108 protein-coding genes and 2 pseudogenes (2 of these 110 running past the window's edge) are annotated in these 111,125 nt (G+C 68.2%); 55 read left to right on the top strand and 55 right to left on the bottom strand.

Annotated features, from left to right (window positions below; genetic code table 11):
* Positions 1-1,742 carry the 5' portion of a CocE/NonD family hydrolase gene (locus QTI33_RS15225; protein WP_286506906.1) on the bottom strand. The gene continues 139 nt to the left of window position 1, outside the view, so the window shows 1,742 of its 1,881 coding nt (coding positions 1-1,742); its start codon is at positions 1,740-1,742; its stop codon lies beyond the left edge, outside the window.
* 282 nt (positions 1,743-2,024) lie between these two features.
* On the opposite strand from QTI33_RS15225, the gene QTI33_RS15230 reads away from it, so the two are divergent.
* Positions 2,025-2,909, top strand: coding sequence for an alpha/beta fold hydrolase (locus tag QTI33_RS15230; protein WP_286506907.1), 885 nt, complete (start codon positions 2,025-2,027; stop codon positions 2,907-2,909).
* Between the two features lie 216 nt (positions 2,910-3,125).
* On the opposite strand, the gene QTI33_RS15235 is transcribed toward QTI33_RS15230, so the two are convergent.
* From QTI33_RS15235 to QTI33_RS15250, 4 genes are read right to left on the bottom strand one after another with little or no spacing between them, the layout of a single operon-like run.
* Positions 3,126-3,464 carry a hypothetical protein gene (locus QTI33_RS15235; protein ID WP_286506908.1) on the bottom strand — a complete coding sequence of 113 codons (339 nt, stop codon included), beginning with the start codon at positions 3,462-3,464 and terminating at the stop codon, positions 3,126-3,128.
* The gene (locus tag QTI33_RS15240; RefSeq protein WP_286506909.1) at positions 3,465-4,160 is read right to left on the bottom strand and encodes a hypothetical protein; all 696 of its coding nucleotides are present in this window, start codon (positions 4,158-4,160) and stop codon (positions 3,465-3,467) included. It lies immediately after the preceding gene.
* A gap of 2 nt (positions 4,161-4,162) precedes the next feature.
* Positions 4,163-5,197 carry a Gfo/Idh/MocA family protein gene (locus QTI33_RS15245; protein WP_286506910.1) on the bottom strand — a complete coding sequence of 345 codons (1,035 nt, stop codon included), beginning with the start codon at positions 5,195-5,197 and terminating at the stop codon, positions 4,163-4,165.
* Positions 5,198-5,219: 22 nt separating this feature from the next.
* The gene (locus QTI33_RS15250; RefSeq protein ID WP_286506911.1) at positions 5,220-5,900 is read right to left on the bottom strand and encodes a GntR family transcriptional regulator; all 681 of its coding nucleotides are present in this window, start codon (positions 5,898-5,900) and stop codon (positions 5,220-5,222) included.
* A gap of 182 nt (positions 5,901-6,082) precedes the next feature.
* Between QTI33_RS15250 and QTI33_RS15255 the strand changes: the two genes are divergently transcribed.
* The 4 genes from QTI33_RS15255 (at position 6,083) to aroQ (ending at position 9,539) form a co-directional block, all read left to right on the top strand.
* Entirely contained in the window at positions 6,083-7,093 is a 1,011-nt protein-coding gene (locus tag QTI33_RS15255) for a TRAP transporter substrate-binding protein (RefSeq protein WP_286506912.1), read from the top strand.
* Between the two features lie 115 nt (positions 7,094-7,208).
* Positions 7,209-7,763, top strand: a complete 555-nt coding sequence (locus tag QTI33_RS15260; protein ID WP_286506913.1) for a TRAP transporter small permease — start codon at positions 7,209-7,211, stop codon at positions 7,761-7,763.
* 15 nt (positions 7,764-7,778) lie between these two features.
* A complete protein-coding gene (locus QTI33_RS15265; RefSeq protein WP_286506914.1) occupies positions 7,779-9,065 on the top strand; it encodes a TRAP transporter large permease in 1,287 nt (428 codons plus the stop codon).
* Between the two features lie 30 nt (positions 9,066-9,095).
* The gene (aroQ, locus tag QTI33_RS15270) at positions 9,096-9,539 is read left to right on the top strand and encodes a type II 3-dehydroquinate dehydratase (protein ID WP_286506915.1); all 444 of its coding nucleotides are present in this window, start codon (positions 9,096-9,098) and stop codon (positions 9,537-9,539) included.
* Here the strand turns inward: aroQ and QTI33_RS15275 are convergent.
* The 3 genes from QTI33_RS15275 to QTI33_RS15285 form a co-directional block, all read right to left on the bottom strand.
* On the bottom strand, positions 9,499-9,930 hold the full coding sequence (locus QTI33_RS15275; protein WP_286506916.1) for a hypothetical protein: 432 nt from the start codon (positions 9,928-9,930) through the stop codon (positions 9,499-9,501). The genes aroQ and QTI33_RS15275 overlap by 41 nt on opposite strands.
* Positions 9,927-10,322 carry a hypothetical protein gene (locus tag QTI33_RS15280; protein ID WP_286506917.1) on the bottom strand — a complete coding sequence of 132 codons (396 nt, stop codon included), beginning with the start codon at positions 10,320-10,322 and terminating at the stop codon, positions 9,927-9,929. The genes QTI33_RS15275 and QTI33_RS15280 overlap by 4 nt, the downstream gene beginning before the upstream one ends.
* Before the next feature lie 189 nt (positions 10,323-10,511).
* A complete protein-coding gene (locus QTI33_RS15285; protein ID WP_286506918.1) occupies positions 10,512-11,486 on the bottom strand; it encodes a LysR family transcriptional regulator in 975 nt (324 codons plus the stop codon).
* A 143-nt stretch (positions 11,487-11,629) separates the two neighbouring features.
* On the opposite strand from QTI33_RS15285, the gene paoA reads away from it, so the two are divergent.
* The 7 genes from paoA to QTI33_RS15320 are packed head-to-tail and all read left to right on the top strand — an operon-like array spanning position 11,630 to position 18,025.
* Positions 11,630-12,271: an aldehyde dehydrogenase iron-sulfur subunit PaoA gene (gene paoA / locus QTI33_RS15290; protein ID WP_286506919.1), complete on the top strand. Its 642-nt coding sequence runs from the start codon at positions 11,630-11,632 to the stop codon at positions 12,269-12,271.
* Entirely contained in the window at positions 12,268-13,218 is a 951-nt protein-coding gene (locus QTI33_RS15295; RefSeq protein ID WP_286506920.1) for an FAD binding domain-containing protein, read from the top strand. Before paoA ends, QTI33_RS15295 begins: the two co-directional genes overlap by 4 nt.
* A 3-nt stretch (positions 13,219-13,221) precedes the next feature.
* Positions 13,222-15,414 carry an aldehyde oxidoreductase molybdenum-binding subunit PaoC gene (gene paoC, locus QTI33_RS15300; RefSeq protein WP_286506921.1) on the top strand — a complete coding sequence of 731 codons (2,193 nt, stop codon included), beginning with the start codon at positions 13,222-13,224 and terminating at the stop codon, positions 15,412-15,414.
* Positions 15,415-15,430: 16 nt separating this feature from the next.
* Positions 15,431-15,937, top strand: a complete 507-nt coding sequence (locus QTI33_RS15305; RefSeq protein ID WP_286506922.1) for a (R)-mandelonitrile lyase — start codon at positions 15,431-15,433, stop codon at positions 15,935-15,937.
* Entirely contained in the window at positions 15,937-16,137 is a 201-nt protein-coding gene (locus QTI33_RS15310) for a hypothetical protein (protein ID WP_286506923.1), read from the top strand. Before QTI33_RS15305 ends, QTI33_RS15310 begins: the two co-directional genes overlap by 1 nt.
* A gap of 24 nt (positions 16,138-16,161) precedes the next feature.
* Positions 16,162-17,208, top strand: coding sequence for an alpha/beta hydrolase (locus QTI33_RS15315; protein WP_286506924.1), 1,047 nt, complete (start codon positions 16,162-16,164; stop codon positions 17,206-17,208).
* A 25-nt stretch (positions 17,209-17,233) separates the two neighbouring features.
* Positions 17,234-18,025 (top strand): carboxymuconolactone decarboxylase family protein, encoded by a 792-nt coding sequence (locus QTI33_RS15320; RefSeq protein ID WP_286506925.1) that lies wholly within the window; start codon positions 17,234-17,236, stop codon positions 18,023-18,025.
* 94 nt (positions 18,026-18,119) lie between these two features.
* Here the strand turns inward: QTI33_RS15320 and QTI33_RS15325 are convergent.
* A pseudogene (locus tag QTI33_RS15325) lies at positions 18,120-18,473 on the bottom strand (helix-turn-helix domain-containing protein); the annotation flags it as partial.
* 103 nt (positions 18,474-18,576) lie between these two features.
* Between QTI33_RS15325 and QTI33_RS35165 the strand changes: the two are divergent.
* Positions 18,577-18,888 carry an autotransporter domain-containing protein gene (locus QTI33_RS35165; protein ID WP_353506340.1) on the top strand — a complete coding sequence of 104 codons (312 nt, stop codon included), beginning with the start codon at positions 18,577-18,579 and terminating at the stop codon, positions 18,886-18,888.
* Positions 18,889-19,164: 276 nt separating this feature from the next.
* Positions 19,165-19,980: a class I SAM-dependent methyltransferase gene (locus QTI33_RS15330; RefSeq protein ID WP_286506926.1), complete on the top strand. Its 816-nt coding sequence runs from the start codon at positions 19,165-19,167 to the stop codon at positions 19,978-19,980.
* Between the two features lie 409 nt (positions 19,981-20,389).
* On the opposite strand, the gene QTI33_RS15335 is transcribed toward QTI33_RS15330, so the two are convergent.
* The 11 genes from QTI33_RS15335 to QTI33_RS15385 all read right to left on the bottom strand — a co-directional run bounded on the left by QTI33_RS15335 (position 20,390) and on the right by QTI33_RS15385 (position 34,323).
* The gene (locus QTI33_RS15335; RefSeq protein WP_286506927.1) at positions 20,390-20,548 is read right to left on the bottom strand and encodes a hypothetical protein; all 159 of its coding nucleotides are present in this window, start codon (positions 20,546-20,548) and stop codon (positions 20,390-20,392) included.
* A 329-nt stretch (positions 20,549-20,877) separates the two neighbouring features.
* Entirely contained in the window at positions 20,878-23,931 is a 3,054-nt protein-coding gene (locus QTI33_RS15340) for an adenylate/guanylate cyclase domain-containing protein (protein WP_286506928.1), read from the bottom strand.
* Positions 23,932-23,958: 27 nt separating this feature from the next.
* Positions 23,959-25,278 carry a vanadium-dependent haloperoxidase gene (locus tag QTI33_RS15345; RefSeq protein ID WP_286506929.1) on the bottom strand — a complete coding sequence of 440 codons (1,320 nt, stop codon included), beginning with the start codon at positions 25,276-25,278 and terminating at the stop codon, positions 23,959-23,961.
* A gap of 120 nt (positions 25,279-25,398) precedes the next feature.
* Positions 25,399-26,148 (bottom strand): LytR/AlgR family response regulator transcription factor, encoded by a 750-nt coding sequence (locus tag QTI33_RS15350; RefSeq protein WP_286506930.1) that lies wholly within the window; start codon positions 26,146-26,148, stop codon positions 25,399-25,401.
* A 9-nt stretch (positions 26,149-26,157) separates the two neighbouring features.
* Positions 26,158-26,598 carry a hypothetical protein gene (locus QTI33_RS15355; RefSeq protein WP_286506931.1) on the bottom strand — a complete coding sequence of 147 codons (441 nt, stop codon included), beginning with the start codon at positions 26,596-26,598 and terminating at the stop codon, positions 26,158-26,160.
* Positions 26,599-26,616: 18 nt separating this feature from the next.
* Entirely contained in the window at positions 26,617-27,789 is a 1,173-nt protein-coding gene (locus QTI33_RS15360) for a sensor histidine kinase (RefSeq protein WP_286506932.1), read from the bottom strand.
* Positions 27,786-28,904, bottom strand: coding sequence for a sensor histidine kinase (locus tag QTI33_RS15365; protein ID WP_286506933.1), 1,119 nt, complete (start codon positions 28,902-28,904; stop codon positions 27,786-27,788). Before QTI33_RS15365 ends, QTI33_RS15360 begins: the two co-directional genes overlap by 4 nt.
* 617 nt (positions 28,905-29,521) lie before the next feature.
* Positions 29,522-30,391 (bottom strand): YkgJ family cysteine cluster protein, encoded by an 870-nt coding sequence (locus QTI33_RS15370; RefSeq protein WP_286506934.1) that lies wholly within the window; start codon positions 30,389-30,391, stop codon positions 29,522-29,524.
* The gene (locus QTI33_RS15375) at positions 30,385-31,197 is read right to left on the bottom strand and encodes a MetQ/NlpA family ABC transporter substrate-binding protein (RefSeq protein ID WP_286506935.1); all 813 of its coding nucleotides are present in this window, start codon (positions 31,195-31,197) and stop codon (positions 30,385-30,387) included. The genes QTI33_RS15370 and QTI33_RS15375 overlap by 7 nt, the downstream gene beginning before the upstream one ends.
* Positions 31,179-32,216 (bottom strand): formylglycine-generating enzyme family protein, encoded by a 1,038-nt coding sequence (locus QTI33_RS15380; RefSeq protein ID WP_444814846.1) that lies wholly within the window; start codon positions 32,214-32,216, stop codon positions 31,179-31,181. Before QTI33_RS15380 ends, QTI33_RS15375 begins: the two co-directional genes overlap by 19 nt.
* A gap of 79 nt (positions 32,217-32,295) precedes the next feature.
* Positions 32,296-34,323 (bottom strand): arylsulfatase, encoded by a 2,028-nt coding sequence (locus QTI33_RS15385; protein ID WP_444814847.1) that lies wholly within the window; start codon positions 34,321-34,323, stop codon positions 32,296-32,298.
* Between the two features lie 329 nt (positions 34,324-34,652).
* Here QTI33_RS15385 and QTI33_RS15390 point away from each other — a divergent pair, with 329 nt between their 5' ends.
* The 5 genes and pseudogenes from QTI33_RS15390 to QTI33_RS15410 all read left to right on the top strand — a co-directional run bounded on the left by QTI33_RS15390 (position 34,653) and on the right by QTI33_RS15410 (position 37,841).
* The gene (locus tag QTI33_RS15390; RefSeq protein WP_286506936.1) at positions 34,653-35,105 is read left to right on the top strand and encodes a MarR family winged helix-turn-helix transcriptional regulator; all 453 of its coding nucleotides are present in this window, start codon (positions 34,653-34,655) and stop codon (positions 35,103-35,105) included.
* Positions 35,105-36,367, top strand: coding sequence for an MFS transporter (locus QTI33_RS15395; protein WP_286506937.1), 1,263 nt, complete (start codon positions 35,105-35,107; stop codon positions 36,365-36,367). The genes QTI33_RS15390 and QTI33_RS15395 overlap by 1 nt, the downstream gene beginning before the upstream one ends.
* Positions 36,368-36,553: 186 nt before the next feature.
* Positions 36,554-36,958 carry a PaaI family thioesterase gene (locus QTI33_RS15400; RefSeq protein WP_286506938.1) on the top strand — a complete coding sequence of 135 codons (405 nt, stop codon included), beginning with the start codon at positions 36,554-36,556 and terminating at the stop codon, positions 36,956-36,958.
* Positions 36,955-37,371 (top strand): hypothetical protein, encoded by a 417-nt coding sequence (locus QTI33_RS15405; RefSeq protein WP_286506939.1) that lies wholly within the window; start codon positions 36,955-36,957, stop codon positions 37,369-37,371. Before QTI33_RS15400 ends, QTI33_RS15405 begins: the two co-directional genes overlap by 4 nt.
* Positions 37,372-37,380: 9 nt before the next feature.
* Positions 37,381-37,841: pseudogene (locus QTI33_RS15410) on the top strand (GNAT family N-acetyltransferase).
* 10 nt (positions 37,842-37,851) lie between these two features.
* Here the strand turns inward: QTI33_RS15410 and QTI33_RS15415 are convergent.
* From QTI33_RS15415 to QTI33_RS15455, 9 genes are all read right to left on the bottom strand, one after another.
* A complete protein-coding gene (locus tag QTI33_RS15415; protein WP_286506940.1) occupies positions 37,852-38,655 on the bottom strand; it encodes an ABC transporter permease in 804 nt (267 codons plus the stop codon).
* A gap of 1 nt (position 38,656) precedes the next feature.
* On the bottom strand, positions 38,657-39,493 hold the full coding sequence (locus tag QTI33_RS15420) for an ABC transporter permease (RefSeq protein ID WP_286506941.1): 837 nt from the start codon (positions 39,491-39,493) through the stop codon (positions 38,657-38,659).
* A complete protein-coding gene (locus QTI33_RS15425) occupies positions 39,490-40,347 on the bottom strand; it encodes an ABC transporter ATP-binding protein (RefSeq protein ID WP_286506942.1) in 858 nt (285 codons plus the stop codon). Before QTI33_RS15425 ends, QTI33_RS15420 begins: the two co-directional genes overlap by 4 nt.
* Before the next feature lie 78 nt (positions 40,348-40,425).
* The gene (locus tag QTI33_RS15430) at positions 40,426-41,406 is read right to left on the bottom strand and encodes a flavin reductase (protein ID WP_286506943.1); all 981 of its coding nucleotides are present in this window, start codon (positions 41,404-41,406) and stop codon (positions 40,426-40,428) included.
* Complete coding sequence (locus tag QTI33_RS15435; RefSeq protein WP_286506944.1) at positions 41,403-41,780, bottom strand: VOC family protein; 378 nt, start codon at positions 41,778-41,780, stop codon at positions 41,403-41,405. Before QTI33_RS15435 ends, QTI33_RS15430 begins: the two co-directional genes overlap by 4 nt.
* The gene (locus tag QTI33_RS15440; protein ID WP_286506945.1) at positions 41,777-42,562 is read right to left on the bottom strand and encodes an SDR family NAD(P)-dependent oxidoreductase; all 786 of its coding nucleotides are present in this window, start codon (positions 42,560-42,562) and stop codon (positions 41,777-41,779) included. The genes QTI33_RS15435 and QTI33_RS15440 overlap by 4 nt, the downstream gene beginning before the upstream one ends.
* Before the next feature lie 13 nt (positions 42,563-42,575).
* Positions 42,576-43,643 carry an LLM class flavin-dependent oxidoreductase gene (locus tag QTI33_RS15445; protein WP_286506947.1) on the bottom strand — a complete coding sequence of 356 codons (1,068 nt, stop codon included), beginning with the start codon at positions 43,641-43,643 and terminating at the stop codon, positions 42,576-42,578.
* Between the two features lie 173 nt (positions 43,644-43,816).
* Positions 43,817-44,803 carry a Bug family tripartite tricarboxylate transporter substrate binding protein gene (locus QTI33_RS15450; RefSeq protein WP_286506948.1) on the bottom strand — a complete coding sequence of 329 codons (987 nt, stop codon included), beginning with the start codon at positions 44,801-44,803 and terminating at the stop codon, positions 43,817-43,819.
* A 104-nt stretch (positions 44,804-44,907) separates the two neighbouring features.
* Positions 44,908-45,987 (bottom strand): LLM class flavin-dependent oxidoreductase, encoded by a 1,080-nt coding sequence (locus tag QTI33_RS15455; protein ID WP_286506949.1) that lies wholly within the window; start codon positions 45,985-45,987, stop codon positions 44,908-44,910.
* Between the two features lie 115 nt (positions 45,988-46,102).
* On the opposite strand from QTI33_RS15455, the gene QTI33_RS15460 reads away from it, so the two are divergent.
* The gene (locus QTI33_RS15460) at positions 46,103-47,059 is read left to right on the top strand and encodes a LysR family transcriptional regulator (protein ID WP_286506950.1); all 957 of its coding nucleotides are present in this window, start codon (positions 46,103-46,105) and stop codon (positions 47,057-47,059) included.
* 12 nt (positions 47,060-47,071) lie between these two features.
* Here the strand turns inward: QTI33_RS15460 and QTI33_RS15465 are convergent, their stop codons facing one another.
* On the bottom strand, positions 47,072-47,947 hold the full coding sequence (locus tag QTI33_RS15465) for an SMP-30/gluconolactonase/LRE family protein (RefSeq protein WP_286506951.1): 876 nt from the start codon (positions 47,945-47,947) through the stop codon (positions 47,072-47,074).
* Between the two features lie 254 nt (positions 47,948-48,201).
* Here QTI33_RS15465 and QTI33_RS15470 point away from each other — a divergent pair, with 254 nt between their 5' ends.
* Genes QTI33_RS15470 through QTI33_RS15500 form a run of 7 tightly spaced genes read left to right on the top strand, consistent with a single transcriptional unit; the run spans position 48,202 to position 56,046 of the window.
* Positions 48,202-48,972: an enoyl-CoA hydratase/isomerase family protein gene (locus tag QTI33_RS15470; RefSeq protein WP_286506952.1), complete on the top strand. Its 771-nt coding sequence runs from the start codon at positions 48,202-48,204 to the stop codon at positions 48,970-48,972.
* A gap of 4 nt (positions 48,973-48,976) precedes the next feature.
* Complete coding sequence (locus QTI33_RS15475) at positions 48,977-51,118, top strand: acetate--CoA ligase family protein (protein ID WP_286506953.1); 2,142 nt, start codon at positions 48,977-48,979, stop codon at positions 51,116-51,118.
* A gap of 7 nt (positions 51,119-51,125) precedes the next feature.
* Positions 51,126-52,331 carry an acyl-CoA dehydrogenase family protein gene (locus tag QTI33_RS15480; RefSeq protein WP_286506954.1) on the top strand — a complete coding sequence of 402 codons (1,206 nt, stop codon included), beginning with the start codon at positions 51,126-51,128 and terminating at the stop codon, positions 52,329-52,331.
* Complete coding sequence (locus tag QTI33_RS15485) at positions 52,328-53,290, top strand: acyl-CoA dehydrogenase family protein (protein WP_286506955.1); 963 nt, start codon at positions 52,328-52,330, stop codon at positions 53,288-53,290. The genes QTI33_RS15480 and QTI33_RS15485 overlap by 4 nt, the downstream gene beginning before the upstream one ends.
* A gap of 14 nt (positions 53,291-53,304) precedes the next feature.
* Entirely contained in the window at positions 53,305-54,063 is a 759-nt protein-coding gene (locus tag QTI33_RS15490) for an SDR family NAD(P)-dependent oxidoreductase (RefSeq protein WP_286506956.1), read from the top strand.
* Positions 54,064-54,082: 19 nt separating this feature from the next.
* A complete protein-coding gene (locus QTI33_RS15495) occupies positions 54,083-55,306 on the top strand; it encodes an SDR family oxidoreductase (protein WP_286506957.1) in 1,224 nt (407 codons plus the stop codon).
* Positions 55,273-56,046 carry a carboxymuconolactone decarboxylase family protein gene (locus tag QTI33_RS15500; protein WP_286506958.1) on the top strand — a complete coding sequence of 258 codons (774 nt, stop codon included), beginning with the start codon at positions 55,273-55,275 and terminating at the stop codon, positions 56,044-56,046. The genes QTI33_RS15495 and QTI33_RS15500 overlap by 34 nt, the downstream gene beginning before the upstream one ends.
* 26 nt (positions 56,047-56,072) lie before the next feature.
* Here the strand turns inward: QTI33_RS15500 and QTI33_RS15505 are convergent, their stop codons facing one another.
* The 6 genes from QTI33_RS15505 to QTI33_RS15530 form a co-directional block, all read right to left on the bottom strand.
* Entirely contained in the window at positions 56,073-57,416 is a 1,344-nt protein-coding gene (locus QTI33_RS15505) for a type II toxin-antitoxin system HipA family toxin (RefSeq protein WP_286506959.1), read from the bottom strand.
* Positions 57,417-57,420: 4 nt separating this feature from the next.
* Positions 57,421-57,663 carry a helix-turn-helix domain-containing protein gene (locus QTI33_RS15510; protein WP_286506960.1) on the bottom strand — a complete coding sequence of 81 codons (243 nt, stop codon included), beginning with the start codon at positions 57,661-57,663 and terminating at the stop codon, positions 57,421-57,423.
* A gap of 99 nt (positions 57,664-57,762) precedes the next feature.
* Positions 57,763-58,302 (bottom strand): V4R domain-containing protein, encoded by a 540-nt coding sequence (locus QTI33_RS15515; RefSeq protein ID WP_286506961.1) that lies wholly within the window; start codon positions 58,300-58,302, stop codon positions 57,763-57,765.
* Positions 58,295-59,083, bottom strand: a complete 789-nt coding sequence (locus QTI33_RS15520; protein ID WP_286506963.1) for an aspartate/glutamate racemase family protein — start codon at positions 59,081-59,083, stop codon at positions 58,295-58,297. Before QTI33_RS15520 ends, QTI33_RS15515 begins: the two co-directional genes overlap by 8 nt.
* Positions 59,084-60,472 (bottom strand): FAD-binding oxidoreductase, encoded by a 1,389-nt coding sequence (locus QTI33_RS15525; RefSeq protein WP_286506964.1) that lies wholly within the window; start codon positions 60,470-60,472, stop codon positions 59,084-59,086.
* A 25-nt stretch (positions 60,473-60,497) separates the two neighbouring features.
* On the bottom strand, positions 60,498-61,253 hold the full coding sequence (locus QTI33_RS15530) for an HpcH/HpaI aldolase family protein (protein WP_286506965.1): 756 nt from the start codon (positions 61,251-61,253) through the stop codon (positions 60,498-60,500).
* Between the two features lie 264 nt (positions 61,254-61,517).
* Here QTI33_RS15530 and QTI33_RS15535 point away from each other — a divergent pair, with 264 nt between their 5' ends.
* Genes QTI33_RS15535 through QTI33_RS15555 form a run of 5 tightly spaced genes read left to right on the top strand, consistent with a single transcriptional unit; the run spans position 61,518 to position 67,689 of the window.
* Complete coding sequence (locus QTI33_RS15535) at positions 61,518-62,213, top strand: GntR family transcriptional regulator (protein ID WP_286506966.1); 696 nt, start codon at positions 61,518-61,520, stop codon at positions 62,211-62,213.
* Positions 62,214-62,253: 40 nt separating this feature from the next.
* Entirely contained in the window at positions 62,254-63,819 is a 1,566-nt protein-coding gene (locus QTI33_RS15540) for an ABC transporter substrate-binding protein (protein ID WP_286506967.1), read from the top strand.
* A 42-nt stretch (positions 63,820-63,861) separates the two neighbouring features.
* Complete coding sequence (locus QTI33_RS15545) at positions 63,862-64,878, top strand: ABC transporter permease (RefSeq protein ID WP_286506968.1); 1,017 nt, start codon at positions 63,862-63,864, stop codon at positions 64,876-64,878.
* Positions 64,875-65,789: an ABC transporter permease gene (locus QTI33_RS15550; RefSeq protein WP_286506969.1), complete on the top strand. Its 915-nt coding sequence runs from the start codon at positions 64,875-64,877 to the stop codon at positions 65,787-65,789. Before QTI33_RS15545 ends, QTI33_RS15550 begins: the two co-directional genes overlap by 4 nt.
* A gap of 1 nt (position 65,790) precedes the next feature.
* The gene (locus QTI33_RS15555; RefSeq protein WP_286506970.1) at positions 65,791-67,689 is read left to right on the top strand and encodes a dipeptide ABC transporter ATP-binding protein; all 1,899 of its coding nucleotides are present in this window, start codon (positions 65,791-65,793) and stop codon (positions 67,687-67,689) included.
* 15 nt (positions 67,690-67,704) lie between these two features.
* Here the strand turns inward: QTI33_RS15555 and QTI33_RS15560 are convergent, their stop codons facing one another.
* The 9 genes from QTI33_RS15560 to QTI33_RS15600 all read right to left on the bottom strand — a co-directional run bounded on the left by QTI33_RS15560 (position 67,705) and on the right by QTI33_RS15600 (position 76,686).
* Complete coding sequence (locus tag QTI33_RS15560) at positions 67,705-68,682, bottom strand: Bug family tripartite tricarboxylate transporter substrate binding protein (protein ID WP_286506971.1); 978 nt, start codon at positions 68,680-68,682, stop codon at positions 67,705-67,707.
* 53 nt (positions 68,683-68,735) lie between these two features.
* Positions 68,736-69,716: a Bug family tripartite tricarboxylate transporter substrate binding protein gene (locus tag QTI33_RS15565; protein WP_286506972.1), complete on the bottom strand. Its 981-nt coding sequence runs from the start codon at positions 69,714-69,716 to the stop codon at positions 68,736-68,738.
* Positions 69,713-70,921 carry an alpha/beta hydrolase family protein gene (locus QTI33_RS15570; RefSeq protein ID WP_286506973.1) on the bottom strand — a complete coding sequence of 403 codons (1,209 nt, stop codon included), beginning with the start codon at positions 70,919-70,921 and terminating at the stop codon, positions 69,713-69,715. Before QTI33_RS15570 ends, QTI33_RS15565 begins: the two co-directional genes overlap by 4 nt.
* 107 nt (positions 70,922-71,028) lie before the next feature.
* On the bottom strand, positions 71,029-71,838 hold the full coding sequence (locus tag QTI33_RS15575) for an SDR family NAD(P)-dependent oxidoreductase (protein ID WP_286506974.1): 810 nt from the start codon (positions 71,836-71,838) through the stop codon (positions 71,029-71,031).
* On the bottom strand, positions 71,831-72,835 hold the full coding sequence (locus tag QTI33_RS15580) for a Bug family tripartite tricarboxylate transporter substrate binding protein (RefSeq protein ID WP_286506975.1): 1,005 nt from the start codon (positions 72,833-72,835) through the stop codon (positions 71,831-71,833). The genes QTI33_RS15575 and QTI33_RS15580 overlap by 8 nt, the downstream gene beginning before the upstream one ends.
* A 37-nt stretch (positions 72,836-72,872) precedes the next feature.
* Positions 72,873-73,865: an NAD-dependent epimerase/dehydratase family protein gene (locus tag QTI33_RS15585; RefSeq protein WP_286506976.1), complete on the bottom strand. Its 993-nt coding sequence runs from the start codon at positions 73,863-73,865 to the stop codon at positions 72,873-72,875.
* 2 nt (positions 73,866-73,867) lie between these two features.
* Entirely contained in the window at positions 73,868-74,653 is a 786-nt protein-coding gene (locus QTI33_RS15590) for a cyclase family protein (RefSeq protein ID WP_286506978.1), read from the bottom strand.
* A gap of 12 nt (positions 74,654-74,665) precedes the next feature.
* Positions 74,666-75,655 carry a fumarylacetoacetate hydrolase family protein gene (locus QTI33_RS15595; RefSeq protein ID WP_286506979.1) on the bottom strand — a complete coding sequence of 330 codons (990 nt, stop codon included), beginning with the start codon at positions 75,653-75,655 and terminating at the stop codon, positions 74,666-74,668.
* Positions 75,652-76,686, bottom strand: a complete 1,035-nt coding sequence (locus QTI33_RS15600) for an SMP-30/gluconolactonase/LRE family protein (RefSeq protein ID WP_286506981.1) — start codon at positions 76,684-76,686, stop codon at positions 75,652-75,654. Before QTI33_RS15600 ends, QTI33_RS15595 begins: the two co-directional genes overlap by 4 nt.
* Before the next feature lie 136 nt (positions 76,687-76,822).
* Here QTI33_RS15600 and QTI33_RS15605 point away from each other — a divergent pair, with 136 nt between their 5' ends.
* Positions 76,823-77,737 carry a LysR family transcriptional regulator gene (locus QTI33_RS15605; protein WP_286506982.1) on the top strand — a complete coding sequence of 305 codons (915 nt, stop codon included), beginning with the start codon at positions 76,823-76,825 and terminating at the stop codon, positions 77,735-77,737.
* A gap of 73 nt (positions 77,738-77,810) precedes the next feature.
* Here QTI33_RS15605 and QTI33_RS15610 read toward each other — a convergent pair whose 3' ends face one another.
* From QTI33_RS15610 to QTI33_RS15620, 3 genes are all read right to left on the bottom strand, one after another.
* Entirely contained in the window at positions 77,811-78,971 is a 1,161-nt protein-coding gene (locus tag QTI33_RS15610) for a serine hydrolase domain-containing protein (RefSeq protein WP_286506984.1), read from the bottom strand.
* 71 nt (positions 78,972-79,042) lie between these two features.
* Complete coding sequence (locus tag QTI33_RS15615; protein ID WP_286506985.1) at positions 79,043-79,423, bottom strand: nuclear transport factor 2 family protein; 381 nt, start codon at positions 79,421-79,423, stop codon at positions 79,043-79,045.
* 10 nt (positions 79,424-79,433) lie between these two features.
* On the bottom strand, positions 79,434-80,198 hold the full coding sequence (locus QTI33_RS15620) for an SDR family oxidoreductase (RefSeq protein ID WP_286506988.1): 765 nt from the start codon (positions 80,196-80,198) through the stop codon (positions 79,434-79,436).
* 129 nt (positions 80,199-80,327) lie between these two features.
* Here QTI33_RS15620 and QTI33_RS15625 point away from each other — a divergent pair, with 129 nt between their 5' ends.
* Complete coding sequence (locus tag QTI33_RS15625) at positions 80,328-81,269, top strand: LysR family transcriptional regulator (RefSeq protein ID WP_286506990.1); 942 nt, start codon at positions 80,328-80,330, stop codon at positions 81,267-81,269.
* 153 nt (positions 81,270-81,422) lie between these two features.
* Entirely contained in the window at positions 81,423-81,827 is a 405-nt protein-coding gene (locus QTI33_RS15630; RefSeq protein WP_286506991.1) for a hypothetical protein, read from the top strand.
* A 69-nt stretch (positions 81,828-81,896) separates the two neighbouring features.
* Here QTI33_RS15630 and QTI33_RS15635 read toward each other — a convergent pair whose 3' ends face one another.
* From QTI33_RS15635 to QTI33_RS15650, 4 genes are all read right to left on the bottom strand, one after another.
* A complete protein-coding gene (locus QTI33_RS15635; RefSeq protein WP_286506992.1) occupies positions 81,897-82,220 on the bottom strand; it encodes a hypothetical protein in 324 nt (107 codons plus the stop codon).
* A 157-nt stretch (positions 82,221-82,377) separates the two neighbouring features.
* Positions 82,378-82,650 (bottom strand): hypothetical protein, encoded by a 273-nt coding sequence (locus tag QTI33_RS15640; protein WP_286506994.1) that lies wholly within the window; start codon positions 82,648-82,650, stop codon positions 82,378-82,380.
* Between the two features lie 140 nt (positions 82,651-82,790).
* A complete protein-coding gene (locus QTI33_RS15645; protein ID WP_286506995.1) occupies positions 82,791-83,105 on the bottom strand; it encodes a hypothetical protein in 315 nt (104 codons plus the stop codon).
* Between the two features lie 126 nt (positions 83,106-83,231).
* Positions 83,232-83,933, bottom strand: a complete 702-nt coding sequence (locus tag QTI33_RS15650; protein WP_286506997.1) for an SDR family oxidoreductase — start codon at positions 83,931-83,933, stop codon at positions 83,232-83,234.
* A gap of 174 nt (positions 83,934-84,107) precedes the next feature.
* Here QTI33_RS15650 and QTI33_RS15655 point away from each other — a divergent pair, with 174 nt between their 5' ends.
* The 11 genes from QTI33_RS15655 to QTI33_RS15705 all read left to right on the top strand — a co-directional run bounded on the left by QTI33_RS15655 (position 84,108) and on the right by QTI33_RS15705 (position 95,357).
* Entirely contained in the window at positions 84,108-84,806 is a 699-nt protein-coding gene (locus QTI33_RS15655; RefSeq protein ID WP_286506998.1) for a TetR/AcrR family transcriptional regulator, read from the top strand.
* Between the two features lie 113 nt (positions 84,807-84,919).
* Complete coding sequence (locus QTI33_RS15660) at positions 84,920-85,894, top strand: Bug family tripartite tricarboxylate transporter substrate binding protein (RefSeq protein ID WP_286506999.1); 975 nt, start codon at positions 84,920-84,922, stop codon at positions 85,892-85,894.
* Complete coding sequence (locus QTI33_RS15665) at positions 85,891-86,259, top strand: PhlB family protein (RefSeq protein WP_286507000.1); 369 nt, start codon at positions 85,891-85,893, stop codon at positions 86,257-86,259. Before QTI33_RS15660 ends, QTI33_RS15665 begins: the two co-directional genes overlap by 4 nt.
* Positions 86,256-87,410 (top strand): thiolase family protein, encoded by a 1,155-nt coding sequence (locus QTI33_RS15670; RefSeq protein ID WP_286507001.1) that lies wholly within the window; start codon positions 86,256-86,258, stop codon positions 87,408-87,410. Before QTI33_RS15665 ends, QTI33_RS15670 begins: the two co-directional genes overlap by 4 nt.
* Before the next feature lie 19 nt (positions 87,411-87,429).
* Positions 87,430-88,221 (top strand): enoyl-CoA hydratase/isomerase family protein, encoded by a 792-nt coding sequence (locus QTI33_RS15675; protein WP_286507002.1) that lies wholly within the window; start codon positions 87,430-87,432, stop codon positions 88,219-88,221.
* A gap of 46 nt (positions 88,222-88,267) precedes the next feature.
* Complete coding sequence (locus QTI33_RS15680; protein WP_286507003.1) at positions 88,268-89,080, top strand: SDR family NAD(P)-dependent oxidoreductase; 813 nt, start codon at positions 88,268-88,270, stop codon at positions 89,078-89,080.
* 5 nt (positions 89,081-89,085) lie between these two features.
* Positions 89,086-90,093 carry an NAD(P)H-dependent flavin oxidoreductase gene (locus tag QTI33_RS15685; RefSeq protein WP_286507004.1) on the top strand — a complete coding sequence of 336 codons (1,008 nt, stop codon included), beginning with the start codon at positions 89,086-89,088 and terminating at the stop codon, positions 90,091-90,093.
* Positions 90,090-91,622, top strand: a complete 1,533-nt coding sequence (locus tag QTI33_RS15690; RefSeq protein ID WP_286507005.1) for an AMP-binding protein — start codon at positions 90,090-90,092, stop codon at positions 91,620-91,622. Before QTI33_RS15685 ends, QTI33_RS15690 begins: the two co-directional genes overlap by 4 nt.
* Before the next feature lie 2 nt (positions 91,623-91,624).
* Positions 91,625-92,824 carry an iron-containing alcohol dehydrogenase family protein gene (locus QTI33_RS15695; protein ID WP_286507006.1) on the top strand — a complete coding sequence of 400 codons (1,200 nt, stop codon included), beginning with the start codon at positions 91,625-91,627 and terminating at the stop codon, positions 92,822-92,824.
* Positions 92,825-92,859: 35 nt separating this feature from the next.
* The gene (locus QTI33_RS15700) at positions 92,860-94,338 is read left to right on the top strand and encodes an aldehyde dehydrogenase family protein (RefSeq protein WP_286507007.1); all 1,479 of its coding nucleotides are present in this window, start codon (positions 92,860-92,862) and stop codon (positions 94,336-94,338) included.
* Between the two features lie 56 nt (positions 94,339-94,394).
* Positions 94,395-95,357: a Bug family tripartite tricarboxylate transporter substrate binding protein gene (locus QTI33_RS15705; RefSeq protein WP_286507008.1), complete on the top strand. Its 963-nt coding sequence runs from the start codon at positions 94,395-94,397 to the stop codon at positions 95,355-95,357.
* A 22-nt stretch (positions 95,358-95,379) separates the two neighbouring features.
* On the opposite strand, the gene QTI33_RS15710 is transcribed toward QTI33_RS15705, so the two are convergent.
* Positions 95,380-96,930 (bottom strand): methyl-accepting chemotaxis protein, encoded by a 1,551-nt coding sequence (locus tag QTI33_RS15710; protein WP_286507010.1) that lies wholly within the window; start codon positions 96,928-96,930, stop codon positions 95,380-95,382.
* A gap of 551 nt (positions 96,931-97,481) precedes the next feature.
* Here QTI33_RS15710 and QTI33_RS15715 point away from each other — a divergent pair.
* Genes QTI33_RS15715 through QTI33_RS15740 form a run of 6 tightly spaced genes read left to right on the top strand, consistent with a single transcriptional unit; the run spans position 97,482 to position 104,966 of the window.
* Positions 97,482-97,940 carry a type IV pilin protein gene (locus QTI33_RS15715; protein ID WP_286507011.1) on the top strand — a complete coding sequence of 153 codons (459 nt, stop codon included), beginning with the start codon at positions 97,482-97,484 and terminating at the stop codon, positions 97,938-97,940.
* Positions 97,934-98,554 carry a prepilin-type N-terminal cleavage/methylation domain-containing protein gene (locus tag QTI33_RS15720; RefSeq protein ID WP_286507012.1) on the top strand — a complete coding sequence of 207 codons (621 nt, stop codon included), beginning with the start codon at positions 97,934-97,936 and terminating at the stop codon, positions 98,552-98,554. The genes QTI33_RS15715 and QTI33_RS15720 overlap by 7 nt, the downstream gene beginning before the upstream one ends.
* Positions 98,551-98,964 (top strand): type IV pilus modification protein PilV, encoded by a 414-nt coding sequence (pilV, locus tag QTI33_RS15725; RefSeq protein ID WP_286507013.1) that lies wholly within the window; start codon positions 98,551-98,553, stop codon positions 98,962-98,964. Before QTI33_RS15720 ends, pilV begins: the two co-directional genes overlap by 4 nt.
* On the top strand, positions 98,961-100,169 hold the full coding sequence (locus QTI33_RS15730) for a PilW family protein (RefSeq protein WP_286507015.1): 1,209 nt from the start codon (positions 98,961-98,963) through the stop codon (positions 100,167-100,169). Before pilV ends, QTI33_RS15730 begins: the two co-directional genes overlap by 4 nt.
* Complete coding sequence (locus tag QTI33_RS15735) at positions 100,166-100,777, top strand: pilus assembly PilX family protein (protein WP_286507016.1); 612 nt, start codon at positions 100,166-100,168, stop codon at positions 100,775-100,777. The genes QTI33_RS15730 and QTI33_RS15735 overlap by 4 nt, the downstream gene beginning before the upstream one ends.
* A 19-nt stretch (positions 100,778-100,796) precedes the next feature.
* On the top strand, positions 100,797-104,966 hold the full coding sequence (locus QTI33_RS15740; protein ID WP_286507017.1) for a PilC/PilY family type IV pilus protein: 4,170 nt from the start codon (positions 100,797-100,799) through the stop codon (positions 104,964-104,966).
* Between the two features lie 42 nt (positions 104,967-105,008).
* Here QTI33_RS15740 and QTI33_RS15745 read toward each other — a convergent pair whose 3' ends face one another.
* Together QTI33_RS15745 and QTI33_RS15750 are read right to left on the bottom strand one after the other, a co-directional pair.
* On the bottom strand, positions 105,009-106,208 hold the full coding sequence (locus QTI33_RS15745; protein ID WP_286507018.1) for an OmpA family protein: 1,200 nt from the start codon (positions 106,206-106,208) through the stop codon (positions 105,009-105,011).
* Complete coding sequence (locus tag QTI33_RS15750; protein WP_286507019.1) at positions 106,199-107,941, bottom strand: protein kinase domain-containing protein; 1,743 nt, start codon at positions 107,939-107,941, stop codon at positions 106,199-106,201. Before QTI33_RS15750 ends, QTI33_RS15745 begins: the two co-directional genes overlap by 10 nt.
* Positions 107,942-108,170: 229 nt before the next feature.
* Between QTI33_RS15750 and QTI33_RS15755 the strand changes: the two genes are divergently transcribed.
* The 3 genes from QTI33_RS15755 to QTI33_RS15765 all read left to right on the top strand — a co-directional run.
* Positions 108,171-108,533 (top strand): hypothetical protein, encoded by a 363-nt coding sequence (locus QTI33_RS15755; protein WP_286507021.1) that lies wholly within the window; start codon positions 108,171-108,173, stop codon positions 108,531-108,533.
* 127 nt (positions 108,534-108,660) lie between these two features.
* Entirely contained in the window at positions 108,661-109,434 is a 774-nt protein-coding gene (locus tag QTI33_RS15760; RefSeq protein WP_286507022.1) for a hypothetical protein, read from the top strand.
* A 35-nt stretch (positions 109,435-109,469) separates the two neighbouring features.
* Positions 109,470-111,125 carry the 5' portion of an excinuclease ABC subunit UvrA gene (locus tag QTI33_RS15765; protein ID WP_286507023.1) on the top strand. 999 nt of this gene lie beyond the right edge of the window, so only the first 1,656 of its 2,655 coding nucleotides appear in the window; its start codon is at positions 109,470-109,472; its stop codon lies off the right edge, out of view.

Genomic DNA, 111,125 nt, shown 5'->3' on the forward strand with positions numbered 1-111,125 from the left:
AGGCGCTGCTTTTGCGTGAAGGTGTCGAACACCAGACCGCCGGTCTGAGCCGGCGTGTCGATCCAGATCCGCAGCCGGGACCCGCTGCGGAAGTAGTGCCCCATCTTGTTGATCTCGACCCGCGCGAGGACCGGCTGCCCGGGCAGCAGCGGCATGACGCGCTCGGGCCGCTCGAGGCGCACCGGCAGCAGAGGTGTCGAGCGCGCGGTGTCCAGGGCCCGGTTCGACAGACGCAGCCAGCCGCGCTGGACATAGGTTTCCTGTCCGTCCGGTCGGATCTCGGTAACGGTGACCTGCAGATCGGCGTCGCCGGCGTTGGCCGTGACCCAGAGATCGGCGCTGCCCGGCCCGTAGACCATCATGTCTTCGCCCAGCGGCCGCGATGTGTAAGCGATGCCCGTTGCCTTCCAGTCGCCAGGCAACGCTCCCCAGAAAGAGCTTCCTGCAATGTCGTTGACGGCAACACCGGCGCCGGGGTAGTCGAATCCGTCGGCCGCCCCGGAGCCGGGTCCATCGGTGAGCGCCTGGCCGGCACCGAGGTGGAATTCCTTGATCGCCAAGTCGTTGCTGCGGATCGCATCCCTTTTCACCACCCAGCGCGCCTTGGGAGACACGCGCCGCTGAAGGGCGCTGCCGCCATCCCCCTCGGAGCTTTCCATCCACACCGTGGTGCGTGGCGTGTCGCGTTCGAAGCCGTTGTCCACGCCCTTGACGAAGCGGTCAAGAAAACGCACGGCCATCGCCTGGAACTCCGAGGCCAGGTACATGTCGTGCCGGCCGTTGGTCTGGATCGACCACAGCTTGGCCGGGTCGAGCCGCGACTGGTAGTAGCCGCTGCGCGGCGTGATCGCTTGATCCTGGAAAGCCTCGAGCGACAGCACAGGGACCTGGACGCGATCGGCATGCAGCGCCAGGTCGAAGCTCTTCATGTGGTCGTCTCGCAGCGGATGCGACAGCAACAGATGCATCACGGAGTTCGTGTCTTCGGCTGCAAGGTTCTTCGGGATCTGCGCCAGGCAATGCACGTCGCCCTCTTCCTTCGCGGTCTGCGCGACCACCTTCTCCCAATAGGCGCGCATGGAGACCCGCAGGGGTGTGACGAAGCCGGGCGCCGGAACGCCACCGGGCATCAGGGCGTCGCGGAAGTCCGTCAGCACCATCCCGGGCACGATGGCCCGAAGATGCGGTGGCCGGTTCTGCGCCGTCGCCAATTGGGCAGATCCGCCGTACGACCAATTGACCATGCCGACCTTGGCATCGGACCAGGTCTGCGACGCCGCGAACTCGACGGCTTCGGCGCCATGCCTGCCGAGCTGCGGCCGCGTGTACTCGAGCGGGCCTGCGGAACATCCGGAGCCTGCGGCGTTGACGCCCATCACCGCGTAGCCGGCCTCGACGAGCCGCTTGTCGAGTTCGACCGACATCGATGTCTTGTACTTCAGATAGGGCGCTCCCCCGATTGCGCCGGCGTCGTATCCGTTGATGCTCAAGATCACGGGGAACCTGCCCGATGTCTTCGGCAGGAGCACGCTATAGCGCAGCCTGATCCCGTCGGAGGTCGTGAAGTAGCCGGTGAGGCGCTTTGCCCAGAACGGCGCAATCTCTCCCTGCTCGGGGAAATCGAAAGGCTGCGACGCCGGCAGGCCCGTGTCGGGATCCAGCTTGGCATCCTGCCCGTGTGCGGCCAGCGACGTGGTGAATGCCGTGGCAAATGCGAGAGCGGCTGCGATGTTTTTGTTCATGAATCCTGTCCTCAGGTTCTGGCTGGGCCGCCATCGGGAGGCGATGTTAAGACATCGATGCGGCTTTCGCGATTCCGAAAAGAGCACGGACGTCGCGAATCAAGGCCGTAGAGGTTCTCCCCTCTCCCTGATGGCAACTTTGGTGTCTTCGAGGCAACAGGGTGATGCACCCTGGCCATCTACCGGCTGGCAGGTCGCGTCACTAGCATCGACGAATCGGAATCAGCGATCCGCAAGCGCCATCTCGACGCGGCGAATCGCGCCTCAGCAACAAGGAAAGCCATGATCTCCACGCAAGAAACGACAAGCGTCAATGGGGTGCGATTGCACTACACGGTCGCCGGCCAAGGGGACCCCGTTCTGCTCTGGCATGGCTTTCCGGGCACCTCGCAGTCCTGGCACAAGGTCTTGCCCTTGCTCGCGCAAACCCACACGGTGATCGTGCCCGACATGCGCGGGTTCGGTGATTCGGACAAGCCGGCGCAAGGCTATGACGCACGTACGCTGGTCGCGGACTTCCGCGCCCTTTTGCGGCATCTCGGCGTCGGACCACTCCACATCGTGGCTCATGACATGGGCGCACCGGCGGCGCTGGTTTGGGCCGGCGAACATCCCGAGGAGGTGCGCACGCTGGCCTACCTGGACGAGCCCATCATCACCGGAGAGTGCCTCGGGCGACTGATGCAGTTCACACCCCAAGGCACGGTCAGAGGCGGCTTGTGGTGGTGGCCACTCGCATTGGCGCCTGGGCTGGCGGAGATGCTGTTCTCCGGTCACGAACGAGAGGTGCTTGCCTGGTTCTATGAAAACTTCTGCGCCAATCCCGGCGCGATCGGGCAGGAGGCGTTCGACGAAACAATGCGCACATTCGCCGCGCCGGGCGGCGTCAGCGGCGTACTTGGCGTCTACCGTGCGATTTTCGACACACAGGCGCAGACGGAGCCCTTTGTGCGCGACAAGGTTCGTGTCCCGGTGCTCGCCCTGGGAGGCGACGCGAGCTTCGGCGACAAGACCCGCGAATTGCTCACGACTGTTGTCGAGAAGGTCCGGGGCGGCGTGGTTCGGAACTGTGGGCACTTTATCCCCGAGGAACAGCCCGATGAACTGGTCCGCCTTCTGTCGGCATTCTGGGCCGAGACTGCGCAGCAGCGCCTGGCGGGGCGCTGAATGCCACGACAAGGCACGGGGCGACCGATGCCTTAGCAACGTCTGACATCACCGGCCGATAAGCAGCGCGTTATCGCCCGCTCGAGAAGCCTCGCAACTGGCACCTCCGCCAGGCCCTCAGCGAATCCGAGCTTGCCCAGGTAGCCGAAGACCGCTCTGCAGCGGTTGCTGCCAGTCATGCCCTGAACGGGTACTCACGGTTTTGAACAGTTGCGGTCATCGACGCGCCCGAGGGTCGCCTGGCGCCGCGAGCGCTGTGAACGTCAAGCCGACGCTGCTGAACCCGATCCGAACAGGAGATCGTCGAATGACGACGGATCGCTTGCGGCTGAAGTTGCCGACCGCCAAACGCTGGGTTCTGCTCAATGCGAAGCAATCGGCCCCGACCATGCCACCTTCAGCCGAGCGGATCGTCGCAGCGATCTGCGGCCGTCCGTTGCGGATCACCGCGAAGTAGCTGGCCCGGTTGAGGTCGCCGAAGCAGTCATATGCGACCGACCCGAGCAGATCTGGGTACTTCGCGCTTTCGAACCTGGTGTTGTGAACGGTGTTCAATCAAAGTGTGTTCGCGGCAACATCGTCGGGAGTCGCCGAATGCGAGAGCGTGTAGAGACCGCTGATCACACCCTCGGCTGCGCCTGACGCCCGCAACGCCGCAGGCGAAAGATCGGCATCGACAAGCGATTGCACGACATGTGCCTCGTAGCCAAGGACAACGAACACCCAATCGGCCACGCGGTCGGCTGAGTTGCGAATGCGCTGCTCGGTGGTTTCGGCGACGCGGGGTGTCTGATGCCGCAACAGGTGCGCACCCACGATGCCCGGCCGCTGGGCCAGAGCGGTGCAAAGCGCCTGAAAGAATGCACGCAGGTCATCGGCGCGGTCTTGCAGCGGCGAGACACGCAGTGTCAGCGCGTACCTTGCAGCGCTGCCGCCCGCCGACTCCAGCACGTGGCACTGGCTGCGCACCATGTTCCGATGGTGCGGCATCATGCGTACGGACCATGGCGACGGCGTGTTCAGATGACTGACATAGGCATCCGATGAAAGGATCGCATACGAAGTGAGCTCGTACATGACAAAGATGCCTTCGCCCTCGGGAACACTCGTCCAGCGGGACGCCCGCCGGAATCCAGGCACGCCGAGCCGCTCCGGAAAATGTTCGTGGGAATGCCAATGTTCGAACTCGGACTTCATCTCGGGCGCCATGTCCCACCACATCGCCAGCGCCGCACTGCCTGGAAGCAACATTCTCAATTCCCCCGCATATCGGCCACGTCAACCGGAGCGCCATGGCGACTGCTGGCCGCAATCGCATCGAGCGTCCTCGCAATATCGATCGATTCGGCAGGAGTGGCGCCCGTCCATGCGCCCCAACCGAATCGCACGAGGTCGTGAAACGACTCTGCTTCGGCCAGAAATCCTGCGCGCGCTTCGGTTTCGATCACTTCGCGTGCCGCATCCCATCCGGTGCCTCGGCGCACGTCCACGAATGGCGGAAAGTCGGCGCCGGTATCGTTGAAGTAGGTGGTATTGATGGAACCCGCGTCGCCAGCAATGAAGGCGTGTCGGTGACGCGCGGTGGAAAAACTGCACGAGATCTGCGCAAGAACGCCGTCCGGGTACTCGAGCGTCGCCATCGTGGTCAGATCGACGCCCGTCGCGCCCCATCGCGACAAGGCAGACACGCGCGACGGCGCGGCGCCTGTCACGGTGCGCACGAAGCTCACCGGGTACGACCCCGCGTCCATCAGCGCGCCGCCCGCGAGGCCCGGGTCCATCCGGATGTTGGCGGCGTCGGCCAAAGGAAAGCCGAAGGATGCCTGGATGAGCTGGATGCGGCCGATGGCGCCGGCCGAGACGAGTTCGCGAACCTTGAGCGTTTGTGGCTGAGCCCGATAGGGATAGGCCTCCACGAGATACACGCCATTCTTCTCGGCGGCCGCGAACATGGCCCGTGCCTGCGCTGCACTGGCGGCGAGCGGCTTCTCGCAGAGGACGTGCTTGCCGGCATCGGCGGCCCGGATCGACCACTCCGCGTGCAGGTTGTTGGGGAGCGGCACGTACACCGCGTCGATGTCTGGGTCGGCAAAGAGCGCGTCGTAGCCGGCATGGACGCGGCCGATGCCGAGCTCACGCGCGAAGGCTGCAGCGCGCTCGCCATCGCGGCTCGCCACGGCGGTGACGATGACTTTGGCCGACGGTCGCACGGCTTCGACGAACGAACGGGCGATCCGCGCGGCGCCGAGAATGCCGATGCGCAGCGGGCCACTGGAAGACGATGTCATAAGTTGCTCACAAAAATCCGGTTCAGGCGGCGTCCAGCACCGATGTCATCTGCGTGACGCAATCCTCGACATGGGTGACCAGGGTCTGTTGCGCGCGCTGCCAGTCCTTGGCGAGCGCGCATTCGAGGAGAACGTGGTGCTCGTCTGCTGCCTCTTTGCCACGGAAGATGGCGGCGATCATCTGGTAGCGCAGGTACTTGTCGCAGATCGATGCATAGGTCTGCAGCAGCAGGTCGGACCCGCAAGCGGAGATCAGTGCGACGTGAAAGGCCCAGTCGTACTGGCGCCAGATTTCCGCGGGCGCATGGTCGTCAGCCGCCATCCGCTTTTCCATCGTGGCGAGCTTGTGATAAGCGGCGACCACACGGCCTTCCCACTCGAGGTCGCCACGCTGAAAAGACTCCTTGAGTCCGTGGCCCTCCAGAAGAAGCCGCATCGATGCCACTTCCCGAAGGTTGGCCGAGGAGACCGCGGTGACCTGGAACCCGCGCGCCCCTTCCGCGACGAGCAAACCTTCAGTGGCCAGTCGGCTGAAGAGCTCGCGCAGCGTGCTGACGCTGGTGCCGTAGGCCTCTTTCATGCGTTCCAGCGGTAAACGCCGCCCCGGCGTCAGCCGGCCCAGCACGATGTCGGAGCGGATGCGGCGATACGTGACCTCGCCAACTGTGGCGCTGTCTGCGGATTCAAGGGAGTTGTCGGTCAACAAGTGGCGCTCCAGGACGGATCAAGGCTCAAAACAGTTTCGGCTTCAGGCGACGTTCTGCCAATCAGAGAATACCCTGATCATCATATACTTTGCGTATGCTCCGATGATCCAATATTATTCGGTGCCGCACCGCTGCATGGCCCAGGAACCGGCCATTCCCATCACAAAAGGAGACCTTGATGGCATCGAAACTCTTCAAACTCGCCGGCAGTCTCGCGCTGCTCGTCGCCGCCACGCTCGCTCAGGCGCAGGACATTCAGGAACGGACCATTCGATTCGGTCACCTGAACAACACCGACCACCCGACCAGTTGGGGGGTCAAGAAGTTCGCCGAGCTCGTGGCAGCCAAGAGCGGCGGCAAGATCACGGTCAAGGAATTCGCCAGCAGCCAGCTCGGCAACGAACTGCAGCAGCAATCCGCGTTGCAGGGCGGCGTGCAGGAGATGCTCGTGGCTTCCACCACCTCGCTGACCGGCGTCGTCAAGGAATTCGGGCTGTTCGACTTCCCATTTCTGTTCACCAATGGCCAGCAGGCAGATGCGATGGTGGACGGACCGCTGGGCAAGATGGTCAGCGCCAAGCTGGCTGACAAGGGCATCGTCATCCTGGGATTCTTCGACCTGGGTTTCCGCAACGTCACCAACAGCAAGCGCCCCATCACGAAGGGCGAAGATCTGGATGGACTGAAGCTGCGCGTCATCCCGAATCCGGTGTTCCTGGACACCTTCAAGACTTTCAAGGCCAACCCGCTGCCGATGCCCTTTGCCGAGCTGTACAACGCCCTCGAGAGCAAGGCCGTGGATGGCCAGGAGAACCCGTATTCGGTGATCCTGTCGAGCAAGTTCTATGAAGTGCAGAAGTACGTCAGTGGCACCAACCACGTGTACGCGACCAACCCGGTCCAGATCAGCAAGCGCTTCTGGGACAAACTGTCGCCAGCGGAGCACAAGATCCTGCAGGACGCCGCCATCGAAGCCCAGACCTACCAGCGCGCGGCGAGCCGCGAAGCCGCCGGCAAGGCACTGACCGAACTGCAGGCCAAGGGCATGGTCTACAACGCCGTCGCACCCGCCGAGACGGCCCGCATGCGCGCCGACGTCAAGCCGATCTACGACAAGTTCTCCGCTTCGTACGATCCGGCCGTGATGACGCTGTTCAAGACCGAACTGGAACGCGTCTCCAAGTTCTGATCCTGGAAGTTCAAGCCGGCTCCAATCCCTGTGACTTGGAGCCGGCGGTCGTTTTGCAGGCCCCGCGGTGCCGCTTGGGGCGTGGCGCGCCAACGCGTCTTATAGAGGAGCAGGCATGGTAAAGCTGATCGATTCTTTCTGCCGCGGGGTCACCAACGTGATGGCCGTGGCGCTCATGATCATGGTGGCGCTGGTCTTCAGCAACGTTGTTCTGCGCTACGTTTTCAATTCGTCGATCACGCAGTCCGAGGAAATTTCGCGCTGGCTGTTCGTGTGGATCACCTTCATGGGTTGCGTGGTCGCCCTGCGCGAGCACGCGCACCTCGGCACCGACGCCTTGGTGTCGCGCCTGCCACCGGTCGGCAAGAAGATCTGCCTTGTACTCGGCCATCTGACCATGTTGTACGTCTGCTACCTGGTTTTCAGGGGCGCGCTGGAACAGACCAAGATCAACATGGACTCCCTGGCACCTTCCACCCAGCTGCCGATGTCCGTGCTGCATGCGGCTGGCGTGGCCTTCTCGGCCTGCGCATGCATCGTGCTGCTGCTGGACCTGTGGCTGCTTTTCACCGGCCACATGAAAGATGACGACCTGGTGATGGTCCAGGAATCCGAAGATCTGGCTGCTCTGAACCGCCCGCATGGCGACGACCTCACCAAACAACACTGAACCGAGCGAGCGACCATGACACTCACCATCTTCCTCGGGTCCCTGCTGCTGGCGATGGCCATCGGCATCCCGATCTCGTTTGCGCTGCTGGTCAGCGGCGTGGCGCTGATGTGGCACATGGACATGTTCGAGGCCCAGATCCTCGCGCAGAACCTGCTGGGCGGCGCGGACAACTACCCCCTGCTGGCAGTGCCCTTCTTCCTGCTGGCTGGCGAGATCATGAACGAAGGCGGGCTGTCGAAGCGCATCGTCGAGTTCGCGATGGCGCTGGTCGGTCACATCCGTGGCGGCCTGGGCTACGTGACCATCGTCGCGTCGATCATGCTTTCGGCGCTGTCGGGCAGCGCGGTGGCCGATGCCGCCGCCCTGACGACCATGCTGCTGCCGATGATGGTGGCCGCCGGCCACGCACCGCATCGCGCTGCCGGCCTGATCGCAGCGTCCGGCGTGATTGCGCCGGTGTTGCCGCCGTCGATCGGACTGGTCATTTTCGGCGTCACGGCCAACGTTTCCATTTCCAAGCTGTTCATGGCCGGTATCACGCCCGGCCTGCTGATGGGGCTGGCGCTGTGGGTGACCTGGGCCTGGGTCGCCCGCAACGAAGGGGTGGTGCCTCCGCCGCGCAAGCCATTGAAGGAACTGCTGACCACGATGCGCCGCTGTGGCTGGGCGCTGATGCTGCCAGTGATCATTCTGGTCGGTCTGCGCATGGGCGTGTTCACGCCGACGGAAGCAGGCGTGGTGGCTGCGGTGTATGCCCTTTTCGTCGCGACGGTCATCTATCGTGGCCTGAAGCTCTCGCAGTTGTTCGGCATCTTCAAGGCGGCGGCCAAGACCACCGCGGTGGTGATGTTCCTGGTGGCCGCGGCCATGGTTTCGGCCTGGCTCATCACGGTGGCGGACCTGCCCGGCAAGGTGGTGGGCATGCTCCAACCCTTCCTCGACAGCCCCATCCTGCTGATGGTGGCGATCATGGTGCTGGTCATGATCGTCGGCACGGCGATGGACATGACGCCGACCATCCTGATCCTCACGCCTGTGCTGATGCCCGTGGTCATCGCGGCCAAGATCGACCCCGTCTATTTTGGGGTCATGTTCATCATGAACAACGCCATCGGCCTGGTCACGCCCCCGGTGGGCGTGGTGCTCAACGTGGTGGCCGGGGTGGGTCGAATGTCGATGGATACGGTGACCAAGGGCGTGATGCCGTTCATGATCGCCCAGTTCCTGATCATGTTCCTGATGGTCTTCTTTCCCTGGCTCGTCACTGGCCCCGCGAAGCTGTTCCACGGCGGCCCCTGAAATTCCTTTGCGTTGCAAGCGTACTCACCTATGACCAAGCCGCTTTTCATCCTGAATGGCCCGAATCTCAACCGTCTCGGCAAGCGCGAGCCTGCGATCTACGGCAAGACCACGCTCGCCGAGATCGAGGCAATGTGCCGCGACGAAGCCGGGGCCATCGCGTTGGAATTCCACCAGTCCAACAGCGAGACCCAGTTGATCGACTGGATCCACGAGGCCATCGACACGGGCAGCGGGATCATCATCAACCCGGCGGCCTATTCGTTCACGTCCATGGCCATCATGGATGCGCTCAAGATGTTTCCAGGTCCGATCATCGAGGTCCACATCTCCAACATCTATCGCCGCGAGGAGATGTACCACCACTCTTACATGTCCGCGGTGGCCACCGCGGTGATCGCCGGTCTCGGACCTGGCGGGTACCGGGCGGCCATCAAGGCCATACTGCAGATGCTCCAAGAAAAGACGCCCTGATCCGCAGGTATCTGAGCGGGCGTTCGACTTGGCTATCCCCGCCATCAGCAAATGCGCTCACACAGCCAATACGGCCTTCTTCAACAAAGTCGTCGACGCCCGCGTTCTCGCCCCCGCAGAAAACGGCTTTCCGATGGAGCTCCAGCTTGATGCTTGCCTTGCCGGGCGCAAGCGCCTGGGGAGAGGCCACCGTGCAACGTTCGAGGCCGTCCCAGTTGTAGCTGTACGTCGGCTTGCCGTCCTTCAGGTACGACGCCGCGAAGCGCCCGCCTTGTGCGAAGACGACGCCCTCCGCGCCGCCCTGTGGAACGTCGATCTCGGCGGTGATCGTGCTGGAGTGGTTCTTCACGTTGATGAACGTGTTCTCCATCATGCCGGTCATGCCGGTCATGCCGGGTAGAGCGTGATCGACGTACGCGGTCCCATCAGGTCGGGCCGCCCGGCGATCGCCGCATTGAAACGCTCGACGCTGCGGTCATCGATCGGAAGCACGTTGTACCTCGCCGCCTCTTTCATGAAGACGGCCTGCATCTCTTTCAGCTTCGCCGGCTGCTTCGCGGCAACATCGGTGGCGAGGCTGTAGTCATTGCGCGCATCGAAAAGCTCCCATGAATCCTTGTCGAGCGCCGCGCGCGGATTGGGTTCCCACGGCGCCCTGTGAACGGTGCGTGCCAGCCAGCCGTCGTGGTAGATACCGCGGTTGCCGAGGATCTCGAAGTATTGCGTTGTCCGCCCATCTGCCGCGCGAACAGCCGGCGCTCGTCGGGCGTGAGCTTGTCTCAATCCTTGATGCCGGTGGGCTTGGGCGCGTGATGCGGTCCTCCAGCGTGCCCCTCTTCTTCAACAAGACACTTGCGTAGTCCGAGATGGGAAAGAACATCGCGTTTGTCGCCTTCACATGGCGGAGGTATCAATGGGACCTCGGTCAACCGATTGCCGACGAGATTTCGAAGCTCGGCGCTCGGCGATCGCTCAGCCGATCCGACGCGCCGCCTCGCGGCCGCGGAGCTCGGCCCCTTCGAGTTCTTCGGTCGTCAACACGTAGGCCGGGTTGTCGGCCAACAGTTCGATCGCCACGTCGATGAAGGCACGGACGCGCGCCGGCTGCGCGGCGCGGCTTCCGTAGTAGACGAAGACGCCCGATTTGTCGGCCATGTGCTCCACCATCAATGGCACCAGCCGACCCGAACGAATGTGTGGGGCCGCGGCAACGCCGGTCAGAAGACCGATGACATGCCCGGCGAGCACCGCCTCCGTCTCGAGCGCCTCGTCGTTGACCGTGAGGGTGGGGGTGACGTGAAGCTCGGTCAGGTCGCCCCCTACCCTGACGAACCACGGCAGCACCTGCCCCGAGCCGGAACTGCGGAAAATGCTGCACCGATGTTCCGCCAAGGCACTCAAGGTCCCTGGAGCACCGTGCTGGCTGAGGTAAGACGGTGCCGCGCAAATGATGAGTTGCAACGAAAACAGCTTGCGCGCGATGACCCCCTCGGCCGCCGAGGGCCCGATCCGAAATCCGACATCAACCCGGTCTTCGACCCAGTTCCCGATGCGGTCGTCGAGGTGGACGTCGGGCTGCACCTCGGGATAGCGCCGACAGAAGGCGTCGAGCAGCGGCCAGATGACCGCCCCGAACACGGAGTGCGGGCCCACGATGCGCAGCGGCCCGGCAATCTCTTCCTGGGATCGCCGCGCGATGCTCAACGCGCGCTGCATGCCGATCAGCGCCGGCTGCGCGGCTTCCAGGAACTGCCGTCCGGCATCGGTCAGCGACATGCTGCGTGTCGTGCGGTGGAACAGCCGCACCCCCAGATGCCGCTCGAGCTGCGCCAGGGCCTGGCTGGCGGCCTGGGGCGTCATCCCCTGGGCCGTGGCGGCCTGTCGCAAGCTGCCCAGTTCAGCGGTTTTCACGAAGGTGGCGATGGAGCGCAGTTCATTGATCGGCATGGCTGCAGTGTCCCTGAATTGACAACAGCAGCTTGCGAGTCCTTCAAGGGCGAATGGTCTAGTGCAGGAACCCGCCCCCTTCTAAAGTCGATGCAGACCCGGCGAACCGCGATGGAGCGCCACGACACAAGCAAGGAAACCCGATGAAGAGTTCCGATGAGTTGACCTTTTCCCGCCGCGGCCTGCTGAAGGCAGGGGCGGCCACAGCCTCGGTTCCGGTGTTGGCCGTCCGGGCGGAGGCCGCGGCGCCCGCTGCGGGATCCGGCGCGGGCACCTCCCTGCCCGTGAGCCTGCGCATCAACGGGCGGTCCGAGCGCCTGGTGCTCGACACCCGCACCACGCTGCTCGACGCCTTGCGGGAACACCTGCAGCTGACCGGCACCAAGAAAGGGTGTGACCACGGTCAGTGCGGCGCATGCACGGTCATCGTCGATGGTCGCCGCATCAATTCGTGCCTGACGCTGGCCGTGATGCACGACGGCGCCCAGGTCACGACCATCGAAGGGCTTGGTCAGATCGGTCACCTGCATCCGATGCAGGCCGCCTTCGTCAAGCATGACGGCTTCCAGTGCGGCTATTGCACGCCTGGTCAGATCTGCTCGGCGGTCGCCGTGCTGAAGGAAATAGACCAGGGCATCCCGAGCCACGTGAGCGCCGACCTCACGGCCAAGCCATTGCTTTCGGCGGACGAACTGCGCGAGCGCATGAGCGGGAACATCTGTCGTTGCGGAGCCTATAGCAACATCGTCGAAGCCATCACCGAAGTGGCAGGAGCCAGGGCATGAAAGCTTTCAGCTACGAGCGTGTCACGTCGCCGGCACAGGCGGTCGCTGCCGCTGCAAGCACCTCCGGTGCGCGCTTCATCGCCGGCGGGACGAACCTGCTCGACCTCATGAAACTGGAGATCGAAACGCCAGGTCATCTGATCGATGTCAACGGCCTCGGATTCGACCGCATCGAGGCTACCCAGGACGGCGGCCTGCGCATCGGCGCACTGGTGCGCAATACCGACCTCGCGGCCGATGCCCGCGTACGCCGCGACTACGCCCTGTTGTCGCGGGCATTGCTCGCGGGCGCTTCCGGCCAGCTGCGCAACAAGGCCACCACCGGCGGCAACCTGCTGCAGCGCACCCGCTGCCCGTATTTCTATGACACCAACCAGGCCTGCAACAAGCGACGGCCGGGCAGCGGCTGCTCGGCGATCGGCGGTGTCAGCAGGCAGCACGCGGTGATCGGAACCAGCACTGCCTGCATAGCGACGCACCCGAGTGACATGGCCGTCGCCATGCGCGCGCTGGACGCCAGCGTCGAGACGCTGCGCCCCAACGGATCGCGCCGCACCATCGCGATCGCCGATTTCCACCGCCTCCCTGGCGCCACGCCCCAAGTGGAAACCGCCCTGACCGCCGGAGAGCTGGTCACAGCCGTGACCCTGCCGCGGCCCATGGGGGGCAAGCAGGTCTATCGCAAGGTTCGCGACCGCGCTTCCTATGCGTTCGCGCTGATTTCGGTGGCGGCGATCGTGCAACCGGATGGCACGGGCCGCGTGGCGCTGGGCGGCGTCGCTGCCAAGCCATGGCGGGTCGAGGCGGCAGACGCCGCGCTGCGGCGCGGCGCCAAGGCCACGACGGAGATGCTGCTCGCGGGAGCGAAGCCAACCGAAGACAATGCCTTCAAGCTCACACTGGTGGAGCGGACGCTCGACGCCGTACTGACCGAGGCGAGGAGCTGAGCGATGCGATTCGACACACCCGCCACCATCAATCCCATCGACCAGCTCAAGGTGATCGGCCAGCCGGTCGACCGCATCGACGGCCGGATGAAGACCACGGGCACTGCGCCCTACGCCTACGAGCGTCATGACGTCGCGCCGGGTGCCGCCTTCGGCTACGTGCTGGGCGCCGCCATCGCCAAGGGGCGCATCACCGGCATCGACCAGACACGGGCCCGGGCCGCCCCTGGTGTGATCGCCATCGTGACCTTCGAGAACGCGGGCCGGCTCGGCCAGGGGAGCTTCAACACCGCGAGGCTGCTCGGCGGTCCGTCCGTGGAGCACTATCACCAGGCGATCGCGCTGGTGGTGGCGGAGACCTTCGAGCAGGCCCGGGCTGCTGCGCAGCTGCTGAAGGTGAGCTACGACCGCGCAGCCGGTGCCTTCGACCTGGCTGCAGAGAAGGCGTCGGACAAGAAAACCATCGACCGCGACAACAAGGTCGGCGATTTCGCAAGCGCCTTTGCGAACGCCGAGGTGCGCCTCGATCAGACGTACTCCACGCCGGACCAATCACACGCGATGATGGAGCCGCACGCGACCACGGCGGCCTGGCGCGGCGACCAGCTCACGATCTGGACTTCGAACCAGATGATCGACTGGACGGTGACCGATCTGGCGGCGACGCTCGGGATCGCGAAGGACAAAATCCGACTCATGTCGCCCTATGTGGGCGGCGGGTTCGGCGCCAAGCTGTTCCTGCGGGCCGACACCGTCCTCGCCGCGCTCGGCGCCCGCATGGCGGGTCGACCCGTGAAGGTCGCCCTGCAACGCCCGATCATCGCCAACAACACCGTGCACCGGCCGGCGACCATCCAGCGCATCCGCCTCGGCGCGAGCCGGGATGGCAGGCTGACGGCCATCGGCCACGAGAGCTGGTCGGGGAACCTGGTCGACGGCAAGCCCGAGAACGCGGTGCAGCAAACGCAGCTCCTCTACGCGGCCGCGCATCGACTCACCGGCACGCGCCTCACGGTACTGGACCTGCCCGAAGGCAATGCCATGCGCGCGCCCGGTGAAGCGCCCGGCTTGATGGCCCTTGAAATCGCCATGGACGAAATGGCCGAACGGCTCGGCATCGATCCGATCGAGTTCCGGGTGCTGAACGACACCCAGGTCGATCCCGCCAACCCGTCGCGCCGCTTCTCCGAACGCCGACTCATCGAATGCATGCGCACCGGCGCAAAAGCCTTTGGATGGTCGCAACGCGATGCCCGACCCGCGATGCGGCGCGAGGGCCGGCACTGGATCGGCATCGGCACCGCCGTGGGCTTTCGCAACAACCTGCTCACCAAATCCGGAGCGCGCGTGCGGCTGGACAAGCGCGGTGTGGTCACGGTTGAAACCGACATGACCGACATCGGCACCGGCAGCTACACCATCCTCGCGCAGACCGCTGCCGAGATGATGGGGGTGCCGCTCGACCGCGTGGTGGTGCGGCTCGGTGATTCCAGCTTCCCGGTGTCCGCTGGGTCCGGTGGCCAGTGGGGTGCCAACTGCTCGACCGCCGGGGTGTACGCGGCCTGCGTGAAGTTGCGCGAGGAAGTGGCGAAGCGGGCGGGACTCAAGGCCGACGCCAGCTTCGAGGACGGCAGGGTTCGCGGTGGCGACCGCAGCGTCTTGCTCTCGGAGATCGCTGGCGACGACGGAATCGTGGTCGAGGACACGATCGAGTTCGGCGAGCTGAACAAGCGCTACCAGCAATCGACCTTCGGCGCCCATTTCGTCGAGGTGGCCGTCGATGCTTACACCGCCGAGGTGCGCGTGCGGCGCATGCTGGCCGTCTGCGCATCCGGCCGCATCCTCAACCCGAAATCGGCGCGCAGCCAGGTCATCGGCGCCATGACCATGGGCGTGGGCGGTGCGCTCATGGAGGAGCTTGCGGTCGACAAGCGACTGGGATTCTTCGTCAACCACGACCTGGCAGGCTACGAAGTGCCGGTCCATGCCGATATTCCCCATCAGGACGTGATCTTCCTGGACGAAACGGACGCCATGTCCTCGCCGATGAAGGCGAAGGGGGTCGGCGAGCTCGGCCTCTGCGGCGTCGGGGCGGCGATCGCGAATGCGGTCTACAACGCCACGGGCGTGCGGCTGCGCGACTACCCGCTCACGCTGGACAAGCTGCTGGGGCAGATGCCTTCGATCAACGGCTGAGCAAGCAAACACATCCATGAAATCTTTCGCCATGACCGCGCTGTCGGTCTCGATGGCCGCCTCGGCCTTCGCGCAGTCGGAAACCAGCCTGCAGATCGCCCGTGCGGGCTCGCAGGCCTCGTACAAGGGCCCGGCCGACTCCTTCTCGGGCGCCGTCCGCGTCGACCCTCTGTTTCCCAAGCCCAACGGCCCCACGCGTGCGACCGGCTCCTACGTGACCTTCGAGCCCGGCGCGCGCACCGCCTGGCACACGCATCCGGTCGGCCAGACGCTGGTCGTGACCGCGGGCGTGGGTCGTGTCCAGCGTTGGGGCGATGCAGTGCAGGAAATCCGGGCGGGCGACGTGGTCTGGATTCCGCCGGGCCAGAAGCACTGGCACGGCGCGGGGCCAAGCACGGCCATGACGCACATCGCCATCACGGAGCTGGCGGACGGCAAGGCGGTCGACTGGCTTGAGAAGGTCAGCGACAGCCACTACGCCAGCCAACCCGGAGGGACGGTCAACCCACACGGCGCACGGTGATGGCATCGATCGCTGCCCTGTCGCTGGGGGATGCTGTGAATGCGGCCGAGCGCAACGCGGACCAGACCACAGGGGTCCCGTCATCGAGGATCCTGGTCGCCTGCACGTATCGCAAAGCTCGACACCGCCACCAGCAGCTTTTTCTCGCACGAGATCCGGCCATCGTGAGATGGATGAGCGAGCGCCGGCTCGACGTTTGATCGGACACCGTTTCAAGCCATCGTATGTTCACGATTCTCAAGCATTCGCTCTTGGTTGCGACTGTGCTCTTCTGCGCCGCATGTGCCACAGGCGGACTGGACGCGGCGCACGCGCCGCTCGTCATCCAGGACCAAGGCAGCTTCGCCGTCGGCGGGAAGACGCTCACCGATCCTGACGGTAAGACCTTTCACGGCGACCATGCATATGTGTCCTACCAGATACCGGCCGGGGTCCGCAAACTGCCGCTGGTGTTTTGGCATGGTGCCGGGCAGTCGTCCAAGACCTGGGAGACAACGCCCGACGGCCGTGAGGGCTTTCAGAATCTCTTCCTGCGCCGCGGTCACGGCGTCTATCTCATGGACCAGCCTCGACGGGGGCGGGCCGGGCGCAGCGCCGAGGCGGCCGCGCTGACGCCCGCGCGCGACGAGCAACTGCTTTTCAACATCTTTCGCCTGGGCAACTGGCCCGACTTCCATGCGGGCGTGCAGTTCTCTCGCGACCCCGCCGCGCTGGACCAGTACTTTCGCCAGATGACACCCAATACAGGGCCGTTCGACATGGAGGTGACGTCGGACGCAGCGGCGGCGCTCTTTCGCAAGATCGGGCCCGGCGTGCTGGTCACGCATTCGCAGGGTGGCGGCCCCGGCTGGCTCGCGGCGATGAAGTCTTCCAACATCCGAGCCGTGGTGGCCTACGAGCCAGGGAGTGGATTCGTCTTTCCGGCCGGCGAGGTGCCGCCGGCCATGCCGAGCGCCACGGGCGTGCTCGAGGGCGTCGCGGTGCCCCTGGCAGACTTTCTGAAGCTGACGCGCATACCGATCGTCGTCTACTACGGCGACAACATCCCCGATACCCCGTCGACCAATCTCGGTGCGGACAACTGGCGGGTGCGGCTGGCGATGGCGCGACTGTGGACAGCGGCGATCAACCGCCACGGAGGCGACGCAGTGCTGGTCCACCTGCCAGAGATCGGCATTCGCGGCAACACGCATTTCCCGTTCTCCGATACCAACAATGTCGAGATCGCCGAGCACATGGCCGGCTTTCTTGCCAAGCTGAAATCCGATTGATCCTTTTGCGAAAGCACCCACACGCATGACCAAGACATCGACAGCAGCGAGGTGCGGCACCGCGCTTGCCACCCTCTTCGCGTTGCTTGGTACGGGCCTGAGTGCGGCGAGTGGCTCCGCGGCCGCAGAGCCGTCGAAGCGGCAAGAGGCGCCCATCGCAACTCCCGCCTCCGACAGCCTCTCCGCCAAGCAGCAAGCCATTCCACTGATCGCTGCCGCCATGGCAACCAGCGACATGCCCCGGCTTCGCGACGCGTTGAACCAAGGGCTGGACGCGGGGTTGACAATCAGCGAGAGCAAGGAGGTGCTGGTGCAGTTGTATGCCTACGTTGGCTTTCCGCGCAGCCTCAACGCACTGGCCGAACTCATGAACGTGGTGCAGGCCCGGAAGGAACGTGGCGTTCAGGATGCGCCGGGTCGCGCGCCCAGTCGGGCGATTCCGGAAGGTGACGCGCTCCGCGCGGCAGGCACCGCCAATCAGACTCGAATCGCGGGCGGGCCGGTGAAGGGGCCGGTATTCGATTTTGCGCCTGTCATCAATCAATACCTGCAGGCCCACCTGTTCGGCGACATCTTCGAGCGGGACAACCTGGATTGGCAAAGCCGCGAGCTGGCCACGGTAGGCGCGCTTGCGGCCACGCCAGGCGTGGAAGCGCAGCTGCGCTCGCACATGGCCGCCAGCATGCGGGTCGGTCTTTCAGCGGCACAACTGCGTCAAACGGTCCACGTGCTGAAGGCACGTGGGGATGCCGAGGCCGGCCGACGCGCCGATGAGGCACTTGATCAGGCTCTCGCGACAGCGTCCAGTCGAAAGTGACCCTCCACGCCCCTCAGCGATTGAAAGGACAGATCGAACTTCTCGCGTGAGGAAAAAGTGGTTCGATACGCGCGCGCCATCGCGTGCTCGCGTCTTGGTCCCAAGGCATTGCGGAAATCGCCCGATAGCACCCGGCACCACCGTTGCACTGGATCTCGCGGCTGATGGTGGATGGCGCTCGCCCGAGGATCACCGCGATCGAGCGAATCGAGAACCCAGCCGCCATGGCACGCGAGATCTCCTCGCGCTCTGCCAGCGTCAGCGCCCTCGATGAACGAGTTCGATCCGGCGGTCGAATGCCGCCGGTACGGGACAGAATCTTTTGCACGGACGTGTGTGCCCGGTTGAACAGTTGAGCAATCTGATGCAGGGTCCAGCCCTGCCTCCATCGCTCCCACATCAATGCCTTCTGGGTGTCTGTGTAGTAGGTTCGCGTCCGGTAAGCCATCTGCAACACTCCTTCTGCCTACGGCAGTGATCAGTGTGTTGCATCGACCGGTTGAATCCGCAGCCGACTTTAGCCACTGGCTATCTGCTGCTGTCAGTGAGAAATGCGGCAACCCTCAGGGCCGAGGGTGGGGCAGACCGCACGGACTCGCCTGGGGTACCAGAACGAGGAGAACCAGCTCCGCTGGTATGGTGACGTCTGGGGCACTCACGGCTGGTTCGAGAACACGGTGAACGGCGACCCCTTGCCGGAGGCCCGGTACAACTCTCGCGCCCTGACCCTCTCTGGCGAGGCTGGCCATTCAATGCGGATCGTCCAGGCCAGCGAGTGGACCATCGAGCCACAGGCGCAGCTCGTGTACATCAACTACAAAGAAAACGACAGGCGTGGGGGCGACCGTCGCAGAGAAAGTTGACCTCGCCATCGGAGACCTAGAAGCCAGAGGTCGTCGATTTTGGCCGCATCTTCAAGATGCAAGTGGAAATGGGGCCTTTTCTCGCGGCATCTCGGGGGCGTCACCTGTTGCAGGTCCCTCGCCAGATGCAATGCGAATCGGGCTCCAGCTGAGCAGACGGGGGGTTCGGCTGCTTAAGTACCTATTCCGGCCGCAGATGTCGTACATTCACACCGATGCGCCGTCCGTTGGTGCTCGCATATGGCGAAGCCAGGGCAAGTCTTGAAGGAGGCCCGGATGAATCCGAATCAGATGTTGTGGGAGAAGGGCGACTTCACCGCGATTGCCGCCTTGATGCGCGATGCCGGCGAGGCTCTGGTGAGATCGCTCGACCTGAAGACGCCGTTGCGCGCTCTAGACCTCGGTTGCGGCGATGGCACCACGGCAGTGCCGCTCGCTCGCACCGGCGCCGATGTCGTCGGCATCGACATCGCCCGCAACCTCGTCAAGGCCGGCAATGAGCGCGCAGCGGCAGCCGGTCTCATGAACCTTTCATTTCAGGAGGGCGACGCCTCGAACCTGGAGGGTGTTGCGGACCGTTCGTTCGACCTCACACTGACCGTGTTCGGCGCGATGTTCGCACCCCGGCCTTTCGACGTCGCCAAGGAAATGGTGCGCGTCACCCAGCCGGGCGGTCGCATCGTGATGGGCAACTGGATCCCCAACGACCCAACCTCGTTCGTGTCACAGCTGCTCAAGATCAGTTCGGCGTTCGCGCCGCAGCCTCCTGAGGGGTTCATCAGTCCAATGACCTGGGGTGTAGAGAGCCATATCGTCGAGCGATTCGGCCAGGCCGGTGTGCCCGCGGACCGTATCTTGTTGGCCAAGGACACCTTCTGGTTCAGGTCGCCTGACAGGAGCCCGGCGGACGTGATTGGGCTGTTCCGCCAGTTCTACGGACCGACCATGAACGCGTTCGAGGCGGCGCAAAAGAGTGGCACCGAGGCCGATCTCCACGACCAACTCCTGGAACTCGCAAATGCGCAAAATCAGGATACTGCGGGCGGCACTTCGATCCCCGCCACGTTCATGCGCGTGACGGTTGCAGTCTGAGCGGGGCCAGAGCGCGCATCCGTTCACGCGAAAGATCAGGAGCCCGTGCCAGACTTTCGTCTTCAGCCGCGCCGACGACCGCAGATACCGCTCTAACTGGTTGCGTCGGTCGCGTTTTGCGGCGGAACGACAACGGTTGCCGAGAGCTGACGTTGGCGATTCACCGGACGAGCGTCGGCTCTACGCCAGAACTTGGACTTGCCCCTCCGGGGCCAGCGACGGTAGGAGCCTCGGCCAAAGACAACTCTTGAACAGGGCGAACCAATGTTTGGGGCCCTCTGCGATCATCCAGGTCGCCGAGTCGGATGGCAGCTTCACGTGATGTTGCGGTCGAGATTCAGACCAGCGCGCACGAGCTTGGCAAAGCCGACACAGGGAGAAAACGGCGCCGCCGACATAGCCCTAACCTTTACTCGCGCAGCAGCTCCTCCGGCAACCCGCTTACGAACTCCGCGAAATCGCGGCCGCCGATCGAGATGTGATGGAGCATGGCCGCATGCGCTTGCTCCGGGTCGCTGCGCAATATCGATGAGGCGATCGCCGCCTGATCCTGTGACGAGCGAGCCATGCGCCCTGGCGCTACGAACCGATCAGCCGTGTGCTGCGCGAGTTCGGCTTCAGTGAAGCGGAGATTGCGGCGCTGGATGGGGCTGAGGCGGTGTACCAAACACCACGGAATGGGCTCCCTGCCGATTCGGTAGAGTCTGAAGCGGTCATAGCCGTTGAATCCGCGACCGACCGATAGTGGCCGGGACTGCCTGCTCGCCAAATTCGCCTACAGCGGTCGCTGGCCAACCGGGCGACGTGGCTGCCTCACCACAGGGCCAAGGTGAGCGCGTGCGCACTGACTGAGGTGGCGACAACAATCGGCCACGAACAGACATTCACGACGCAAGGTCAAATCGCCCGATAGCCGACATTCGGGGGCGAGCGGGACGCTCCTCGTCGCGTCTCGATTCGGCGAATCCAGGTGATGGCATGCTGGTCGGCTGCAATTCCTGTCGCGTCTGCAAGCAGCCTCTCCCGTGTGTTGCGATCAACATCCAGCAGCATGGCCCTCTGCGCAAGCAGCACACTGCGAAACAGATTCTCTCCGCTACGATCCATGCGCCCGAGGTGCATGTCCAACTCGGCCAAGGCTTCGTCGCTGCGGCCCATTTCGACCAGCAGATCCGCCCTGAGGCTCGCGAACCAGGGTTGCCAGTTTTCAAACCCCGTAGCCTGCCACAGGCGGATTCCGGCTTCCATGTCGTCCAGCCCGGCAGCGGTTTGTCCGTCGCGCGCCGTCGCCCAGCCGCGCGAGATGCGGGCCAACCCCATGAATTCCGAGAATCCCATCTGTGTGCAGAAGTCGATGCACTGTTGCGCGAACTGCCGCGCGTCGCCAGGCCGGTTGCGCAATACCGCGATGGAGCAGTTGGCCGCCATCGAAAATCCCAGCGTGTGCGGCTGGTTCTCGCGGGCGGCCAGTTCATGGGCGTCCTGGACGTGCCGGCCTGCGAGCTCTTCGTCGCCGGTGATCAGGGTGGCGAGCGCGAGATAGAAGCGGCCGAACACGCCGAAGTCCATCAGGTAGACCGGGTAGAGCGAGGCATCGCGCTGCGGGTCGTAGCAGGCCACCGAGCGTTCCAGGTGTGCGCGCGCTGCGCGGACGTCGCCCAGGCTCAGCTTGATCATGCCGCTCATGTTGTGCGCGGCGATCGTGGCTTCGGCGTCGTCGCGCCGGAGCTCGGCGACTTTCAACAGGTCTTCGGCAAGCCATCGCGCGGTCTCGAGTTCGGCGCGGCCCCAGTGATAGAGGCAAAGGCCGTAGGTCACCGGGAACTGGCGCGGCGCGCCGGGCAACTCGTGGCACAGCGTGAATGCGCGTCGCTGGACATCCCTGAAGGCTTCGCTGCCAGGGCCGGTCAACACCATGGTGGTGGGCCCGAGTGTGGACAGGAGAGACAGCTCCGCTTCGCTGCGCTCGTGGCCGGCCGGCGCGGCGGCCAGCACGGAGACCCCTTCCGACAGGTGCGCGGCGGCTTCGCGAGGAGCGCCCCGCCGCAGGGCCTGCTCGCCCGCCTGGAGGAAATAGCGGCCCGCTTCGAGCGGCCTGAGCGCGCGCGACAGGTGGCGGGCAGCGACCTCGGGCTGGCGTTCGATCAGGTCGGTGAATTCGCTCGTCAGCAAGTCCGCGAGCCTCCCGTGCACGACGGCGCGGGTCTTGACGATCATCGAGCCGTAGGCCGCGTCTTCGATCAATGCGTGCTTGAAGGCCAATCGCTCGCCCTGGACATCCACCCGCAGCAGCAGGCCGGCGCGGAGCATGGCATGCAGGGCCTCGTCGAAGGCGGCCGGGTCCATGCCGGCCGCGCCGTACAGCAGGCGCCGGCTGAACTCGTGTCCGATCACCGCCGCGACCTGGGCCAGCCACTTGCCAGCGCCCAGGCGATCGAGCCGCTCCATCAGCAGGTCCATCAGCGTGTCGGGGACTTCCGGCTGCCGAGCGAGGGCGCCGCATCGGCGGCTGCAGGAGTCCAGAACCATCCGCGTCATTTCCTCGAGGAACAGCGGCACGCCGTCGCTGCGCCGGATGATCGTTTCGATGTCCGCCGCCGAAAGCGCCATGCTGGCCGCCATGTTGGCCACCACATCGCGCGACGCCTGCTCGTCGAGGCGCCCGAGGCGGATGAGCGAAGGCTGCGCCGCGAGTTCGCAGGGGCGTTCGGGCCGGCTGGTCAGCACCACCAGCATCGGCACGCGCTGTGCGGCCGCCAGCAGCTGGTCGAGCAGGGCGAACGATGTCGGGTCCATCCAGTGCAGATCCTCAACGATGAGCAGCAAGGGGGCCTGCCCGGTGGCGAGTCCCATGAAGTACCGGCACAGCACGTTGCGCGTCATCTGCAGCTGCGCCGCGGGCGGCAGGTCGAGTGGTGGGTCGCCACCGGCTGCGTCGACCGCCACCAGAGAGGCGATGAGCCTGCGGTCCAGCTCGGCGCCGATGCCGGCGACGGCCAACTGGGCGTCCAGCTTCTCGACAAGCAATGCCGGCGTGTCTTCCCGCGCGAAACCTGCCGCCCGCACGAGGTGCTGAACCACGGGCCGCAGCATGCTGTTGGAATGGAATGGCGAGCATTGCAGGCGCACCGTCGTGTGAGCCACGGAGGCGATCTGCTGGTCGAACCCCGAAGCCAGTCGCGACTTCCCGAGGCCGGGTTCGGCGACCACCAGGACGCTCTGGATGCGGCGGCTCGTCGTGGCCACGGTCCAGCGCGCCTTCAGGCTCGCAAGATCGGCTTCCCGGCCCACCAGCGGGATCTTCGTGTCATGGCCCCGCCAGGCCGAACGGCCGTCCGGCTCCCCGGCGCCCGTGACGGCGGTGAGTCGCACCGGCTCGTCGAATCCCTTGAGCTCGAAGTCGCCGAGGTCCTGGTACTCGAACTGGGCGCCTGCGATGCGGCGCGTGCCGGGCGCGATGGTGACCTGCCCCGGACGCGCCACGGCCTGGATGCGAGCCGCGAGATTGGGCGTGCTTCCGGCGATCGCGAGGCCCTCCCTTGCGCCCACCGCGACCAGGCCGGTCGCGATGCCGACGCGCACTTGCACCGGCGTCGCGACGCCGCAGGTGTGCTGCAGCCGGCCGGCTTCCTCGACGATGGCCAGGCCCGCATGCACCGCGCGCACCGCGTCGTCTTCGCTGGCGAGCGGATAGCCGAAATAGACATCGGCGCCGTCGCCGACGATCCGGGCGACGTGACCGCCGAAGCTCCGCGCGGCGCGACCCATCAGGTCGCCGAATGCAGACAGCAGGTCCAGCACGTCCTCCGGGTCGAGCCGTTCCGCCAGGCTTGTCGAGCCGACCACGTCGCAGAAGAGCACCGTCATCTGGCGGCGGGTCACACGCGAGGGCCCGCTCGCGGGCGTGCGCCGGTCGGTGCCCGGTTCGGACAGGACGTCATGCGATTCCATGGCGATGCTCCTTGCCGGGACGCCGGCCTACGGACTGGCCGCCGTGAAGTGTTCCCGCAGCAACTGCTGGACCACCTTTTCGCCCAGCGCGCGGCCATGCACGGTCGCGGTGCGGAAATGCATGCCGCCATGGATGCGCGCCTGCTGCACGTTCTCGTTCATCGCTTCCACCGAGTCGAACGGATGCGTGGTTCCGGTCACGGTGCTGTTGAAGGCGAACTGCACGCGGCTCGTTCCGAACGCCTGGCGAAGACTCTCCCCCAACGCGCCGGTATTGCATGCATGGGCGGCCGGGTATTCGGGGTGATTGGGCGTGGTCACCACCGGCGTCCATTGCGCGTCCGGTTCGGTCGCTGCATTGCCGTCCGTGTCGGCCAGCCGGATGGCGGTGGTCGGACGCCAGAAGTTGAAGTGGTACTTCGATTCGAAGCAGGCGGTGGAGGCGTCGGCCAGCCCAACCCACAGCATGGCCATCAGCCGGGCGTTCTCCATCAGGCTCGGCTTGCTGGTGGCGAACTGGCGCAGATTGCGGGTCCAGAAGAGCGGCGGCGCTTCGGTATGGAAGCGCGCGTTCTCGGTCTGCGCGGCGCTGCGCTGCGTGCTGCCGGCGCTCCCCATGGCCATGGTTTCCTTCACGTCGGCGGCGTAGGCCTCGCTGTCGAGCGCCGGTGGACCGCTGGCGCGAAACTGGTCGGCGGCCCTGAGCGAGAACGGGCGCAGGTAAGGGCGCGTCAGCCCCACCGGATTGACGCCTCGGAACTGCCCGGGGGCCGTGCCTGGCACATAGGCCGCAACCGGCGTCCAGCGGCCGTCATCGGCCCGCTGCGCCAGCACCTTGCGGGCGACTTCCGCACCGAATCGCACGGCCGCTTGCGCGTCCGCATTCGCGCCCGCAATCGCCGCGTCGTACGTGGACTGGTACCTGGCGGAACGCGACGGGAACAGCGTCGACAGAACGGTGTACGCCGCGCCATGCACGGCGTAGTCCTGCGGCAGCGAGCCGCGTGCGGGATCGTCCGGCATGGCCGCCATGAAGGGGCGGTAGGCCTTCGTGATCGCGGCGAGCGCGTCATAGATGGCCACATTCAAGGTCGCCAGGTCGGCGTCGTAGAGGGGCTGGCGCTCTTCGGACGTGCCGCTCGTGGCGGCCGGCACCGTGACCGTGTCGGCGGCCGTCTTGTTCCAGAGGTCGACCGGGTTGGGACCGGTCGAGGTGATGGTGACGGGCTTGTCCTGTGCGACCGGAACGACGGCCGGGCTCCCGCCTCCGCCGCCGCATGCCACCACGCCGGCCGTCGAGATGCTGATGGCCGCCACCAGCGCACGGAGATTGTTTCTGCGGTTCATCGAAGTTCCCTCCTGGTTCGGGCCGGCCGCGGTCGCGGCCGGGCTGGGACATTGTTCGAGCTGGCCCTGGAGGCCGCTCGCGTTTGCGACGAATGCGGCGAAGGCATGACGAATGCGCCGCTACATCGATCGAAACAGGTGCTCGTGGGCCTCGCTCACAGCCAATGTCTCGCTGCGCTGCTTGAGCTTGAGGTGCACATGGCCCCTGAAATCCCTGGAGACGCCGGCGATCGCGTTGGCATTGACGATCGTCGAACGGTGCACCAGCCAGAACTGCGAGGGGTCCAGCTGGTCCAGCAAGTCCTTGAGCGAGCGGCGGATCAGCGACTCGCCCTCGGCCGTGATCACCAGCGTGTACTTCGTTTCGGCCTTGAAGTAGCAGATCTCATCGACGGTGATGATCCTCACGTCCTGGCCCTGCGAAGCATTGATCCATCGCAGGTGATCGCGCCCGGGCCTGGCGGCCGCGAGCTCACGCAGCAGCACGTCGAGCGAAGGCGGGGTGCTGCCCAGGCGCTCCTTCACCCGACGGACCGTCTGCGCCAGGCGCGGCAGGTCGTAGGGCTTGAGCACATAGTCGACGGCGCCCTGCTCGAACGCGGCCACGGCATAGGCGTCATAGGCGGTGACGAAGACCACGTGGCTGCGCCCCTGGATCTGACGCGCGACGTCCAGACCATTGAGGCCGGGCATCTCGATGTCGAGGAAGACGACATCGGGCACATGCCGGTCCAGCGCCAGCAAGGCCTCCAGGCCATTGCTCGCGCTGGCTTCGATCTCCAGCTCCGGCCAGAGGTTTCGAAGATGCGCTTGCAGCTCCTCGCGCAGGACGTCCTCGTCCTCGGCGACCATGGCAGTGTGGCGGCGCATGGCGATCGCTCAGGTCTTCTTGGGAGATGGATCGCCCGCCTTCAGTTCGACCAGGAGGGCGCGCGAATCCTTGCCCGAAATGTTCTCGACCATGTGCGTCTCCGCCTCGCTCCAGAACACCTGCCCCAGCTTGGCCTCGTTGATCTCCACCTTGCCGTCGGGCAATGTCAACCGCGCCTTCGTGTTGGACAGGACGACCGTCAGATGGGCCGGGTGCGAATGCATCCCGGTGCCGCATACGCCCATGCCCGGCCGGCTGTTGAACTCGAGCACACGCAGCTTGTCGTTCTCGAATGCCACGCGGTAGGCGCGAGGCTGCATCTTTTCCGCATCCTGCGCGTGCGCGGATTCACCGAATGCGAGAGCGGGCAGAAGTGCCAGCACCAGGCGCCGCATCGCGTCCGCGTCGCGAGGATCGTCGGACAGGGCGTCGAGAGGGGTGTCGTTCATCGCAGGCTCCTTTCTGGGTCAGTGAATCGGGGCGGGTTCGCAGGTCGACCGAGCTGTCGGCACGATCTGGACCGCATTCGGCATGGCCACGGGCCGTGCCGCGTTCGAACGCAGCGTGAAGGTGGTGGTTGCTGCACAGGCATCGACGTCGACGTCGATCGCGGCATCGGCGCCCCAGGCGGCGCGCAGGCCCATGAGCAGGCGCTGCTCCAGCATCCGCGCCACGGAAGGCTCGCCGACCCGGGCCACCTGGACCACGATGCGCCGCGCACCCTCGTTCAGACGGGCCGTCACCGACCACGCCGGGCGGCGAGGGCCGCTGCCCCGCAGTTCCTCGATCGTCGGCAACAGCAGCAGCGGCGGGAACGGGATGCGTCCGATGGCGTCGCCCTGCACGTCGATCTTCCAGGCCCCCGGCTCCGGATGAAGCTCATCCTGAAGCAGCGCGCTGGCGCGGAGGATGGCGCATTCCGCCTCCAGCGTGGAGCTTTGGCTGCGCAGTCCCGGCATCAGGTTGCGCAGCAGCGCGACGAGGCGATCGAGCAGCCGGTCCGCGGCTGCGGGGTCGTGGCCGTAGCGGTCCTGGATGACCTCCATCACGTGCGAGAGGAAGTTCGGATCGATCTGCGTTTGCAGCATCTGAAGCCGGGCCTGCTCGACCGCCTTCTCGCTTTGACGACGCGCGATCTCCGCGCGCCCGAGCATGCTGCGCGTGCGCGCGGCACGAGCGCTGAGGACATAGACAGGCGTGAAGGTCGCCGCGATGACGAGCGATTCCCATGCGATGTAGGCCCAGGTGCCCATGATGTGATGCGCCTCGCAGGGGGATTCGAGCCCGGGAAACAACACCGCGAGGGACTTGAGATGACCGGCGCGGCAGGCTGCCGGAACGGCGATGATCGCGATCAGCACGCCCCAGCCCAAGGCAAGGACGACGGCTGCGACGATCAGCCGGGTCGATCCCAGGTAGCGCTCGGCCCACATCACGAAAAACGCCATGCCCATGCCGGTGACGAACCACTGGAGGGAAATCAGGAGCGCCACCGACCACCAGGTGGCCAAGCCGAAGCTGGAGATGGGCAACACGGCGACCTCGACGATCCACGTCGCGACGCCCCAGATCGAGGCGAGATAGATGTAGCGCCGCCAGCCGCCGTCGTCCGATCCGGCGTCGTTCCACCGCGACGTCATGGCGCGACCTCCCGGAGCGAAAAGGGCAGCCGGATGCTGGCGCAGACGCCGCTGGGCTGGTTGCCATCGAGCCTCAGGACCCCGGAAGTGCCATAGAGGGTGCTCAGCCGGGCGCGGATGTTGGCCAGGCCCATGCCGCTGCCGCCCGTGCCGCTGAAGCCGACCCCGGTGTCCCGCACGGCGACCTCGACACCGTCGCCATGCAGCCTGGCCTGGACGCGGATCTCGCCGCCGGTGGGCGACGCGAAGATCCCGTGCTTGACGGCGTTCTCCACCAGCGTGGCGATGCACAGCGATGGAAATTCGCATTCGCGCAGCTCGACAGGAACGTCGAAGGCCACCTGCAGACGCCCGGACATGCGCACCGAGACGACGGCCAGGTACGCACGCACGAGATCCAACTCCCGCCCGAGCGTGGTGAACTGCCCCTGGCGTTGCTGCCGAAGCGTCGAGTGGAGGTAGTCGAGGAAGTGCGCCAGCAGCCTGGCACCTTCCGCCGGCTCTGTCTGATGCAGGCGCCGCACGGTGGCCAGGGTGTTGAACAGGAAGTGCGGCTCGATCTGGTTGCGCAGGGCCTGCAGTTGGGCCTGGACGAGCTGGCGTTCGAGCTGCACACGTTGAAGGTCCAGCGCCTGGGCGTCGGCGCGCAAGCGGCTGGTGCGCCACCAGAGGCCGAAGGTGGCCGCGCTGCAACCGGCGATGGCTGCCCAGCGGATCGTGCGCGCTGCAATCCAGGCCGCGTCGGGCGCGCCGCCCTGGACGCCGGCAAGAAGCAGCGCGAGGTTTGCCAGGCCCGCACCGACGGCCACCGCGGCCGTCAGCACGCAGACATAGGCCAGTGGGGATCGAAGCGGGAGGCGCGATGCGAGCAGCAGCGCACCGAGAACGAACAGGCCTTCGACGACGCCATTGCCCAGAACCTCGAGCCAGCCCGCAAGCACCTCATCCCATGGCCAGTTCTGCCATACAAAGGGCTGAAAAAGGTACTGGGTCGATAGCAGGACAGCCACCGCCAGCGACCAGAGCGCGGCGGTGCGTGGTGGCAGGCGCCATGGGACCATGGAGCACCTAGGGACGAGAATTCCCCAAGGCTGAATCCCCGGGATGTTGTTCAACTTGCGTCGTCAAGGGATGGGCCATGAACTTCCCTCCGTTTTGATTCTTGGCGCTCGACGCAATCCTTGCCTCCCTTTGCGACGAACGCCGCCATTCAGGCGACGAGCACGCAAATCCAGGCTCGGAATACTCCTGAAATCTCAGGAGTGGACGAGCTTACCGGGCAATCCTTGGCGATTCAAGGAGCGGTGCCCGCATCGAGGAACGGGGGCGGCAAGGCGCGTGGCTCGTCCAAGAGGGGACCTTCGGGGTGGACCCACACAACGCAAATATGTGTTGGCGCAAGGCGGCTTGGGGCCCAGAACGCCAGTTCGCACCGTTCGAGAGCAGTCGTTGGCCGGCGCTGCTTCCGCTTCCCGTTGCCGACCGACACGCGAAGTCAAGTTCCGGCGTAGAGCCGGCGCTCGTCCGGAGCATCGCCAAGGTCAGCTTTCGGTAACCGCTGTCGTTCCGCGGGCGACCGGCAGCAACCAGTCTGAAGCACGCGCTCAAGGTTGAACCTCGAACCATGACTTTCGGCCAGGAACGGGCCTTCAGGGCCGTCTCTCATTTCGCCCAAGTGGATGGCTTCTCAGCAAGCCGCCCTTGCGTTGGCTCCCACGCGGCTTTTCTGAAGTCAGGCCCGCGGTCCTGAGCGGAGCCCCTGTGCGCTCAAGGTTGGGCCCGGTGACACGTCCAGATAGGCTTCCGTCGCCTCGGCCACCAACGGCGCAGCCGGCTGTACGCCGCCCCGGCCGAGCGCCGCGGCCAAGCGTTCATACGCTGCCAAGTAGCCCCGCAACGATCTCGTGAGCGGGCGATCGACGTCCTGCCGCCGCGCCAGCGCATCGTCGATGCGCCGCTGAATCAGCGTCGACTGCCGCTCGAGGTAGCGCAGGCAGCGCAGCCGACAGCGCTGCGAGCGCGCGGCCAGCACTGCGAGCACCGGCACCAGCGGCAAGATCAGCAGTCCCGTTGTGGCGCCCCGGGGGAACAGCGCGCCCTCGTCGCGCAGCAGGGCCGTCACGTCGTCGCCCCATTGCCGGCGTTCGTCGGCGAGCGCCGCGCGGTGCGTGACCAGGTGCATGCGATAGGCCGGATCGCGCACTTCGCCGCCGGCCACCAGCACCGGCATGCCGTCGCGTGTGCCGGGCACGATGCAATCGGCGCCGATGTAGCCGCCGCCGCGGGCCCGGTCCACGAGGATCACATGCTGGCGATCGTCGGATTGCCGCGGATCGAGCGGCACGGTCGCGCACATCGCGGGCTTGCGGTTGCCGTGAATGGCGCACAGACCGTCGTCGCGGCGGGCCGGGCAGGCGCCCGCCGACGGGTAGTCGAAACCCTGGGTCAGCAGCTCGGGCGCGCCGCCAGCCCCGGGGCGCACCCCTAGCGCGCCGACGAACAGGTCCTCGTGGTGGAACAATTCGGGCACTGTCATCACCGGCGGCGAGTTGCAGCACCGGCCGCACGCGGTGCAGTGGAACGATACGGTGGTCTCTACCATGGCCGTCGCACCGACTCCTGATAGCGCTCGAGGATGAACCGCTTGACCGGCTCGGAGCGGTACGACGCGACGAGCGTGCCCACCCAGTCGGCTGAGCGATCGGCGGCCCGCACTGCGAGCACGTCGGACCACGGCGTGCGGGCGTCCTCCACGCCGATCGAGTCGCGGGCGGGCAGCAGCCCGGCGCGGGCCGCGGCAGGGCGGTCGATCACGGCGAGGTCGACGCGGTACAACGCATCCGCGAGCCGGCCGGCAGGCAGCGGATCGAGGCGGAACTGATGGCGGTTGCCGATCACGTCGCGCGTGGTTGCGGTGAGCCCGGCGTCGTCGCGCAGCACGACCAGCCCGTGGTTGTGCAGCAGCACGAGTGCACGGGCCTGGAGCAGCGGATCTCGCGGGATCGCGAGCGTGGCGCCGCGGCCGAGCTGGCGCGGGGATGTGATGCGGCGCGAGTACAGCGCCACCGGTTGCGTGACTGTGCGCGTCGCCTCGATCAGTTCGTTGCCGTGCCGTGCGCGGTCGCGGGCGAACGAGACGCCGTCCTGGAAGCAGGCGGCGTCCAGCCGGCCCCGCGTGACATCGGCATTGATCGCTTGGCCGTCGCTTCGTTCGACGATGCGCAGGTCCAGTCCTTGGGCGGCAGCGACGTCGCGCACGCACGCGAGGATTTCCGCGTGCGGGCCGGGCAGCACACCGATCGTGACCGGCCGCGCCGGCAGGGTCGCGAAGACCAGCTTGCACGGGAGCAGTGGCGCAGCTGCCAGCACCATCAGGATGCGGCGCCGCATCAGCGGGTTTCCCGCCATACCGTTCGGAAGCCGATGTGGGCCGTCGCGAGGTCCGCCTCCTGCGACTCACGGGCGGCGGCGCGGTAGCGCACGCAATAGTCGGGTGCGCACAGAAACGAGCCGCCCTTGATGACCATCGGCTGGTTCGGCTTGTGGAATGGCGCGGCAACCGCGGCGGTGTCGCCGTTCATGTGCGGCTGGTGAGGTCCGGTGTACGGATCGCTGGTCCATTCCCATACGTTGCCGATCATGTCGTACAGACCGAACGGGCTGGCGGCGTAGCAGCCCACCGGGGCGAGGCCAGCATAGCCGTCCTGCTTGGCGTCGAAGGCGGGAAAGATGCCTTGCCAGTAGTTGGCGGCGGGACGGCCGGTGGCGTCGCGTGGCGCAGTGTCGAGCTCTGCGCCGTCCCGGCCGGCCTTGCCAGCGTATTCCCACTCGACTTCGGTGGGCAGGTCGCGGCCGAGCCAGCGTGCGTACGCGAGTGCGTCGGCCTCGGTGACGAAGGTGACGGGCACGTTGGCCTGCCCGTCGTTCGACGAGCCCGGGCCGCCAGGGTGGCGCCAGTCGGCGCCCTTGACGAACGTCCACCAGGCGAACGGGCGCGCATTGAACTCGGCCTCGGTCGGCGTGTGGAACACGACGGCACCGCCTTGGCGTTCTGCCTCGGTGACATAGCCGGTGGCCTTCACAAAGGCGGCGAACTGGGCCGTCGTGACCTCCGTCCGATCGATCCAGAACGGTGCGACGCGCACCGGCGAGGCGGCGGCGGGGCGTTCATCCGGGTACCCCTTGGTGCTGCCGAACGTGAAACTGCCGCCGCGCACCGGCACCATGCCTGCCCGTGGGTCGGCGCCCCAGCCGACGGGCAGGCCACCGTAGGCGGCACATTGGGCGGGTGTGCCGAGCGCTGCGACCGGCAGGTCAGCGGGTGAGCGAGCGGCCATCGCGTAGGCGACGAGCCCCGCGCCGGCTAGCGCGGCTGCGCCAGCCAGGAAGGCGCCCCGACGCGGGGCGGAGAACAGGGGTCGGATCATGGGAGCGAACGCGAAGATGGCGCTGCGGGGCGGGACCGCCTGAGGCGGCGGGCCGCGCAGCGCGACGGGCAGGGTGGGATCAGTAGTAGCCCGCTGGACGCAGCGGCTCGACACCGCCCACCGACTTCATGTAGTTGTTCCAATCGGCAATCAAGCCGTTGACGATGCTCGGGTTGGAGCCTGCGACGTCGTTGTTCTCACCGCGGTCGGTCGTCAGGTCGAACAGCTGCCAGTGTCCGTCCAGCGGGCCGTGTGGTGGCTCGGTCCACAGTGCCTTCCACTTGCCGTCCGTGCTGGTCACATAGCCACGGCCATACGACTCGTCGCCGAACGGGGCCTTGCGAACGGACGCGCTGGTGTCACCACGCAGCACCTGCAGCAACGACTGGCCGGTCACGGGATAGACATAGCGGTTGTCGTAGATGACCTTGCCCTTGTTCTGGTCCTCGCCGGTGATCGTGCTGATGTTCGCCGGCGCGGCCTGGGTCGGCAGCTTCGCTTGGCCCACGTCCAGGAAGGTGGCGGTGAGGTCGGTGATGTGCGTGAACGCCACATACTGCGACTGTGCCGCCGTCTGGCCGGGCATGCGGACGATCAGCGGCGTGCCGACGCCGCCTTCGCCGAATTGGCCCTTGGTCTGGCGCAATGGCGTGGCGCTGACCTCGGCCCAGCGCAGGCCGTACTGCAGGCGCTTCGCCGACTGCAGGCCGTTGTCGGTTCCAAGCGTTGCATAGACCGCGTCGGCCGCGTTGGCCTCGTCGGTGGCCTTCGGATCGACCGTGGCCGCGGCGATGGGCCAGCCTTCGGCCCCGTTGTCGGACTGGAAGACGATCAGCGTGTTGTCGTACTCGCCGATGTCCTTCAGGTGCTGCACCAGCAGGCCGATGTTGTAGTCCAGGTTGGATACCATGCCGGCGTAGATCTCCATGTAGCGGGCCTGCGCCTTCTTCTCGAGCGAGCTCAGGCTGTTCCACTTCTTCGAGATGCGCCCGGCGCCGTAGTCGACGTAGCCGTCAGCCGGCGAATGCACCGCGCTGATGTACTTGGCCGCACCGGTGCCGTTGTTGGCGCTGGCGGGCGACGACGTCAGCGTCTCGACGTCGCCGGCGTACGCCTGGAAGTCCTGCGGGATGATGCCCAGTTGCTTCTGCCTGGCGATGCGCCCCGCGCGGATGGCCTCGTAACCGCCATCGTACTTTCCCTTGTACTGGCTCAGCCAGGGCTCGGGCACCTGCAGCGGCCAGTGCGGCGACGTGTAGGCCGCGTAGGCGAAGAACGGCTTGCCGTCTCCCTTGTTGGCGTCGATGTAGCTGATCAGCCGCTGGGTGTAGAAGTTGGTCGAGTAGAACTCCCCGCCACCGGTGCCGCCCGGCTGGCCGGGTTGACCCGGCTGCACGTAGGCGCCGTTCTCGGTGTAGTTCTTCGAGCTCGCGGCTTCGTGGGCGAAGTGGTTGCTGGCGGCGCCGCCCATCAGCGCGTAGCTCTTCTCGAAGCCCCACTGGTCGGGCGTGTGGCCCGTCGTGCCCAGCGACACCGCGGGATCGGCGAGGTTCGAGCCCAGGTGCCATTTGCCGGCCATGTAGGTGTGGTAGCCGGCGTCCTTGAGCAGCTGCGCGACCGACAGCGAGCGGTCGTTCAGGTAGCCCTCGTAGCCGGGCAGACCCTTCCGTTCGTCGTTCGGGGCGCCCATCGTGCCTTCGCCGACCAGGTGGTGGTCGGTGCCCGAGATCAGCATCGAGCGCGTGATGGCACAGACGGTGCCGGTGTGGTGGTTCGTCAGCAGGCGACCGCCCGCGGCGAGCGCATCGAGGTTCGGCGTCTCGATCTCGCCGCCGAACGCAGCGATGTCGGAATAGCCGAGGTCGTCGGCCATGATGAAGACGATGTTGGGACGCTTGGACAGCGGGTTGGTGGTGTTGGCTGTGCCGGCGCCTGTTGTGCTCGCGCTTGCGGTCCCAGTGCTCGTGCTACCGGTGGTGTTCGTGGTCCCGGTCGTGCCCGTGGTCCACGCTGCATTGTCGCCGCTGCCACCGCAGCCGTGAAGCGCGAGGCTGAGGGTGACGACGGCAAGGGAGCTCTTTCGGAGCCTGTGTCTGTGAACTGACATCTTGTGGAGGCGTAGCGCGGTTGTTGAAGCAACCCGCGAGGCTATCGCCGCCTCCTCGGACAGCGAAGTACGAAGAGCTCATAACGTCATGCGTTTTCTGAACGATGGCGCTCGACTGGAATCTGAGCATGACTCGCACGGCACCAACTTGCGCGACGACTTCAACGGCGACAAGGCGTGCTTCGAGCTCGGCGTCGCCGAGGCCGGCTGCCTGGCGTCCGCAGCATCACGAACTTTATTGTCTTTGTGGAGGAGCGCGCCATGTCCGAGCACCGGCAAGGGTCCGGATAAGAAGCTAAACTTTGTAGTTGTCCTGTCCAACCGAACGCATGCACGACCCCCTCGCTGCCCCCGAAACCGACGCCCCCCACGCGCTGGCGGTGGACCTTCGCATGCTGGCCTCGCAGCTGCGCCGCCGCCTGCGGCAGGAAGCCTCGGTCGCCGACTGGACCGAATCCCAGCGCGCGGTCCTGTTGCGGCTGGAGCGCCAGGACGCCGCCACCGTGACCGAACTGGCGCTGGCCGAAGGCGTGCGTTCCCAGTCCATGGGCGCCACCGTGGCTTCGCTGATCGAGGCCGGCCATGTCAGGGGCGCGCCGGACCCCGCGGACGGCCGGCGCACGCTGCTGTCGCTCACCCCGCAGGCGCGCAAGGTGTTCCGCCAGGTCCGGGCCGCGCGCGAAGACTGGCTGCAGCGCACGATATCGGCGCGCTACTCGGCGGCCGAGCAGCGGCAGCTGGCCGGCGCGGTGCGGCTGCTCCAGCGACTGCTGGAGGCCTGATGAGCCGGACCTTCCGATCCCTGCGCAACCGCAACTACCGCTTGTGGGCGGCCGGCGCGCTGGTGTCCAACGTCGGCACCTGGATGCAGCGCACCGCCCAGGACTGGCTGGTGCTGACGCACCTGACGAACCACAACGCCACCGCCGTCGGCACCGTGATGGCGCTGCAGTTCGGCCCGCAGCTGGTGCTGCTGCCCTTCACCGGCCTCGCGGCCGATCGCCTGGACCGGCGCAAGCTGCTGATGGCGACCCAGGCGGCCATGGGCCTGCTGGCGCTCGGGCTGGGCCTGCTCACGGTGAGCGGCATGGCGCAGCTGTGGCATGTCTACGTGTTCGCGCTGCTGCTGGGCTGCGTGGCGGCCTTCGATGCGCCGGCCCGGCAGACTTTCGTGGCCGAGTTGGTGTCGGAGAGCGAACTGTCCAATGCGGTGGCCCTCAATTCCACCTCCTTCAATGCCGCCCGCATGGTGGGGCCGGCGGTGGCCGGGCTGGTGATCGCGGCCACCGGGCCGGGCGAGGCCTTCCTGCTCAACGCGCTGTCCTTCGTGGCCGTGCTGACCTCGCTGGCCTGCCTGCGCCAGGGCGAGCTTTTTCCGCGCCAGGGCGCGGCGGGGCGCAACGGCGGCAGCCTGATGGAGGGCTTCCGCTATGTCTGGCGCCGCCCCGACCTGCGCGCCCTGCTGGCCATGCTGTTCCTGGTCGCCACCTTCGGCCTGAACTTCCCCATCTTCATCTCCACCATGTCGGTCGGCGCCTTCCACGGCGGCCCCGGCCAGTACGGCCTGCTCTCCTCCACGATGGCCATCGGCTCGGTCACCGGCGCGCTGCTGGCGGCGCGCCGTGCGCAGCCGCGTTTCGGGCTGTTGCTGGTCGGCTCGGCCGCGTTCGGCTTCGGCTGCCTCGCGGCGGCGCTGATGCCCAACGTGGTCGGCTTCGGCATTGCCCTGGTCGTGACCGGCGCGGCGGCGCAGACGCTTACCACCTCCACCAACGGCATGGTGCAGCTGTCCACCGACCCGGCCCTGCGCGGCCGCGTCATCGCGATCCTGCTGGCGATCCTGCTCGGCAGCACGCCCATCGGCGCGCCGGTGGTGGGCTGGGTGGCCGACACCTTCGGCCCGCGCTGGGCCATGGGGGTGGCGGCCGCCTCGGGCTTCGGCGCCGTGGCGATCGGCCTGCGCTACCTGTTCAGGCACCACGGCCTGCGCCTGCGACTCGAAGGGCGCCGGCTGCGCTACCGCGTGGTGCCGCCCCCGCCCTGAGATCCGCGATCAGCCGCCGCCCGACGCACGGCCACCGCGGACGGCGCCGGCACGGGTGGCATCGCCGCGACATCCACCCGCTTCGGGATGGCGATCTGTGCGCCCGCCCGGGTCACGCACAGCGCGGCCATCCGGGCCGTCTCGCAGAGAATATGCCCTACCGAGACAACCGCCACACGAGCCGCCATGGACCTCAGCAAGTTCCCCAAAGACCTGATGCACGCCATCGGGTTCACCGAAGTGCTTCGCGTCGACCACGAAGCCGGCATCGCCCGCGTGCGCTACACCGCACGGCCCGAGTTCGCCCACACCCAGGGCACCGTGGTGCAGGGCGGCCTGATCACGGCCTGGCTCGACAGCGCCATGGCCTTCGCCGTCATCGCGCGCGATCCCGAGGCCGCCCTGGCGAGCCTCGAGCTCAAGGTGTCGTTTCTCGAGCGGGTCGGGGTCGCCGCCTACGAGGTCGAGGCGCGGGTGCTGCGCTGGGGGCGCAGCGTCGTCTTCCTCGAGGCCGATCTCTTCTCCGAAGGCGGCGTCCTGCTGGTGCGCGCCTCGTCGACCGGCAAGCTGCTGCGCCCGGCCCGCGCATGAGCAGGCCGTCGCTCCTGCAAGGCGTCGAATTCGGCAATGCCGGCGACCTGGACACCCAGGGCACTGGCTGGTTCGTCGGCTTCGGCGCATGGACCCACGCCCCGTCGACGGCGCTGCGCCACGTGGCCGACGGCACGACGACGGGCGGACCGTGCATCAAGTACTTCCGGCATCCGGCCGGCCATCCGAACGGCGACCCCAAGCCGCTCAGCGAAGGCCGGACCCTGTCGATGCTGGTCGATGCGCAGAGCGAGTTCCGCATCGAGTTCTCGACCCGCGCCGACTTCGCGCCCGCGGACAGCCTCGCGCACACCCTGCGCCGCCATGGCGACTTCGTGATCTGGGGCCCCGGCATCCACCACCGCGCCTTCGGCATCCAGACCGCGTGCATCCTGACGGTGCGCTGGACCTGAGCGCTCGACATGGACACATCGTTTCGCATCCGCCCCGTCTCGCAGCCCGACTTCGCGGCCTGGAAGCCTCTCTGGGACGGCTACAACGCCTTCTATGGCCGCAGCGGTCCGACCGCGTTGCCGGCCGAGATCACGGCCACCACGTGGGCGCGCTTCCTCGACCCCGAGGAGCCGATGCACGCGCTGGTCGCCGAGGGTGCCGACGGCGTGCTGGGCCTGGCGCATTGCCTCTACCACCGCAGCACCACCCAGATCGGCATGAGCTGCTACCTGCAGGACCTGTTCACGGTCGAGGCGGCCCGGGGCCGGGGCGTCGCGCGCGCCCTGATCGAAGCGGTCTGCGCGCATGCAGCGGCGGCGGTTCGCCAAGGGTGTACTGGCAGACCCACGAGACCAACGCCACGGCGATGCGGCTCTACGACCGGGTGGCCGAGAAATCCGGCTTCGTGGTCTACCGAAAGCTGCTCTGACGCCCGCGCCTCAGCTCCCCGTCGAGGCATAGTGCCGCACGCCCCTGGCCCAGGCCGCGAACGAGAGCGCGAGGAAGGCGAAGCCGGCCGACGGCGAGATCCATCCCACCCATGCCGGCGCACCGAACGGGTCGGCCCGCCCGAGGATCGCCAGCCCCGGGTAGTAGCTGACGCAGGCCAGCGGCACGACGAAGGTCAGCAGGCGCCGGAACCAGCGCGCGTACAACGCGATCGGGTACTGGCCGGCTTCCACGCCGCCATAGGTGAAGACGTTGGCGACCTCCAGGCTCTCGACGGTCCAGAAGGCCAGCGTGCCCTGCAGCACCAGGATGCCGAGAAACAGCGCCACGCCGCCGCCGATCGCGAACAGCGCCAGCGCCAGGTGCGCCGGCGTCCAGGCGATCGGCGCCTGCAGGCTGGCGAACACCAGCACCAGCAGGCCCTGCAGCAGCCGGCCCAGGCGGCTGATGCGCAGGTCGTGCCCTACCAGCTGCAGCGCCAGCGCGCGCGGCCGCAGCAGCAGGCGGTCGAAGGCGCCGGTGCGCAGGAACTCGGTGCCCAGCACGTCGAAGCCGCGCCCGAGCGCGTCGGCCAGCGCGAACATCACGTTGACCAGGCCGTAGAACAGCGCCACCTCGCCGATGCGCCAGCCCTGCACGCTGCCGAAGCGATCGAACAGGGCCCAGATCGCGACCACCTCGATGCCGGTCACCAGGAACTGCGACACCGTCAGCATCAGGGCCGAGGCCGGATAGCGGGCCTGCCCCCGCAGCGAGCCGGCCACGAGCCGGAAGAAGAGCGAAAACCCGTTCATTTCAACCGCCCTGCACTTCGAGCCGGCGCATCGTGCGCGCCATGCACCAGCGGCCGAGCAGCACCAGCACGACGGTCCAGCCGGCCTGCAGCGCCAGCCCGCCCAGCGCCTGCCAGCCCGTGAACTGCGCCACGTAGAGCCGCATCGGAATGTCCATCAGGCCGGCCAGCGGCTGCAGCAGCAGGGCCGTCTGCCAGGGGTCGGGCAGCAGGGCCAGCGGCAGCAGGTTGCCCGACAGCACGATCACCACCGGCGCCGCCAGCGCGTTGATGCCGCGCTCGTTGAGCGCCGCGGCGGCCGCCACGTTGAGCAGCATCACGAGCGCCGCCGACAGCAGCAGCGCCAGCAGCGCGGAAACGGCAAAGGCCAGTGCGCCCGCCAGGCCCGCGGGCGGCTGCCAGCCCCATTCGCCCCATCCCAGCAGCGGCAGGGCGACGCCGGCGAAGGCCACCATCAGGGCCAGCCGCGGCAGCACGCGCGCCGCGATCCAGCCCGCGCTGCGCACGTACCACAGCGCATAGGCATCGACCGGCCGCAGCCGGTCGTAGGCGACGGAACCGGTGCGCACCGCCTGCGCCACCTCGGGGTCGCCGGCCCAGGGCAGCAGCGTGAGCAGGCCCTGCGCCAGCCAGGTGTAGGTGATCGCGTGCGCCAGCGTCATCGGGACATCGCCCGCCTCGGCGCCGCCATAGAAGGCGGCCAGCACCATCACCTTGATGCCGCCCCACCAGCATTGGGTGCCGAAGCCGGCGAGCGCCGCCGTGCGGTACTGCAGCATCTGCAGGAAGCGCGAGGCGAAGGCGGCCGTGTAGGGCCGCAGCAGATCCTGCAGCCTCATGCCTCGGCCGCGCCATGCATGGCGTAGAAGCGTGAAATCACCTCTTCGATCGCCAGGTCTTCGAGCCGCATGTCCTCGCCCGGCGGCTGCGCCGCGCTGCGCGCGGCCAGCACCTGGGCCCGCAGGGCTTCCACCGGGCTGTCGGCCAGCACGCGGCCGTGGCCGATGACGATCACGCGCTCGGCCAGCGCCTCGATGTCGTGCATGTCGTGGGTGGTCAGCAGCACGGTCGTGCCGCGCTCGCGGTTGGCACGCCGCACGAAGTCGCGCACCGCCAGCTTCGACGGCGCGTCGAGGCCGATGGTCGGCTCGTCAAGGAACAGCAGGTCGGGCTCGTGCAGCAGCGCGGAGGCGATCTCGGCGCGCATGCGCTGGCCGAGCGACAGCTGGCGCACCGGCTGGTCGAGCACGCGCTCGAGCCTGAGCAAGGCCACCAGCTCGTCGCGGGTGCGCCGGTAGCGCGCCGGCTCGACGCGGTAGATGTCGCGCAGCAGGTCGAAGCCCTCGCCCACCGGCAGGTCCCACCACAGCTGGGTGCGCTGCCCGAACACCACGCCGATGCGGCCGACATGCCGCTCGCGATCGGCGAAGGGGTCGCGCCCGCCGACCTCCACCCGCCCGCTGTCCGGCCGCAGGATGCCGGCCAGGATCTTGATGGTGGTGGACTTGCCGGCGCCGTTCGGTCCGATGAAGCCGAGCAGCTCGCCGCGCTCCAGCGCGAAGGAGACGCCGGACAAGGCCTCGACCGTGCGCTGGCGCCGCTGCAGCAGGCCGCGCATCGCCCCGAGCAGGCCCGGATCGCGCTCGGAGATGCGATAGGTCTTGACGAGGCGCTCGACGCGGATGTGGGGCATGGTGCGGCACCCACGGCGTGGGCAGGAAGGCGGGGGGCGGATTCTAGGGGAACGCTTGCCGCCCTTGCGCCGCAGCGGTCAGGGTTCGACCGGCGCCGCCACCCCGCCCTGCTCGACCTGCGCCGCATCGTCCTTGCGCAGCATCGTGATCAGTTCGTCCAGCGCAGCCACGGCGCCCTCGGGGTCACGCGCCCGCAGGCACCGGACCACCTTGCGCCGCAGCGGGAACACGTCGGGCCGGGGTCGCACCGGGATCACGTGCGTCATGCGCTCGCGCAGCACGGTGGTCATGGTCTGGGCCATGAGCCGCAGCGCTTCGTTGTGGCCGGCCAGGCTGATCGACGAGAAGAAGCGCGCCGTCGCCTCGATGCGCCGCGGCAGCGCGTCCGCGTCCTGGTGCTGCTCGATCTCGTCGACGGCGGCCTCGATCTCGTCCACCTCCTCGGCGCTGGCCCGGTCGCAAGCCAGCCGCAGCAGCTTGCCGTAGAGCGCGCGGTAGGCCTCGTCGATGTCGACCGATCCCAACTGCCCTTCGAGCACCCGCTGGCGCAGCGACTCGGCCAGCATCATGTAGGCACCCTTGTAGAACACCAGGGCATGGTCGGCGCAGCCGCTGTGCATGTGCTTCACCTCGCCGATGAAGATCTCGTGGTCGCCGGCCTCGTGGCGGGCATGGACCCGGCACTCGAAGCTGGCCAGGCAGTCGTCGACCAGCGGCGTCCCGAGCGGGCCGGGACGCCAGGCCACGCCCTCGAACTTGTCGGCGATCTTGCTCGACGCGAAACGCCCGGACAGCTGGTCCTGGCTCTGCGACAGGATGTTGATGGCGAAGCTGTCGGCCTCCACGAAGGTGCCCAGCAGGCTGCTCGCCTTGCGCAGGCTGAACAGCACCAGCGGCGGCTCCAGCGAGACCGAGCTGAAGGAGTTGCAGGTCAGCCCGACCGGCTTGCCGTCCGGCGTGCGGGTCGTGATGACGGCCACCCCGGTGGGGAAGCAGCCCAGCAGCTGGCGGAACAGCTTGGGGTCGATGGGCTCGGTGTGCGGCGTCGGCTGGCTCATGGCGTGCTCCCCTGGCGCTTGAAGAGTTGGACGATGTTGCCCTCGGGGTCGCGCAGCGACAGCACCGCGCCGTGCGCGCCCATGTCGCGCATGCCGAGCACCTCGCCGCCCAAGGCGGCGACCCGCTGCGCGGTGGCGGCGAAGTCCTCCACCTCGAACACCATGACGACGCCGGAAGTCGCCGGCACCGCTTCTTCGCGGCAGGCCAGCGCGACGCTGGTGTTGCCCACCCCGTACTGGATCCAGCGGTCCTGGTCGCGGAACTTGAGCTGGAGCCCGAGCGCCGATGCGTAGAAGGCATGGAGCTCGGCGGGCCGTTCGGCCACCACGAACACGTTCTGCAGCCGCTTGGGCGATTCGATGGCGGGATTCATGGCGAACTTCCGTAGAGATTGGTGAGCGAGGCCTTCAGGAAGCCGCCGTCGACCACGATGTCCTGCCCGTTGACGTAGGCGGACGCATCGCTGGCCAGGAAGCACACGGCATCCGCGATGTCCGCCGGCAGCCCGAGGCGGCGGGCGGGAATCCTGGAGGTGCGGGCCTGCAACGTGCCCTCGTCGCGGTAGTGCGGCTCCGACAGCGGCGTGCGGATCATGCCGGGGCTGACGGCGTTGGCACGAATGCCGCGCGGGCCCCATTCCACGGCCATCTGGCGGGTCAACGCCTGCAGCGCGGCCTTGGTCGGCCCGTAGGCGCCAACCCGCGTGGGCACCTGCGCGGCGATCGACGCCACGTTGACGATGCTGCCCGCCTCGCGCTCGAACATCATCGGCACCAGGGCCTGCGCGCACAGCAGGGCGCCGCGCAGGTTGACGCGGAAGATCCGGTCCCAGAGCTCGATCGGCAGGTCCTCGAGACCCACCGGCGCCGCGCTGATGGCCGCGTTGTTGACCAGCACGTCGCAGCGGCCGAAGCGCGCGCGCGTCAGCGCCGCCAGCGCGGCGACCGATGTCGGCTCGGCGATGTCGCAGTGCACCGACAGCAGGCCGTCGGCCTCGGTCGGCGTGGCCGGATGGCTGATGTCGGCCTGCACCACCTGCGCGCCGATCGCGCGCAGCTGCTGGCAGATGGCCAGGCCCAGGCCGCCGGAGGCACCGGTGACCACGGCCACCCGGCCCTGCAGGGCGGCCTTGTCGAAAGCGAGGGGAGCGCGCATCGGTGACGGTGCCTCAGGCGGCGACGGCGTTCATCGAATCGACTTCCTTGCGGATCGCCGGGATGATCTTCTCGCCCCACAGCTCGATCTGGCGCAGCATGGTCTTCTGGTCGAAGTCGCCCAGCTGGGTCTGCAGCGCGATGTGCTTGGGCCGCAGGATGCTGATCTCTTCCAGCATCTTGTCGATCACCTGGTTGACCGAACCCACCGGCAGGTTCTTGCGCAGCTGTTCGAAGCTCGGGTCGGTGGGCGACGGCACTTCCTTGACCATGTAGCCGTCGTCCGACTGGGCGCGGCGGAACTTGAGGCTTTCCGAGATGCGGCGCTGGAAGCGCGCGTTGTCCAGGTAGGCGTCGATCTCGGAGGCCTTGTCGGAGGCGAAGGCGCAGCGCAGGAAGCCGAACTTCACGTCCTCGTCGAGGTCGGCGCCGTTGTCCGCCGCCACCTTGTCGAGCCGCTCGCGCAGCGTCGCGACCGCCTCCGTGCCGTTGAGCAGCGCCGTCACGAACAGGTTGTGGCCTTCGCGCACGCCGCGGCCCAGCGTGACCGGGTTGCCCGAGGTGATCCACAGCGGCGGCATCGGATCCTGCACCGGACGCACGGCGATCGAGCTCGGGGGCAGCTTCAGGTACTGGCCGTCGTATTCGACGATCTTCTGCGTCAGGCCCTTGGACAGGATGTCCAGGAACTCGTTGTAGATCGCGCCCGACTCCTCGATCTTCACGCCGAAGCGCTCGAACTCGAACGCCTGGTAGCCCGAGCCGATGCCGAGCTCCAGCCGGCCGTTGGACACCGTGTCGACGAAGCCCACCTCGGCCAGGAAGCGCGCCGGGTGGTACAGCGGCAGGATGCACACGGCGGAGCCCAGGCGGATGCGCCGGGTCTTGGCTGCCATGTGGGCGATCATCATCAGCGGCGAGGGCGACAGCGAGTAGTTGTTGAAGTGGTGCTCCGCGTACCAGGCGGTGTCGAAGCCGGCCTGCTCGGCCACCACGGTCTGCTCGATCGAGTTCTGGATCACCTGCTGCGAAGTCTGGTGATAGCCGCGCTGCTGCGCCAGGATGAATACGCCGAATTCCATGTCTTGCCCCGCTTCCAATGAGTGATGTGCGATGCAGGAATTCTGCGGTCGCACCCGCCGATCGGGAATACGGTCGGCGCGCGATTCAGTCCTGCAAAAAAGCGCGGGATCGGCCGTCCGAGGCAAAAAAAAACGGGGCCTCGAGGCCCCGTTCCCCGGCGCGTGCGCGCTGCCTATTTCTCGCTCAGGTCGGTCACCTTCGCCAGGCCCTGCCAGATGGCGGCGTCCTTCTTGACCGAGGCGGCGAACTGCTTGGCCGTGCGGCTGGGCGGCACGATCATGTTCTGCCCCTCGATCTTCTGGCGCACCTCGTCGGTCTTCTGCAGGCGGTTGATCTCCTCGTTGAGCCGGTCGATGATGGCCGTCGGGGTGCCCGCCGGGGCGAACACGCCGTACCAGCCGTCGGCCTCGAACTTGTAGCCCTGCTCCGCCAGGGTGGGCACGTCCTGGGTGGCCGGCCAGCGCTGCGAGCCCGTCTGGCCCAGCGCCACCAGCCGGCCGTTGCGCATGTGCGGAATGGGCGACGCGATGTCGGTGAAGGCGACGCTGATGTTGTTGGCGATCAGGTCGGTGACTTCGGTGACGATCGTCTTGTACGGCACGTGGGGCATGTCCAGGCCGTAGTGCGCCTTGATGCCTTCCATGGCCAGGTGGCCGGACGAGCCCGTGCCCCACGAGCCGTAGGCCAGCTTGCCGGGATGCGACTTGGCGTAGGCGACCATGTCGGCCAGGTTCTTGAAGCCGGTGCTCGGGTTCGTCATCAGCAGGATGCCCGCGGCGCCGACCTGCGTGACCGGCACCAGGTCCGTCTCCGCGTTGTAGGGCAGCTTCGGATGGATCACCGGATTGATGAGGATGGACGACGACGGCGCGAACAGCAGCGTGTAGCCGTCGCCCGGCGCCTTGGCCACCGTGTCGCAGGCGATCAGGCCGTTGGCGCCCGGCTTGGCGTCCACCACCACCGGCTGCTTCAGCGTTCTCGACAAGGGCTCGGCGATCAGGCGAGCGAAGATGTCGCCACCCGCGCCGGCCGAGCCGGCCACCACCAGGCGGATCGGGCGCGAAGGCCACGGCTCCGGGGCGGCCATGGCCTTGACGCCGGCGCCGAGCAGCATGCCGCCGAGCAGGACCGTGCGGCGCTGGATGAGTGTGTTGTTCATGGTTGTCTCCTGGTTCGACTGCGCGAAGTGTTGGGGGATAGGGGTCCGCGGGTGCGGACCCGGTGCAGGTGCCCCGGGCCAGGGGCCTGCCGATGGAATTCGGGTCAGGCAGCCAGTGCGTCGGTCGCCGGCTGCTGGCGTCCCAACGCCTTCTGGATGGCGGGGATGATTTTTTCACCCCAGAGATCGATCTGCCGGAGCATGGTCTTCTGGTCGAAGTCGCCCAGCTGGGTCTGCAGTGCGATGTGCTTGGGGCGCAGGATGCTGATCTCCTCCAGCATCTTGTCGATGACCTGGTTGACCGAGCCCACCGGCAGGTTCCGGCGCAGCTGCTCCATCGTGGGGTCGGTCTCGGACGGCACTTCCTTGATCATGTAGCCGTCGTCGGACTGCGAGCGGCGGAACTTCAGGCTCTCGGAAATGCGGCGCTGGAAGCGCGCGCAATCCAGGTAGGCGTCGATCTCGGCGGGGTTGTCGGAGGCATAGGCGCAGCGCAGGAAGCCGAACTTCACGTCGCGGTCCAGGTCCTTGCCGTTGTCCTCGGCCACCTTGTCGAGGCGCTGGCGCAGTCCCTGGATGGCTTCGTTGCCGTTGAGCAGCGCGGTCACGAACAGGTTGTGGCCTTCGCGCACGCCGCGCCCCAGGGCCACCGGGTTGCCCGAGGTGATCCACAGCGGCGGCATCGGGTCCTGGACGCAGCGCACCGCGATCGAGCTGGGCGGCACCTTGAGGAAGCGGCCTTCGTACTCGAAGATCTTCTGCGTCAGGCCCTTGGGCAGGATGTCCAGGAATTCGTTGTAGATCGCGCTGGCGTCGGCGATCTGGACGCCGAATCGCTCGAACTCGAACTCCTGGTAGCCCGAGCCCACGCCCAGGTCCAGGCGCCCGTTGGACACCGTGTCGACGAAACCGACCTCGGCCAGGAAGCGGGCCGGCTGGTAGAGTGGAAGAATGCAGACCGCCGTGCCCAGGCGGATGCGCGTCGTCTTGGCCGCCATGTGGGCGACCATCATCAACGGCGACGGCGAGAGCGAGTAATTGTTGAAATGATGCTCCGCATACCAGGCATTGCCGAAGCCGGCCTGCTCCGCAGCAACAGTCTGCTCGATGGAGTTCTGGATGACCTGCTGCGAAGTCTGGTGATAGCCCCGTTGCTGGGCGAGAATGAATATTCCGAAATCCATGTGTGCTGTCTCCGCGAAAAATCGGGCCCGCGAGGGGTCCGCAAATTCTCGGGCAGGCCAGCTGATTCGATAATGGAAGAAATTGCAGATCTGAACTGCGGAGACTGGAGGACTGATGGATAGATTGCGCGCCATGGAGCTGTTCCTGTCCATCTCCCAGACCCGTAACTTTTCCGAGACCGCGCGCCGCTTCGGCGTCTCCGCCACCGGCGTGTCGCGCATGATCACCGACATCGAGGAGGAGCTGAAGGTCAAGCTCCTGCTGCGCTCCACGCGCCAGGTCGCGCTGACCGAGTCGGGCCAGGAATACGCGCGCCAGTTGGAGGGCATCCTGTGGCGCATCAACGAGCTGCAGACCAACATCACGGCGATCAGCAGCGCGCCGCAGGGCCTGCTGCGGGTGCATTCGCGCGTGATGTTCGGCCTGGGCGTGCTGCCGCCGCTGATTGCCGCGTTCCGCAAGCGCTACCCCGAGATCCATATCGAGCTCACGCTGGGCGAGACGGCGGCCGACCTGCGGCGCAGCCAGATCGATATCGATTTCCGGATCTCGCCGCCGGTGGAGGCCGGCGTCAAGCGCCGCATGCTGTTCCAGAGCGATCGCTACCTGGTGGCCACGCCGGCCTACCTGGCCGGCAAGCCCGCCCTGCAGGCGCCCGAAGACATCCTGGCGCACGATTGCCTGGCCTACCAGCTGCCCGGCGACGAATACACCTGGCAGTTCAAGCAGCCGGCGCAGACCAGCGCCATCGCGTTCAAGCCGCGCCATGTCAGCAACAACGGCATCGCCCTGCTGGAACTGGCGCGGCTGGGCGAAGGGCTGGCGCTGCTCGACGACTACACGGTGCACAACGACCTGCGCCAGGGCCGGCTGGTCCGGGTTCTGAGCGACCATCGCATCAGCAACAAGGGCTTCGACGAGGGCATGTACGCCACCATCCTCGACACCCCCATCATCCCGGCCAAGATCCGCCTGTTCCTGGATTTCGTGGCCGAGCACGTGGCGGGGCCGGAGCTGCGCTTTTCCGCCCACAGCAAGGCCGCCGGGCTCGACGCCCCGCCCGCGGCCTGACCGCCGCGCGGCCTACAGCGGCATCCGGCACTCGGGGCGGGCCGCGCCGCTGAAGCCCAGGCCGCTCAGCTTGAGCACGGCGCCGTCCAGCGGCCCTGAGGCGCTCAGGCGGCCGCTGTCGCTGATGGTCGTGACGAACAGGTCGTCCATCGCCGGCCCGCCGAAGCACAGCGCGCTCGGGTGGGCCACCGGCAGCGCGACCTGGTGGGTCAGCCTGCCCTGCAGGTCGAAGCGGGCCAGCGCCCCCACCCGCACCAGCGCCGTCCACAGGCCGCCTTCGCTGTCGAAGCAGCAGCCATCCGGCCCGGAGTCCTGGGCGTCGGTGCGCACGAACACCTGCTTGTCGGCCAGGCGGCCGTCGGCCTCGATCGCATACGAATAGACGACCCGCGCGGCGCTGTCGGCCACATGCAGGCGGCCGTTCACCGCGTTCACGCAGGGGCCGTTGGTGATGCCCAGGCCCTCGTCCAGCTTGTGCAGCTGCAGCTCGGTGTCGAGCCGGTACAGCCCGCCCAGCGGCGGCTCGTCGGCCGCGCGGAACACGTGCATGGTGCCGACCACGAAGCTGCCGTCGGCCAGCGCGATGCCGTCGTTCAGCCGCAGGTCGGGATGGCTGTGCTCGATGCGCGCCAGCGGGCGCAGCCGACCGCTGCGCAGGTCCAGCGCCGCGATCTCCTCCTTCAGCGCCAGCACGATGCGGTCGTCGCCGTTGAAGGCGAACGCGCCCAGGGGCGCGGGCGCCTCGTGACGCGCCGTCACCGCCCCGGTGTCGGGGTCCAGCGCCAGCACCAGGCCGGCGCGGCAGTCCAGCAGCCAGAGCTGCTGCCCGTGCCACACCGGGCATTCGCCCAGGGCGGTCTTCAAATCACCGAGGCGTCGGATATTCATTTTCGCGCTTCATTTGCAATCTTCAATTGAATTGGATCGGCCAAATCAATTCAATTGCGCAAATGACAATGGCGACCCATGGACAGGATTCGGTTCATGTTAGCGACCCTCTGCCGACCCATCCGCCGGGGAATGCTTCATTTTTTGCAGAACACTCTCCCGGAAAAATGAGAGATCAAATTCAACGCGATTTCTATAATCGATCGAGCGTATTAAAACCGAGACAAAGCGTCTTTTTATTGCAGAGGTGACGTATGAGTGATGAATGGGTTCGTCTGGAAGTGGAAGGCGGCGTGGGACTGGTCACCATGGACCGCAAGCCGGTCAATGCACTGAGCCGCGAGATGCGCCACGCGCTGGTGGCCACCTTCGACGCCATCTCCGAGCGCACGGACATCCGCTGCGCCGTCCTGACCGGCGCGGGCAGCGTGTTCTGTGCCGGCGCCGACCTGAAGGACCGGCCCGACGCCGATGTCGCCGGCGACTTCCTCGCCCACAACCGCATCACTCGCGAGACCGGCAACGCGATCCGCGAGTGCGCCAAGCCCGTGATTGCCGCCATCAACGGCGCGGCGCTGGGCGCCGGCTTCGGCCTGGCCGCCGCCTGCGACATCCTGTATGCCTCGGAGAACGCCACCGTGGGCATGCCCGAGATCAACGTCGGCCTGGCCGGCGGCGCCTCCATGCTCAAGACCCTGTTCGGCCGCTCCACCCTGCGCCGCATGTTCTTCACCGGCCAGCGCCTGAGCGCGCACGACCTGCTGAAGCGCAACGTGGTCGACGACGTGCTGGCCGAGAAGGACCTGCTGCCCTTCACGATGACGCTGGCGCGCGAGATCGCATCCAAGGCGCCGCTGGCCATCGCCTATGCCAAGCGCGCCGCCAACATGGTGGACGTCATGCCGCAACGCGATGCCTATCGCTTCGAACAGGAGTTCACCATGGCCCTGTCGAAGACCGAGGACGCCCGCGAAGCCCGCATGGCCTTCCTCGAGAAGCGCGCGCCGGTTTTCAAGGGACGCTGAGACCATGCTGACCCAGGTTCAAGCCGCCCCGGGCACCGGGCTCGACGCCTTCTTCGAGGCCGACGGCGTGGCCGTCATCGGCGCCTCCGACGACATCACCAAGATCGGCGGCCGCCCGGTGCAGCTGCTGCGCAAGTACGGCTATGCCGGCCCGATCTATCCGGTCAACCCCAAGGGCGGCACCATCCAGGGCCTGCAGGCCTATGCCTCGATTCTGGACACGCCCACGGCGCCGGCGATGGCGATCCTGGCGGTGCCGGTGGAAGCCACGCTGCAGGCGGTGCGCGACTGCGGCAGCCGCGGCGTGCGCGGCGTGATCGTGCTCACCGCGGGCTTCGCCGAGGCCGGCCCCGAAGGCGCGGCCCTGCAGGCCGAGCTGGTGCGGGTCGCGCGCAACCACGGCATGCGCCTCTTGGGCCCGAACTGCCTGGGCACCGTCAACGTGGCCGACCGGCTGGTGGGCTCGTTCTCGATCGCGCTGGAGCAGAGCCTGCCGCCGGCCGGACAGGTCGGCATCGTCTCCCAGTCCGGCAACATCGGCAGCTTCACGATGCGCAACATGGCCGAGCGCGGCCTGGGCGTGAGCCGCTTCATCGCGACCGGCAACGAAGCCGACGTGGACGTGGCCGACGGCATCGCGGCGCTGGCGCAGGACGAGGGCACCCGCATCATCCTGTGCGCCATGGAAACCTGCCGCGATGCCGGCCGCCTGTTCGAAGCGCTGGACCTGGCGCGCAGGCAGCACAAACCGGTGATCGTGCTCAAGATCGGCGCCACCGAGCAAGGCCAGGCCGCCGCCGCCTCGCACACCGGCGCGCTGATGGGCTCCGACGCCGTGTTCGACGCCGTCTTCCGCCGCCATGGCGTGCTGCGCGTGCGCTCGTTCGAAGAGCTGCTCGACGTAGGCCATGCCGCCGCCCTGCTGGGCCGCGAGCGCCTGCCCGCCACCGACGCCGTGACGCTGGTGGCCGCCTCCGGCGGCTTCGGCATCATGATGGCCGACGCGATGGTGCAGGCCGGCATGACCCTGCCGCAGCTCGCCGAGACCACCCGGGCCCGCATCCGGGAGGCCGTACCCACCGCCGGCACGAACAACCCGGTGGATGCGTCGGCCCAGATGTCGGCGCGGCCCGACATTTTGCTGAAGATGCTGAGCGCGCTGCAGGACGATGCCAACGGCAGCACGCTGGTGCTGCTGCTGGCCCTGTCGCTGTACAACCCGCGCCTGCGCGGCGTGTACCTGGAGGCACTGTCCAAGGTCCGGGCCAGCCATCCGGAGCGCCTGCTGGTCATCATCAGCCAGGGTCCGCCCGATGCGGTGGCCGAGATCAATGCGCTGGGCATTCCGGTGTTCCCGACCATCCCGGCGGCGGCCGCCGGGCTGGCGGGCCTGGTCCGGCTCGGCCAGCTCGGCAGCCTGCCCGCCGCCGCCACCTACGACGGCCCGGTCGACAGCGTGGATGCCGCCGTGTTCCGCAACGAGCTCCAGGCCAAGAAGGCGCTGGCGGCCGCCGGCATCAGCGTGCCGCGCGAAGAGATCGTGGCCTCGGCCGACGAGGCCGTGCGCAGCGCCCGCGCCACCGGCTACCCGGTGGTGCTCAAGATCGCCTCGGAAGACATCGCCCACAAGACCGAGATCGGCGGCGTGGCACTGGGCCTGCAGGACGACGATGCCGTCCGGCAGGCCTACGACCGCCTCATGGCCAACGCCCGGCAGCACGCGCCCGAGGCACGGCTGGACGGCGTGCTGGTGGCGCCGATGGTCCGCGGCGGCGTGGAGCTGATCGCCGGCGTCTCGCGCGACCCGGTGTTCGGCCCGGTGGTCATGGTCGGGCTGGGCGGCATCTATGCCGAGATCCTGAAGGACGTCGCGGTGCAGGTGGCGCCGGTCTCCGAGGACGAAGCCCTGCGGATGATCCGCAGCCTGAAGATGTTCCCGCTGTTGGACGGTGCCCGCGGCAGCCCCAAGGCCGACGTGGCCGCCGCCGCGCGCACGGTGGCCCTGCTGTCGGCGTTCGCCTGCCGCCATGCCGCCGACGTGGCCGAGATCGACATGAACCCCATCCTGGTCAAGCCGCAAGGCGAAGGCGTCCTGGTCCTGGACGCCCTGATGGTTCCCACCTCCCGCAACCGCCCTGCCCCCTGAGGCTCTCATGCACATGGAAAAGAACCCGGCCATCCCGGACGCTGCAGCGGGCCCGGCCGTCTACCGCCAGTACGCCCGCCAATGGCTGGGCACCCACCTGCCCGCGCACATGCGCGCCGACAGCGTCGACTACCGCACGCCCACGCTGGACGAGTGCCGGGCCTGGGAGGCTTCGATGTACGACGCCGGCCTGGCGGGCATGACCTGGCCCAAGGCCTATGGCGGCCTCGGCCTGACTTTGCGCGAGCACCTGGTCGTCAACAAGGAGGTCGGCGCGCTGGCCATGCCGGAGAGCGTGAGCTCGATCGGCAAGGAACTGGCGGGCCCCATCATCCAGACTGTGGGCACCGAAGAACAGAAGCAGCTGTTCCTGCCGCGCATCCTCGCCATGCGCGACTACTGGTGCCAGGGCTTTTCCGAGCCCGACGCGGGCTCGGACCTGGCGCGCCTGCGGACCCGGGCCGTGCCGGAGGGCGACAGCTGGCGCATCAACGGCCAGAAGATCTGGACCAGCGGCGCCGCCAAGGCGCGCTATTGCCTGCTGCTGACCCGCACCGGCACGGTGGCCGACAAGCACCGCGGCCTGCTGATGTTCGCCGTGCCCATGGACACGCCCGGCATCCGGGTGGTGCCCATCAAGTCGATCGACGGCAAGGTGTCCTTCGCCGAAGTCTTCTTCGACAACGTCGTGGTGCCCGACAGCGCGCGCCTGGGCGCACCGGACGAGGGCTGGAACGCGGCCATCCGCGTGCTGTCCATCGAACGCGCGACCAACCGCATGTACCGCGCCTGGCGCTTCGACTGCGAGCTGCGCCAGCTGGTCGCCGCCTGCAAGTCCGATCCGCAGCTGTCCCGGCTGCTGGACGACGGCAGCACCCAGCGCCGCATCGGCGAGGTGGTGGGCGAGATCGATGCGCTCAAGGGGCTGGTCGAGCAGACCGTGAACCGGATGATGGCCGGCGAGAAGATCGGTGCCCGGGGTTCGCTCACCAAGCTGTACTGGTCCGAGTGCCACCAGGCCTTCGCAGGGCTGGCGCTGGCGCTCGTGTCGCAAGTGAACCCGCGCTCCAGCGCATTGGCGCAGCGCGCGCGCAAGCACTTCACCACCGCCTACTTCTATTCGCGTGCCGAGACCATCTATGCCGGCACCACCGAAGTGCAGCTGGACATCATCGCGCAGCGCATCATGGATCTGCCCAAGGACCTGGCATGAGCAACTCAGACAACGATCTCCGGCCCGAGGAGTTCGCCCAGGCCGCGGCCGAGGCGATCCAGGATGCGCAGGCGCGCGACTTCCGCGACGCCGCCCGCGTCCTGGCCGCCGCGGGCCTGTGCGGCGTGTGCGCGCAGGAGGACGCCGGCGGGCTCGCGCTGGGCATCGCCTTCGCCCTGCCCATCGCGGCCGAGGCCGGCAAGCTGCGGCTGCACTGGCCGCTGCTGGAAAACCTGCTGGTCGCCAAGGCGCTGGGCGACTCGCCCCTGGCAGCAAAGCTCGCCAGCGGCGAACGCGTGGCCACCTGGGCGCTGCAGGGCAGCCTGCAGGACGGGCTGGCCGGCCAGGCGCGCGGCGCCAGGGACTGCGACTGGGTGCTGGTGGCCGATGGCCAGGGCGGCGGCACCCTGCTGGACCTGCGAAGCATCGAGATCCAGGAGGACGAAGCGCTGGACCCGGAGCACCCCCAGTCGTGGCTGGCGCTCGACGGCGCCAAGGTGCTGGCGACGCTGGACGCCGCCACCTTCGCCGCCCTGCAGCGCGACAGCCACATCCTGATCGCCGGCTTCGTGAACGGTGCGGCCGAGTCGGCCCTGGCCACCACGGCCGGCTACATGGCGACCCGGGTGCAGTTCGGACGCCCGCTGTCGGCCAAGCAGGCCGTGCGCCACCTGCTGGCCCGCATGCGGCTGCAGCAGGAGGCCGCCAGCGCCGGCATCCAGCGCGTGCTGGACACCGACGAAGACGGCCGCGTGCGCGCCACGCGGCCGGTGCTGGCCAACGCGCTGGCGAGTGCCGCCTTCGTGCTGGAGAAATCCATTCATCTGCACGGCGGCATGGGCTTCACCTGGGAAGTGCCGTTGCACTACGCGCTGCGCGAAGTGCGCAAATTCGATGCCGCCTTCGGCGCCGGCGCGCTGGCCAGCCAGGTCGGCCGCGACTTCATCCAGTCTGTATGAACCAAGGAATTCGAATGAACCAGGATCTGCTCGGCCGCGTGGCCCTCATCACAGGCGCCGGCGCCGGCATCGGCCGCGAAACCGCGTTGCAGATGGCCGCCCGCGGCGCCATCGTCGGCGTCAACGACCTCAAGGAAGAACTGGTCATGCCGGTGGTGGACGAGATCCGCGCACGCGGCGGCCAGGCCCATGCCATCGTGCAGAACATCGCCAGCCGCGAGGGCATCCGCGAGGCCATCCAGCGCGCGCATGGGCTGGGCGGACGCTTCGACATCCTGGTGAACAACGCCGCCTGGGTGCGCTACCAGGCCATCCCCGAGATCATGTCGGAGACGGTGGAGCGCATGCTGGACGTGGGCTTCAAGTCGGTCCTCTGGAGCCTGCAGGAGGCCGTGGCCCTGATGGACCCCGAGCGCGGCGGCGCGATCGTGAACGTGGCGTCGGTGGCGGCCCTGCGCTCGGCCGCGAACTCGGTGGTCTATTCCGGCATCAAGGCGGGCATCCTGGGCATCACCCGTGCCGCGGCCGCCGAGCTGGGCCCGCGCAACATCCGCGTCAATGCCGTCTGCCCGTCGGCCGTTCCCACCGAAGGTACGCAGCGCAACCGCAATGCCGAGCGCGATGCCAACCGCATCGCCCGCACGCCGCTCGGGCGCCTGGGCACCGTGGAGGACATCGCCCGCAGCATCTGCTTCCTGGCCAGCGACGATGCGGCCTTCATCACGGCCCAGGCGCTGGTGGTGGATGGCGGCATCACGCTGACCAATATCTGAAACGCGGCCGGTGTCGCGGATGCAGACCGTCCTGATCACCGGTGCGGCTTCAGGCATCGGACGAGACACCGCACGGCTGTTCGCCGGCGCGGGCTGGCAATGCGTGCTGGTCGACCGCAACGCGCCGGCCTTGCAGCAGCTGGGCCGCAGCCTGCCGGCGCCGGCCTCGGCCCCGCACCGCCTGTGGGCCATCGACCTGACCGACCCGGCGCAGATCGCCGCCTTGGGCGACGACCTGCCCGCGCTCGATGCGATCCTCAACAACGCCGGCATGTCGGATGCCTCCAACACGCCCCTGGCCGACCAGGACGCGGCGCAGATGGCACGCCTGCTCGCGCTCAACCTGGCGGCGCCGGCGGCGGTGGTCGATGCCTGCGGCCCGCGGCTGAAGCCGGGCGCACGGATCGTGAACGTCGCCTCGGGCGCCGGCCTGCATGCCATTCCATGGCGGGGCGCCTACAGCCCGAGCAAGGCGGGACTCATCGCCCAGAGCCTGGCCCTGGCGCAAGCCCGGCCCGACCTCTGCGTGACGGTGCTGGCGCCCGGATTCGTCCGCACCGAACTGGTGGACGGACTGATTCAGGCCGGCCGGCTCCAGCCCGCGGGCGCCTTGGGCAAGATCCCGCTCGGGCGCATGGCCGCGCCCGACGAGATGGCGCAGGCGCTGTACTTCCTGGCCAGCACCGGCGCGGCGCCGTTGCACGGCCAGGTCCTGGCCGTCAATGGCGGCTCGTCGGTCTATGGCGGCAGCCAGCCCTTGCCGCCCGCGACACTGCAGCCGCAGCCGCTGGACACGCCCATGCATCTGGAGGTCTGCGGCGGCGATGGCGACGCCTGGCAGGGCGTCGCACCGACGACCGTCGCGCCGCCGCACTACGCGGCCTGCCTCGACCTGTCGCCGCTGCACGGCGGGTCGGCCGGCGTGCTGCAGGCCGTGCATGCGGCCGCTGCGCGCTTCGCAGCGCGCTACCCGCAGCAGGCCAGCCTGACCCTGCTGCTGCCCGCGGCGCCGGCGCGCCGCTGGCAGGATGCCGGCGATGGCGCCGCGGCCCGCATGCTGGTCTCGACCCTCGCCTGCGAGTGGGGCAGCCGCGCCCTGCGCATCAATGCGCTGGAAGTGCCGGCCGGCGTGCAGCCGCGGTCGCTGCATCCGCTGCTGCGCTTCGTCTGCGGTTCGGCCGCGCAGTACCTGACCGGTCAGACCCTTCGATGCAGCGCGGCCGCGCCGGGGACGCCGCGATGAGCGATGCCGAGCGCGCGCGGATCAAGGCGTTCTTCATGGCCGAGCGCGGCTACTGGCGCCCCTGGACCGAGACCATGCTCGACGCCTGCCCCGGCTTCGTGCAGCACTACGCGCGCTACGCCGGCCATCCCGCCCGCTCGGGGCCACTGACCGAGCGCATGGTGGAGCTGATCTACGTGGCGCTCGACAGCTCGTCGTCGCATCTCTTCGAGGCCGGCCTGCACACCCACATGAAGCGGGCGCTCGAGGTCGGCGCCAGCCGGGCCGACATCTTCGACGTGCTGCACCTGGTGGCCGTGCAGGGCATCGCGCGCGTGGGCCAGGCCACCGACATCCTGGGCGAGTTCATCGACCTGGACGGCGTGCCGGCCATCGACGAAAGGCTCCAGGCCCGCATCGACAGGCTCGGTGCCGCGCACGCCCTCGCCCTGCGCAGCGTGGCGCGCCTCGACCCCGGCTATGCCGAGGTGCTGCTCGACTTCGTCGAGCAAGGCGGCCCCGGCACCGGGCTGAGCCCGGCGGAGCGCAGCCTGGTGCAGCTGGCATTGCACGCGTGCCTCACGGCCTTCGACGCGGATGCAATCCGACGGATCGTGCCCACGGCCCTGTCGCAAGGCCTGGTGGCCGCCGAACTGCTGCAGGCGATCCAGTTGGGCGCGCACCTGGCGGTGCATGGCAGCGCACTGGGCGCCAATGTCTACCGGCAAGTGGCGGGAACGGCTGCAGAGCTGAAAGGCTGAAGAAAAGCCGTCAAGCGCGGCCTTTGTCAGTTCGCCGGCATCGCGTCCAGCCGCCTGGCCGAATCGGCCAAGCCCTCCAGGATGCCGTCCGCAACCCGCGCGGGGAAATCGTCCGGCAAGCTTGCAGTCACTTCCTCGATCACGTCCAGCGTGCGATCGAGGATGTCTTCGATGAGGGCCTCGGCCGTGGGCGCGTAGAAGCACTGGGCCGCCATGGCGTTGAAGTGCCTGCGCTGCACGTCCTTCATGAGGTAGTGCCGGTTCTTGCCCGCGACCGCCATGGCCAGCTTGGCCCTGTGCCAGTTGAACTGGTTGGGCCCCTTGCCGGCCGCGGGCCAGATGGACATGACGTCGTAGAGCGGCGTCATGCGGTACAGGCCGCGGGCGAGCAGGTGGAGACTGAAGTTCTTGGCGTGCCCGTCCGGTGCGGCCAGCATCCAGAAGAGGATCTGGGCGGTGAGCAGCGTGCGCAGGTCGCCTTGGGCGGACTCCGAGTTCCTCAGCACCTGGGCGAGACTCTGCACTCCCGGCCCGCCATCGGCCTCGTACTTGAGATGAGGCGATACGCCGAGGGCCTGGCAGAAGTCTTCCTGGGGCAGTCGCAGGTACCAGGTACCGCTGGCATGCAATTGGCGGTCGAAGCGCTTCACGCTCAGCACGCGCTGGTCGCCGAAGGTCTTGATCTCCGACTCCGCCACCGGGAGGCCGTAGGCCCGAAGGATGGCCAGGCACAGCCACTCGTTCTCGACGGAAGCCTGGAGGTCGACCTTCCTGTTCCCGACCAGGCCGAGCGGGAGCTTGAGGATGTGCGTGGTCGGCGTCGACCCGTGCGGTCGCAGCCACTGGCCGTCGTGCCGCAGCAGCGCGGTCTTCTCCTGGGCGCCCGCCAGCGAGATTCGGAAATCGTCCTCGTCCTCGTCGGCACCGAACGCATCGACAGACACCGACTTCTCGAGCAGCGCCTCGATGTCCTCGTCGTCCAGGGGCGTTCCCTGAATGCGATGGACGGCTTGGGGCGCCTCGTCGTCGGCGAGAAGCTGCACCGCACCCACGCAATCCCGCCCGACGGCCTTCAGCAGGTCGAACGGCTCCAGCGATGCGGTCTTGAATCGGGTCGCGATGCGCTTGCGGAGGATGTCGCTGTCCGGCAGCAGGTTGTCGAAGTAGTTCTCGACGCGGTCGCCCCTGACCGGGCTGGTCCCGTCGACCCCGAAAGGGAGGGACAGGGACAGCGGGCGGCCCACGTCCGAATCCATCCAGCCTTGGTCGTACTTGAGCTCGACGGGGCCGCGTGCGGGAATGCGCCAGGAACCCACCCTGACCCCATTGGCCCACACGGACAGCGCTTGCGCGTGCGTCTTTCTTCCCATGGACCTACCACTCGGCCGCCGCAGAGGGGCCGGCGCGGTCGAGCACCTGGATCCGCAGTTCGTACAGGCCGGTCAGCGCCAGCAGCTGCTCCACCGTCAAGGAGGAAGGATCCGTCTCCAGGACGGACAGCCGGCTCTGGCTGATGCCGACACGCGCGCCGGCCTCGGCTTGCGAGAGCCGCCTGGCTTTTCTTGCGCTTGCCAGGAGATGACCGAGCTGGGTTGGATTGGAGAGGAACTGTTGCATGCTCAATATCCGCTAAGCAGATATCGGCATTTTATTCGTTTTGCACATTAAAGACAAATATTCGTCTGGCGCATTTTTGTGGAGGCACCCGAGGCGCTTTCAGCCGGCGCGTTGCAGCGAGGCCTGAGCTGCGCGCGCCTCGAAAGTACAGGCCGGATGGTGCTGCGCCGCGCATTGAAGCTCGTCGCTTCGCGTCGGGCAGCCGAGCCAAAGGTCCGCCAGGCCGCGCAGCATGCCCTTCACCGCATGGCAGACCGGCTGCTCCGAAGGGCCGAAGGCGTGCGCGAAGGGGCTGTTGTGCACTTCCAGGCGCAGGGTGTCGCCGTCCGCTTCGAAGCGCCAGGTGCCCCAGCCAAGCTGCGGAGATGTGCGCTCGATGATGGCCAGCAGCATGTCGACGTCGCCGCCGCCGTGCGCCAGGTAGGCGCGCGCGCTGTCCGAGCCTTGCTGGTGCACGGCCTGTTCCAGCGCACCCAGCGCGAGTGCGCGGGTCTCCGTCGGCAGCAGGCGAAACATGGTCATCAGTGCATCGGGCCGCAGCAGCAGATAGCGGCGCGATCCGTCGCGCAGCTCGCCCGCGGCATCGTCGAAGACGAGCCGGTCCTTGAACGCCGGCACCGGGTCGCCCGCGTCAGCCATGGTTCAGGAACTCGTCCAGCGTCTTCTCGTTCGGCAGCGCGAAACCGGAGTGCGCCACGCGGCTGGTGACCCCGGCGCCCAGGCGGCGCAGCTTCACGGCCATCTCGGCGGCCTTCAGGACCACGGTCACACCGTTGACGACGGGCGCGCCATCGACATGGGCGCCTGGCGCGCCGAAGAGCATCATGGGAATGCCGCCGGTGGGCACGATGACGTCGGCGCCCGAATCCATCAACCGGCGGGCCTCGCGCACGAACACCTGCTCCAGTTCCGCCTTCTTCTCGGCCGAGGCGAAGGCCTCCATCCAGTCGGCCATCGTGGCGTCGACGGCGCGAATCCCGGCCACCCGCTGCTCCAGGCCGTAGCGCCGCACCTGGTCTGCATGCGTCGGGATGAAGGCGTGGTTGATGGCGAGCAGCCCCAGCTTGCGCCCGAGCGTGCAGGCGTGCAGCAGGCTGGTCTCGCCAAGCCCCAGCACCGGGATGTTCACCGAGGCGCGCGCCTCGTAGAGGCCGACGTCCTGAAAATGGTTCATGAAGAACACGTCGTAGCGCTCTCGCTCGGCGCGGATCGCGTTGCGGATCACCTCGCGCGAAAAGCGAAACTCGGACAGCGCATGCACCGTGGTCACGGAGGGCGTGGTGGTGTGGAACTCCACCTCGAACTCCGGGTCGACGCACGCCTGCATGTGGGGCAGCAACTGCGCCAGATAGGTGCGGTGGCCCGCGTTGTCCGTGGCGCCCTGCGCCCAGATGCGGAACCTGGTCTTGGATGCGTTCATTCAGATCACCTTTCCGGGGTTGAGGATGCCCTTGGGGTCCAGCGCCTGCTTCACGGCGCGCATCGCCGCCAGCTCCGCGGGGCTGCGCGTGTGGCCCAGGACCTTGCGCTTGAGGAGGCCGATGCCGTGCTCGGCGGACACGGCGCCGCGGTAGCGACGCGTCAGGTCGTACACCAGCGCCTCGATCTGCGCCCGGGTCTCCGGCCGGCCGCCGTCGGCATGCGCGATCACGTGCAGGTTGCCGTCGCCGAGGTGGCCGTAGACCAGCGCGGTGCCGCTCGGCCACCGTTCGCGCAGCAGGGCTTCGCACTCCAGCGCGACGCGGCCGATGTCCGCGATCGAGAAGCTCACGTCGAACGCCGCCATGCCGGGCAGCAGCATGGGAAATTCCGCCGTGGCATCGCGCACGGCCCACAACGAGCGGGCGTCGGTGCCGGAGCGCGCCACGGCCGCATCCTCGATCACGCCTTCTTCCAGCATGTGGGCCAGGAACTCGTCGAAGGCCGCCGGATGGTGCACGTCGTCGGCGCCGGCGCTTTCCATCAGCACGTTCATGGCATGTCGGCCCGGCAACGGTGCACGCAGTCCCTTGACCTTTTCCATCATGAAGTCGAGGTAGCTGGGCCACATCACTTCGAAGGCGGACACGCCCCCCGGCAGTTCTGCCTTTGCGCGCTGCAGCAGCGTGGTCACCGCCTGGTAATTCGGCAGGCCGCACCATGCGGTGCACACCGACCGCGGCTGCGGATGCAGCTTGAGCACCACGCGCGTGACGATGCCCAGCGTGCCCTCGGCGCCGGCCAGCAGGTGGCGGAAGTCGTAGCCGGTGTTGTTCTTCACCATCTTGTGCAGGCCGCCGACCACGCTGCCGTCGGCCAGCACCGCCTCGATGCCCAGCACCTGGTCGCGCATGGTGCCGTAGCGGATGACGCGGTTGCCGCCGGCATTGGTGGAGAGGTTGCCGCCGATGGTGCAGCTGCCGCGGGCGCCCAGGTCCAGTGCGAACAGGAATCCGGCGGCCGCCGCGGCTTCCTGCACGGCCTGCAACGTGCAGCCGGCCTGTGCGGTGAGGGTGCCGGAGATCGCATCGACTTCCTCGATCGCGTTCATGCGCTCCAGGCTCACCGCGACCTCGTCCGGGCCGCAGCAGGCGCCGCCGGCAAGACCGGTCAGCCCGCCCTGCGGAACCACCGGCTGCCCGAACTCGTTGCAGATCTGCAGCATGCGCGCCAGCTGCTCGGTGCTGTGCGGCCTCAGCAGGGCGCGCGGCACGCTGGACGGCACACCGCTCCAGTCGCCGTGGCGCCGGTCGGGGATGGCGAGGCCGGTGGCCACGAGATCGGTGCCGAGCGCCTGGACCAGGGCATCGACGGCTTGTTCGGTACGCATGCTGGAGGGTCTTTCGTGTGGAAGGTCAGGACCGGGCCGACTGCATCGCCTGGGCGAAGCCGCGGGCGGCAAGGCCGATGTCATTGGCCACCACGGCCAGCTCGTAGCCCTCGGCGAACGCCTGGCGGGCGGCCTCCGCGTCGGAGGTGAACAGGCCGCAAGGGAGGCCCTGTTGGTGGGCGATATCGCGGATGCGCGCGCAGCAGGCCTTCAATTGCCCGGGGCCGGCCTCGGGCATCGACAGCTGCAGATCGCCGGTGCCGATGAAGATGAAGTCGATGCCCTCGACGGCGCAAATCGCCTCTGCGTTCTGCGCACCCAGCGCGGTTTCGATCATGGCTCCCACAGCGACTTGCTGGTTGGCGGCCAGCATGCTGTCGACGCCGGCCAGCAGCGGCCGCACGCCGCCGCCCGAGCGCCTGCCCTGCGGCGGGTAGCGGCTGGCGCGGGCCAGGACCCGCGCGTCGTCGGCGCTGTCCACCAGCGGCGCCAGGACCGCGGCGACGCCGGCGTCGAGCGCAGCGCCGACGGCCGTCGCCGAGAAATCGGCCGTGCGCGCGATGACGGAAGTGCGCGCCCCTGCAATGCCCGCGGCGGCCTCGAGCGATCCGCGCTCCCACAGGCCGTGCTGCAGGTCGACCACGATGGCGGCTGGCACGGACCGTGCAGCGATCTCGGCCAGTGCGGCGCTGCCGAGGGCCAACCAGATCAGGGGCAGGACGGCGCCACGTTGCAGCCGAGGCTTGAAGGGATGCTGGAACGGCGGTGCTTGCGGGTTCATGGGTAGAGGCGCTCCACCGCTGTTCGCCCCGGCCGCCGCGGCCGGGCGTCGTGGTTAAAGCGGTTGACAACAGTATATTGTTCGTGCCACATTGAAGTCAATGTACTTTAAACCTAAACTAAATCGGGAATCACCGCCGAAGCGAAAGATCGGCCTCTATAGAGGCATGGCCGCATTTTTCGATCAGTCCGGCCATCACTGCTGGCGAGCCGAGCACAAAGAGCAGGTGAAGAATCGGCACCAAACCGTATACGGAAAATAAACGTGGCTCGTTCGACTTCCCCTTCGAAGGAACTTTCCGATGCGCCGCCGCAGAGCCGCCAGAGCCTCAGCGCCATCGCCTACGACGCCCTGCGCAGCCGGCTGCGCACCGGCCTGGTGACACCGGAAGACCGCATGGTGGATCTCGAGATCGCGGCGCAGCTGGGCATGTCGCGCATGCCGGTGCGCGAGGCCCTGCTGCAACTGGTGGCAGAGGGCGTCCTGGTCAGCACCGCGCGCGGCTATCGCATCCCCACACTGGATCCGAAGGACGTGATGGAGGTGTTCGAGCTGCGCAAGCTGCTGGAGCCACGCGCCGCGGCACTCGCCGCCCGCGATCTGTCGCGCGCCGGCATCGCGCAGTTGAGCGCGGCGCTGAGCGAGGCCAAGGCGGCCCGGGCCTCGGAGGATTTCCCGCGCCTGTTCCGCGCCAACGTGGACTTCCGCGAGACCTGGCTGGGCGCCGTGCGCAACAAGCGGCTGGCGGCAGTGATCATGCGCTGCTCCGACCAGGTGTTGACCGTGCGGATGTCCACCTTGCGTGGCCCGGGGATTCATCCGGTCGTGGTCGCCGGGCTGCAGGAACTGCACGCGAGCTTTGCACGCCACGACTCGGTCGGCGCCCACGACAGCATGTTCAGGTTCGTGCTGGCTGCAGAGAGCGCCTACGCAGCCTTGAAGGATGCGAGCGCGACATGAGCTCACTTTCCATCCACTTCATCCGGAAGAGAAACGCACCATGACAGATCTCCAACTTCAGCGCGCATTGCAGAACCCGCTCCGGCGCCAGCTGCTGCTCAGCGCCATGGCCGCCGGTGCGGGCTCGCTCCTGCCATGGCAGACGGCCGGCGCGCAGACTGTCGACAAATCCACCCTGGCGATCGCCTACCCGGTGGACGTGCCGACGTGGGACCCGAACGCGCTGTCCATTCCCAACATCCAGAACCTCTATCAGTCGGTCTTCGATTCACCGCTGCGCTACTCGCCGCAGTTGAAGCTCGAACCGCGCCAGGTGAAGGAGTGGAAGTGGCTCGACAACCGGGCCACCCGCCTCGAGATCACGCTGCGCGACGACATCCTGTTCCACGACGGCACCCGCCTGACGATGGACGACGTCCGCTACAGCCTGGCCGAGCGCGCCAAGGCCGACAAGAAGCTGCTGGTCGGCGGCATGCTCAACACCCTGAGCGACATCGAGGTCAGCTCGCCGACCAAGGGTGTGATGGTGTTCAACCGGTCGACACCGGCCGCTCCGATCTACCTGGCCTTTCTTGCCGTCTACGTGGTGCCCAAGGCCTACATGGAGAAGGTGGGACCTGAAGGCTTCAACGCCAAGCCCATCGGGGCCGGCCCCTACCGGATGGTGGAGCACCAGCGCGGCTCGCGCATCGTGCTGGAGGCTTTCGACAAGTACTGGGGCGGCGTGCCCCCGATCAAGCAGGTGGTGTTCCAGATCGTGCCGGAAGGCTCGGCGCGCGTCGCACTGGCCGAGTCCGGACGGGTCGGCGTCGCCGCCCAACTGCCGATGCGCGAAGTGCAGCGGCTGGCGACGAAGACCGGCATCGTGACCAAGGTCTATCCCGTCTCCGAGGTCTACATGATCCGGATTCCCAACTACGTGAAGCCGATGGACAACGACCACGTGCGTGCGGCCATGCACCTGTCCATCGACAAGGCGGCACTCTCCAAGGCCTTCTACGGCGGCGTCGCCAAGCCCCTGTCGGTCATGACGCCGGAAGGCACGCCCTCCTACGTCCCCGATTTCCACTACCCCTACGACAAGAACAAGGCCATCGACGAACTGAAGGCCGCCGGCTTCAGCACCTCCAACCCGGTGTCCTTCACGCTGCTGTCCACCAATGGCGTGTTCCCGAACGACTACGACATGGCGCGCGCCATTGCCGGCATGTGGAAGGCGGTGGGCATCAACGCCACCATCGAGGAAACCACGCCGGCCAAGCTGGTCGAGGCGGCGCAGAACGGCAAGCTGGCCGGCCCGCTCCTCTACAGCTGGGTCAACAGCACGGGTGACCCGGAGAACTATGCCGGCCGCATCTTCGACCCGCGCTTGCGCTTCTCGACCTGGAAGGACATGGCGCTGGCGCCGCGCATCGATGCGCTGATGACCGAGGTCGACGAGACCAGGCGCATGGCCGGCTACAAGGCCCTGAACGTCGAATCGTCCCAGCAATCGTGGGCCATCCCGCTGCTGCAGGCCGTGGCCACCGTGGCGTATTCGTCGGCGCTGCAGCCCACCCTGTTCGACAACGGCTACATCCTGCCGGCCGACATCAAGTACCGCTGAACCGGCCTCGCCCCCTGACAGACCGCGCGCAGGCCCCACCCCATGTTCCAGATCATTTCCGCGATCGTCCTGCGCCGGCTGCTGCTGGCCATCCCGACCCTGCTGCTGTTGTCGCTGGTGGTTTTCGTCGTGCTGCGCATGCTGCCGGTGGATCCGCTGGCGATGCTGCTGCCTGCATCGGCGACGCCGGCCGATGCGGCGGCGCTGCGCGAGCAGCTCGGATTCGACAAGCCCATCCCGCAGCAGTTCCTGATCTGGCTGTGGCAGGCCCTCAACGGCAACCTGGGCATCTCGATCAACTTCCGCCAGCCGGTCGCCCATCTGATGCTGTCCTCGCTGCCGGCCACGCTGGAGCTGACCTTGGCCGGTCTGCTGCTTGCGCTGCTGATCAGCGTGCCGGGCGGCGTGCTGGCCTATGTGCTCTACCAGCGACGGCGCGAAACCGCCGCGGACCTCGCGGTGGCGCTGATGCAGTCGATCCCGTCCTTCCTCTGGAGCCTGCTGCTGATCCTGGCCTTCGGCGTGCTGTGGCCGGTGCTCCCCTTCAGCGGGCGGGTCGGCGAAGGCGTGGTGCTGCCCGGCATCACCGGCTTCGCCGTCGTCGACCTGCTGCTGGTCGGACGCTTCGACGCCTGGCTCACGGCGCTGTCGCACCTGCTGCTGCCGGCGCTGGCCCTGGCCCTCGGCTTCGCGCCTCTGGTGGTGCGGGTGCTCCGCTCCAGCCTGATCGACGCCGCCACCGAGCCCTATGTGGAAGCGGCGCGACTGCGCGGGCTGTCGGAAGCGCGCATCGTGTGGCGCCACATGCTGAAGAACGCGGCGCTGCCCACGATCACCATGATCGGCGTGCAGTTCGGCTTCCTGTTCGGTGGCGCCTTGCTGGTCGAAATGATCTTCGGCTTCCCTGGCGTGGGCAACCTGATGGTGCAGGCGGTGAAGGGCAACGACCTGCCGCTGATCCAGGGCATCGCCCTGATCTTCTGCGTGCTGATGCTGGCGATCACGGTGATCGTCGACGTGCTGTATGCGGTGCTGAACCCGCGACTGAGAACCCTATGACTGCGACCGCCCTGACGAGCTCCCCGGCCCCGGCCGCCGTCTCCCATCCCGTCATCCGAGGCGCGCTGCGCCAGCTGGGTCGCCAGCCGCGCGTGTGGGTCGGCGGCGGCATCCTGCTGGCCGTACTGTTGATGGCCGTGTTCGCGCCCTGGGTGGCGCCGCACGACCCGCTGGAACAGGACCTGCTGCACATGTTGACGCCGCCGTTCTGGGCCCCGGGCGGCGACGCCGCATTCCCCCTGGGCACGGACGGGCTGGGCCGCTGCGTGCTGTCGCGGGCGATCTATGGCGCGCGCGTGGCCCTGACCGTGGCCATCGTCGCGGCGCTGGGCTCGATGCTGCTGGGAAGCACCTTGGCGATGCTGGGCGGCTACTTCGGCGGCGTGGTGGACCGCGGCATCAGCTACGTGGTGGACTTGTGGATGTCGTTCCCGCCCGTGGTGCTGTCGCTGATTTTGCTGGTCGGCCTCGGCACCGGCGTGGACAAGGTGATCCTGGCGGTGGTGCTGGTCGACTGGACGCGTTTCTGCCGCGTGATCCGCGCCGACGTGCTGGTCACCCGCCGCCGCGACTACGTGCTGGCGGCCCGGCTGTTGGGCTTCGGCCACTTGCGCACCATGCTGCGCGAAGTGCTGCCGGCGGTCGTGCCGCTGATGATCACGCTGTTCTCCATCGAGATGGGCATCGCCATCGTGGTGGAGGCGACGCTGTCCTTCATCGGCCTTTCGGTGCCGGCGCAGGTCACGACCTGGGGCCAGATGCTGGCGGACGGCCGCACCGACATGCAGAGCGCCGCCTGGGTGATGCTGGTGCCGGTCGCCTGCATCATCGTCACCGTGCTGGGCTGCAACCTCTTCGGCGACGGCATCCGCGTCGCGCTGGACCCGCGCCTGCGCCTGCGCAGCGAATGACATGCTCAGCATCTCCAATCTCACATTGACGGCCCGCCTCGGCGGCGCGAAGGTCGACCTGTTGCGCGACATCTCGCTGACGCTCGAACGCGGCAAGGTCCTCGGGCTGGTGGGCGAGTCCGGTGCCGGCAAGAGCATGATCGGCCGCGTGATCGCCGGCCACACCCCGCCCGGCTTCGAGATCACGCGCGGCGACATCCGGTTCGACGGCCTGGATCTGCTGACGCTGGCGCCAAGGACCTGGCGCCACCTGCTGGGGCGGCGCATTGCCTTCGTGCCGCAGGAGCCTCTGACCGCGCTGAACCCGGTCCTGACCATCGCCCAGACCTTCGACGAGCACCTCGCGCACCTGGGACTGCCAACCCGAGGACGCCGGCGCCTGATGCTGCAGCAGCTGGACTCGGTGCATCTGCCGAAGCCGGACGAGCTGGCTGCGCGCTATCCGCACGAACTCTCGGGCGGCCAGTGCCAGCGCGTGCTGATCGCGATGGCTTTCGTCGCCAACCCGGCGCTGATCGTGGCCGACGAGCCGACCACCGCGCTGGACGTCGTCAGCCAGGCCAACGTGCTGCAGCTGCTCGCCGAGCAGAGGCGCATCCACCACACGGCGATGCTGCTGATCACGCACGACCTGCGGCTGGCGGCCCACGTATGCGACGACATCGCCGTGCTCTACGCGGGCGAGCAGGTCGAATACGGACCGGCGCGCGAAGTGCTGCGCCGCTCGCGCCACCACTACACCTGGGCGCTGGACCACGCCACGCCCGACGTGCACGGGCCGCAGCGCCTGCTGCCGACACTCGGCGGCCAGATGCCGGGCGTCGCGGCGCTGGGCGCCATTGCCGGCTGTCGCTTCGCTGCGCGCTGTCCCCGGCAGCAGCCTGCCTGCACGCAGCAGCCGCCCGCCCTGGTCGAGCAGTCCCCCGGACACTGGGTCCGCTGCATCGCGCCGCGGGCCCTTGAGGCGAACCCTGCGTCCGCCGCCGACAGCGGTGCGGCCTGGCGAGCCCCGAGCGGTGACCCCGATGCGCCGCCCCTGGTGGAACTGCAGGACGTGACGCTGCGCTACACCGCGCGCCGGGGCCTGCTGGGCCGGCGCCAGGTACACAACGTCGCGGTCAACCGGCTCTCGCTGAAGGTGCAGCCCGGCGAATTCATCGGCATCGTGGGGGAAAGCGGCAGCGGCAAGAGCTCGGTGGCGCGCCTGATCGTCGGTGCAGAGTCGCTGACCAGCGGCCGGCTCCTGGTGGAAGGGCAGGAACGCGCAGGCACCCGCGCCCTGCGACTCACGCGCGAGCAAGTGCAGATGATCTTCCAGGATCCGCATTCGGCGCTGAACCCGCGCCGCTCGGTATTCCGGCTCCTGACCCAGGCCTACGAGTCCGACCAGATGGCGGAGAAGCTCGAGCGCAAGCCGCGCGAGCAGCATGCCCGCGATCTGCTGCACGACGTCGGATTGCCGGCGGACGCGCTGGCGCGCTTTCCGAGCCAGCTGTCGGGCGGGCAGAAGCAGCGCGTCAACATCGGGCGGGCGTTGTGCGTGATGCCCAGGCTGCTGGTCGCGGACGAAATCGTTTCCGGGCTCGACGTGTCGGTGCAGGCCCAGGTCCTGAATCTGCTGATCGAACTGGGCCGGCGGCACGGCATCGCGCTGGTGCTGATCTCGCACGACCTGTCGGTGGTTCGCTACCTGTGTTCGCGCGTGGTCGTCATGCAGCGCGGCGACGTCGTCGAAGAAGGTCGGACCGAGGCGGTATTCGCCAGCCCGCGGCATCCCTACACGCGTTCGCTGCTGGCCGCCGTGCCGCCGGCGGACCCCTCGATCGCGTGGCCGCCGGCATCGATGACAAGCCAGCCGGGCGCGCATCCGGCGGTCACCGCACGGGCGGCCAACGCCTAGCAAAGGGCGGCGCGCTCACTCGGCGGCGATGCGGTTGTCCTTGACCACCTTGGCCCAGGCCCGGGCGTCCTCGTCCAGGAAGCGCTGGAAGGCCTCGGGCGGCTCGCCCACCGGCGTCAGGCCGTAGCCCTGCAGCTTGGCCCGGAATTCAGCCCCGGAGACAATGCGCTGGGACTGCGCCAGCAAAGCCGCCAGCACCTGCGGCGGCGTTCCCCTGGGCGCGAAGATGCCGTGCCACGAGTCGCCCACGAAGCCCGGGAACAGCTCGGCGATCGCCGGCACGTCGGGCAGGGCCTCGATGCGCTGCGGACTGGTGACGCCCAGCGCGCGCACCTTGCCCGCCTTCACCTGCGGGATGGCGCCCGTGCTGGCGTCGAGCGCGATATCGACCCGCTGCGCGATCACGTCCGGCAGGAAGTAGTCCTTGTAGGGCACGTGGGTCATCGCGATGCCGGCCTGGTTGAGCCAGCGGGCCATCGCCACGTGGGTGCCCTGCCCGATGCCGGCGCTGGCGTAGGTCATCGCATCCGGCCGGGCCTTGGCCTCGCGCACCAGGTCCTGCAGCGACCGGATCTTCGACTCGTTGGAAATCACCATCACATAGGGGACGGACAGGATCCGCGTCACCGGCACGAAGTCCTCGGCCGTGTACGGCAGCTTCTTGTAGACGTAGGGGTTGATCGAGAAGGTGTTGTTCACCGTCCAGAGCAGCGTGTAGCCATCCGCGGGTGCATTGGCCGCGGCCTGCGCCGCGATGATGGTGCTGGCGCCGGACCGGTTCTCCACCACCACCGGCTGGCCGGTGGCCCGGGCGAACGCGTCGCCCCACAGCCGCGCGATCACGTCGGGCGACGTGCCGGCGGGAAACGGCACGATGAGCTTCACGGGGCGCGCGGGGTACGGCGCCTGGGCGAGCGCGCCGCCCGTGGCCGCGGCCATCCACAGGCCTGCCATGCCGATCGCGGTGCGCCGCGAGATCCTGGTCGATGTCATTTCTTGCCTCTCTGCTTGTCTTCGTTGCGAGTTCAGGGAACGCCGGCTGGCGCTCAGGCCTTCAGGTCGAGCCGCCGCACCAGCGGCGGGAAGTCCGCCATGTCCTGCCGGATGGTGGCCTCCAGCGCCGTCGGCGCACCGCCGACCAGCTCCCAGCCGTTGACCTGCGCCCGGGCCTTCATCTGCGTGTCGGCGAGCGCCAGGTCCAGGGCCTTGTTCAGGCGCGCGATCACCGCGACCGGCGTCGCGCGCGGCACCGCCAGCCCGATCCAGAACGAAGGGTCGAAGCGCGGGAAGCCGGACTCGGCCAGCGTGGGCACCTCGGCCATCGAGCCCAGTCGGCGCGAGCCCGTCTGCGCCAGGGGCACGAGGGTGCCGCCCTTCAGGCCTGCCTGCGCCGAAGAGAAGTCCAGCAGCGCCAGCTGCACCTCGCCGCCCATCAGCCCGGTGATCAGCGGCCCCGATCCCTTGTACGGGACATGGACCAGCTCGATGCCGGCCAGCGCCTTGAACTGCTCGATGGCGATGTGGTTGGTCGCGCCGATGCCGGCGCTGCCGTAGAACAGCTTGCCCGGCTGCGCCTTGGCCTGGGCGATGAACGCGTGCAGCGTGCGCCAGGCCGACTTGGCCGGCGTCGCGAGGATGCCGACGGCGCGCAGGGCCAGGCCCACCGGGGCGAGGTCGCGCACCGGATCGACCTGTGCGCCCTGCTGCACCAGCGGCGCGACGATGTGGTTCGAGCGCGAGGTCACCAGCACCGTGTAGCCATCGGGCGGCGCATTCGCGACCACCGCCGTGCCGATCAGGCCCGAGGCGCCCGGCCGGTTGTCGATCACCAGCGGCTGGCCCAGTTCCGCGCGCATCGATTCGGCGAGGAAGCGGGCGACGATGTCCGAGGGACCGCCGGGCGGGTTGGGCACGACCAGCTTGATGGGACGCTCGGGGAAGGCATCGGCCGCCCACGCGCTGCGCGTGCCGGCCAGGGGTCCGAGCGCCGCCAGCGCGCCGGCCACGAAGACTCTGCGGTTCGTCATGGTGTGGTCTCCGTGAGCGTTGACGTCGACGTGGCCGACCGCATGGCGGTGTGTCCGCCGAGGGTCTCGGCCACCCAGTCGGCGATCCAGGCCCCGGCGTTGGCCGAGTTGTCGAAGCTCGAGTGCTGCACGCCGCCCTCGCGCTCGGTGAACACCTTCAGCTGGCGCGCGGGGCTGTTGACGAGCTGGTCGTAGGTGCGTTGCGCCCAGTGCAGGGGAATCTGGGAATCCTTCCGGCCGTGCGTGACGAGGAAGGGCACGCGGATCCGCTCCACCACGCCATCGAGGTGGATGCGCTCGGCGATGCGCATGAACTCTTCCTGGTCCTTCGCACCCCAGACCCAGCGCACGTGCTCCCAGTAGTGCGGGACCGGCAGGCTGCCCTCGCGCGCCAGCCGCTGGCGCTGCACGTCGCGCCAGTCATGGTTGGCGCCCCACACCACGCCGCAGGCGAAGCGCGGCTCGAACGCCACCGCGCGCGGACAGAAATAGCCCCCGAGCGACACGCCCTCCAGGCCGATGCGGGCCGGGTCGATGTCGGCACGCCGCTCGAGCCAGTCGACGACCGGCGCGGCCCAGCGCTCCGACTCGACCAGCGCGGTCAGGCCATGCAGGCGCAGGGCCTCGCCCGAACCCGGCTGGTCGATGACGAGCGACGCGACGCCGCGCTGCGCCAGCCAGCGCGGCAGGCCGACGCGGTACTTCATCTCCTTGGTCGAGTCGAGCCCGTTGACCTGGACCAGCACCGGTGCGCGTCCACCGGGCGGCACGCCCTCGGCGCGCACGTAGAGGCCGGCGATGTGCGCCTCGCCGTAGGGGATCTCGACGCGCTCGCAGTTCTCGCCCGCAAGCCGCACGCCGCGCGCGAAGGTCTCGAGGAAGCGGCGGTAGAGCGCGGCGCGCCCCGGCGCACCGTGGGCTTGCAGCCGCTCCGCCGTGATCAGGTAGGTGGCGGCCCGTGCCAGCTTGTCGCCGGCCGAGATCAGACGTCCCCTCGCTTCGTCCTCGTGCGCGAGTTCGACGAGCTGGTCGGCCATGCGCTCCCAGCTTTCGCGGAAGGCGATGGAGGCGGCGGCATCGGGTTGGCGCGCGGCCGCCTGCAGCGGTGCGCACATCGCCTCGATCTCGCCGATGCGCGCGCCCATCTCGATCGCCAGGTCGACCGAAAGATTCCAGACGTAGTGGGTGGGAAAGTACTTGAACATGTGTCTCCTGTTTTTCTGCTGGGCCTCGCCCGTCGCGCCGCGCCGATGCTAGCCAGACGCGGCGCGGCCGACGAATGGTTCTTTCCGATGCGAGGTATGGCGCGGACTCATACCTGGGCCGCGATCGGCTCCAAGCCATCCGACACCAGCGTGCCGCCGTCGACCACCAGCGTCTGTCCGCTGATGAAGGCCCCGGCCGCGGCCGCCAGCAGCACGGCGACGCCTGCGACCTCGTGCGGCTCGCCGACGCGGCGCAGCGGCGTCAGCGCAAGGCGGCGCGCCATGAAGCCCTCGTCGGCCATCAGGCCGGCGGCCAGCGGCGTGCGGATCAAGCCCGGCGCGATCGCGTTGGCGCGCACGCCGAACGGCCCCCACTCCACGGCCAGGTTGCGTGCCATCTGCGCGAGCGCCGCCTTGGTCAGGCCGTAGAGCCCGATCGCGCGGTTGCCGCGCAGCGCCGCGATGCTGGCCATCAGGATCACGCAGCCGGTCCTGCGCGCGGCCATCGGCGGTACCAGCGCCGCACACAGGGCCTGGGCGCTCGCCAGGTTCACCTGGAACACCCGGTCCCAGTCGGCGCGTTCGGTGGCGAGCCCCGGCCCGGCGGGGCCCTGCATGCCGGCATTGCAGACCAGCGTGTCGATGCGGCCGAACACCGCCGCGGCGCGCGCCCCCAGCGCCTCGGCCTGGCCGGGCTCGGCCAGGTCCGCGGCCTGCACTTGCGCTCGCACCCCGCTGTCACGGCAACGCGCGGCCACGGCCTCGGCGGCCGCAGCGTCGCGGTCCGAGAGCACCAGATCGGCGCCCTGCCCCGCATAGGCCAGCGCGATGGCCTGCCCCAGCCCGCCCGCGGCGCCCGTCACCAGGGCCACCTGGCCGCGCAGGCCGAAGAGTCCGGGGGCGGATGCCTCACTCAAGCTTCACCCCCACGTCGTGGATGACCTTGCCCCAGCGCGCGGTCTCGGCGCGGATCAGGTCGCCGAACTCGGCCCGCGAGCTCGGGGCGATCACCAGACCGAGCTCGGTGTAGCGCTGCACCACGTCGGGCGACTGCACCGCCTTCACGAGTTCGTCGTGCAGCAGGTTGGCGATCGGCTCGGGCGTGCCCGCCTTCACCATGACGCCGGTCCAGCCCGGCACGTTGAGCGCGGGCAGGCCCAGCTCGGCGATCGTCGGCACCTGCGGGAGCTGCGCCAGCCGGCGCTCGCTGCCCACGACCGCGAGCGCGCGGACCTTGCCCTCCCGCACCAGCGGGATGCTGCTCGGCGTCACGTCCAGCATGAGGTCGATGTGGCCGGCCAGCAGGTCCTGCACCGCGGGCGCGCCGCCCTTGTAGGCCACATGGGTGAGTCGGCCCTTGGTCTCGCCGGCGAGCATTTCCATCCAGATGTGCGGCTGGCTGCCCATGCCGTAGGAGCCATAGTTGAGACCCTTGTCGCGGGCGGCCTGCAGCAGGTCCTGCCAGGTCTGCAGCCGGCTGCTGGCGGGCACGATGACGATCGTGGGCGAGACCAGCAGGCGCGTGAGCGGCGTGAAATCCCTCAGCGTGTCGTAGCTCAGCTTCGGGTACAGGCCCGCGTTCATCGAGAAGGGTCCCAGGTCGCCATACAGCAGCGTGTAGCCATCCGCCGGCTGCTGCTTCGCGAAGTTCACGCCGATCTGGCCGCCGGCCCCGGGCCGGTTGTCGACGACGACGGGCTGCTTGAGGCTCGCCGAGAGCTTCTGCGCCAGCATGCGCGACAGCGCGTCGCCGAAGCCGCCCGCGGGATACGGCACGACCCAGGTGATCGGACGGGTGGGATAGGCCGGCGCGGCCTGGGCGAAGGCGGTGGAAGCCAGCGGGAGCACGGGCAGGAGCGGCAGCGCCGCGGCGCCGCGCAGGAGACGGCGGCGGGTCAGGGTCGGAAAGGTCATGGTGGAAGGCTCGGGTGCCGTGGATGAAAGGAGAGGGTCAGGCCCAGGCCGGGGCGGCGGCGTCGGGGTCGCGGAAATCGGGCTCGAGCGCACGGCGCACCAGCGCTTGCGGCGTGCCGTCGTCGCGCAGGCCGAGGGCCCGCGCGGCGCGGTCGTCGAGCGCGGGGTAGCGGCCGAAGACGGCCTCGACGGCCGGCTGCGGCGCGTAGCGCACCAGCCGCTCGCCCTCGACGCCGTGGACCTGCGCGAGCGTTCGAACCACCTGCGCGATCGACAGCCGCAGCACCGGCAGCGGCCAGGCGCGCCCGGCGGTCGCCGCATCGGGTCCCGCGACCTCCATGCCCGCGGCGTGCACCAGGTTCTGCGCGCAGCGGCGGGCGGACATCCACCAGGCCGTGGCCTCCGGACCGACGGGGCAGGTGAAGGGCTCGCCGGCCGCCAGCGCGTGCATCAGCTCGCTCATGAAGGCCGACGCCAGGCCTGACGGCGCCCGTGGGCGCGCGACGATGCCAGGCAGGCGCAGCGCGCGGCCATCGAGCAGGCCGCGCCGCGTGAAGTCGGCCAGCAGGATCTCGCAGGCCAGCTTGTGGGCGCCGTAGACCATCGGCGGACGCAGCGGCGTCGTCGGCGTCACGGGATCGGGCAGCGCGCTGCCGTACACCGCGATGGTGCTGGCGTAGACGACGACGGGCGGGCGCCCGCCCGGCGCACGGCCGGCCAGGGTCTGGAACAGGTCGAGCGTGGCGTCGAGGTTCACGCGCCGGCTCAGCAACGGATCGGCCTCGGCCGCGCCGCCGGGCACCGCGGCGAGGTGGAAGCAGAGATCCGGCGCCAGCTCGGCGATGCGCTGGTGGACCGCCCGGCTGGCGAGGTCGCCCTCGATCGCGAGCACGCCGTCGTTCTGCTGCAGCCGGTGGTCCAGGGCGACCAGCGTGTCGATCGGCCGGCCACCGATCCTTCCTTCGGCCAGCAGAAGCCGCACCAGGTGGTCACCGATGAAGCCCCCGGCGCCGGTCACGAGCACCTTCATCCTCAGTCCTCGAAGATGGCCACGGCCCGCGTCCAGCCGGCGGAAGCGCCGCGGATCTTGTGCGGGAAGCAGCAGATGGTGAAGCCGTCGCCCGGCAGGGCTTCGAGGTTGTGCAGCTTCTCGAGGTGGCAGTAGCCGATGTCGCGGCCGGCCTTGTGGCCTTCCCAGATCAGCGAGGTGTCGCCGGTCTCGGCGATGCGCCGGGCCGTGTGGGCGAACGGGGCATCCCAGCTCCAGGCGTCGGTGCCGGTCAGCCGCACGCCGCGCTCGAGCAGGTACATGGTGGCCTCGTAGCCCATGCCGCAGCCGGCCGAGACATAGTCGCCGTGGCCGTAGCGTTCGCCCGCGCGCGTGTTGACGACCACGATGTCCATCGGGCGAAGTTCGTGGCCGATGCGCTGCAGCTCGGCCTCGACATCCTTCGCAGTGGCGACGTAGCCATCGGGAAAGCCGCGGAAGTCGAGCTTCACGCCGGGCCGGAAGCACCAGTCGAGCGGCACCTGGTCGATGGTGATCGATGGCCGGCTGCCGCCCAGCTTCGCATCTTGCGTCGAATGAAAGTGGTACGGCGCATCGAGATGGGTGCCGTTGTGCGTGGACAGGCTCACCCACTCCGCAGCCGCCGCCTCGCCGTCCGGATAGTCCTCGGCCTTGGTGCCGGGGATCAGCTGCATGAACTCGGGCAGCGTGTCTGCGTGCTTCTGGTAGGTGATCTTCGGCGCCAGCGGCGGCGGGTCCGAGAGCACATCGTTCTCGAGATAGATCGACAGGTCGACAAAGCGCGGCATGGCGGTCTCCCCTCAGGCCTGCGCCGGCGGCGCCTGCACGATGCGCTGGTCGATCGCGCCGAACACCGGCCGGTCGTTCCAGCGCGCCTCCATGCGGACACGGTCGCCGAAGCGCATGAACGGCGTCGCGCTCGCACCCTGCTCGATCAGCTCGATCGCGCGGCGCTCGGCGATGCAGGCCGAGCCTTTCGCGCCGCCCGCGTTGGACACGGTGCCCGAGCCGATCAGCGTGCCGGCCGACAGGCGGCGCGTGGTCGCCGCGTGCGCGATGAGTTCGTCGAAGCCGAAGTTCATCTCGCGCCCGTTGGGCTCGCCGAACCAGCGGCCGTTGTAGTCGACCGCGAGGTCCAGGTGGACGCGCGCCTCCTGCCACGCCGCGCCGATCTCGTCGGGCGTGACCGCCACCGGCGCGAAGCTGGACGAGGGCTTGGCCTGAAAGAAGCCGAAGCCGGTGCGCATCTCGCGCGGCCCGAAGGCGCGCAGGCTGACATCGTTGATCTGGACCAGCAGCAGGATCCGGCTGCGGGCCGCGGCAGCCGAGCAACCCATCGGCACGCTGTCGACGATGACGCCGAACTCGCCCTCGAAGTCGATGCCATGGGCCACGTCGGGCAGCGGCAGGTCGTCGTGGGCCCCAAGCAGGTCGTCGGAGCCGCCCTGATACATCAGGGGCACCTTGTCGCTGTCGGGGATCGGATCGATGTTGAAGGCCCGCTCCATCAAGCGGCCGTGGTTCAGGAAGGCCGACCCGTCGCACCACTGCGGCGCGCGCGGCAACGGGGCCGCGGCGGCCGCGGGGTCGAAGTCGAAGGCGTCCGCGGCGGTGCCGGCGTTCAACGCCTCGTAGCGCGCGGCCAACTGGGGTGCGGTGTCGCTCCAGCGCTCGATCGCGTCGAGCATCGACGGTGCGATGTCGTCTGCGGCGACGGCGCGCTGCAGATCGCGCGAGACGACGACCAGGCGGCCGTCCTTGTGGCCGTTCTTCAGGGTGGCGAGCTTCATGCGGGGATCTCTTCGTTCCAGTGGACAGGGGCCAGCCCCGCCACCGGGGAGCGAAAGCTGGGCAGGGTGGTGCCGCGCAGGCTGCCGAGGTAGACGGTCTGGAGGTCCGGGCCGCCGAAGGTCAGGCTGGCCATCCAGGGGGCCAGGGTCCCGCAGGCGGCGGCCATGATCTCGGGTGTCAGCGTGCGGGCCTCGTAGTGAGCGTCGAGCGCGCGCGTCGCCTCGGGGTTGCCGTCGTCGAGCAAGGTCAGCAGATCGCCCTCGGGCGTGATCGCCACCAGCCGGTCGCTCATCACCAGGGTGACCCAGAGGTTGCCGAAGGCGTCGAAGGCAAAGCCGTCCGGAAAGCCCGGCAGGCGCTGCGGGCCGTAGGTCTCGCGCGCGCCCAGCGCGCCGTCGGCGAGCACCTTGAGCCGCGAGATGCGGCGGGCATTGCTTTCCACCACATAGAGCCACTCCTCCCTGGCATCCATGCGGACCTCGTTGGTGCCCTCGAGGCCGTCCGCCACGATGCGCACGCCGCGCTCGTCGATGCACGCGATGTAGCCGTCGCGCGCGCGGGCGTTGATGGAATCGGTCCAGGGCTGCATGCGGGTGGTCACGGTGAGCCAGAGGCGGCCGCGCCGGTCCCGCAGCACGAAGTTGGCCTTGCCCAGCGGCTGGCCGTCGATCCGATCGAAGAGGCGGCGCACCCGGCCCTCGCGGTCCATGACCTCGACCGCATCGCTGCCCCAGTTGGCGATGAGAAGGTCGCCCCCGGGCAGGAACGCGAGGCCGTTGGGCAGCGACCCCTGGCTCAGGACATAGCGCGTGCCGAAGTCCGCCGCCGCCGCATCGCCCGGTGCGGCCGGCGCGACGAGGCGCTGGCTGCCGTCGGCGGCGATGCGCATCACGCCGCCGCGCGCATCCGCGGCCCACAGCGTGCCATCGCGCTCGGCCAGCACGCATTCGGGCCGCTGGAGCCCGTGGCCGACATGGCGGATCGCGGCCCGGTCGACCTGCCAGCCGAGAAGAGGATTGTTTGGGGTCATGCTGCTTCGAAAAAGTGGGCGCAGCATAGGCGCGACCCCCGGGTGCGCACCAACCGAATCTTTCGATGGCAGGCATCGCGCGCACGGATACCTCGCACTGTCCTAAGATCGGCCGCATCCCAAGGAGACTGCCCGCATGCGCTCTCAACGCATCGACCTGAATCTGCTGATCGCGCTCGACGCCCTGCTCGCCGAGAGCAACGTCACCCGCGCGGCCGAGCGCATGCACCTGACGCAGTCCGCGATGAGCGGCGTGCTGGCGCGCCTGCGCGACTACTTCGAGGACCCCCTGCTGGTGCCGATGGGCCGCAGCATGCAGCTCACGCCGCGGGCGGAGAGCCTGGCCGAGCCGGTGCGCAAGATCCTGCTGCAGGTGGATGCCACGCTGGGCGTGAAGCCCGAGTTCGAGCCGGCGACGGCCGAGCGGCATTTCCGGGTCATCGCCTCCGACTACGTGACGCAGGTGCTGCTGGCCGAGGTGCTGCGCCGGATCGCGCAGATGGCGCCGCACCTGAGCTTCGACGTGCGGCCGACGCACAGCGGGATGGCGCAGGACCTGGACCAGGGCCGCGCCGACTTTCTGGTGACGCCGGCGCACCTGACGCTGCCCGAGCATCCGCAGGCCGTGCTGTTCGACGACACCTACCACGTCATCGCCTGCCAGCAGAACGCCGAGCTGCGCGACGGCCTGACGCTCGAACAGTACCGGTCGCTGGGGCACGTCGTGTACCAGGCGGAACAGGGCGACAACCCGTGGTTCGAGCAGTGGTACGCCAACCAGCATGGCAACACGCGCCGCGTCGAGGTGGTGGCGCACGGCTTCCTGCTGATGCCGCGCTTCGTCGTCGGCACCCGCCGCATCGCCACCGTCCAGACCCGGCTGGCGAAGCAATTCGTCCAGGCGATGCCATTGACCCTGCTGGAGCCTCCGCTGAACACCCCACGGTTGACCGAGGTCCTGCAATGGCACCGCTATCGCGACGACGATCCCGGCGTGCGCTGGGTTCGCGGGCAGATCATCGCGCTGGCCGAGGTCATGCCTGCGATCTGAGGCGGGCGATCTGCCGGCCACTGCGCATGCGGCAGCGTCGGCCGTTGCGGCGACTGGCCCGACCGGTTCGTCGTCAGCCCGCCTCGACCACCGCAGCCAGCTTTTCGAACAATTCCTGCGCGAGGTTGAGGTCGCGGCGCGAGCCTTCGGGCGTGGCGTTCACCATCACCGAGACCGTCGCCTCGCGGGACGCCAGGTTCATGGTCGCGACCTGGAAGCCGACGCCGCTGCCCGTATGTCCCCACCAGTCGCCGATCTGTCCGATCCCCAAGCCGTAGCGGTCGTACTCGGGGCCGTTGGTGACCGCACGCGCACGCGACTTGCGCAGGCTCTGGAGTTCCGCACCGAGCAGCGAGCCGCGACCCAGCGCGTCGCCCCACACGAGCAGGTCGGCCAGCGTCGATGCCATGGCGCCGGATCCCGCCAGCGAAGTCGGGCTGATGAGCGGTTGGTCGTCGGCGACACCCGTGACGACATCGACCGCATACGGCGTCGGGGTCGGCGGCGGCAGGTTGGCCGACGAGGGATAGCGCGTGCCGTTCAGCCCGAGCGGCCTGAAGATTCGCGCGGCCAGCAGGTCGCCCAGCAGCTGGCCGGTCACCGCTTCGATCACCATGCCGAGCAGCACCGTGTTGGTGTTGCTGTACTGGTACTGCTCGCCGGGAAGAAAGGCCGGCTTCACGGCGAACGAGAAGGCGACGAGTTGCTGCGGCGTCCAGACGTGCAGCGTGTCCTTGACGAAGACCTCGAAGAAGCCCGGCTGCATCGAGTAGTCGGCCAGTCCGCTCTGGTTGCCGGCAAGGTCGGCCAGGTCGATCAGGTTTCCATTCGGCACGCCTGCGACATAGCGCTCGATCTTGTGGTCCAGCGCAAGCTGGCCGGATTGCACCAGTTGAAGAAGCAGCGTCACCGTGAACGACTTGGTCACGCTGCGGATCGGGAACGTGCTGTTCAGCGCCATCGGCGTGGCGCGGGCGACGTCGGCCAGCCCGAAGGCTCGCATCCAGGGGGTCTGGCCGGCCACGTTCACGCCGGCCAGGATGCCCGGCGGGTGATAGGTCGCGAAGATGCTGTCGACCGCCTCGACGCAAGCGGCGTCGCGGGAATTCGCGGCCAGGGCGACAAGCACGCCCGAATCGCCCGAGCCGCCACCGCCGCACGAGGCCAGCCACGGCGCCAGGGCCGCCGCACCGGCCCAGCGGCCGAGCTGACGACGCGAAAGATCGAAACGCATGCTCTACCTCTCGACGGGTGCGCGGGGTTGCGCTCCGACGCATCCTAATCCAGAGCCCCGCGCCTGCGCGCTCAGTCCTTGCTGAATGCCCGCGCTGCCTCCGCCGTGTCCAGTGCCTCGCGAAGCCGCTTGATCTTGCCTCCCTCCGCAATGAGCAGGCCGGCATAGGTTTGCCGGTAGAGCTTGCCGGTGTCGATCACGTGTGCCTCGACGGCGTATTCGCCGAAGACCCGGTCGGGCGTATCGATCCACAACTTGAAGTCCTGGAATCGGAAGTCCGGTATTTTCGCCAGCAGCCCGGAGATCAGCTGCTCGATGGCCGCGGGCCCCTGGGCGTGCGCCTTGACGGTCGGAAGTTCGAGTACGCCGTCCTCCGCAAAGAGGGCTGCGGCGGCGGCCGGCGTGCGGATGCTGGCCTGGTAGGCTTCAAGCAGTTCGAGAGCGGTTTTCATGGTGCCTGCCTCAGACCTGGGCCATGCCGCCATCGGCGAAGAGCTCGATGCCGTTGATGAAGGACGCGTCGTCCGAGGCGAGGAAGACCGCTGCCTTGGCCACATCCTCGGGCTGCCCGATCCGCCCGACAGGAATCTGCGCGGTCAGGTGGTCGAGCAGCCCTTGCTGCTGCGCCGCGTCCGGCCCGGCGAGCTCGACCAGGCCCGGCGTGCGGATCGGCCCCGGCGACAGCGTGTTGACGCGGATCGCACGGCCCTGGAGATCCAGAACCCAGCTGCGCGCGAGATTGCGGACCGCGGCCTTGGTGGCGCTGTAGATGCTGAAGTTCGCGGTGCCTGAAACCCCGGCCGTCGAGCCGGCCAGGATGACCGATGCGCCGTTGGCCGCCTGGTCGAGCAGCGGCAGCGCCTTCTGCACCGTGAACACGACCCCCTTGACGTTGCGATCGAAGGTCTGGTCGAAATGCGCCTCGGTGATGGCGCCCAGCGGCAGCATCTCGCCGCCGCCTGCGTTGGCGTACAGCACGTCGATGCGGCCGTGCTGCGACCTGACCGTCTCGTACAGGCGATCCAGGTCGTCGAGCCGGGTCGAATCGGCCTGCACACCGGTCGCATTGGCGCCGATGGCCGCCACGGCCGCGTCGAGTTCGGCCTGGCGGCGGCCCGTGATGTAGACGAATGCGCCTTCTGCCGCGAAGGCCTTCGCGGCGGCGAGGCCGATGCCCGTGGTGCCGCCCGTGATGACCGCGACCTTGTCTGCGAGTTTGTTGCCCATGTCTTGCTCCAGTTGTTGAGAGGGTGAGCGAAGCTTATTGAGTTCACATCAATGAATAAAGATTGAAATCTTGACTTGTTAATTTCCATGGATGAATAATCTGTCGCGAAGCCACTGATTTGCCCCTGCATGGACCAACTGCTAGCCTTGCGCGTCTTCGTTCGGATCGCCGAGTCGGGCACGTTCTCGAAGGCTGCCGATTCGATGAACATCCCGCGCCCGACGGTGACCAAGCTCGTGCAGGACCTCGAGCGCCATCTCGCCACCAAGCTGCTGCATCGGACGACCCGGCGGGTCAGCGTGACGCCGGAGGGTGCGGCCTATTACGAGCGCGCCAAGCGCCTCATCGGCGACCTCGACGAGATGGACGAAGGCGCCGGTCGCGCACGGGCTCAGCCGCGCGGCCGCATTCGCGTCGACATCGGCTCGGTGCTGGCCAACATGATCCTGATCCCGGCGCTGCCGGGCTTTCGTGCGCGTCATCCGGACCTGCACATCGACCTGGGCGTCAGCGATCGGCCGATCGACCTGATCGGCGAAGGGGTCGACTGCGTGATTCGCGGCGGCGAACTGGCCGACACCACCCTGGTCGCGCGGCGCATCGCCGACCTCGATTGGGTGACCTGCGCGAGCCCCCTGTACCTCGGTGCGCGCGGCGTGCCGAAGCATCCGTCGGAGCTGCTGCCCCGCGAGCCGGAGGCGAAGCAAACCACGCGGGTGCCGGGCCATGCCATCGCCGGCTACTTCTCGTCGCTCACCGGCCGGGCCTTCCCGCTCGAGTTCCGCAAGGCAGACGAGCAGATCCTGGTGCAAGGGCAGGTCGTCGTCGCGGTCAACGAGAGCACGGCCCACCTGAGCGCGCTGCTCGCGGGCGTCGGCCTGGGGCAGGCCTTCAAGTTCATGGTCGCGCCTCACCTGCAGAGCGGAAGGCTTCGCACCGTGCTCGACGACTGGCGCCGCCCGCGGCAACCGCTTCACGTGGTCTATCCGGGCAGCCGGCACCTGAGCGCCAAGACGCGGCTGTTCGTCGACTGGGTGGCGGAGGTGTTTGCGCCGTTCGACGACCGCTGAGGTCGGGTCGAGGCCCCGGGCCCCTCGGTGCCCCGGCGGGGGTCACGTTCTCACCCGCGACGACGGGCTCTTCCTACGCGCCATGAATGCCGCCCGCGCAAGAGTTCGGGATCTGCCACTCTGACGCCGCCGGCGCGCGGCCTGAAAGTCACCATGATCTCCACCTTCAGCCTCGACCCCTCGATGGTTGCGACCATCGGCGGGGCCTTCTATCCCACAGGCTATTCGATGGTCATGTTCCCGGACGAGGCGACTGCGGTGGCCGTGGCCACCGACTTGAGCACCGAACTGACAGAGCTGCAAATCTTCCTCCTTCCACCGTCGACCGTTTTCTCGCAACTCACGCCCACGGTCAGCGACGCCGACGACCCCCTGCCCTCCGCCGGCACCGAAGGCGCCACCGTGCGCGCCTACACGAAGCTGGCGAAGGAGGGGCACCACGGGCTCCTGGTGGAAACGCCGAACGAGGACACGGCTCAGCGGATGATGGAAGTGGTACGGCGCCACCCCTACTCGATCGCGCAGCGCTATCGCATGCTGGTCATCGAAGACCTGTGAGACCGCTGGCGGCGTCGACCCCGCACCGGACCACGGCGCGCGGGTCGGCCCCGCCTCCGGGCGCACGCATCATCGCCGAGGCGTGGGTCCGGCGGCACCTTGACGTGCGCAGAAGCGGGCTCGCATCCTGGCCGTGAGACCCCACAGCAAGAGGAGGTTCGCCAACAGGCCGACGCAGACCACCAATGCGGCGCGATCGGCGAAGCCGGCGCTCAAGTCGAGCACCAACAGGGCCAGGGACCATGGCAGCGCGCAGAGCACGGCAACGACCAGCCAGATGCTCTGTTCGCTCGGCCGCAGCGCGGCGGCCGCCATGGGGATCGCGACGGCAGAGGCGATCGCTGGCGCCCACCATGCGTGGCGGTACCAGAGCGGCGGGAGAGGGCTGGTCATGCCCGAAATTGTGGAGGGACGAGGGCCGTCGCGTCCGCGCAATTTCGCACGCTGACATGCTGGATCTGAAGCTTGTCGCGTGCCGCCCACAGGCAGCCACGAAGTCCCGCTTCGCCGCCACCCCGCGGCAGGCAGCACTCGTTCCGGAGGCTTCGTGTCACGGTTGCCGCGTTCGCCGGCCTTTGCCGGTGGCCGAGTCGTCCCGGGCGTTCGGGTCGACGATCCGGACCACGAGGTCGCCCGCCAGCGTTCTGAAGGTGTCGTAGCGATCGGCGCACTCCAGCGGTTCCCCGTTGTCGAGATAGAACTTCGGCTCTCGCCTTTTTTCGACCGGTCCGTACGCTGTCCTGACAAGGAACGTCTGCGTTCGGCGAAACACGATGTGCATCCGGCCATCGGTGCCGAATGCCCGAAAGATGTCGGTTTGCATGGTGCGCTGCGACCGCAATGCTGAAGCCGCCACTCTCGGCCACGGCCGCGCGCCAACGCGTAAGAAGTTCATGCAAGCGCAGTAAGGCGGCGTCTGACTTCGCGCGATCCTGGAGCGCGCCTGCGACCCACGGGGGCGGCCTAGCGACCGTCGCGTGTTCCCGGCGCATCCGCTCGCAGCAGGGCTTGGCGTGCACGCCGCGCGGCCAGTTGCAGCCAATGGGCATCGACGCGGGGCCGGCTCAGGGGCTCGTCCGGATAGTGAAACCGCAAGAGCTCGTTTCTCCCCTCCTCCGTGATCGCGAGCACCCTTGCGGCGCGCTCCGGCGGCTCGTCCATCAAGGCCAGCACCCAGCCGGCCCGCCGCAGGCTCCTGATCGCATCGATGTCTGCCGCCGCATGGAAGGCTTGTGGCAGCGGCGTGCCGGCGATCTGCCGCAAGAACTCGACGGACATGACATCTCCTCGCAAGATTTCGAATCGGCGGGAAGCCTAGCGCGCGCCGTCCGCCGACCCTGTCGGCGCCATCGAAAAGATCCTGTCGGTGTCGGGCCTACATCGCCGCCGACCGGAGCGGGGTCGCTACAAGGAGCGCATCAAGCCACCGTCGACGCGAATGTTCTGTCCCGTGATGTACGCGCCGCCGTCCGAGCCCAGGAACACGATGGTCGCGGCGACCTCCTCGCTGGTGCCGTAGCGCTGCATCGGCACGCTCTGGCGGCGTTCCTCCTTCGCGGGAAGGCTGTCGATCCAGCCGGGCAGCACGTTGTTCATGCGCACGTTGCTGGCCGCATACTGGTCCGCATACAGCTTGGTGAAGGCGGCGAGCCCGGCCCGGAACACGCCCGAGGCCGGGAACATCGCGCTGGGCTCCACGGCCCAGGCCGACGAGATGTTGATGATCGCGCCGCCCTTCTGCTTCTCCATCACCGGCGTCACCAGCCGCACCGCGCGCACCACATTCATCAGGTAGATGTTCATGCCCGCGATCCACTGCTCGTCGCTCAGCTCGAGCAAGGGCGACTTGGGCCCGTGGCCGGCACCGTTCACGAGCACGTCGATGCGGCCCCAGCGCGCCATCGTCAGGTCGACCAGGCGCGCGAGGTCCTCGTTCGACTGGTTGGAGCCGGTGACGCCGATGCCGCCCAGTTCCTTGCCGAGCGCCTCGCCCTTGCCGGACGAAGACAGAACGGCCACCTCGAAACCGCTGCCCGCCAGCTTGCGCGCGGCGGCGGCTCCCATGCCGCTCCCGCCGCCCACGACCACTGCCACTTTTGCTGCCATGGGTTTCTTTCCTTCGAAGACGAATGCTCGGACGACCCGCGCGGCGGAGGCACCCGCCGGACGCGATGGTCGACATGGTAGCCCCCACGTTCCGTGGCCAGCCCGACAGAAAGCCAGCGGGAGACTTGCGCAATTTACTTGCAATCACGCAAGCAAGTAACTAAGATTCGAGGCATGACTCGAGTTCGTCTCACCTCCCCGGCGCCTGCCGATGCCGCGCCCTCCCAGCCTGCCAATGACGGCTGCACCACCCCTCGCACCCGCCGCACCCAGGCCGAGCGCGTGGCCGAATCCGACCGCCGCATGCTGGAGGCGGCCACCCGCCTGATCGCCAGGCACGGCTACACCCTGACGACGCTCGATGCCATCGGCACGGAGGCCGGCTACAGCCGCGGCCTGGCGCAGCACCGCTTCGGCAACAAGGACCGGCTGCTCGAAGAACTCATCAAGAAGATCGCCGCGGACCACCGCGAGAGGCTTCTCGCCCGGATGAAAGGACTGCGCGGACTCGACGCGCTGTGCTGCGAAATCGACTGCTATCTCGAAGGCATGGACGAGCCCACGGACAACTCGCGGGCCTTCTTCATGCTGATGCACGAATCCCTCGGGCCGGCGCCGCACATCCGCGCCACCTTCGCGGCCATCAGCGCACGCTGGCATCACGCCCTCGCGCGCCAGATCGAGGCCGGGCAGCGGACCGGGCAGATTCGCAGCGACGCCCATCCCGAGCGCGAGGCGCAGTTGCTGATCGCCACCGCCCGCGGCCTGCGCACCCAATCGATGCTCAATCCGCAGACCAGCGACATCGCCACCGCCATCCAGGCCCTGAAAGAGGGCCTGCGCGCCCGGCTCGCGAATCCGACCTCAGGCTGATTCCGCCGCGCCTGCTTTTCCGCCCCGACAACGCAATCCGCCCGACCCGCGTCCGGCGGGGGGGGGCGAGTTCGCCTTTTCGATCCTTCAACTCCACGGAGACAACACCCATCATGCGCACGCCTTGGCTTCGCCCGTTCCTGTGCACGCTGCCATTGAGCCTCGCGGCCTGCTGCGTCCAGGCCGCCGACTTCCCGACCAAGCCCATCCACATCGTCGTGGGCTTCGCGCCTGGCGGCGCTTCCGACATCGTCGCGCGCCTGCTCCAGCCCGAGGTGCAGAAGCGGCTGGGACAACCCATCGTGATCGACAACCGCCCCGGCGCCAACGGCAACATCGCCAACGACGTGGTCGCCCGCGCCGAAGCCGACGGCTACACGCTGCTGCTGGGCAACCCGGGGCCGCTGGTGTTCAACCCCTTCCTCTACAAGCAGGTGCCGGTCGATCCGGCCAAGGCCTTCGAGCCCGTCACCCAGCTCACCGAGAGCCCGATGGTGATCGTGGTGCCGGCCAAGTCGCCGCTGAACTCGGTGGCCGACCTGGTCAGCAGTGCCAAGGCAAAGTCGGGTGGTCTTTCCTACGGCTCGGCCGGCAACGGCAGCTCCATGCACCTGGCCGGCGCAACGCTGCAGATGCGCACCGGCGCGCCGCTGGTCCACGTGCCCTACAAGGGCAGCGGTCCGGCCATCACCGACCTGCTGGGCGGGCAGCTGGACTTCATGCCCGACAGCCGTTCGACCACCATGCCCTTCATCCGCGACGGCCGTCTGCGGCCGCTGGCGGTCACGGGCGATCGCCGCGTCGCCGACCTGCCCGAGGTGCCCACCGTGGCCGAGGCCGGGGTGCCGGACTTCAAGGTGACGACCTGGCTCGGCGTCGTTGCGCCAGCAGGCACACCCAAGCCCGTGATCAAGCGCCTCCACGACGCTTTCAACGAAGCGCTGAAGCAACCCGCGGTCAGGACCCGTCTCGACGAGCTCGGCACCTACCCGATGGGCAGCGCGCCCGAGGCCTTCGGCCGCGCGATGGAACAGGAGCGCAAGGAAGCGCGCCAGTTGGTCCAGCAGACCGGGATGAAGATCGAATGAGCCGCCCGATTCTCGAACTCGCACGCTGCACGGTGTGCGGCGGCACCAGCTTTCCGGCCCGGGTGCCGGGCTGCCGGCACTGCGGCGCGCCACCGGCGCAACTGCGCACCGAAGCCTGCGCCACGCCGGTGTACCTGCAGAACTTCGTGACCGTGCATGCCCCGCTGGCGCCGGGCCTGAAGGTTCCCGCCGTGATCGGCGAAGTGACTCTGGCACCCGGGCTGGTCGAGGAGGCACGCATCGACGTGACGGACGAAAGCACCCTCGTGCCCGGCATGGCACTGGCGCCTGTCTGGCAATCCGACGCGCAAGACGCAGCGGGCAGCTGGGTCTTCCGCCCCCTCGACACGAAAGTGGCCGCATGACGAACACCCACTCCCTGCTGCGCGAGCGCGCCGTGTATGTCGTGGGCATCGGCATGCATCCCTATGGCTTTCCTTCCGAAACGCCCTATGTCCAGCTCGGCCTGCAGGCCGTGCGCGAAGCCCTGGCCGACGCCGGCCTGACATGGCCACAGGTCCGCTCGGCCCTGGTCGGCACGGCCGCGCTCGGCATGGCCGCCGGCCGCGTGATGCTGCGCCACCTGGGTTCGACGGGCCTGGAAGTGCTGCAGGTGGAGAACGCCTCGGCCTCCGGCTCGACGGCCTTCCGCATCGCCTGCCTGCAGGTGGCCAGCGGCGAGCACGACGTGGTGCTGGCGATGGGCGTGGACAAGTTCGGCGATGGCCGGCGCGCCGTGCTGAAGGACGGTCTGACGCCGCTGAGCCCCACCGCCAACGTCCCGCTGGTGAAGTTCGCGCTGCTGGCGCGACGCTGCATGCGCGAGCGGGGCCTGACGCGGGAGGACATGGCCCGCGTCGCGGTCAAGAACCACGGCAATGCCGCGCGCAATCCCTACGCGCAGTTCCGCAAGCCGCGCACGCTGGAGCAGGTTCTGGCCTCGGCGCCCGTGGCGGGCGACCTCACGGCGATGCAGTGCTGCCCGCGCGGCGAAGGCGCGGCCGCGGTGATCGTGGTCTCGGAGGCGGCGCTCCAGCGACTGGGCATCCCGCGCGAACGCGCAGTGCGCGTGCTGGCCTCCACGGCCAGCAGTGAAATGCTGCCGCCCGAGGACACGCCGGCGCTGGTCGACCTGGTGCGCAAGTCCGCCGCCGCCGCGCTCGCACAAGCCGGCATCGCAGCCAGGGACCTGGACATCGTCGAGCTGCACGACGCCTTCACCATCGAGGAGCTGCTCTATACCGAAGCCGTCGGCGTCTGCGAAACCGGCGAAGGCGCGGCCTACGTGGCCCGTGGCGACGCCGACATCGGCGGCCGCTGCGCGATCAACCCGTCGGGAGGGCTGATCGGCATGGGCCATCCGCTCGGCCCCACCGGGATCGGGCAGGTCGCCGAGATCACCCGGCAGCTGCGTGGCGAAGCCGCCGGCCGGCAACACCCCGGCGCCCGGCTGGCGCTGGCCCACATGATCGGCCTCGGCTCGGTGGCCGTGGCCCACGTACTCGCACGCGCCTGACCAAGGCGGAGGCATTCCCATGAACTACGACACCCTGCTCTACGAGGTCATCGACGCGGTGGCCGTGATCCGGCTGAACCGTCCCGAGCGCATGAACGCCATCGGCGGCGCGATGAAGGCCGAACTGCGCGACGCGATCCTCGGACGCGCGCGCGCCGACGAGTCGGTGCGCTGCGTCATCATCACCGGCGCGGGCGAGCGTGCCTTCTGCGCCGGCGCCGACATCAAGGAACGCGCCGGCAACGTGATGCCGCAGGCCCAATATCACCTGCAGCAGAAGGCCACGCACGAACTGTTTCGCGCCATCGAGCAGTTCGAGAAGCCGGTCATCGCCGCCATCAACGGCGTGGCCATGGGCGGCGGCCTGGAGATGGCGTTGTGCTGCGATGTTCGCATCGCGGTGCGCGGCGCCAGGCTGGCACTGCCCGAAGCGCGCATCGGGGCGCTGCCTGCCGCGGGCGGCACGCAGCGCCTGCCGCGCCTCGTCGGCCCCGGCATCGCCAAGGAGCTGATGTTCACCGGCGACCACATCGACGCCGAACGCGCCCTGGCCATCGGCCTGGTCAACCAGGTGGTCGAGCCCGATGCACTCATGCCCACGGCGATGGCCATGGCCGGCCGCATGGCGGCCAACGCGCCGCTGGCGGTGCGTCACATCAAGCACGCCGTGGACACGGGGATGCAGGTGGGCATCGACGCCGGGCTCGAGTACGAGCGCTACGCGGCCGCCCTGGTGGTGTCCAGCGAAGACCGCCGCGAAGGCATGCGCGCCTTCGTGGAAAAGCGCAAGCCCGTGTTCCGGGGCCAGTGAGCAGCCCTCCCCTCTCTCAGACAGACATCCCAACGAAAGCAACAGCATGGATTTGAATCTCAAGGGCCGCGTGGCCTTCGTCACCGGCGGCGGCCAGGGCGTGGGCCGCCGCATCTGCCTGGACCTCGCCGCCGAAGGCGTGGCCGTGGCGGTCAACGACATCTTCGAAGAGCGCGCACGGGGCGTCGTGCGCGAGATCGAGGCCGTGGGCGGCCGTGCCTTCGCCGCCGTCGCCGACATCACGAAACAGGCCGAGGTGGACGCCGCGGTCGCCGCCACGCAGGAAGCGCTGGGGCCGGTCGACATCCTGGTGAACAACGCGGGGGTGCTGGTCGAACGGCGCGAGAAGGGCGGCGCCGCGCCGCTGTTCCTCGACACCAGCGCCGATGGCTGGAAGCGCATCGTCGACCTGAACGTGTTCGCGATGATGTACTGCTGCAAGGCCGTGCTGCCCGGCATGAAGGAACGCCGGCACGGCAAGATCGTCAACATCATGTCCGAGGCCGGGCGCACCGGCGAGGCGCGGCTGGCCGTGTACTCCGGCGCCAAGGCCGCGATGCTGGGTTTCGCCAAGGCCATTGCGCGCGAGCATGGCGGCGACTGCATCAACGTCAACGTGATCGCGCTGGGCGCGGTGTCGCACGAGGGCATCCGCGAGGGGGCGCTGAGCCCCGGGGCCACGCCGGAGAACAACGAGCGCCTGGGCAAGATGCTCAACGCCTACCCCATCTCGCGCGGGCTTCGCCGCCTCGCGCGCCCCGAGGACATCTCGGGCATGGTCTGCCTGCTGGCTTCCGATCGCGCCGCCTACATCACCGGGCAGAGCATCGGCATCAGCGGCGGCTTCGTGATGCAGTGACCGCGATGTTCCGCACTCGCCTCACGGACCTCTTCGGCATGCGGCTGCCCTTGCTGGGCGGCGGCATGATGTGGCTGTCCGATGCACGCTACGTGGGCGCGCTCGCACGCGGGGGCGCGCTGGGCTTCATCACGCCGCGCTCCTTCGACGGGCTCGACACCTTCCGCGCCGCCGTGAAGGCCTGCCGCGAAGCCAGCGACAACGCGCCCTTCGGCATCAACATCACCCAGTCGCGGCGGCCGGAAGAGAACCGGCTGGTGCCCCACTGGATCGATATCGGCCTCGAGGAAGGTGCGCGCTGCTTCGAAACGGTGGGTCCTTCGCCCAAGGACCTGTTCGAGCGGATCCACGCGGGCGGGGCGCGCGTGATCCACAAGTGCGCCTTCATTCCGCACGCGCTGAAGGCGCAGGACGCGGGTGCCGATGCCGTGGCGCTCGTGGGCTGCGAGGCCGGCGGCCACCCGGGCACCAACGAGCTGCCCACGTTCGTGCTGGGGGCGCTCGCACTGGAACGCCTGAGCATCCCCCTTGCCCTGGGCGGCGGCATCGGCAGTGGCCGGCAGGTCGCCGCGGCCCTGGCGCTGGGCGCCGACGCGGTGGTGATGGGGACGCGCTTTCTGGTCTGCGAGGAAATCTGGGCGCACGAGAACTACAAGCGCCACCTCGCGGCCCAGCCGGCCGAAGCTTCGACGCTGGCGCTGCGCAGCACGGGCCATCCCTGGCGCGTGCTGGACAACGCGACGGTGGGCCGCACCCGCGAAATGGAAGCCGGGGGCGCAAGCCGCTATCCCGATTTCGGTCCGCTGTCGACCGGCCGCCTGGGCCGCGACGGCGCCTATGCCGCGGGCGACTGGAACACAGGCCTGCTCTCCATGGGCCCGGCCATCGGATTCGCCGACCGCCTCGAACCCGTCCAGGCCGTGCTGCAGCGACTCATGGACGACGCCGCCACCGGTGCCGCGCGTCTGCATGCGCTGCTTCCCTCATCCCCATCTTGCACTTCGGTCCCATGAACCCCAACCTCTCGCTCCACTGCGGCAGCCGCTGCCTGGATGGCGCCGCCCTCCAGGCCCGGGCCGACCGCGCCGCCGGCGGCTTTCACTCGCTCGGCCTGAAGCCCGGCGACGCTGTCGCCGTCATGCTGCGCAACGACCTGCCCTACCTCGAACTGATGCTGGCGCTGGGCCGGCTCGGCGTCCATCTGGTGGCCGTGAACTGGCACTTCCAGCCCGAGGAGGCGGCCTATGTGTTCAAGGACAGCGGCGCGCGTGCCCTGGTGATCCATGCGGACCTGTGGCCCCGTCTCGCCGCCGCCGTGCCCGCCGACCTGGCCGTGTTGGTGGTGCCGACGCCGCGGGACGTGCTGCGAGCCTACGGTCTCGACGATGCCGTGGTGCCCGAAGGCGCGCACGACTGGGCCGCCTGGCGCGACGGTTTCGCCCCCTGCACAGCCGAACCGGTGCCGTCGCTGGGCAGCATGCTCTACACCTCCGGCACCACCGGCCGCCCCAAGGCCGTGATGCGCCTGCCGGGCACGCCGCAACAGCACGCGGGCTCCAGGCGCGTGCGCGCAATGGCCAGCCAGGCCCGTGAAGGCATGCGCACCGCGGTGGTCGGGCCGCTCTACCACGCCGGCCCCAACGCGGCGGCACGCGTAGCGCTGGACATGGCCGAGCGCATCGTGGTGCTGCCGCGCTTCGATGCCGAGCAGTTGCTCAAGACCATCGAGGAACATCGCATCACGCATCTGTCGCTGGTCCCGGTCATGCTGGTGCGGCTGCTCAAGCTGCCTGCGGAGGTCCGTGCACGCTACGACGTTTCCTCGCTCGAGAACGTGACGCACGGCGGGTCGCCCTGCGCCCCCGAGGTGCGGCGCGCCATGATCGAATGGTGGGGTCCCATCATCAACGAGACCTACGGCTCGACCGAGACCGGCCTCGTGACCTGCGTGACCGCCCGGGAATGGCTCGACCACCCCGGCACGGCGGGGCGGCCCTTTCCCGGCATGTCGGTGCGCATCGTCGACGCCGAAGGTCGCATGCTGCCTGCCGGCGAGGTGGGCGAGATCTATGTCGACCCGGGCGACAACGCCCTGCCCTTCACCTATCGCAACAACGAGGAAGCTCGGCGCACGATCGAGCGCGACGGCCACGTGACCAACGGCGACATCGGCTACCTCGACGCCGAGGGCTATCTCTATGTCACGGACCGCAAGCGCGACATGGTGATATCGGGTGGCGTGAACATCTACCCGGCCGAGATCGAACACGCGCTGGTCACGAACCCCGGGATCGCCGACTGCGCGGTGTTCGGCGTTCCCGACGCCGAGTATGGCGAGGCCGTCGCCGCCGCCGTGGTGCGCGCACCGGGCAGCCGGATCACCGAAGCGCAGGTGCGCGACTGGGTGCGGGAGCGCCTGGCGGGCTACAAGGTGCCGCGCCTGGTCGAGTTCCACGATGCGCTGCCGCGCGAGGGGATGGGCAAGGTGTTCAAGAACCAGTTGCGCGCGCCGCACTGGGAACGCGCCGGCCGCCGCATCTGACCATGTCGAACGCCGCTCCTCCCTCCTTCTTCGGCACCCAGCCCGATCGCTTCGACTTCGCCTGGCCCGGCCACGCGGTGTTCGGTGCCGGCTGCGCGCAGCAGCTGCCCGCCTGGGCGGCCGCACGAGGCGTCGCCCGACCGCTGGTGCTCAGCGACGGCGGGCTGGTGCGGGCCGGCATCGTGGCGCCGATGCTGGATGCACTTCGAGCCGCCGGGCTCACCCCCGCCCTGTTCGACGGCGTGGCCGCCAACCCGACGCTGGCGAACGCCACGCAGGCGCGTGCGCACTGGGATGCGCATGGCTGCGACGGCCTGGTCGCCATCGGCGGCGGCAGCGTCATCGACGTGGGCAAGGTGCTGATCGCCGGGCTGTGCGCCGACGCGCCCATCGAGCAGGTCTTGCGCGAAGGCGAGCGCGTCCTGACCCGCGATGCGCCGCCCTTTGCCGCGCTGCCGACCACGGCGGGCACGGGCAGCGAAAGCACCACGGCCGCGCTGGTCAAGGACGGCCAGGGTCGCAAGCATGTGCTGCGCAGCCGGCGCAGCCGCCCCCAGTGGGTGGCGCTGGACCCGCAACTCACCCTGAGCGTGCCCGCGTCCGTGACCGCCAGCACGGGCTTCGACACCGTGATGCACGCGCTCGGCGCGGCCACCAACCGCGCCAGCAACCCGGTCGGCGAGGCGCTGGCCCTGCAGGCGCTCGCACTGTCGGTGCAGGCCCTTCCCGCTGTGCTCGCCGATCCCTCCTCGCTCAAGGCGCGCAGCGACATGCTGCTCGCCAGCTACCTCGCCGGCGTGGCGATGAGCCTGCGCGGCGTGGATGGCATCCACGGCCTGTGCACGCCCCTGGAGGCCCTGGTCGACGTACCCCATGCGCATGTGCTGGCCGTGACCTGCGTGCCACTGATGCGCTTCACGCTGTCGGCCGCCGCGTCCCGCTATGCGCAGGCGGCGCGAAGCTGCGGCCTTGGCGCCGCCGGCCGCGACGATGAAGCCCTGGCCCACGCGCTGGTCGATGAAGTCGACCGGCTGCGGCAGCTGGCCGGCCTGCCGCGCACGCTCGCCGAACTGGGCCTTCACGCTGCCCAACTCGCCCCGGCCATCGAGGCCGCCCTGGACAACGCCTCGCTGCGGCTCAACGCGCGCCAGCCCACGCGCGACGAGATCGCCGCGCTCTACCAGTCGATGCGACCCGCCTAGCGCGCAAGCTCCTTCCCTCCTTTTTCCTTCACACCATGCAGACCGCATCACCATCTTCCGTTCTCCGAACCGGCGTCTATCCGCTGCTGATCGACGGCCAGGAGCGCCCGGGTGCCGCAGGGCTTCGATTCGAAGTCGGCAACCCCTCCACCGGACGACCGCTGGCGCAGGTGGCGCAAGCCGATGCCCAGGACGTCGATGCCGCCGTGCGCGCCGCCCAGCATGCCTTCGAGACGCACTGGCGCCAGACCTCGGCGCGCCAGCGAAGCCGGCTGCTTCGAAAGCTGGCCGACGCGCTGGAAAGACGCAGCGAGCAGCTGGCCTGGCTCGAAGCATGGAACGTGGGCCGCCCGATCACCCTCACGCGCAACTCGCTGCGCACCATGCTCGATGGCATCGAGTACATCGCAGGCGTATCGCAGGGCATCGGCGGACAGACACTGAACGTCGCCGACACCCACATCGTCAATTTCACGCTGCGCGAGCCGTTTGGCGTGGTCGGCCTGATCCTGCCCTGGAACTATCCGCTGACCCTCACCGTCAGCAAGCTGATGCCGGTGCTGGCCGCGGGCAACACGGCGGTCATCAAAGCCTCGGAGATCACGCCACTGTCTTCGGTCGAGCTCGGCGCCGCGATCCTCGAAGCCGGCTTCCCGCCCGGTGTCATCAACATCGTGCACGGCCCAGGCGCCACCGTGGGGCAGGCGCTGGTGGATCACCCGCTGGTGGAGAAGATTTCCTTCACCGGCGGCACCTCCACCGGCAAGGCCATCTACCGAAGCGCCGCCGAGCGCATCAAGCGGGTGACGCTCGAGCTCGGCGGGAAATCGCCGCTGATCGTCTTCGACGATGCCGACCTCGACGCCGCCGCCGCCGTCGCGCTGCAGGACGTGAGCCGCAACACCGGCCAGACCTGCGTCGCCTGCACGCGCCTGCTGGTGCACGAGCGCATCGCCGATGCGTTCACCGAACGCCTGCGCAGCGCCTACGGCCGCATCCGCATCGGCCTGCCCGACGACCCGCAGACCGAGATGGGCCCGCTGGTCAGCCGCGACCAGCAGCAGCGGGTGCAGCGCTACATCGACATCGGCCGCGAGGAGCAGGCGCAGCCGGAGACCATCCAGGACCTCTCGGGCCGGCCCGAGCTGCAGGATGGCTACTTCGCCTCGCCGACGCTGTTCCTGCGCGGGCGCAACGAGATGCGCGTGGCGCAGGAGGAGATCTTCGGCCCGGTCCAGGTGCTGATCCCCTTCCGCGACGAGGAAGACGCCGCGCGCATCGCCAACGACAGCCGCTACGGCCTGGCCGGCGTGGTCTACACGCGCGATGCCGGTCGCGCCATGCGCCTGTGCAAGGCCTTGCAGATCGGCAACCTCGCCGTCAACGACCCGATCAAGGCCACGGCCGACGCGCCATTCGGGGGCTTCAAGGAATCAGGCCTCGGCAAGGAGCGTGGCCTGGACGCGATCCTGGAGAACACGCAGGTCAAGAACGTTCGCTTCTCCATGCGATGACCGATGCGAGTTCGCTCGCCCTCCCCTCACATTCCAAGATCAAGAAGGAGACAGAAATGAACACACGATTCGGATGGCTGCTGCTGGCGCTCTGCATGGGCCTGCATCCCGCCTGGTCCGCGACCTTCCCGGAGCGCCCCGTCAGGATGCTCGTGGGCTTTGCTGCCGGCGGCATCACCGACATCACGGCGCGCCAGGTGGCGGAGGGCATGAGCCGCGCCCTCGGCCAGCCGGTGGTGGTGGACAACCGCACCGGGGCCGGGGGCAACATCGCCTCGGCCGAACTGGCACGCGCACAGCCCGATGGCTACACCATCATGCTGGCCTCGCCGGGCCAACTGGTGGTCAACCCGCTGACGCAGAAGTCGTTGGGCTTCGATCCCAAGACACCTTTCACGCTGCTCAGCCTGGTCAACGAGAGTCCCTTCGTGCTGGTGGTGCCGGCCAACTCGCGCTTCAAGAGCGTTCCCGAGATGGTCGCGTGGGGCAAGACGCACGAGGCAGGCCTGAGTTTCGCGTCCCCCGGGCTCGGCACGACCATGCACATCGCCGGCGAGATGCTCAAGGTGATGGCGGGCGTGCCCGCGGTGCACGTGCCCTACCGCGGTGGTGCGCAATCCACGGCCGATCTGGTCGCGGGCCGGGTGGATTTCATGATCGACAGCGCCGGCGCCGTGGCTGCGCAGGTGCAGGGCGGACAGCTCAGGGTGCTGGCCGTGGCCAGCGGCCGCGAGCTGCCCCAGTACCCCGATGCGCCCCTGCTGTCCAGCCTCTACCCCGGCCTGGAGGCCTCTTCCTGGCTCGGGCTCGTCGGGCCGCCGGGCCTGCCCGAAGAAGTCCAGCGCACCCTCCTGCGGGCCGTGGAACAGGCGGTGAGCCAGCCGCAGTACGTGCAGATGCTGACGACCCGCGGCAGCATCCCGGCGAGCGCAGGCCCGGCCGCCTTCTCCGCCCTGCTCGTCAAGGAACGGGCGCGCGTGGAGCGCACGGTCGTGAAGGCCGGGCTTCGCCTCGACTGATCTCTCCGGGGGCCCGCCCCTTTCAGAGCCGGAAGACGCGCACCGTGCTCGACAGCGCCCCGGCCTCGTCCTGCAGCGAGCCGGCCGCGGCCGCCGCCTGCTCGACCAGGGCCGCGTTCTGCTGCGTCGTCTTGTCCATCTGCGCGACGGCCTGGTTGATCTGGTCGATGCCGGCGCTCTGCTCGGAACTGGCGGTGCTGATCTCGCCCATGATGGCGTTGACCCGCCGGACGCTGTCGACGATCTCCTGCATCTTGCGGCCGGTGTGGCCCACCAGCACGTTGCCGCCCTGCACCTGCTGGCGCGAGTCGTCGATCAGCGCCTTGATCTCCTTGGCGGCACCGGCGGAGCGCTGCGCGAGGCTGCGCACCTCGGCGGCCACGACCGCGAAGCCCCGGCCCTGCTCGCCGGCGCGAGCCGCCTCGACCGCCGCATTGAGCGCCAGGATGTTGGTCTGGAAGGCGATGCCGTCGATGACCGCGATGATCTCGGCCATCTTGCTCGACGCCGCATGGATCGAGTCCATCGTCTGCACCACTTCGCCGACCATCCGGCCGCCCTCGACCGCGATCGCGGAGGCCGCATCGGCCAGGCTGTTGCCCTGTCGCGCGTTGTCGGCGTTCTGCTTGACGGTGCTGGTCAATTGCTCCATCGACGCGGCCGTCTGCTCCAGGGCACCGGCCTGCGCCTCGGTGCGCACGGAAAGGTCACGGTTGCCTTCGGCGATCCGGCTCGACGCATTCGAGATCGAGTCGGTGCCCTGGCGGACCTCGGCCACGACCTTGGCCAGGCTGGCGTTCATCTCCTTCAGCGCCTGCATCATCTGGCCCGCCTCGGAGCTGTCGCGCACTTCGATGCGCGCGCTGAGGTCGCCCTGGGCAACCTGCCGGGCAACGCTGACAGCCTCGGAGATCGGGCGGGTGATCGAGCGCGTCAGGGTCCAGGCCAACAGGATGCCGGCGGCCAGGGACAGCACGCTGATGGCCACCATCAGGTTGCGTGCGTGCAGGTAGGCGCTCTGCGCCACCGCCGTGTCTCGCTCCGCGCCCTCCTTGAGCAGCTTCTGGAACGCCGCCGAATGCGACACCACCTGCCGCAGCAGGGGCATGCAATCCTGACCCAGGACCTTGACCGCCTGCTCGACCTTCTGCGAGGTGGCCAACTCGACGACCTTGGCGGCGATCGGGATGTACCTGGCCTCGAAGGCCCGAAGCTGTTCGAGCATCTGTCGTTCCTGCGCCGAGGCATTGGCGGGCGCTTGCATGATCTCGGACAGGCGCGCCAGACCGCTCTCGATGTCGGCCTGGGCCGCGCGCGCCAGGGCCAGCTCGGCTTGCTGCTTCTCGGGATCCGGCACCAGGGCCAGGTTGCGCGCGGCGATCGCGCGCAAGCCGATCGCGACCTCGACCTTTCCAAGCGCCTGCAGCTTGGCGTCGCCGACCTCCGTGATGGTGCTGATCTGATTGGAGAGTCCTGCAGTCTGCTGCAGCCCGATGGCGGTGACGACCATCAGCAAAGTCAGCAATGCCGCAAAGCCCATCCCCAGGCGAACGCTGATTTTCCAGTTTTTCATGTGGGTCAATTAAAGTTACTCACCCGCCTCTATGGGGTGTGAGGCACGCGGAATGCGTGTCGGCATCAATTGTCACGGCCGTTTCGCGACTGGATTGAGCGAGGAAGGCTGGATTGATGGCTGATCTTCTGCCGAAATGCACAGTCGTGAAGATTGAACCCTGGCGTGCATTTAGCGTGGCTGGAATGCGCGCGCGGTGCCTGGGCCTGCATCCCCCTTCAATGGCCCCACTGCAAAACCGGCATTGCCGGTTTGCCGACATTGCGGCGCGCACTCCGCCCAAGCCAATGCGAATTCGCCATTGAAATTCGCCAGCCGGCATCGTGAAAAAAAAGCCGAAAAAACGGCGCGGCCGTGGCAATTCCTTCGTCAGCGATCGTTCACTTTCCCCATTCGCGGGGGACTGCGGCAAACGTGAAAAACCGCACGGCTTTGCGCCCTTCGAATGCCGAAAGGAGGGTTGACTCCGATGAACGGTAAACCTAAAGGTTTCAAAATCGTCACAATTTGTGAGCTTCCAAAACTAGTAAGAACGTACTAAGGACATCGCCGTGCCCCTGTTCCCGCGCCAGCGCCACCTGCGTGGCTTCACGTTGATCGAGCTCATGATCACCGTGGCCATCATCGGCATCCTTGCGGCCGTTGCGATCCCGGCCTATTCGGAATACATCCGCCGCGGCCAGGTGGTCGACGCCACCCAGGGGCTGGCGGCGATGCGCGCCGACATGGAACGCCACTTCCAGGACAACCGGACCTACCTGACGACGGGCCTGTACACGACCCCATGCCAGGTCGATGAAGCCAAGCGCAAGGTGGGCAGCTTCACGATCAGTTGCGCGGATCCCACGGCGACCGCGTACACCCTGACCGCCACCGGGAGCGGGGCGACGAGCGGCTTCGTGTTCACGATCGACCAGGCCAACGTGCGCACCACCACGCAGGTGCCCGCCGGTTCCGGCTGGAACATCTGCCCCACCGCCTGGATCCTGAAGAAAGGCCAGGCATGTTGAGGCGACGTCCGGCGCCCCGCGTCGCCGGCTTCACCCTCATCGAGATGCTGGTGACGATGGTGGTCATGGCCATCCTCGTCGGCCTCGCGATGCCGATGATGGGCTCCTGGATCCGCAACAGCCGCCTGCGAGCGGCCAGCGATTCGCTGCAGGACGGCATCCGGCTGGCGCAGGCCGAGGCTTTGCGCAGAAGCCATCAGGTCGTGTTCTCGCTCACCGACGACAAGCCGACCACGACCACCTACACCGCGAAGACGAACGGAAAGAACTGGGCGGCGAAGACGGTCAAACGGGTCAGCACGACCGAGGTGAGCGAGTTCGTCGAAGCGGGCATGGTCGCCGAGCTGGAATCTTCCATCACCATCACCGGCCCGAAGTCGATCTGCTTCAACTCCATCGGGCGACTGGTCGCCAATGACGATCCCGGCACGAACGCGGGCACCTGCACCCTGCCGACGAACACGCCGCCGATGCAGTCCTACGACATTTCTTACGCCGACGCGGTGGCCGGGGTCGACCGTCCGCTGCGCGTGACGGTGGCCCTGGGTGGCCAGGTGCGACTGTGCGATCCCGCCAAGACCCTGTCGAGCGATCACCCGGACGGCTGCCCATGACCATGCCACGCCCACCTCTCCCCGGATCCCGCCGCCAGGCTGGCGTTGCCCTCCTCGAGGTGCTGGTCGCCATCCTGCTCTTCTCCTTCGGCATCCTGGGCCTGATCGGCCTGCAGGCCCGCGCCATCAGCTACTCGACCGACGCGGAAGACCGCAACCGCGCCGCGATGCTGGCCAACGAGATCGCGACCACCATGTGGCTGAACAATTCCCTCACGGTGCCGGCGGACACGCTCGCCAGCTGGCAGCTGAAGGTGGCCAACGCAACCGGCGGCGGCCTCACTGGCGGCGTGGGAACGGTCACGCCCGACCCCGTCGACCACTCGGCCGACATCCTCATCACCTGGAAGGCGCCGAACCGGACCGCCGCCGGGGACAGCCAGCTCTCGACCAAGGTGATCATCCCATGAGGTCGAACATCCACCAGGCCCACGGCCTGCCGCTTCAGCGCGGCATGACCTTGATCGAACTGATGGTGGCGGTCGTGATCGGCCTGGTCGTCACGCTGGCCGTGACCAGCGCCGTGACCTTCGGCGAGGCCCAGAAGCGCACGACCACCTCGACCAACGACATGGGCCAGTCGGGTGCCTACGGCGCCTACCTGCTCGACCGGGCGGCGCGCAGCGCGGGATCGGGCTTCACGCAGTCGTGGGACCTCGGCCTGTTCGGCTGCAAGCTCAACGTGAGCCGCGCCAATGCGGCCATCCTGCCACGCGCGACTGCCTTCCCGGTGCCCTTCCAAGGCTTTCTCGGCGGCGCTGCAGGCAGTGCGAATCTTCGGGTCGCGCCGGTCCTCATCGGCGCCGAACAAGGCATCGACGGCTCGTCCGACGTGATCGCGGTGATGGGCGGGAACGGGGCCGCGGGGGCCGTCCCGCGCGCCATCCGCTCCATCAACACCGACTACGACACGCTGCGCCTGGACAACACGATCGGCCTGGCGAACGGAGACATGGCACTGGTCAGCCAGGTCGGGTCGAACGACTGCTTTCTCGAGCAGGTCAACGGCGCCAACAGCGTCCTGGCCACGGCCAATAACGACGCGCTGCTGCTGGGCGGCACGTACTTCAAGGCCGGCAACTCGGCGTTGGGAGCGATGGCCGACAGCGGCGCCGCGTACTTCACGCCACTCGGCAACATCGGCGCCACCGATCTGCAGTTCCAGCTGTTCGGCGTGGGCGCCAACCGCACCCTCTTCAGCTACGACCTGCTGAAGAGCAACGGCAGCGACGACCCGCAGGCCATCGTCGAGGGCGTGGTGCAGATGAACGCGCTCTACGGCATGGTCAACCCGACCACCGGCGCGTTCACCGGCTGGGTCGCCCCATCGAAGACGGTGGGCGACCCCTACCACATCGATACCGTCATGACGACCCCCCTCACCGCCCGCAGCATCGCGGCGGTGCGCATTGCCCTGGTCTTGCGCAGCAGCCAGCAGGAGAAGGCAGGCCCCAGCGGACAAAAGGTCGCACCGGCCGGGCTCACCCTGTTCGGCGACCTGGCGGAATCGCTGCATCGGCCCGTGGTCATCAGCGGCGAGAACCAGAACTATCGCCACCGCGTCATCGAGTTCACCATTCCCTTGCGCAACGTGCTGTTGCTGCCGACCACATGACGACACGCCCATCCTCCCAGCGGCCGCAACAGCGCGGCGTGGTGCTGCTGTTCTGCCTGATCATCCTGGTCGTCCTGCTGGCTGGCGGCGTCGCCGTGGTTCGCTCGATGAACTCGTCGCTGTTCAGCGCCGGCAACCTCGCATTCAAGCGGGACCTGGTCAACCGCGGCGAGTTGGCCGCCGCGCAGGTCATGACCCTGTTCAAGACGGGCGCCCTGGCCGGATCGGCCGACACGGCGGACATGAAAGCCGAGAACTACAGCGCGACCAGCCTGCCGGTCAACGACAAGGGCATCCCCACCGCGCTGCTCAGCGACACGGCCTATGACGCCAAGGCGAGCAAGAAGATCGGCAACGATGCCGACGCCGTGACCATCCGCTACGTCATCGACCGCATGTGCAACGACGTCGGGACGCCGGCCTCGCTGGGCGCCAAGGGATGCGTCTATGCGCCGCTCACCACGCAGGTCCTGGGAGGCAGCAGCCAGCGCGCGAAGGACGACCTGCCGCCGCCCTCCTCCTTGATCTACCGGTTGACCATCCGGGTCGACGGCCCGCGGAACACGCAGGTCTTCCTGCAATCTTCGTTCACCAAGCCCGACCTCTAAGAAAGCCGGCAGGCTCATCATGAAAAAACTTCCATCGAGCCGTACAGGTGCCGCCCGCGCCGTTGCCCTGGCGGCCATGCTGCTTGGCGCCCATGGCGCCATCGGCGCGGCCAGTCTGGCGAACCAGCCGGTGTTCGCGACCTCCAACGTGCCCGGCAACCTGGCGCTGGCGCTGTCGGTCGAGTGGCCGACGGCCTCTCGCACGGCCCACACGGACAACTATTCGAGCACCGCCACCTTCCTCGGCTACTTCGATCCCAACAAATGCTACGCGTACGTGGTCGACAGCACGCCCAACGACACCAACACCGGCAACAAGAGCTACTTCAATCCGGTCGCGATGGCGAACGCGCGCAAGTGCTCGGGGTCCTGGAGCGGCAACTTCCTGAACTGGGCCGGGACCACGACCATCGATCCTTTCCGCTGGGCCATGACCGGCGGTCGGCGCGTGGTCGACGACGTCGATCTCACCATCCTCGAACAGGGCTGGCACGGCAACCGCAGCCTGTTCGACGACCGCTACCTTCCGGCCGCTGAAATAGCCGGCGCCACCCCGGACCCGACCGCCAGCTCGGTCCTCATCAAGGCCCAGAACATGGGCTTCAAGATGCGCGTCACCAGCGAGACCACCAGCGGAGGGCAGCCGCTCAAGGGCGACTACTACCAAGGCACGAGCAGCCAGTACAAGGGCTTCTCCGGCGGCGCGACCGCAACGGTGGTCAACGACAACGCCAACCACATCTGGAATGGCGCGAGCCCGGCACCTGGCGTGAGTGGCGAGTATTTCTCTGTTCGCTACACCGGGTCCTTCACCGCACCGGAGGCCGGCGCCTACTATTTCCGGACGCTCTCGGACGACGGCGTGCGGCTCTGGGTCGACAACGTCCAGGTGATCAACAACTGGACCGATCACGGCACGACCACGGACACCAGCGCCGCCGTGACGATGAGCGCGGGGCAGAGCTACAACATCACCCTGGAGTTCTACCAGGGCAATGGGGGCGCCCAGCTTCAGTTCCAATGGAAAAAGCCTTCGAGCAGCGACTACACGACCTTCACCAGCACCAGTACGTCGGTCGACTACACGATGCGCGTGAAGGTCTGCGCGCCGACCGCCGGCCTGACCCTCGAGTCGAACTGCCAGAAGTACGGCAGCAACTACAAGCCCGAGGGCTTGATCCAGAAATACGCGCAGCGCATGCGGTTCAGCGCCTTCGGCTACCTGAACGACAGCAGCGACCAGCGCGACGGCGGCGTGATGCGTGCGAGCCAGAAGTTCGTCGGCCCCAACCAGCCGGTGCCGGGTTTGCCCGACACCGACAACGGCCTGAAGGAGTGGAGTTCGACCACGGGCCAGTTCGTGCGCAACCCGAACCCGACCGATGCGACCGATACGACCAGCGCGACCGGCATCACCATCCAGGACAGCGGCGTCATCAACTACCTGAACAAGTTCGGACAGCTGATTCCCGGCGACTACAAGGACTATGACCCGGTCAGCGAGATGTACTACTCGGTGCTGCGCTACTACAAGAACCTGGGCAACGTGCCGCTGTGGAGCAACCTGGGAACCAACGACGCGGGCACCAAGGCCCGGATGCTCGACGGCTTCCCCGTGATCACCCAGTGGGACGATCCGATCCAGTACTCGTGCCAGCGCAACTTCGTGCTCGGCATCGGCGACATCTACACCCACGTCGACAAGAACGTGCCCGGCAACATCGACTACCGGACCCGCGAGCCGGCGATTCCCGCCGAATTCGCGACCGATCCGGTGAATGCGGTGACCGCCACCAACAAGGTCGGGGCGCTCCAGGTGCTGGGCAACATCGGCAGCACCAATGACTACAGCGGGCGCAACAACTCCGCCTATATCGCCGGCCTGGCCTACGACGCGAACACCACCGACATCCGTCCCGACGTCACCGGGGTTGCGAAGACCATCGGCAAGCAGACGGTCCAGACCTACTGGGTCGACGTGCTGGAGCAGTCGTTCCAGGCCAACAACCAGTTCTACCTCGCAGCGAAGTTCGGCGGCCTCAAGGTGCCGGGCGACTTCGACCCCTACAACTTCGTCGACAACATTCCCCTGACCTGGTGGTCGACGAGCGGCGAGACGCTCACCGACGTGCGCACCAACACCGTCCAGGATCGGCCCGACAACTACTTCACGGCGGGGCGGCCCGACCAGATGGTCGACGGTCTGACCCGGGCGTTCGCCAGCATTGCCAATGCCATCAAGGCCTACACCACATCCTTCTCGCTCTCCACCGTCCAGGTGTCGTCGTCGGGCGCGGCCTCGTACGCCTCTCAATACGATTCGAACGGCTGGAGCGGCGTGCTGACGGCCAGCAACATCACCTTTGCGACCGACGGCACGCCCTCGTCGACCACGGTGTGGAGCAGTGCCACGACCTTCGAGGGCCAGCTGGCCGGCACCGGATGGGACACCAACCGCCGCATCGCCACCTGGGACAGCGCGACGAGACTCGGTGTCGCATTCCGGGCGGGGAGCCTTCCGGCCGGGCTGAAAGCCACGTTGAACACGCCGTGGGACACCCCTGCAGCCACCGACGACAGCGCCAACTACCTCAACTACCTGCGCGGCGATCGGAGCAACGAGAAGACGGCCGCCGCCACCTCGCGACCCTACCGGCAGCGCCTGGCGCTGCTCGGCGATATCGTCAATGCGAAAGTCACGCCCGTGGCGCCGCCTTCGATGCGGTACTCCGAATCGATCAACCCCGGGTACACGACCTTCAAGACGACCTGGGCGACACGCCCGACCATGGTCTACGTCGGCGCCAACGACGGCATGATGCACGCCTTCAACGGCGCCCTGAGCGGCTCGGAGGCGGGCAAGGAACAGTTCGCCTACGTGCCGAGCGCCCTCTTCCACGGCCCCAGCAATCCGGCAACGCCCACGGTCGACGGCCTGGCCCAACTCGGCAATCCCAACTACGAGCATCGCTACTACGTCGACGCGACCCCGCTGGCCTTCGACATCGACTTCAACTATGCGGCCGGCGTCAAGACCACCACGAACGCGACGAACGCCGACTGGCGCACGGTGGTCATCGGCGGGCTGGGCAAGGGGGGCAAGAGCTTCTATGCCATCGACGTGACCAATCCCGCGGGCATGACGACCGAGGCGATCGTGAAGGACAAGGTGCTCTGGGAGTTCACCGACAGCACCATGGGCTACAGCTTCGGCGCGCCGCTGGTGATCAAGACGCCGAAGTACGGCTGGGTGGTCGTCTTCACTTCGGGCTATGTCGACGGCAACGCCGGCACCACCGGCTACCTCTATTTCGTCGACCCGCGCAACGGCAACCTGCTTGAAAAGGTGGCGACGGCGACAGCCGCTCCAGGCCTGGCCCAGGCCACGGCTTACATCAAGGACTTCACGGACGGCACGGCCGACGCGATCTACGCCGGCGACCTGAACGGCCAGATGTGGCGTTTCGATGTCCGCGCCACGACCGGCAACTACCCGGCGCCGCTGCTGCTGGCGACGGTGGCCGACGCGCCGACCGGGGGCAACGCCCAGCCCATCACGTCACAGCCGCTGGTCGAAATCGATCCGAAGTCGCGCAAGCGCTACGTGATGTTCGGGACCGGCCAGCTGCTGGACACGATCGACATCAACACCAGCGGAAGCCAGACCTTCTACGCGTTCGTCGACGGCACCGCCACGAACTTCGGCACCTCGAGCGGCTTGCCTTCCGGCGTGACGTATCCGTTGACGCGGGCGAACCTGACGGGCGTCAGCGTCGATGACCTGGTCAGCGCGACAGCGCTCAGCTTCACCAACAAGGTCGGTTGGTACATCGACCTGGGCAGCACCGACAGCGTGGCCTGGCGCGCGGTGTCGAACCCGACGGCCTACAGCGGCATCGTGGCGTTCTCGTCTCTGCTGACGACTGGCAATGCCTGCAGCCCGTCGGGCCAGAGCCGGATCTACGCGGTCAACTTCGGCTCGGGCAAATCGGCCTTGACGCCGGAAGGAACGCTCTCCTATGTGAGCAATTCGGCGGCGATCACCGACTTGAAGTTCCTGGGCGTCGACGGGCGCGTCAGGCTGATATCCGGCGACGTCCAGGGGGAGCTTCGCCGGGTCGGGGTGCAGACCGGGGCGGGGACGGCGGTGAGATTGCTGAACTGGCGGGAGATCCCGGCAGTGGACTGAAAGCGGCCCATGGGCGCCGCGCGCAGCGGCGGCCCCTTCGAGTCAGCCGCTGCATTCGACGATGACGAACTCGACCCGGCGGTCCAGGGCGTCCACCACATCGTCGGTGCCGCTGCCGACCAGGTTCTGGCGTGAGCCCTGGCCCTTCGGCCGCGTCCGGTCGGCCAGCTCCGCGGACTCGGCGACCAGCCGTTGCCTGATGGATTGCGCGCGTCGCAGCGACAGCGAGTCGTTCACTTCTTCCGGCCCGGTCTTGCTCGAATGGCCCACGATGTCCATGCAGACCCGCGAGTCGCCGCCTTGCCTGGCGATCTGTCGCAGCCACATGCGGTATGCGCTCGTGACCCTGGGGTCCGACCAGAAGTCGGTGCTGCCGGGGTTGAACAGGAACTTCACGCCGAGCTGGTGGTGCGCGATCCCGTAGGCCACCACGCGCCCGAACGCGTCTTCCGCTTCCGCCGACTGGCCGAGCTTGAGGCTTGTGAGATAGATGCCGTTGAGAACCCGGATCTGGTCTCCGCCCGGCGTGGCCGCGGCTCGGCGGTATTGAGCGAGCGCCTCGCGGTAGCGGCCCGCGTTGTAGAGCTGGGTGGCATCGTTGACCAGGGTGCCGGTCGCAATGTGCGCGAAATAGATCGCATCGGCCTTGTCGCCAGGCGCTCCGCGGCTGGTACGCACCAGCCCCTCGACCACCTCGTCCTTCAACAGCACGGGGCTGTCGCGGTAGTACGCCAGCGGGGCCATGTCGACCTCGTTCTTCCGCGCCAGCGTGGACGCCTGGGCCACCACGGTGCCCTCCTTCAGGTCCACCAAGGCGAGGCTGATGCGCAAGCCGGCGTCCTCGCGCGCCAGGGTGCCGGCAAGGAGGTACTGGGCACGCGGAAGGTTCGCGGCCTTGAAGGGCAGGGTCTCGATCTGCTTGAAGTTCGCGGCCGTGTGCGCGGCGATCGCGCGATCGAGTCGTTGCGTGCCGAGCGTCTGCTGCCCGCTTCCGGCATCCAGCGCCGGGTCGAGCACGATGACACGCTTGTCCGACGGCGCCGCCCCGGGTGCCAGCATCGCCGGGCTGGCTCCGACCTGCTTCAGCAGGGCAACGGTCGCCGTGACGATCGCCTGGTCGAACGATTGCAGCTGCTCGCTGCGATACGGCGTCGCGCAGCCGGTCAGGCCGATCGCAAGAAGGACGCCGAAGAGCAGAGGGACAAGGAATTCATGGAAACTTGCGCGGCGGTCTATTTGCATCGGGACTTCTGAAAGGCGGCTTCTTCCGGATTGAGAGGCTCCAGAGAAGACTTCAGAACGAGGTCGCTGCATCTAGGCAGCCGGCCCGACGGCGTGTAGGACGAGGCAGTCGCGTGCGCCTCGGAAAGTGTGCGGTTTTTCTCGGACCCGCCGACCGCGGTTGGCGCCGGCACCCGAGCGGCGACGGCCTGCGCGGCCTTGCGCGTGGCGACTGCTGCCGGCGGTGCCGCGGCCGGTGCGGAGCCGACCGTCGCATCGCTGCGATCCGTCGCGTCGACGTCGCGCCTCGGCGCTGGCGAGGCCGCCGTCACGGAGGGCGCATCGGCGACCGGGACGGGTGCCGGCACGGCGGGCGGCATCGCATGCCCGGGCCCGGCCTCGGTCGCCACCGGTGCCGTCGCAGCGGACCGGCCGGCACCGTGCGAGTTCCGCTCGCCAGCCCACCAGGCCGTCGCGGCCGCGGCGCCGGCCAGGAGCAGGATCACCGCGTGGCGTGCGTGCCGACGGGGTGGGGGGCTTCTCTCGCGCCCGAGGGCGTCGGCGGGCGCTGAAACGGAGGCAGGGTCGGCAAGGCCCCGGGCGCCATCGAGCGCTTCGGCCTGCTGCGGCTCGGCATCGAGGAGCAACCGGAACTCGGCCACGTCCTGCGGCCTCGACGCCGGACGGACCGCCAGTGCCGCGTCGATGGCGCGCAGGAAGGCCGGGCTGTAGCGCCCGGCCCGTGTCAGCGCGAGCGGTTGCACCGGGTCCTGGACCATTCGCACCACCGAGGCGATCGGCGGCCGGCCGACAATCGCGTAGTGCAGCACGCCCGCCAGCGCGTAGAGGTCGGTCCAGGCGCCTTGCAGCATCGTCCCGCCGTACTGCTCCACCGGCGCGAAGCCGGGCTTGAGCATGGTGGTCAAGACCTGCGTTCGATCGTTGATGACATGGCGTGCGGCGCCGAAGTCGAGCAGCAGCGGACCGGTGGCGGTGAGCAGGATGTTGTCCGGCGAGATGTCCCGGTGGTAGCACTGCTCTCGATGCATCGCGCTCAGCGCATCGAGCAGCGGGTGCAGCCACTGGCGCAGCAGCGATTCGGGTGCCTGGGTGCCCAGCTGCGCCAGCGCCGTCTTGAGCGTGGGGCCTTCGTAGTACGGCATCGCCATATAGGCCGTGCCGTTCGCCGTCCAGTAGCGGAACACCTTCACGAGCGCCGGGTGGTCGAAGCGCGCCAGCAGACGGGCTTCATTGACGAAGCTCTTCAGGCCGGCGTCGAAGGTTTCGCGATGCTGCTCGGAGCGCATCGACACCTCGAGCGACACGGCGCCCCGCACGGCCAGCGAAGACGGCATGTATTCCTTGATCGCCACATGGCGCTCGAGCGCGGGATCCCAGGCCAGGTAGACGATGCCGAAACCGCCTTCGCCGATCTGCCGCAGAATCCGGAACCCTTCGATCTCGGTGCCCTCGGGCAGCGCATGGATCGCGCCCAGGCAGCCGGCACGCGCATCGCCCCGCCCGCCGTCGGCCGCTTGCGCGGGCCTGGTGCAGGGCACGGTCTTTTCTGCGCCGGGATGCTGTTCCAGAAGCGGTGCGGCGGCGGGCAATGGCGCGATGCACTGCAGACAGGACTTGGCTGCGGCGTGATTGGCCGTTCCGCAGGCAGGACAGATTGCCGCCATCGAATGGGTTTTCCTTGAAGAGTCTGACCATGACGCGAGGACCGCGCACCGTGTCGACGAGTCTGGCACGGCATGACTTCGGGCCTGCGTGCATATCTCACGAATGACCCGAGGTTCGAGGCCCTCTTCCGCGAACGAAGCCTGGCTGGGGCCAGCGGCAACTGCGACGTGTAGGACGGGTCCCACCGGGGCTGCAGCTTTCGACTGAAAACCCGTGCCTGGCGCGCGCTGCATATTTGCGTTCGGGCGGCCTCGTTCCAGCGGCGAGGGCAGACAACCAACAACACTCGGAACACCCATGATTTCCCATTTCTTCAGCCGTTGGCGCTGCGGCCTTCAGTCGTTGGCTGGCCGGCTGTTCTCTCCGCGCCCGACGGCAGCCACCGCCGTCTCCGACCCCGCCGAACCGTCTCAGGTCGGGGGTTCCACGGCCGGCATGCGCTCGCTCGAGGAACTGCGGGCCGACCTCGCACGCCTGCGCGCCTCTTCGAAGGAGCGGCATGCGGCCGTACCGATGCGCCGCCAGCAGGCTTTCGACGACGAGGTGTTCGCGGACTTCGTCGCCCCTGCCACCCCGGCACCGGACCGCAGCGGCGAAGAAGACTACGCGAGGACCATGTACGTGCCGCGCGCCGCTTCCAAGCCGCATCCGGCGAAATGATCGGGCCCGCCCGGCGCAGCGGTCGACGCGACCGCGCGCGGCAGCCTGGCATGGTGCCCCCGTCCTACACGGGCATGGCCCGTTGTGAGCGTGGCTGCGGCGCGTGCCGAACATAGGATCGCGTTCCATGACCATGACCTCCACGCGGACACTCAGCCCGATCGTCCGCGACCGGGCCGGCGCGGTGCAGCCCATCGCCGGTGCGATCGCGGCGATCACCGGCCAGCCATTGACGGAGGTCGCGCGGATGCTCGCGCAGTGCATCGACGACCTGAAGCACTTGGCCGGCGTCCAGGGCGACGTCGCGCCGGAGGACGCCTGCCACGCGGCGCTGCTTCGCTTCGGCTACCAGCCCGACCGCTTGTATGCCGACCTGCGTCGACGCCCGGCGATGGACGGGGTGCTTCACGCCTATGCGCGAGCGCCTGGCCCCTGCGAGCGCCTCCTGGTGATCTGCGAGTCCGGCGATGCGTTTGCGTTTCTCGGCAGCCAGGCCGCGGCCTGGACGTGCAGCGCCCCCACCGACCTCGGCTCGCTGGTGCGCGCCGGAACGCTCGACATGCATGCATCGGTGCGCTTCGCCATCACGGTCAGGGCGCACCGCCCCATCGCCATCGCTGCGCCCGACCACCAGTTCCTGGAGACCGTGGCGATTCCCGCGCTTGCCTTGGCCGATGCCTACAACATCGAGGTCTTGCCTCTGGGCTGGCCCTACTGGAACTTGTCCTTCCCTGGCGAGATGACCGACGGCGCGCCCGGCTCCGGGGCCGCGCTGGTCTGCGGCGAGCACGAGCTGTTGAGCGTGATCAATGACCGCGTGCGCCTGCTGCGGCTGGCCCACGAGGGCGCCGAAGCGCTGGTGGCTCGCCTGGGTCGCGGGCGGCCCGCAGCGGCGCCATAGGCCGACCGACGGCAGGCTGCAAGTCAGGTCGCACCATGAAGCATCCCCGAACCGCCGATGCGCACGCACTGCAAGACGGCTTCGTGCATGTGCGCGGCGCACGCGAACACAACCTCAAAGGCATCGACGTCGACTTGCCGCGAGACGCGTTGGTCGTGTTCAGCGGCGTGTCCGGCTCGGGAAAGTCCTCGCTCGCCTTCGGCACGCTCTACGCGGAAGCGCAGCGGCGCTACCTCGAATCGGTCGCGCCCTATGCGCGCCGCCTGATCGACCAGGCCGGCGTGCCGGAATTCGACGCGATCACCGGCCTGCCGCCGGCGGTGGCCTTGCAACAGCAACGCGGCGCACCCAGCAGCCGCTCGTCCGTCGGCAGCGTGACGACGATCTCCACTTCGTTGCGCATGCTCTATTCGCGCGCCGGCACCTACCCGCCTCGCCAGCCCATGCTGTTCGCGGAAGACTTCTCGCCCAATACCGTCCAGGGCGCCTGCCCCAGCTGCCACGGCCTGGGAATGACCTACGAGGTGACCGAACGCGCGATGGTGCCGGACGACTCGCTTACCATCCGCCAGCGCGCCATCGCGGCATGGCCCCCCGCGTGGCACGGCCAGAACCTGCGCGACATCCTGGTGACGCTGGGCCACGATGTCGACACGCCGTGGCGTGACTTGCCCAAGAAGGTGCGCCACTGGATCCTCTTCACCGAGGAGCAGCCCACCGTGCCCGTCTACGCCGGCTTCACGCCCGCCGAGACGCGGGCCGCACTGCGCAGGAGGATGGAGCCCAGCTACCAGGGCACTTTCATCGGCGCGCGGAAGTACGTGCTCCACACCTTTGCCACGACCCAGAGCGACCTTATGAAGAAGCGCGTCGCGCGGTTCATGGAACCGAGTGTCTGCCCCGCCTGCAACGGGCGGCGGCTGAAGCCCGAGGCCCTGTCCGTGACCTTCGCGGGCCATGACATCGGCACGCTGTCCCGCTTGCCGCTCGCGGAACTGGCGCAGGTGCTGGCGCCCGCAGCGCGTGGCTCGTTCTCCAAGACGACCGACGCGAAGGTGCCGAGCCGGGCTGCGGCGAAGCGCGACACGGCCAGGCGCGCGGCAGCCGGCGGCTCGGCCCATGCAGGCGCTCCCGATGTGCGCCGCACGCCGGCACTCTCCGAGGAAAAGCGCATCGCAGCCCAACGGATCGCGCACGACGTGCTCCAGCGCGTCACGACCCTGCTCGACCTCGGCCTCGGCTACCTCTCGCTCGACCGGGTCACGCCGACGCTGTCGCCCGGCGAACTCCAGCGCATGCGGCTGGCCACGCAGATCCGCTCGAACCTGTTCGGCGTGGTCTATGTGCTCGACGAGCCCTCCGCCGGACTGCACCCTGCGGACGGCGAAGCCCTGCTGGCCGCCCTGGCCCGCCTCAAGAGCGCGGGCAACTCGCTGTTCGTCGTCGAGCACGACCTCGACATCATGCGGCGGGCCGACTGGCTCGTCGATGTCGGCCCCGACGCCGGAGAAAAGGGGGGCCGGATCCTGTTCAGCGGACCGCCCGAAGGCCTGCGCGGGATCGAAGGCTCGCACACCGCGCGCTACCTCTTCGACACGGAAGCGCCGCCACCGCGGAGGCCGCGGGAGCCCGACGGCTGGCTCGCGCTCGCCCATGTGAGCTGCAACAACCTGCACCAGCTCGATGTCGAG

The organism is Variovorax davisae (genome assembly GCF_030316845.1).
Classification (GTDB): Bacteria; Pseudomonadota; Gammaproteobacteria; order Burkholderiales; family Burkholderiaceae_C; genus Variovorax; species Variovorax davisae.

What these genes read in the sequence shown, in the direction of transcription:
- QTI33_RS15240 (WP_286506909.1), bottom strand. Translation starts at nt 4,160, where the DNA reads ATGTTGCTTCCAGGCAGTGCGGCGCTGGCGATGTGGTGGGACATGGCG.
- QTI33_RS15485 (WP_286506955.1), top strand. Translation starts at nt 52,328, where the DNA reads ATGAGCAACTCAGACAACGATCTCCGGCCCGAGGAGTTCGCCCAGGCC.
- QTI33_RS15625 (WP_286506990.1), top strand. Translation starts at nt 80,328, where the DNA reads ATGGACCAACTGCTAGCCTTGCGCGTCTTCGTTCGGATCGCCGAGTCG.
- QTI33_RS15230 (WP_286506907.1), top strand. Translation starts at nt 2,025, where the DNA reads ATGATCTCCACGCAAGAAACGACAAGCGTCAATGGGGTGCGATTGCAC.
- QTI33_RS15675 (WP_286507002.1), top strand. Translation starts at nt 87,430, where the DNA reads ATGAACTACGACACCCTGCTCTACGAGGTCATCGACGCGGTGGCCGTG.
- QTI33_RS15490 (WP_286506956.1), top strand. Translation starts at nt 53,305, where the DNA reads ATGAACCAGGATCTGCTCGGCCGCGTGGCCCTCATCACAGGCGCCGGC.
- QTI33_RS15640 (WP_286506994.1), bottom strand. Translation starts at nt 82,650, where the DNA reads ATGCAAACCGACATCTTTCGGGCATTCGGCACCGATGGCCGGATGCAC.
- QTI33_RS15735 (WP_286507016.1), top strand. Translation starts at nt 100,166, where the DNA reads ATGACGACACGCCCATCCTCCCAGCGGCCGCAACAGCGCGGCGTGGTG.
- QTI33_RS15700 (WP_286507007.1), top strand. Translation starts at nt 92,860, where the DNA reads ATGCAGACCGCATCACCATCTTCCGTTCTCCGAACCGGCGTCTATCCG.
- QTI33_RS15630 (WP_286506991.1), top strand. Translation starts at nt 81,423, where the DNA reads ATGATCTCCACCTTCAGCCTCGACCCCTCGATGGTTGCGACCATCGGC.
- QTI33_RS15755 (WP_286507021.1), top strand. Translation starts at nt 108,171, where the DNA reads ATGATTTCCCATTTCTTCAGCCGTTGGCGCTGCGGCCTTCAGTCGTTG.
- QTI33_RS15610 (WP_286506984.1), bottom strand. Translation starts at nt 78,971, where the DNA reads ATGCGTTTCGATCTTTCGCGTCGTCAGCTCGGCCGCTGGGCCGGTGCG.
- QTI33_RS15340 (WP_286506928.1), bottom strand. Translation starts at nt 23,931, where the DNA reads ATGGAATCGCATGACGTCCTGTCCGAACCGGGCACCGACCGGCGCACG.
- QTI33_RS15450 (WP_286506948.1), bottom strand. Translation starts at nt 44,803, where the DNA reads ATGAACAACACACTCATCCAGCGCCGCACGGTCCTGCTCGGCGGCATG.
- aroQ (WP_286506915.1), top strand. Translation starts at nt 9,096, where the DNA reads ATGACCAAGCCGCTTTTCATCCTGAATGGCCCGAATCTCAACCGTCTC.
- QTI33_RS15545 (WP_286506968.1), top strand. Translation starts at nt 63,862, where the DNA reads ATGTTCCAGATCATTTCCGCGATCGTCCTGCGCCGGCTGCTGCTGGCC.
- QTI33_RS15720 (WP_286507012.1), top strand. Translation starts at nt 97,934, where the DNA reads ATGTTGAGGCGACGTCCGGCGCCCCGCGTCGCCGGCTTCACCCTCATC.
- QTI33_RS15595 (WP_286506979.1), bottom strand. Translation starts at nt 75,655, where the DNA reads ATGAAGCTCGCCACCCTGAAGAACGGCCACAAGGACGGCCGCCTGGTC.
- QTI33_RS15740 (WP_286507017.1), top strand. Translation starts at nt 100,797, where the DNA reads ATGAAAAAACTTCCATCGAGCCGTACAGGTGCCGCCCGCGCCGTTGCC.
- QTI33_RS15555 (WP_286506970.1), top strand. Translation starts at nt 65,791, where the DNA reads ATGCTCAGCATCTCCAATCTCACATTGACGGCCCGCCTCGGCGGCGCG.
- QTI33_RS15425 (WP_286506942.1), bottom strand. Translation starts at nt 40,347, where the DNA reads ATGCCCCACATCCGCGTCGAGCGCCTCGTCAAGACCTATCGCATCTCC.
- QTI33_RS15685 (WP_286507004.1), top strand. Translation starts at nt 89,086, where the DNA reads ATGTTCCGCACTCGCCTCACGGACCTCTTCGGCATGCGGCTGCCCTTG.
- QTI33_RS15540 (WP_286506967.1), top strand. Translation starts at nt 62,254, where the DNA reads ATGACAGATCTCCAACTTCAGCGCGCATTGCAGAACCCGCTCCGGCGC.
- QTI33_RS15470 (WP_286506952.1), top strand. Translation starts at nt 48,202, where the DNA reads ATGAGTGATGAATGGGTTCGTCTGGAAGTGGAAGGCGGCGTGGGACTG.
- QTI33_RS15645 (WP_286506995.1), bottom strand. Translation starts at nt 83,105, where the DNA reads ATGTCCGTCGAGTTCTTGCGGCAGATCGCCGGCACGCCGCTGCCACAA.
- QTI33_RS15375 (WP_286506935.1), bottom strand. Translation starts at nt 31,197, where the DNA reads ATGGCGGGAAACCCGCTGATGCGGCGCCGCATCCTGATGGTGCTGGCA.
- QTI33_RS15660 (WP_286506999.1), top strand. Translation starts at nt 84,920, where the DNA reads ATGCGCACGCCTTGGCTTCGCCCGTTCCTGTGCACGCTGCCATTGAGC.
- QTI33_RS15330 (WP_286506926.1), top strand. Translation starts at nt 19,165, where the DNA reads ATGAATCCGAATCAGATGTTGTGGGAGAAGGGCGACTTCACCGCGATT.
- QTI33_RS15435 (WP_286506944.1), bottom strand. Translation starts at nt 41,780, where the DNA reads ATGAATCCCGCCATCGAATCGCCCAAGCGGCTGCAGAACGTGTTCGTG.
- QTI33_RS15285 (WP_286506918.1), bottom strand. Translation starts at nt 11,486, where the DNA reads ATGCCGATCAATGAACTGCGCTCCATCGCCACCTTCGTGAAAACCGCT.
- QTI33_RS15370 (WP_286506934.1), bottom strand. Translation starts at nt 30,391, where the DNA reads ATGGTAGAGACCACCGTATCGTTCCACTGCACCGCGTGCGGCCGGTGC.
- QTI33_RS15605 (WP_286506982.1), top strand. Translation starts at nt 76,823, where the DNA reads ATGCGCTCTCAACGCATCGACCTGAATCTGCTGATCGCGCTCGACGCC.
- QTI33_RS15495 (WP_286506957.1), top strand. Translation starts at nt 54,083, where the DNA reads ATGCAGACCGTCCTGATCACCGGTGCGGCTTCAGGCATCGGACGAGAC.
- QTI33_RS15265 (WP_286506914.1), top strand. Translation starts at nt 7,779, where the DNA reads ATGACACTCACCATCTTCCTCGGGTCCCTGCTGCTGGCGATGGCCATC.
- QTI33_RS15680 (WP_286507003.1), top strand. Translation starts at nt 88,268, where the DNA reads ATGGATTTGAATCTCAAGGGCCGCGTGGCCTTCGTCACCGGCGGCGGC.
- QTI33_RS15275 (WP_286506916.1), bottom strand. Translation starts at nt 9,930, where the DNA reads ATGACCGGCATGACCGGCATGATGGAGAACACGTTCATCAACGTGAAG.
- QTI33_RS15550 (WP_286506969.1), top strand. Translation starts at nt 64,875, where the DNA reads ATGACTGCGACCGCCCTGACGAGCTCCCCGGCCCCGGCCGCCGTCTCC.
- QTI33_RS15315 (WP_286506924.1), top strand. Translation starts at nt 16,162, where the DNA reads ATGTTCACGATTCTCAAGCATTCGCTCTTGGTTGCGACTGTGCTCTTC.
- QTI33_RS15745 (WP_286507018.1), bottom strand. Translation starts at nt 106,208, where the DNA reads ATGCAAATAGACCGCCGCGCAAGTTTCCATGAATTCCTTGTCCCTCTG.
- QTI33_RS15505 (WP_286506959.1), bottom strand. Translation starts at nt 57,416, where the DNA reads ATGGGAAGAAAGACGCACGCGCAAGCGCTGTCCGTGTGGGCCAATGGG.
- QTI33_RS15665 (WP_286507000.1), top strand. Translation starts at nt 85,891, where the DNA reads ATGAGCCGCCCGATTCTCGAACTCGCACGCTGCACGGTGTGCGGCGGC.
- QTI33_RS15570 (WP_286506973.1), bottom strand. Translation starts at nt 70,921, where the DNA reads ATGTTCAAGTACTTTCCCACCCACTACGTCTGGAATCTTTCGGTCGAC.
- QTI33_RS15430 (WP_286506943.1), bottom strand. Translation starts at nt 41,406, where the DNA reads ATGAGCCAGCCGACGCCGCACACCGAGCCCATCGACCCCAAGCTGTTC.
- QTI33_RS15670 (WP_286507001.1), top strand. Translation starts at nt 86,256, where the DNA reads ATGACGAACACCCACTCCCTGCTGCGCGAGCGCGCCGTGTATGTCGTG.
- QTI33_RS15565 (WP_286506972.1), bottom strand. Translation starts at nt 69,716, where the DNA reads ATGACGAACCGCAGAGTCTTCGTGGCCGGCGCGCTGGCGGCGCTCGGA.
- QTI33_RS15560 (WP_286506971.1), bottom strand. Translation starts at nt 68,682, where the DNA reads ATGACATCGACCAGGATCTCGCGGCGCACCGCGATCGGCATGGCAGGC.
- paoC (WP_286506921.1), top strand. Translation starts at nt 13,222, where the DNA reads ATGCGATTCGACACACCCGCCACCATCAATCCCATCGACCAGCTCAAG.
- QTI33_RS15600 (WP_286506981.1), bottom strand. Translation starts at nt 76,686, where the DNA reads ATGACCCCAAACAATCCTCTTCTCGGCTGGCAGGTCGACCGGGCCGCG.
- QTI33_RS15445 (WP_286506947.1), bottom strand. Translation starts at nt 43,643, where the DNA reads ATGGAATTCGGCGTATTCATCCTGGCGCAGCAGCGCGGCTATCACCAG.
- QTI33_RS15525 (WP_286506964.1), bottom strand. Translation starts at nt 60,472, where the DNA reads ATGCGTACCGAACAAGCCGTCGATGCCCTGGTCCAGGCGCTCGGCACC.
- QTI33_RS15355 (WP_286506931.1), bottom strand. Translation starts at nt 26,598, where the DNA reads ATGAACGACACCCCTCTCGACGCCCTGTCCGACGATCCTCGCGACGCG.
- QTI33_RS15310 (WP_286506923.1), top strand. Translation starts at nt 15,937, where the DNA reads ATGGCATCGATCGCTGCCCTGTCGCTGGGGGATGCTGTGAATGCGGCC.
- QTI33_RS15460 (WP_286506950.1), top strand. Translation starts at nt 46,103, where the DNA reads ATGGATAGATTGCGCGCCATGGAGCTGTTCCTGTCCATCTCCCAGACC.
- QTI33_RS15440 (WP_286506945.1), bottom strand. Translation starts at nt 42,562, where the DNA reads ATGCGCGCTCCCCTCGCTTTCGACAAGGCCGCCCTGCAGGGCCGGGTG.
- QTI33_RS15500 (WP_286506958.1), top strand. Translation starts at nt 55,273, where the DNA reads ATGCAGCGCGGCCGCGCCGGGGACGCCGCGATGAGCGATGCCGAGCGC.
- QTI33_RS15585 (WP_286506976.1), bottom strand. Translation starts at nt 73,865, where the DNA reads ATGAAGGTGCTCGTGACCGGCGCCGGGGGCTTCATCGGTGACCACCTG.
- QTI33_RS15760 (WP_286507022.1), top strand. Translation starts at nt 108,661, where the DNA reads ATGACCATGACCTCCACGCGGACACTCAGCCCGATCGTCCGCGACCGG.
- QTI33_RS15695 (WP_286507006.1), top strand. Translation starts at nt 91,625, where the DNA reads ATGTCGAACGCCGCTCCTCCCTCCTTCTTCGGCACCCAGCCCGATCGC.
- QTI33_RS15590 (WP_286506978.1), bottom strand. Translation starts at nt 74,653, where the DNA reads ATGCCGCGCTTTGTCGACCTGTCGATCTATCTCGAGAACGATGTGCTC.
- QTI33_RS15415 (WP_286506940.1), bottom strand. Translation starts at nt 38,655, where the DNA reads ATGAACGGGTTTTCGCTCTTCTTCCGGCTCGTGGCCGGCTCGCTGCGG.
- QTI33_RS15520 (WP_286506963.1), bottom strand. Translation starts at nt 59,083, where the DNA reads ATGAACGCATCCAAGACCAGGTTCCGCATCTGGGCGCAGGGCGCCACG.
- QTI33_RS15320 (WP_286506925.1), top strand. Translation starts at nt 17,234, where the DNA reads ATGACCAAGACATCGACAGCAGCGAGGTGCGGCACCGCGCTTGCCACC.
- QTI33_RS15400 (WP_286506938.1), top strand. Translation starts at nt 36,554, where the DNA reads ATGGACCTCAGCAAGTTCCCCAAAGACCTGATGCACGCCATCGGGTTC.
- QTI33_RS15305 (WP_286506922.1), top strand. Translation starts at nt 15,431, where the DNA reads ATGAAATCTTTCGCCATGACCGCGCTGTCGGTCTCGATGGCCGCCTCG.
- QTI33_RS15260 (WP_286506913.1), top strand. Translation starts at nt 7,209, where the DNA reads ATGGTAAAGCTGATCGATTCTTTCTGCCGCGGGGTCACCAACGTGATG.
- QTI33_RS15455 (WP_286506949.1), bottom strand. Translation starts at nt 45,987, where the DNA reads ATGGATTTCGGAATATTCATTCTCGCCCAGCAACGGGGCTATCACCAG.
- QTI33_RS15255 (WP_286506912.1), top strand. Translation starts at nt 6,083, where the DNA reads ATGGCATCGAAACTCTTCAAACTCGCCGGCAGTCTCGCGCTGCTCGTC.
- QTI33_RS15360 (WP_286506932.1), bottom strand. Translation starts at nt 27,789, where the DNA reads ATGACGTCGCGGTGGAACGACGCCGGATCGGACGACGGCGGCTGGCGG.
- QTI33_RS15580 (WP_286506975.1), bottom strand. Translation starts at nt 72,835, where the DNA reads ATGACCTTTCCGACCCTGACCCGCCGCCGTCTCCTGCGCGGCGCCGCG.
- QTI33_RS15245 (WP_286506910.1), bottom strand. Translation starts at nt 5,197, where the DNA reads ATGACATCGTCTTCCAGTGGCCCGCTGCGCATCGGCATTCTCGGCGCC.
- QTI33_RS15405 (WP_286506939.1), top strand. Translation starts at nt 36,955, where the DNA reads ATGAGCAGGCCGTCGCTCCTGCAAGGCGTCGAATTCGGCAATGCCGGC.
- QTI33_RS15510 (WP_286506960.1), bottom strand. Translation starts at nt 57,663, where the DNA reads ATGCAACAGTTCCTCTCCAATCCAACCCAGCTCGGTCATCTCCTGGCA.
- QTI33_RS15345 (WP_286506929.1), bottom strand. Translation starts at nt 25,278, where the DNA reads ATGAACCGCAGAAACAATCTCCGTGCGCTGGTGGCGGCCATCAGCATC.
- QTI33_RS15730 (WP_286507015.1), top strand. Translation starts at nt 98,961, where the DNA reads ATGAGGTCGAACATCCACCAGGCCCACGGCCTGCCGCTTCAGCGCGGC.
- QTI33_RS15335 (WP_286506927.1), bottom strand. Translation starts at nt 20,548, where the DNA reads ATGGCTCGCTCGTCACAGGATCAGGCGGCGATCGCCTCATCGATATTG.
- QTI33_RS15390 (WP_286506936.1), top strand. Translation starts at nt 34,653, where the DNA reads ATGCACGACCCCCTCGCTGCCCCCGAAACCGACGCCCCCCACGCGCTG.
- QTI33_RS15620 (WP_286506988.1), bottom strand. Translation starts at nt 80,198, where the DNA reads ATGGGCAACAAACTCGCAGACAAGGTCGCGGTCATCACGGGCGGCACC.
- QTI33_RS15380 (WP_444814846.1), bottom strand. Translation starts at nt 32,216, where the DNA reads ATGATCCGACCCCTGTTCTCCGCCCCGCGTCGGGGCGCCTTCCTGGCT.
- QTI33_RS15475 (WP_286506953.1), top strand. Translation starts at nt 48,977, where the DNA reads ATGCTGACCCAGGTTCAAGCCGCCCCGGGCACCGGGCTCGACGCCTTC.
- QTI33_RS15690 (WP_286507005.1), top strand. Translation starts at nt 90,090, where the DNA reads ATGAACCCCAACCTCTCGCTCCACTGCGGCAGCCGCTGCCTGGATGGC.
- QTI33_RS35165 (WP_353506340.1), top strand. Translation starts at nt 18,577, where the DNA reads ATGCGGCAACCCTCAGGGCCGAGGGTGGGGCAGACCGCACGGACTCGC.
- pilV (WP_286507013.1), top strand. Translation starts at nt 98,551, where the DNA reads ATGACCATGCCACGCCCACCTCTCCCCGGATCCCGCCGCCAGGCTGGC.
- QTI33_RS15385 (WP_444814847.1), bottom strand. Translation starts at nt 34,323, where the DNA reads ATGTCAGTTCACAGACACAGGCTCCGAAAGAGCTCCCTTGCCGTCGTC.
- QTI33_RS15480 (WP_286506954.1), top strand. Translation starts at nt 51,126, where the DNA reads ATGCACATGGAAAAGAACCCGGCCATCCCGGACGCTGCAGCGGGCCCG.
- QTI33_RS15420 (WP_286506941.1), bottom strand. Translation starts at nt 39,493, where the DNA reads ATGAGGCTGCAGGATCTGCTGCGGCCCTACACGGCCGCCTTCGCCTCG.
- QTI33_RS15705 (WP_286507008.1), top strand. Translation starts at nt 94,395, where the DNA reads ATGAACACACGATTCGGATGGCTGCTGCTGGCGCTCTGCATGGGCCTG.
- QTI33_RS15515 (WP_286506961.1), bottom strand. Translation starts at nt 58,302, where the DNA reads ATGGCTGACGCGGGCGACCCGGTGCCGGCGTTCAAGGACCGGCTCGTC.
- QTI33_RS15655 (WP_286506998.1), top strand. Translation starts at nt 84,108, where the DNA reads ATGACTCGAGTTCGTCTCACCTCCCCGGCGCCTGCCGATGCCGCGCCC.
- QTI33_RS15650 (WP_286506997.1), bottom strand. Translation starts at nt 83,933, where the DNA reads ATGGCAGCAAAAGTGGCAGTGGTCGTGGGCGGCGGGAGCGGCATGGGA.
- QTI33_RS15465 (WP_286506951.1), bottom strand. Translation starts at nt 47,947, where the DNA reads ATGAATATCCGACGCCTCGGTGATTTGAAGACCGCCCTGGGCGAATGC.
- QTI33_RS15530 (WP_286506965.1), bottom strand. Translation starts at nt 61,253, where the DNA reads ATGAACCCGCAAGCACCGCCGTTCCAGCATCCCTTCAAGCCTCGGCTG.
- QTI33_RS15635 (WP_286506992.1), bottom strand. Translation starts at nt 82,220, where the DNA reads ATGACCAGCCCTCTCCCGCCGCTCTGGTACCGCCACGCATGGTGGGCG.
- QTI33_RS15615 (WP_286506985.1), bottom strand. Translation starts at nt 79,423, where the DNA reads ATGAAAACCGCTCTCGAACTGCTTGAAGCCTACCAGGCCAGCATCCGC.
- QTI33_RS15350 (WP_286506930.1), bottom strand. Translation starts at nt 26,148, where the DNA reads ATGCGCCGCCACACTGCCATGGTCGCCGAGGACGAGGACGTCCTGCGC.
- QTI33_RS15710 (WP_286507010.1), bottom strand. Translation starts at nt 96,930, where the DNA reads ATGAAAAACTGGAAAATCAGCGTTCGCCTGGGGATGGGCTTTGCGGCA.
- QTI33_RS15395 (WP_286506937.1), top strand. Translation starts at nt 35,105, where the DNA reads ATGAGCCGGACCTTCCGATCCCTGCGCAACCGCAACTACCGCTTGTGG.
- paoA (WP_286506919.1), top strand. Translation starts at nt 11,630, where the DNA reads ATGAAGAGTTCCGATGAGTTGACCTTTTCCCGCCGCGGCCTGCTGAAG.
- QTI33_RS15295 (WP_286506920.1), top strand. Translation starts at nt 12,268, where the DNA reads ATGAAAGCTTTCAGCTACGAGCGTGTCACGTCGCCGGCACAGGCGGTC.